Genomic DNA, 115343 nt, shown 5'->3' on the forward strand with positions numbered 1-115343 from the left:
TGACGGTATACCAGGCATCTTCGAGCCCTTTCAACATATAGGCATATTCAACCTGATTGACTAATGCGTAATTCCGTATATTGAAAGTGATATTGAAACTGTTCTGCATATAGCTCAGTTTCACCTTCGATTGCCCGTCGATAGGAACTTCCTGCTCGCTGCTGCCGGTGTTTCCCAGCGGACCGAATATTTTCATTTCCGTAATAACGGCTGCCGGAGCTTCCCGTTTCTCCAACACCAATGCCGGGTTGAAATGGCATAATCCGTTGATAGAACCGAAATAGATCTCCCCGTTCTGATCTTTCGCCACACTCCCGCTCATAAAGTTACCCATCGGCACGTCGTCCCAATGGTCGTAGTTATAGAAGACGGCCTGATCTTTCAGGAGGCAACTGATACCTTTGTTGGTACTCAACCAGATATTACCCATGTTATCTTCCGTTATGGCACGTATATGCGTATTCATCAACCCTTCTTCCCGGCGGTAAACCTTATAATCCCAACCGGATGACGGAGAGAAACAGACCAGGCCCTCCCCCGTTCCGACCCAGACGTTCTGCCGGCTATCTTCGTAAATGGCATTGATCGTATTGGAAGGAAAGAGATTTTCTATACTGAATGCTTTGAAGCTTTGCAAATCGCCATCGCTTACTCCCAGTCCACCGCCAAAGGAACCGACCCACAAACGTCCGCGGGAGTCTTTCAAGAGGCTTCTTATCAGATTGTTTTCAAAGGAATAGTGTCCCTCTATCTTTTTATCGGCAAGATCGACCTTATAAAAGCCGTTACTGGTACCGATCCATAACATGCGGCTGTCGTCCTCATAGAAAGCACGCACATCCTCTTTGGCTATTTCAGGAAGTATGTTGCGACGGAAAGCCTTTGCCTTCGTATCATAATAGTTTACTCCGCTATTAAACATTCCGAACCACAGATTACCTTCTGAATCACGCAGAGCTGCCAATACGGAATTACCGAACGTATCGTTGGTTTCTTCCTGGTAAAGGGCTACCCGCGTTCCTTTATCAAAGACATTGATTCCACCGCCATCGGTTCCGATCCACAACTTACCCTGACCGTCCACACAAACGCTGCTAGCCGTTTTATTATTCAGGCGACTCACAGAACTCTGGTCTGCCGAATAGTAATAGCCTCCGAACTGCGGCGATTCGTAACTCAGGAAATTGATACCGCCTCCCCATACACCTGTCCATACGTTTTTAAACGAATCCTGAAAGATACACCTCACACTCGAATTAGACAAACTATAACCGTCGTCCCCTTCGCGGATATAATGAAACCGGGATTGTTCGGGCAACTGGAACAGGCGTTGCGTCAAATCCATAACGGCAATTCCGCCAAACTCCATGGCAATCCATAACTTATTCCCGTCGAGTTGCCGGATATCATAGACATAATGCATAAGGTTCTTATCCGAATTAAAAGGGATAAAGTTCTCCGACTCCGGGTTATACAAGGCTATGCCTCTGTTGGTTCCGACCCAGATATTATTATTCGAATCCTTGTAGACACACCGCACTTCATTACCCGGCAAGCTGTTCGAGTCGGCTGGATCGTGCATAAAGTTCTTTACCCTCTTCTCCCTAACGGAAAAGATACTGAAGCCATGGTGCACATGCCCGATATATAATTTCCCGTTTCCTCCGTCGACTACCGACCAGATGTTATCACTGACCAGCTCCGGTACGGTTTCTTTATTATAATGGGTGAAATGACCGGTTGCCTTATCCAGGTAATCGATACCTTTCCAATAAGTCGCAATCCAGAGATTACCGTCGGATGCAGCGGCGATATGGGTTACGTCGTCCGTAATAAGACTTTCCGGGATCGTATCGCTATGCCGGTAGATGGTAAAAGTATCATTCGCATAATCGTAGGCATTCAACCCGGTTCGCTGCGTTCCTATCCACAGGACAGAATCTTCCGGGTCGTCGAGCAGGTGGTTCAGTTCATTCCCCGTAATGCCGTACCCGTCTTCCGTCTCGTTTTTATAATAAGTGATGAAGCGTGTCCCGTCGAACTTATTCAGGCCTTCTTCCGTGGCAAACCACAAAAAGCCTTCTTTGTCCTGGGCTATACTGACCACATAGTTGTTGGATAATCCTTTTCCGATACCTAGTTGTCTGACTGCATAAGGTTGTGCCGACAAAAGGACAGGAAATAGTAGAAGATAAAGTAAAAATCGGATTCTCATGGCATTCGTTTTCTATTCCAATTCAAACATACGAAGAAAATCCGTAATTAAGATACACAGATCGTTCATTGCAAGATTTGTGCCCTGTGATTGCACGATTTACCCATACTTATAGAAAATAAGATCACTTATCTTTGCATTAAGTTAAAAATGTAAACAATACATTTCTAAGAGTATAAAGTAATCAATTAGTTTAACTTTAAAAGCAATATTTATGAAGACACATCTATTTAATGCCCTGTTACTTTGGGCATTTACATCGTTGGCTTTATGGACAACAGGATGTAGCGACGACGACGGCTATCCTGACGTAGACGGACAGAGCCCCGCTCTGACCTTAACAAGTGACCATATTCAGACCGCAGCCGGACGAAGCTTCACAATCAAGGGAACAGTCAGCGATAAAGATGGTATCGCCGCCATCAAGCTCGAATGTTCCGATCTCAATCTCAACAAGACGATCGATCTGATCGAAATCTATGAGAAACCTCTCGAAACATACGACCTTAGTTATAGCTTTGCTATCCAGAAAGACGAGATCGGCGAACAGTTCACTGTCAAGGTTACTATTATAGATGTAGGCGGACGGTCCGTATCACAGGATGTGTTGGTAACGATGGACGGCGACTTCGAGAACCCGACATTTACGGTATCTCCGGACGCGAGCGTCACCGTACTTATCAAAGCAGAAACCAAATTCAACCTGCGTTTCTCCGTCAAGGACGACCGGGCGTTGGATTACGTAACGGTAGAAATCCCGGGTATCGACGGTTATTCTCCCCGCAAGTTGGAGGTTAATGGTGAAAAGACATTTGAATTCTCTGAGAAAATCGCATTACCAAGCATTATACAGGATTATAATGTAACGATCACAGCTGCCGACAACGTTGGAAATACCTCTGTTATAAAAAGCCTTATTTCCGTATCCGAATTACAGGACTTCGAAAAGATGTACCTGGCCGACGTAGCAACGGTTGAAGAACTGAACAGCGACGTATTCGGTGTACCTATGCGTATCGAACATACCGGCGCTTACGAATATAAAGCGAATTATTACAGCCAGAAGGCTAACACCGAGATCTTCTTCCTGCCGCAAAAGAGCGACTTCGCCCCGATCTGCTTCGGCCTGGACCCGGAAGACAATAATAAACTGACCGACGACCCGGAAACAGCCAAACCGATCGTTCTGGAACAGGCGAACGTTTATTACGAAATCACATTCAATACGATGGAAGGCACTTATGCCGTACGTAGTTATTCCATTCAGGAAGCTATCGACCCGCTACCTCATGCACAAGGTTCGATGCTTCTCGACCAGTGGGGCGACGGCAGCACGCTTACCGAATTCTATATCGGTTATACCACCACCGGCCCATCCGCCGTACAACGCTTTGCACAGGATGCTACCAACCCGCACCTCTTCTACCTGGAAGATAACCTGGAACTAACCGGAGGCGAATCGATGAACTTCATCATTCATAACTATCACTCCGACGGCTGGTGGAACTACTGCACATGGCGTACCGACAATTCGGCAGAACCCGAAACGTTCGATTACTATGGCAATGTAAAAAACCCGGCATGGACAATACCTAATACGACACAGGACAACTGGGCTAAACCGGCTGTAAATGTGACAGGTTCGTATAAGTTCTACTTCGATGCACATTTGGGAAGAGCTAAATTAGTCCGAGTAAATTAATCTATAATATTGAAACTGGTATGAGAAAGCAATTATTAATAACATGTCTGTTACTGTTGGCATTATGTGGTTATGCACAGCAGATAACAGTTAAAGGAATAGTAACTTCCGCTACCGACAGCGAGCCGCTGATCGGAGCTACGATACAGATCAAAGGTGCCGGCAGCGGGACTATAACGGGCATCGACGGTGATTATACATTGGCAAATGTCAACCCCAATGCGATACTTATATTCTCTTCCATAGGTTATGAGACCCAGGAGGTCCGTATCAATGGACAACCGACAGTCAATGTAGTCATGAAAGAAGCGAGCGAGTTGCTCGACGAAGTGGTAGTGATCGGTTATGGTGCCGTGAAAAGAAGTGACCTGACAAGTTCCATTTCTACCGTGAAAGGGGAACAGATCACGGAAATGACTACCGGTAATGCGATGGATGCCCTCCAGGGGAAAGTAAACGGCGTGCAGGTCACCAGTGGTGGTGGCCCGGGCACCCAGCCCAAGGTATTGATCCGCGGTGTGACGACAGTCAACGGTAGCGACCCGTTGTATGTAGTCGACGGTATGCCTGTCGGTACAAACATCAACTTCCTGAACAGCAACGACATCGAATCGATGGAGGTATTGAAGGACGCTTCTGCGGCTGCCATCTACGGTACCCGCGGTTCAAACGGTGTTATCCTGATCACGACCAAGAAAGGGTCTGCCGGAAAAACACGCTTCAACTTCAGCACTTCAGTAGGTTTCCAGACTATCGCTAATCCGAATATGGCTAAGGCTTCGGAATACGAACAGGTATTCAAAGCCCGTTATACCAACGACGGACGTACTCCGATATGGAACAGTAAAGACGGTATCACCGATGCCGAAGGTACCGATTGGTGGGATCAGGTCGTGAACAAGACTGCGCTCGTACAGAACTATTCATTCGGCCTTTCGGGAGGTAATGAAAAACTGGTCTATAACCTGAGTCTGGGATATTTCCGCAATAACTCCCAATATGATGTAGGTTACTGGGACAAGATCAATGCCCGCCTGAACACGGAATACACCTTCAACAAATACGTGAAAATGGGATTCGATATGGCCCCGCGCGTAGAATCGTGGGACGATACCCCCAACCAGTTCGGAGCAGCTATGTCGATGGACCCGACAACTGCTGTTTTCAAGCCGGAATCGGAATGGGTCGACAATATGTACAGTAACTACGCACGTTCCAACAACAACGAGACAGTAAACCCCGCCGGTGCAATCTCACGCCAGAATGCACATTCCCGCGAGTACGGATTCATCGTGAACCCTTACTTACAGATCACACCGATGAAAGGCCTGACTTTACGTACCCAGTTCGGTGCCAATGCACATATCCGCCGTTCGGACTCATTCACACCGAAGTACTATATCCATTCGCAGGAAAAATCTGATTTGAGCAATGTATCCCGCGAAATGCAGGAATGGCTCGACTGGAACTGGACAAACACGGCTAACTATATGACTACCATCGCTCAGAAGCATAACCTGAATGCGATGGTCGGATTCACAGCTGAACGTTTTGCCGCCTACCAGATGAAAGCGGGTCGCGACGAAGTGCCTAATAACTCGGACAACCTACAGGAAGTAAATGCCGGTACGATCGTAAAAACAGCCGATGGTAAAACTTCCTACAATACACTGATCTCCTATCTGGGACGTCTTATGTATAACTACGACAGCCGTTATTACCTGACAGCATCCGTACGTGCCGACGGTTCTTCCAAGTTCCCCACAGGAAACAAATATGCCGTATTCCCCTCCGTGTCAGCCGCCTGGCGTGTGATCGGCGAAGAGTTTATGGCCGACCAGAAGATATTCAACAACCTGAAACTCCGCGGAGGCTGGGGTCGCGTAGGTAACCAGAATATTGACAACTCCGCTTATCTGACCCTGCTCAATGCAGCCGACTATGTATTCGGTTCGAATGCTGACCGTGTGAGCGGTACTTCCGTTTCCTCCGTAGGTAACAACACACTGAAATGGGAAACAGTAGAAGACTGGAACGTAGGTGTCGATATGTCTTTCCTCGATTCACGCCTGGACGCTACATTCGATATCTATCAGAAGAAATCGACAGACATGCTTTATAAGAAACAAAACATTTACGCTGTGGGATATCCCGACTGGAACAGCCAGGTGTGGATGAATATCGGTAGCATGAAGGCTAACGGTTGGGAATTGAGCCTCAACTGGCGCGATAAAGTAGGAGAGTTCTCATACAACGCAGGTATCAACTTATCGTCTGTAAAAAATAAAGCAATCAAGTTCTCCGGTGACGGAGCCGTCCTTACCGGTGCTTTCAACCAGGATCAGATCATCCGCAATGAAGATGGCGGCGAAATCTCCCGCTTCTACGGTTATGTGGCAGACGGACTGTTCCAGAACTGGGATGAAGTATATGCCCACACCGACGAACACGGAACACTGATACAAGCAAATGCACAGCCCGGCGATATCCGCTTCAAGGATATGAACCATGACGGTATACTGGATGAAAACGATAAGACCTGGATCGGTAACCCTTATCCCGACCTGTTGCTCGGATTCAATATCGGATTCAACTACAAGAACTTCGACTTTGCCGCCAACTTCTACGGAACATTCGGCAACGATATCTATAATACGACTAAAGGGTTGTATGCCGGAACCAGCGGCTCGAACGTATACGCCGGAACATTAGGCAAGGTTTGGAGCGGCGAAGGAACCAGCAACGATATCCCACGCTTGTCGGTAAACGATACGAACCTGAACTACACACGTGTATCCAGTTTCTATGTGGAAGACGGTTCCTACATGCGTTGTAAACTGCTTCAATTAGGTTATACTATTCCGAAGCACTTGTTGAAAGGTATGGACCTGCGCGTTTCATTCTCTGCTCAGAATCCGTTCACGATCACCGGTTATTCGGGTATGGACCCGGAACGTCCGCAGATCGGTAAAGACGGTAGCGTGATCGAGACCGGTATCGACAACATCGCTTACCCGAACCCACGCACATTCTTATTCGGTATTGACTTTAAATTTTAATCCTTTTAGAACATGAAAAAGATAATATATATAATCGCATTGATCACCTCGGTGACATTTGCCGGATGCTCCGATTTCCTGCAAGAAGATGTAAGGGGACAAGAGAACCTCGATACCTATTTCCAAACGGAGGAAGAAGCCGAATCATTCCTTACCGGTTGTTACAGTGCCCTGACTTATGGCGGCTGGTGGCAAATCAACAAACTATGGCTATTATCGGAAATGTGCAGTGACGACTGTTGGATGGGAAACACGGCACAAGACCAGGGTGACTATATCTCCGTGGCACATTATCAGGGTAACGGACAATCGAACGAAGCGATCGCCAACTTCTGGCAATACCGCTACAAAGGTATTCTGCGTTGCAACATCGCCATCGAGAGAATCCCTGAAGCTTCTATCCTGGATAAAGAGAAACAAAGCAGACTAGTAGCTGAAGCCCGGTTCCTGCGTGCTTTCTATTACTTCGAACTGGTTAAGAACTTTGGAGACGTACCTCTGGTTACCGGTTTTGTCATGCCGGAAGAGGTAGAAGGTATTACCCGCAGCGAAGCAAGTACGATTTATAAGTTTATTGAAGACGACCTCGTGGCTGCTTCCGAAGTGTTGCCGCAACGTAGCGGATATGCCGATACCGAACTGGGACGTGCTACCCGTGGCGCTGCCCTGGGACTTTTGGGAAAGGTCTATTTGTATCAGGATAAGTGGCAGGAAGCCCGCGATGCTTTCAAAACGGTTATCGACGAAGGGGAATACGATCTGCTTGCCGACTTCGGCGATGTATGGTCGATAGATCACAACAACAGCAAAGAATCATTGTTTGAAGTACAGTTCATGTACAGTGAAACATACGCTTTGGGCGGCTCCCTGTCTGTTATTACCGGTATGCGTAACTCGAGTGACCCGGGTGACGGTTGGGCATGGTGTCAACCGACAAGCGACCTCGAAAACGCTTATATCAAAGCAGGTGACGACGAACGCCTGAAATGGACGATCATCAAGACTGGTTGTACCGAAATAGCCGGAGAAGACAACTTCGACGTTTTCGCTGAGAACTCCAAGAAGATGGGTAGCTACGATACGTATATCAAAAAATACGGCTGGGATGAGAATTGCTGCATCGTCGATCCGGAGAAACATAAATCTGCCCGTATCAACCGGAAATTCTTTGTTCCTTATGCCAAACGTCCGGCTAACTACAATACGGACAAGGTTCCTTTGAACCACCGTATCTTACGCTATGCCGATGTATTATTGATGTATGCCGAAGCCTGCAACGAGCTTGGCGATGACGTAACGGCAAGAACAAGTCTCAACAAGGTTCGCAGCCGTGTTCATCTGCCGAATGTAACGGTCAGCGGCAACGATCTGCGTAAGGCCATACGTACGGAACGACGCCTGGAACTGGCACTGGAAAACAACCGTTTATATGATATCCGCCGCTGGAACGACGACAACGGAAAGAAGGTGATCTGCAACCTGATGGGACAGAACGGTTCGTTCGTCCTGTATAATACAGGATCAAATGCCGACATCTACGAATCGGAAAATCAGGGTGAACCCAGCAACAAAGGTATCTCATTCAATGAAACCCGCGATCTGCTGTTCCCGATCCCATTATATGAGATCACCATGTCCGGCGGTTCCATCACACAGAACCCGGGCTGGAATTAAGTAACTCTTCCTCTCTCGAGAGGGGGCAAGGGGTGTGTTATTGCTTTGCCGTACGGCTTGCTTTAACACGCCCCTTATCCCCTAAAATATAGACCTGACTGTATCAGCAGTTCAGGACACTAATGTCAGACCCGACAGCACAGTAGTGCTACCAACACCAGCACAGTAGTGTCATTGACACTGACTTAGTAGTGCTGGAAGTACCGGATAATATCAAACTTACATTTATTCTATAAATATCAACCATGATGACATTTAAATATATCCTCTGTTTACCATTAATAGCTGCTCTCCTGGCTTGCAGCGACGACGGCCCGGACACTCCTGACCCTGGTACTGACGAACCGGGCACAAGCGTAGAGAAATTAGTATCCATCAATGCCGGACAGACTTTTCAAACCCTGGTGGGATTCGGTGCATCCGATTGCTGGATGCCTGCCTATGTGGGTAAATACTGGACTTCCGGCCGCGACAAAATCAGCGAATTGCTTTTCTCTTCTGAAATACAATCCGGCAATCCCAAAGGCATCGGACTCTCCATGTGGCGTGTGAACCTGGGAGGCGGAAGCGCGGGGCAAGGCGACGACAGCGGCATCGAAGACAAATCACGCCGTGCCGAATCGTACCTGACGGATGATCTTTCATTCGACTGGACACGCTGCGAGGGACAGCGTTATTTCATGAACCGTGCCAAAGAGTTCGGCTGCGAAAGTATGGTTCTTTTCAGTAATACACCTCCCGTACAGTACACCTACAACGGCAAAGGCTTCTCCAACCGTGGAGGAACTTCAAACCTGAAGAGCGAACACTATACCGATTTTGCAGCTTATATGGCCGATGTTGCCCGGCATTACCTGAACGAAGGATATCCCGTAACACATATCTCGCCGGTCAATGAACCTCAGTACAACTGGGAAAGCGGCCAGGAAGGAAGTGGCTGGACGAACGACGAAATCGCCCGGCTGGCATGTGAACTCGATAAGGAGCTGACGCAACGCAACCTCTCGACCGAAATACTGCTCGGCGAATCCGGCGACTGGGAATACCTGTATAAAATCAAGAACGACAATAACCGCAGCAACGTCCTCTCCGCCTTCTTCACCCCCGGCTCTTCTGCCTATGTGGGCGATCTGGAACATGTAAAGAAACGGATCTGCGGCCATAGCTACTGGACCGACGGCACCTGGGACGGCATGCGCAACGTTCGCGCACAAGTTGCACAGGCGGCACAGAAACAGGACATCGACGTATGGCAAAGCGAATGGAGCATGCTGGGCGACGGATACAGTTCATCCGAATTTGCCGGATATGACGCGGCGACTGAAATGGATATCGCCCTCTACATGTCCAAAGTGATACATAACGACCTTACCGTAGCAGGTGTATCTTCCTGGAGCTACTGGACTTCAATGGATATGCCCCGCTGGGGACACAAGAACCGCTTTCTACTGATTGCATTGACTCCCGCAGGAGGGATCGAAGGCGATGTGGAACAGGAAGGCTCCTACCAGGCCACCCCTACCCTTTGGGTACTCGGTAATTACAGCCGTTTCATTCGTCCGGGATACCGCAGGGTATCACTGGAACTGAATGAGTCACGCAGCTTCTTCGGTTCGGCCTGGATATCACCCGAAAATGACAAGATCGTTGCCGTCTACACCAACCTATCGGAAAAAGGTGTCCGCCTGAACGAGACCCATACAGGCTGGGACAATGAGATAAAGGAAGTTACGACCTATACCACCACCGCCAATAAAAACCTGAAGGAAAGTACCGTGACCAATAGTGAGCAGGTGGTTCTGGATGCAGAAAGTGTGACTACAGTTGTGTATAATCTTAAATAATTGTTTGATATGAAGAATGTTCTATTTGTAGCCATTATCTCCGTAATGGCCTTCTTTACAACCATTCCGGCAAGCGCACAGGTTTCATTTGGCGACCCTGTGAAATTCAACGACGGATGGTTATTCCGTCTGCAGGATGATTCTACTGCCGTCGGAACTGATTACAATGACAGTGAATGGCGAAAACTCTCTCTGCCGCACGATTGGTCTGTCGAAGGCCAGCTATCCCCGTCACTCGCCAGCTGCACCGGTTATCTGCCCGGCGGGATAGGGTGGTATCGCAAGCATTTCAATATTACGGACAAGGCAGCCCGTCATTATATCTATTTTGAAGGGGTGTATAACCGTAGCGAAGTCTATCTGAACGGTCACCTGCTCGGCAAACGCCCGAACGGCTACGTTTCGTTCCTTTACGACATGACCCCTTACCTGAAAGAGGGCGACAACGTATTGAGCGTACGGGTAGACCACAGCCGCTATGCCGATTCGCGCTGGTACACCGGCTCGGGCATATACCGCGATGTATGGCTGGTCTCCGCTCCTGAAATACATTTTGCCCAATGGGGCATCGGCTGGCATGCCACCTCCCTGACCGACCGACAGGCTACCATAGCCGTCGATATGGAAGTGGAAAAAAACAGAGCGACAAGTGATAAACTCGAAGTTTCAGCCACCTTATACGATGCTGACGGCAAACAAGTGGCACAACGCCGCACCCGCGTTTCCGACGGAAAAGAAGGCATCACCAAAGAAACACTCACGCTGAAAGTTGCAAAACCTACCCGCTGGGATCTCGACCATCCGTATCTCTATACACTGGAAACCGAATTGCTCTGCAACGGGAAACGTATAGACGGCAGCAAAACCAATGTCGGGCTTCGTACACTGGACTTCGACCCTAATAAAGGATTTGCCCTCAACGGCAACTGGATGAAGGTAAAAGGCGTCTGCCTGCACCATGATGCAGGCGTACTGGGTGCCGTTGTTCCTCCCGAAGTATGGCAACGTCGCCTGACCAATCTAAAGGAGATCGGTGTGAATGCCATCCGTATGAGCCATAACCCGCAGGCTCCCGTCGTTTATGAACTGTGCGACCGTTTGGGACTGCTCGTCATGGATGAAGTGTCCGATGAATGGGAATTCCCGAAACGTAAATGGATCAAAGGATGGAATGTAGGCGAACCGGGATATGACGGCACCTATGATTTCTTTGAGGAATGGATCGAACAGGATATAACCGATATGGTGCGCCGCGACCGCAATCATCCGTCCATCTTCCTGTGGAGTATCGGTAATGAAGTGGATTATCCGAACGACCCTTACTCGCATCCTATCCTCGACGGTTCGACAATCAACCAACCGATGTTCGGCGGTTACAAACCGGATGCTCCGGATGCCATGCGTATCGGCGTTATTGCCCAACGTCTGGCCGCCTGTGTCCGTGCCGTCGACACTTCTCGTCCCGTGACCGGAGCGCTGGCCGGTGTAATCATGTCCAACCAGACAGCTTATCCCGATGCCATCGATGTAGTAGGATACAACTATACGGAAGACCGCTACGACGAAGACCATGCCACCTATCCCGACCGTGTCATCTATGGCAGCGAAAACGGCTCCGGACTGGAAGCCTGGTATGCCGTCAAGAACAAAGAGTTTATTTTCGGACAATTCATCTGGACAGGAACGGATTACCTGGGAGAATCAGGTGCATGGCCTTCCCGAGGACTGAATACCGGACTGCTTAATTTCGGTAGTTTCGCTAAGCCCCGCGGACATTTCCGTGCTTCGCTATGGAGTGAAAAGCCGGTAACATATATCGGCACCTATCCCAAACGGGAATATCTGTCGGCAGATGCACCGGATATCTGGAATTACGATCCGGGACAGGAGATACGGGTAGTCTGTTATACGAACGCCCCGCAAGCACGTTTGTTACTCGATGGAAAAGTAGTAGGTGACATAAAACCTTACGACGAAAAGACAGGAATCATCCATTGGGATATTCCTTACCAGGCAGGCGAACTACGCGCGGAAGGTTGCGACAAAGAAGGAAATGTACTTTCGAGCTACGTGATCCGGTCATCCGGTCGCCCGTATGCACTTCGTGTCAGTGCAGACCGCACAACGCTCTCCCACGACCGGGCTACGGCACATCTCTTTATTGAAGTCGTTGACGAGAACGGAACAATCGTGAAACTGGGTGACAACGAGATCACCTGCGAGATCGAAGGGCCGGCACGTCTCCTGGGACTCGAAGGCTCCAGCAATACCGATATGACCGACTACACCGACAATCGCCATCGTGCTTACCAGGGCCGTCTATTGGCGTATGTACAGACCACAGGAGAGAAAGGACAGGCACGTGTGAAGTTTACTTCACCGCTGTTACAAGGGACTGAGATAGTACTGAGTGTAGAGTAGAGAACACTTTAAAGATATAAGGGAGGCAGAATCTAAGACCCAATGATAGGTCTTAGGATTCTGCCTCCCTTAATATATATTATCATTATTCAGCGACAAAAGTATACACATTGCCACCGAAGTCGACAGCAATCAGTGCATTCCCTGAAACAGCCACCGAACCGAATACCGGCGCACCTGTCGCATGTTTCCACACCAGTTTCCCGTCTTCTTTATTTACTCCGTAAATAGTTCCGTCGGAAGCACCTACATAGACTGTATTTCCTGCCAGTACCGGACTGGTTTCAATAGTGGCAGCCGGTTTACGGGAATAAGGAGAAGTGAAGACTAATGCGTCGCCGGTTGCAAACTTCCATTTCAGTTCCAGTGTCTCGTTATCCAAAGCGATCAAACCGTCTTTAGCAGAGCCGAAGATAATCTCTTTATCCGTCAGCAAAGGAGTAGAAGTCACATCCACACTGAAAGGTAACTCCTTACGTACAACCACACGGCCGGTATTAGCTTCCAGGATAAAGAAAGACTTATCTGAGATCAAATACAATAAGTTACCATGAACAGCAGCCGAGGCACCACGATTACGCAGACCGTTGGTGTTAGCAGTCCATTTTAATGCTCCGGTCTTCAAGTCGTTGCCATAAAGGGCATTCCATTGGGATGAGCCGATCAGTTTATCACCTGTAACAGAGAAAGTTGTAGTTGTTCCTTCTCCCTGTCCCCAATCCTTATTCTGCCAAAGCACTTTACCGTCTTTCGTTTCGATAGCACATAGACCTTTACCTGTGCCGGCATAAACAATACCATCGGAGGCAACCAAACCTTCGATCAGAGCGGGCAGACCGTTTACTGGCAACTGTTTTTCCCAGCTAAGTTTGCCGCTTTCGGCATTAATAGCATACAAATAACCTTGTGCATCCTGTGCCAAAACCTGTCCGTTATCTATAACGATCGTATTCTTAATGGAGTTGCGCACCGGATATTTCCAAACCAGTTCACCGGTCTTACCGTCGAGAGCATATATATGAGCCTCCACTTTCAGGTTCTCATCCACAGAGGCAATATAGATCTTTCCATTATAAACCAGAGGCGATGTCATATAAATATTTGCTCCTACATTCTTGATCCAGGCCATCTGTAAAGGCTGGTTCAGTGCAGACCCGGCAGATGCGGCATGTTGAGGATTCTCCAACAGGTTCAGCCAGTTACCACCCAGTTTCACCTCCGCAGGAGCAGCATGGTATGTAAAGGCACTTTCTGTTTCTGCCGTTTCTCCGTTATTGAAACGGGCTTTTATCTTTAAGGTAACAGCCTTTCCCTCCTGTTTGGCAGTCAAAGGGACTTCAGCATTCCAGCACCAGTCGGTAGCTTGTTGCAATTTCTTGTTATTGAACAGGGCTTTACCATCCACCAGACAGGTATAAGTTACCTCTTTTACCGGAGTTACCGATGAATAAGCATTCACAACCAAAGGCACGGCACCCGAAGCCAATACAGGGATCTGTCCCTCTACCGGGGAAGCGATCTGAATCTGTTTATCCAGATAAGTATAACGAAGTTCAGAAACGAAATCTCCTTTCTTATCGACATGAAGGACACGGAAAGCACTGGTCGAGTGGTCGATACCACCTTTATCTAACGTTGCCGTAGAAATAGAGTATACATCTCCCTGTTTCTTCATATAGTTGATATGCCAATGACCGTATACCCAGGCCTTCAGATTATGTTCGTTCAGGTTGATCTGCTCCTGGTCGTTGATACCGAAAATGAACTGGTCGCCATACGTCAACAGGTCATGATTGAAAACGACGATCGGCTTGCCTTGCGGAACCTGTGCCAGGTCATTTTTCAGCCAGCGGTAGACATCTTCCTTCGTATAACCGGGTTGATAGTCGCCACCGGCCATCGGAGTTACTATATAGTGTGTGCTACCTGCATCGAATGAATAATAGACAGGACCGTAGATACTTTCAAAAAGCTCTTCGCCATATTTTCCCTTCACCAGGTCGTGGTTACCGATAGCATAAAACATCGGGCAATCCATATTGGCGGTATTCATCATTTTGATATGTGCCTTCAAACCTTTTTCATAGCAGATATCGCCTGTGTGCATAATAAAAGCAACCTGTTCATTGGCTGCATAATCGCGCACATTATTTACCCAGTCGCCATGATTCTCCGTATTGAAAATCTCGGTATCAGCGATATGGACATATTTATGGCTACCGTCTTTCTTGATACCACCATTATAAGGTTGCAAACCGAACTCATACGCTTTCTGTTCGCCGTCGATACGGATATAATGTTTGTTATCCGTCTTATATCCCGAAGGCGTGGTGATAAAGATAAACCGTTCGCGGGGATGTCCCGGTAAAGAAAACGACCCGTCGGAAGCCGTTTTCACGACATTCAGTCCGTCGGAAACAGCAATGCCAGCCATCGGTTTCTCTCCTTTATCAAAAACTCCGTTATTGTTCTTATCTACAAAGACTCGTCCAGTATAGGCAGCGCTGGCAGAGAATGCCACACAGCTCAACAGGGCGATGTTCAGAAATGTTTTTTTCATGTGATTGATGTGTTTATATTTAGAATGTTAGTTGTAAATCTTCTATCCAGGGTACTAAAGGTTGCGAGCGGTCGGTAATACCCAGTTCTTCGGGACCCGGAGCAATGAACTCGCTCTTTACTCCCTTCAGCTCCATACCCTTATCTGTCAGTGTAACAATCCCGTAAAGGGCATCTTTATAAGGCAGCGTATATTTCAAAGCCGGTCTCTTCTGATTGATCTCGTCGCTGAAACGTTCCGGACAGGCATATTTCTCGCCTACCCACTGATTGGAAGCACTGTTGATCTGGATATAGGCAATGCCGTTGATCTCTTTCATATAATTCGTATGGTCGTGCCCACTGAAAGCGACTGCTACCTTTTTATATCCGGCGCGTTGGTTTTCCTCTTCAAAGATTTTCCGGATATCTTCACGATTCTCTGAAGAACATTCGAAGCTCTGATGAGAGAAGATGATACAACGTTTGTCGGTAGCCTGCAGGTCTTTCTTCAACCATTCCATTTGTTCGGGATCTACCAATGAGATCTTTTCCGCTTTATAATAGTTTCCTTTGTCATAAGGGAGATAATTCTCCCCGTCATGGATATTATTCGGATCGAGTACGATAAAATGGAAATCTCCCTTATCAAAGGAATAATAAGGACTCTGCATCCCCGTAAACTGGATAAATTCTTCTTTCGAACAATTATCCATATCATGATTTCCAAAGACCATATGTTTCTCACCGGGATAATCCTGCCAAAGTTTCAGGAAAGGTTTGTTTTCCTCCTTTGGCATACAGAAGTCGCCGAGTTCAATGATAAAGTCAACTTGGCTTTCCTCGGCAGCCCGTAAGAAGGTGCTTAAACGTTCTTCCGCATCATGCGCGATGTCCTGATGAATATCAGATATGATAGCAAATGTAACAGGCTTCGTTTCTTTCTGGCAGGAACTGAATCCCAGACAGAGAAGAAGAGATAAGAATAAATGTTTCATCATGATTATTTCTTGATTTTGAAGGTTGTCAATACGAATCCGTGATCGGAAGCATAAAAGAAATCATCTCCTTTGAAAGAGAATGTTTCGCCCAGGATATTATCATAACATTGGGACTCTACTGCCTGTATCGTCTTACCCTGATAATAGATAAAGTCGATACGGTCCTGACGGTTCACTGTTTCCAAAGAATCAGCATCTGTCAGCCAGGTTGTTCCGATGTTCTTCACCGGATCGGGATTGATCTCGCGGAAGCTGTCTTTAAAATTAGCGGCTTCCATCTCTTTAGATACCGTCCAGTTGACAACAGCGCCCCCATGATTGTACATATCCTTGGTCGCTTCGGTCCAATCCAGGTGAGAATGACTGTTGAAATCGCCACCCATAATGACCGGAATGCTATCAGCCTCGGCTATCACCGGTTTCAGGACACCCAATATTTTGCGTATCTCGTCATCCCGTGTACCGGCATCGTCCCAGGCTAGTATTTCTTCTTCCGACTTGTCGGTAGGTGTCAGACGCATATCAGGCAGATAATGTATCCAGGTGTCAAACAAGCGGACCGGTGTTCCATCCATATCTATCTCCACTCCTCCGAAATTGAATGTACCGATCACGTCTGGATAAGTATATTTCTTTACAATCGGATAACGGCTGTAGATACAAAGATTATCGGAAATCAGATAATGTTCATACCCAAGCGAATCGGCAACCATAGGTGCTGCCCCATATGTTTCAACCATCAGGACAACATCAGCCTGACTTTTCTTCAATACGCCAATAATGCCGTCACAGGCTTTTTGACCATAGGTTTTTGAATGGCCGCCATGCCAGATATTCCAGGCAAGGACAGTGAGTTCTTGTCCTTTTTCCTGTTCGGAGCAGGAAGTAAACAGATTGAGAAGCAATATTGCCGACACAATACAAGCGAGGATCTGTGTTTTCATGTGTATAACTTATCGATATTAATATAATTCTACCACAAAGATAAAAAGATAAAAGCGATTCAAAAATATATCTCAAAAGTCTGTATCCGTTACAATGTCAGATACAGCTTTTGAGATATAAGAATAATTTATTTTACCTATAAGTAAAAGCGTGATGAATTATTACTTCCAATATTGGTTCTGAACCAGATTCGGATTATAAGTCAAGTCCTCTGTTGCAATCGGAGTATAGTAATATTTAGGTTCTATAAAATTCCAACGACCAACCTGTGATATCATACGGACATATCCCTTATTCCCATTGGTCAGCGAATAAGTATTGCCTTCCAATATTTCAACTTGCAGATTGTATTTATCCTTATCTTCCTGCGGAATAGCATCTGCATCAGCCTTTGTAGCAACAATGGCATAATCCGGTTGTCCATCGCCGGTTACATCCAAATAACCAGGTTCCAAATAAACGCCTTCCGGCACGTTAGCCAGCAGTTTACCACAACCCCAACGTCTTAAATCACCATAGCGGAAACCTTCACATGCCAGCTCAATACGGCGTTCGCGACGTATTTCATAAACAGCACCCTTCTGTGAAGAAGCGACATTCGAATAACGGTTAGCCTGTACCGGATCGATGTTACTCAACCAGTCGGCTAACGAAGCACGCGGCATACCGACACGTTCACGCAACAGATTGATTGTCCGATCCACGTCGTCCTGTGTCAACTCGCCCAATTCTGCTTTCGCTTCAGCATACATCAACAAAACTTCGGCATAACGAATCAGAGGAAGGTCTGTATAAGAATTGCTCCAAGTGATTTGATCAGCCGTGCGAGGTGAGAACTTCACCTGCGGATAACCACCCATTGTCAGCTTCGGACGATAGGCATCTACTTTGTCTGCCCGAACAAAGCCCGGTGTCATAAAAGTCTGTCGCATACGCGGGTCACGATTTTCAAACACTTCTGTGAACTTCTTAGTCGCATAACCCGGCACATCCTGGAAACGTTTTGTCTTTCCATCTTCCACCACCAGATAATCCTCCATCAAATCACGTGACATACTGGAGTTGAAGTCAAACAATGATCCTCCGGCATTATGAGTACGGCCCAACGCCTTATCATAATCTTCGAAGATAATCATCTCTTTATTGCCACTCAAATCCTGGCTACAGAACATTGCTTCATAAGCATCTATATCGCCAGACTTGGCTGTCGACAATTCGTACATACCCGAATCCATAATCTTTTGGCAAGCATCTATCACCACCCGCAAGAAACGTTCGGAGTCATTCAGATTCAATTCCGGATGATATTTACGCCAGCAGCCTTCATCCAGGGCAATACGAGCCTGCATGGCCAAAGCGCCATTCTTAAACCAACGTGTCCGGCTGGTTCCGGCTGTCATATTATTAACGGCAAACTCCAGATCCGCCATGATAGAGTCTACAACCAAGGCGCGAGGATCTTGTGTCTTATAGAGCAAATCCTTGTCTGTTGTCTGCAAATCACGGCTATACCAAGGCACATCCGAGAAGGACAAAACCTTGTCATAATACAATTTCGCACGGAACATACGAGCTAATCCGATATAATGGTTGATTTCCGTAGGATCGCCCTGTGCCTTACCGGCTCTGGCCAACATAAAATTGACATCCCGAATATCTTCCCAATCCCAGGTGCTCCGGTTATCCGGATTCACCTCGCCACGCATCATGCTGTAAATATCCTTACTTTCCGTATAAATCATATTATCGGAAGGAGCATCCGAGTAGCCGGAAGTAATCTTTTCATACAAACCGTTTGTATAGGCTTCCAAGTCGCTTGTGTTGTTGAAAAATCCGTCTTCCGTGATTGAAGTTTCCGGATGTTTTTCCAAAAAAGAGTCGTTACATCCGCTTAAACCTAAAAGACCGATGCACCCGAACATCCATATTTTTATATTATTCTTGATCATAACTTATGTCTTGCTAAAATTAGAATGTAACATTTAAACCGAAAGAATAGGAGCGCTGCAACGGATAAATCTGTCCGCCCAAACATTCCGGATCCATCTTATAGTATTTGTAGAGACCAGTGATTTCACACAGGTTATCGCCGGAGAAGAAAACACGAAGGCGGCTGATATTAACCTTTTCCACCCATTTCTGAGGAAGCGTATAACCAAACGTCAAGTTCTTCAGACGGGCATAGGCCGCATTCTGCAAATAACGTGTCTGCGGAATAGCCAATCCTCTGTTAGCGACATAGGCCTGGTAAGACTTGACACGCGGGAAGAATCCATTCGGATTTTCTGTTGTCCAATGGTCGTTATAGTTACCATACGTAAGATTTGTCCACGGATCATAATACATACCCCAGAAATACGGGTCGCGGGTCGGATAGTAATCCTTTTTCATAATACCCTGTATAAATATGCTGAAGTCGAATCCGTTCCAATCACCATTGGCTGTGAAACCGAAAGCATAACGGGCCTGATCATTACCGATAACCTTATAGTCACCATGGTCGGCCAATGTGTTGGCACCTTTATTGATCTTGCCGTCGCCGTTCAAGTCCTTATATTTGACATCACCCGGAGCCATAGGCGGCGTACCGGGATACGGATCGACTTCTGTATGGTCGGCACTGTTGTCAATATCTTCCTGAGAAGTAAAGAAACCATCATTCACCAATCCCCAGATTTCACCCCATTCTTTACCTACATAATGATCGCCTAAACTACCTGTTTCATTGGCATATTTTGTGATCTTAGAACGACTGTCGCCGATATTAAAGCTCGCGCCATAGTTGAACGGCTTGCCTGCCAGTTTAAACTGGTCACGCCAGCTGATTGTCAAATCCCAACCGGTAGTCTTCAAGTCGGCCGCATTTTCCAACGGAACAGCCGTACCCAATACTGACGGCAGTTTCGCACCGCTTCTCAACATATCTTTCGTACGGCGGATATAACCATCGACAGTAGCTGTCAAGCGATTATTGAAGAAATTGGCATCCATACCCCAGTCGGAAGTCGTCACCGTTTCCCAAGTCAAGTCGCCGGCGACCAACCCCGGAGAAGAAACATAGACAGGCTGCTTGCCATCCAAAATGACTTTCGACTTATCGGAACCCATTGTTGCCAAATAGGGATAATAGTTGTCTTTCAGATATTGATTACCCAAACTACCGTAAGAAAAACGTAATTTCAGGAAGTTAACCACATCTCTAAGAGGCTCAAAGAAACCTTCCTGTGAAATGACCCATGCAGCAGATCCGGACGGGTTGAAAACAAAGCGGGAATCTGTCGGGAAACGTGAAGTGCCGTCATAACGGGCATTCACCGCCAGGATATAACGATTATCATACGTATAATTCAAACGGCCGAAAACACTTCGGAAAGACAATTCTCTGATACGTTGAGTAACAGTCATGTCGCCCGTAGCCAAATTAGGTGTAGGCAGTCCGTCTGTAATTAGCTCCTTTCGCTGGGCATACTCATAAGATTCACTCCAGCTTTCCTGGTTGTAACCCACCATAGCCGTGAAATCGTGCTTATCATTAAACAACTTATGGAAAGTTGCATACGCATCGAAAGTAACCGTTGACGCTTCCGTATTATCGAAAAAAGCGGAAGAAACCGAGTTCTGATACAGAATAGGAGTTTCCGGACCTTTCCGGTAAGGGACAGACAATTGCGCACCGTCCTTATTATTCCGGTTAGCGACATAGGCAAACGAACCGTTGACAAAAAGAACATCTTTAATAATGTCCAGCTTAGTCGTAAACTGCGTTGTCAAAGTAGTTTTGTTTTCTTTCTTACGTCCGCCTTCCGCAAAACGTCCCATGATAGCGGCGCCGTCTTCAGTATAAGAACCATCCGGATTCTTTATAGGCACCAGCGCATTACGACGGTTTACAGCCCAATAATAATCATCCCCCAAAAAGTAAGGAGCATCATAATCGGAAATTACCAAACTGGTATTATTACCCAACGTCCACCAATCAGTCAGTTTGAAATCCAGCTTGGAACGCAAATTGTATCGGTTAAACTTATCCGTCCCTTGCGAAACCATACCATCCTGGAAGTTATAACCAGCAGAGAAATAGTAATTCAGACGATCGGTCTTTCCGGAGACATCGACAGTGTGATTCGTTGAGAATGCCAGGTTCTTATAGGCTTCACCAAACCAATCGGTCTGACCGAAATAAGCATAAGTACCATCCGGCTTCAGGAAATAAGGGGATACGCTCGGATCAGACGAAACACGCTTCGCATATTCCAATTCTTCCTGATTGTGGTTCACACCCCACGGATAATAGAAATCATTACGTGCCGTTGCCACCGTATAAGGGTCTGTAATCACCTCTGCCATACTACTCAACTTACGCATGGCAAAATTGTTACTATAATTTACGGTCAGTTTTTCCTGTCCGGCCGTCTTCGTTGTCACCAAGATAACACCAAACGCAGCACGTGAACCATAGATAGCTGCCGAAGCTGCATCTTTCAAAACAGAAATACTTCCGATATCAGAGGGGTTCATACGGTTCAGCTCCTCTCCCGTAGAGACAACACCGTCAATAACAATCAGCGGATCCCCCCCATTGATAGAAGTCGTACCACGTATATTAAATGTAGGTGAATCCGTTGCCTGGCCACTACCGATAGAAACGGTCATATTAGCAACTGAACCCTGCAAGGCCTGTCCGACTGTCAAGACCGGACGGTTTTCCAACACCTTAGTTGAAACAGTTGCTACTGCTCCGGACAAATCCACTTTCTTCTGTGTACCGTAACCGATAACAACCACTTCTTCCAACGCCTCGCTGTCTTCACTCAAAGTAATATTCAATGCACTTTTCCCTTTTAACGCAATATCCTGTGTTCTATAACCAATATAAGAAATACTGATTGTCGCATTCGGATCCACATCCGACAAAGAGAAATTACCATCCATATCCGTAATCCCACCGATAGTTGTCCCCTTCACCAGCACGTTCACACCGATCAACGGCTCGCCAGTTGCATCTTTCACATTACCAGTAATAGTTATCTTCTTTTGCTGCTGAACTTCAGCAGCAAAACTAACAGATCTGTTAGTTTTTTCATTGCGGCGAATGATAATCTGACGATCGTTGATGATATACTCGATGTCTGTTCCTTCGAACATATTCTTGAGTATCATTTCAACCGTCTGGTTGTGAACGTCCACACTTACTTTCCTGTTCAAATTGATATTTGAACCGTGATACACAAAAATAAATTCACTGTTCTTTTCGATGTAATTAAATACATCTTTTACGGTCCGGTTGTTCATACGAACGGTCAATGTGGTTTGCTCCGCATAGGCCGATGCTGCGTAGATGGCAGATCCTCCATAACTAACCAGACATAAGGCTAAACATGCACTTTTAAGAAAATGAGCCGGTTTTCGGCTGAATTCTTCATTCTTTTTCATACATTTGTAATGTTTTTTCTTTGATACATAAATTAATAGATTAAACAAGAGACTTTAGAACCGAGTGATATGGCCGTATCGTTCGGTTCTTTTTTAATTAAATGTCTTCCCCATAGGCATTCTATTTTGATATTATTATATTATTATTCGCATCTGTTTTATACTGAAGGAATAGGGACTGGCAGAGGATACTGATCACATCCTCCATATTTTCTCGCAAGTCCAGCTTCCCGGAAATGGGGATATTCCCAATCTCTTCATTATACCAAATCTTACGTCCGTAATAACGAGACAACCGGTCCAGCGTCTCTCCTACTTTCCGGTCACTTAACATCATCATGTTATCCTTCCAACAGATATATTCAAAAACATCTACCTCCTTTACATCCGTCCCTTTATCATTTATTTCAATCATTTGATTAGGAGAGAGTATAGATTTAGTATTCTTACCGGAGCTGACTTCTACCCGTCCATCGACCAAGACTACGGAAGCCGACGCATCTTCCTTATAAGCACAAACATTAAACTGTGTACCAAGCACTTTGACATCGAAGCCGTTCGCTTTGACAATAAATGGCCGCGAAGGGTCTTTCGCCACATCCAGATAAACCTCGCCTTCGACGATAATCTCCCTTTTATCTTTTTTGAATACAGCAGGATAGAAAACACGTGTACCGGCATTTACATACATCCGCGTTCCATCCGAAAAAGTAATGTCCGCCCTTCTGCCTTTTGGTACAATAATCTGGTTTATTTCTTCTTTTTTCTCTTTCCTATCTTCCGCCGTTTCTTTCTTTACAACGTGTTCTTCCACGTTCGACTTTCCTTCTGCATCGTATGTAATAGACGATTCGTCTTTCAGCTGCAACTTCTCTTTACTTTCAATCAGAACAATTTCATTACCGGACAAGGAAGATGTGTTATTTTCAAGCAAAGCTAGCGACATGGAAGAATCTTTATTTCCGTCTGTCCAAAAATAAAGACCGACAGAAAGAAGTACGGCTATTGAGGCTGCAACAGACCATATAAAGCGGGAGCGCAACCGGAATGAAGTATGTGGCCGACTCAAGCCAGCCTCTATCTCCTGCCAAGACGCCAATGCTTCCTGCCGACGATCGGGCTCTGCTTCATGTACTTTCCGGAGCAAGTCCTTACCGGCCTGTTCGAACGATTTCTTATCTGATATTTTTTGTTTTCTATTCACGAGTAACCTCTTTTTACTCCTATTACGGGAAAGAGTTCATTTGGTACTCACTTTTTTTGAATAAAATCAATTATTTTTTTGATATAATTTCCGAAGACAAGATAATGACCTGAATAGCAGATTTTTACTAGACTGATAATTGATTCCCATAATCTCGGCTATTTCATCATGCTTTAACTCATTCACGTAATACAAGTAAATAATCTCTTGTTGATGGGAAGATAATTGTGAAAAGGCCTGCATCAGATGTTTAGCTTGATTATCAGTCTCCGATTCATCAAAAGAAAGTAATGGTATCAGTTCGTCGGTCACGAACACTTCTTCATACAGGGAGATATCGTCGGTGGCTTTCTCTTTTTCGAGTGTATCATACAATTTATTACGTAAGGCTTTGATCAAGTACCCTTTCACGTTCGGAGTGGTGGAAAGAGACTGGTAGTTCTGAATTAGCTTTATGAAAATATCCTGGATGCAATCCTTTACTAAATCCTTATCCGAGACCAATTTGGAGCCATAATTATACAATAAAGAATAGAAGCGACAATAGATTTCTCTAAAAGCCTCTCTATCCCCTGTCAAACATAATCCCCATAATTTTTCATCGGATATTTGCATATAAATATCTACTTATATAATTATTGTAACAGTCTTTCAACAACAATTAGGGTGCAAAAATAAAAATGCATTATTACACTCATATTACATCAAAATTAAGTAAATATTAGTATCCGGATCATATAATTTCATAAGCTCATAAATAGTATTACACTCTTAACGCATCTACCTCTTTAAAAATAAAAGGTCGGAAATAATCCTGCTAGAATTAACAACCTCACGGATGCAAATATAGCTCATTTTGTATTACAATAGGTTAAATCGGGAAGAAGAATGTACGTCTTAAATTATCATTAAAACTCCCCACTTATTTTCTTAAGTGGGGAATTTTACCCATACTAGTGGGGGTTTATCCCCATTATAGTGGGTTCTTTTCCCCATTGCAGTGGGGAGAACTAAGTAGAAAAGGCTCTTCTACAAACTATTCAGGCACGGAATATATGAATTCCGTGCCTGAAAGAAAATGATTATAAGTCTTATTTATTTTACTTTGATATGATCGAACCCTTCCCCATACACACCGATAACGGCACTCTGTGAAACAAAGGCTTCCGGATCTATATCTTTGATCAAACGGAAAATAGTAGTCGACTCCCGCTTTTTTGCCAATACGAACATCATCTTCACTCCGAGCCCTGTATACAAGCCGGTTCCGTCTATAACCGTTACACCCCGATGAAGATCTTTATTGATACGACGTCCTATCTCTTCATGTTTCTTGGAGATTATAAAAAATTGTACGGATTGACGGGCGCTATTCACAACCTGGTCGAGTACAAAGCTGGAAATATACAATGTAGCAAAACCATAAACCACCTTTTCCCAATCATGCAGGACAAAATAACTAGAAGAAATAATGATCATATCCGTCATCAGAATAACACGTCCCAGAGTAATATCCCTGTATTTGTTGATAATGGCAGCAATAATATCCGTACCACCGGAACTACCGTTAGCAGAAAATGCAATGCCGATACCGCTACCACAGAAGGAAGCACCGATAACACAGGCCATGAACGGTTGATTACCCAGTAAATGCAAACCTGCTGTTGCACTCTGGATGATCGGCAGAATAGTCGTCATGACCAATACGGCAAAAATGGTCTTTACACTGAATTTCCAACCCAAGACAATCAGGGAAGCGATCAATAACCCGCCATTAATTGCAAAATACGTGTACTGGACATTCAGTCCGGTAGCCCAATACACAATAGAAGCAATACCCGGCACCCCTCCGGTAGTAATGTCGTTGGGCAAAAGAAAAACTGTCCACCCAATAGCATAAAAAAGCATGCCCAGAGCGATCATCAGATAATCGTGCAGCTCTCTCAGCATTAACTGCCTTGAGGTAATCGATAAAGTTGATTTCATTTCAAATGTTTATTTTAATATCGTTATAATGATCACCATGCCTAAAAACAAATTTTGCAGCCTCACCAAAACGAAGCTGCAAAATTAATGAAGATTAAATCAATTTATCGGTATGATCCGATGAATTTATAAAAAAGGGATTGTTAAATTTCTATTACAATGGACCAGCCGGTCAGTAACTCCATTTATCATGCCATTCTATGATCGGTTGATCGCCCTCGAAACGGATAGGCAGCCAGATATAACGACCATCTATTGCATTGTCGGGAGTCCAGCGATCACCCATATAAATGAATTGTTCCGGTTTACCGGGAGTCGGTAAAACATAGGTACTTTGGGAATGGAAGGAGAGATCGGCATCAGCCCCTACAAACGGATTTTGCAGTTCTTCCCAGGGTCCCCAGATAGACGATGCCATAGCAGAGCGTCCGGCATTCGGAGCCCATCCTGTACAACCGGACATGATCAGATAGTATTTCCCGTCACGTTTGAACATAGCCGGTGCTTCCATAAAACGACCCGGAAAGAAACGGGCATAGGTTCCGGAATAATTCGTATAGTCATCTGTCAACTGAGAAATATGTAAAGTACTGTTCTCTTCAGAAGAATAGATATGGTACGCTTTACCATCGTCATCTACAAAAAGATTCATATCACGCGCCATCTGTCCGCCTTCCATATCACGTCCGAGCAGATTCAGACTGTCCGGATGAGCAGGTAAACTACCACCGGTGAACTGGCTTCTATCCGATTCAGGAACGCCCTGTTTATGAATCTCCTGTACATTGATCGGCCAATGACCCGCATTAGGACGTACGGCACGAAGAAATTGATAAGGACCTGTCACCTTATCACTTACAGCAATACCGCTAAGTGCACCGGAGTACCCCGCTCCTTTCGGTTCCAGGTGAAACCACATTACATAATTGTTATTCTTCTTGTTATAGATCACTTTCGGACGTTCCAGGATACACCCCTCTGCAATGCTATGCGAAGGATCGTCTTTCACAACAGATAAAGCAACACCTTCATCTTTCCAGTTATACAGGTCTTTGGAAGAATAACAATGAACACCGACCAGGGCATTATTACCGGCGGTTCCTTCCGTCTTATGTTCGCCAAACCAGTAATAAGTATCTCCGACATGAAGGATCCCTCCCCCATGGGCGTTAATATGCACACCTTGATTATCCGGCCATAGTTCTCCCGGAGTAAAAACTCCTCCTGACTGCTCCGTACCTGTTTTACTTTTACAACTCACAAAAGTAAAAGCAAACAACAACACACATATCTGTATAAACCGAACTTTCTTCATACGGCTATACATCACAGATACGAATACATTTTTCAAGAGAAGCAATCTTGTCCTCCTGGCGAGGTACAAATTCCTGACCGACAAATCCTTTATAGCCGGTTTCCACTATCGCCTTCATGATAGCCGGATAATAAAGTTCCTGTGTCTCATCGATCTCTGCACGTCCGGGGTTTCCTCCGGTATGGATATGGGAGAAATATTCGTGGTACTTCTGAATATTTTCAATGATATTGCCTTCCATAATCTGCATATGATAGATATCATACAGAAGCTTAAAGTTAGGAGAACCGATACGACGGCACAGTTCCACTCCCCAAATAGTATGATCGCACTGATAGTCCTTATGTCCTACGCTATTCAGCAGCTCCATTGTCAGGACGACATTATGTTTCTCTGCCAACGGCATCAAGCGTTTCAATCCTTTCTCACAGTTTTCCCATCCCTGAAGATCTGTCAGTCCGTTCCGTTTGCCGGAGAAACAGATCAGATTAGTCAATCCCGCCTCAGCGACCATAGGAATAACCTGCTCGTAGCTGGCTACCAGTTCATCATGCAACTTAGGATCATTGAACCCGCGGTCGATACCCAGTCCGGCCCCCTGGCACATAGCCACAGTCAACCCGTGTTTTTGTACGACCGGCCAGTCCTTCGGATCAAGTAGCTCGATCGATTCAATCCCTATATTCTTGCATATTCCGCAAAACTCATCCAACGGATAGCTGCCGAAGCACCATTTACTAACGGAATGGCGGATATTACCTTTCAAGGGTTCCTTTGTTTCTACTTTCTTCTTTTTCGCAGGATTGGCGGCATCCAGTCCGGATACGGCTAATGCAGCACCACCTACCAACGCGGTCTTAATGGCTGTTCTTCTTGAGATGTTTTCCATGTTATTCAGAATTGATAATTAATTTAGATGGTACAAATATAAGAAAAGAATCTATTTCAGCACCTTATCGATCCACGGTAACACCCATTCTTCTTTAAAATAATGATTCTTCGGATCGACATTGACCAGATCGAAATAGGTATCCCGATCGATACCCTCCGGAACTTCTTCTATTTGCTTCCGGTCTTTCGGATCGGCAAACTTCTTATAATGATAGAACGTGAAGTTATCCGGTTTACCTGCTATCCGATAGGCTTTACCGATCAGGTCGAAATCGCGGTCGAGGCCACCTTCCGTACAAATAACCGGACGGGGAGCCAAAGCCGCAACCAGATCGGGAAAGTCAAATTGCGTCAGAAAGCCAGGTATCAAATGCTCAATAGAATTCGGGAAAGGACGTGACCCTTTCGGATCCGGTTTCGTCATAACTAAAATCCTTTCGAGCGTACGACACAGGAAATCATTATAAACAAATGCATAGATGGACGGATCCAAAGCGCCCAATACCATTAACGGTTCGGTCCCCAAAGAGAAACCGCTGACGATGATCCGCTCTTTATTCACAAAATCCTGTTCTTTCATCCAGTTCAGGACATTCCAATCCTGATAAGCGGTAAGTCCCAGATAACTCCATCCCATTTCCAGTAAAATACGGGATGTATTCAAATAATCAAAATAGCCGTTGTCTGAAAGCTCGGCACAGGAGGTATTATCCACTGCAACAGCCACCAATCCTCTCCTCACATAATGTAAAGCCATTGCCCCCTTCTTTACGGGCTCGACAGGGAGTGAAGTCAACTCATAATCCCCTTCGGTTTCACCCGCCAGCCCTTCTTTGCTACCTCCAAATCCGGGTATGCAAAGCACAGCCGGAGCTTTATGACCGGCATCGACACCATCCGGAATCAAGACAAGATAAGGAACGACACTGCCCGGCAACGGATAGGACTCCCATTTCTCAACCCGATAGCCATCCCGCTGAACCGTTTTGATACAAACCGGAGCCGGTACATCCGACTGTTCCGGAAAATGCATCAACTCTTTCATTGCTGTACGCAGACCGGATTGCCATTCCTTAAACTCCGCAGGTGTAAAGGACGGATCAAAGGCATAAGCCGGTTTCATTTGCTTCAACATATATTGAACAGAACCTCTGGAACTCAGGAAACGTCCGTCCTTACGACCGGTAGTTATCTGAGCCTGCCCTATCACCGGCATCACAAACAAAAAAGCCAACAAGCTATTAATAAATTTATTCATGGTAAATCTTTTTATGAAAGTGCGTCAAAAACCATTAGCGACCGCAGATGACGCAGAATACGCAGAGGCTCGCAGATTTTTATATTAAAATAATATGATCTGCGAGATTCTGCGCCTGTCTGCGTAGTCTGCGTTCCTTAATATCGACTTCTGATACCTTCTATTGAAAACAGACGAACGATCAGACCAAAATTAGAATCACGGAAAGAGGCCTCCCAGGGCGTCGTATCCGTTTGGTCATTTCGTGACTGAAGCATTCCCGCAGCCTTTTCTTTTTCTCCCCGATAAATAGCCGTACACCATTGTGCTACACGATTTTCAGGGAAATCCATACTCCAGGCAGCTACCATACGATCTGCTTCCTGTACTTTCCCCGACTCGCGCAGAGCCAATGCACTTAACAGGTTACCGGAACCAAAATGAGAACGGGAGGTTTTATATCCGGCTACGGCAGATAATAAAGCGGATGCTTTCCGGCTATCTCCCTGCTCTGCCGCCGCTTTTGCTTCCAGATAATCCTCCAGACGGCTGTCGATCATATCGTCATAAGGTTTTCCGACACCCAGATTCTCCGGCCACTCTTTAGAGGCTTCCACGCTCTTCATCACCTGCTTATAATTCTTATGGCTCAATTGTTCCATCGCCCGGTACAAATTTGCCTCACGGTAAACAGCACGTCCGGCATACGAACCTTCATTCGGAAGAACCTGCATCCGGCTCAACAGAGAGATACAGGGTTGATACTGGCCTGTCTCACACAAAGCCTTCGCATATTTCAGACCGATATAGTAGTTTGACGGATATTTCTTCGTATACTTCTTTCCCGTCTCAACAGCTTTCTGCCACTGGTTATTCGCGACATAGTGGTTGATCAAAGCAAATCCGGTACGCCATGACATCTCTATCTGCTCTGCTTTCAACAGGTCAGCCAACCGGGATTCGCCCTCTTTTAAAGAGGCACGGCTTAAATAGAATGGTGCATAGTCGGCTTCACCACAATTCTCCAGCAGTTCCAACGCCTTTGCCTTATCCTGGTTAGCCCACCGGATCAAAGCTTCATAATAATCGATCTTCCAGTCCGGCTGTACCGTCTTCGCCCATTCCAACGCTTTCAAAGAAGAAGGACGGAAAGGAAATACCATTGCCGGAGAGAGAGCTCCGGCGCGTTGCAACATTCCGCGGCTTTCATCGTCGTTGCCAGCCTGATGTAATAAATACGCCTGTTTGTAAAGAGCAATCGGATAGTTACCTGCGCACGACAGGAGAGACAATGCTTCTTCTGTGCAACCGACCGATTCATACCATTCAGCCAGTTCCATATAGGTTTCAAAAGGCAGCTCGTTGCGAATCAACGACTGAAGATCATCGATAGGATGACCGGAGCCTTCACCCTGGTAGAGCTGTTCAAAACGTGCCGCATGATACAGCGGAAGGTCTTCCAGCAACGGGTCGATAAGCGCTTTGGCTTTCTCCGGCTGATTCGTCTTACGATAAACCACCATTAAAACATGGTCAGCACTCAGATTCATTTGATTGAACTCTTTACTTCTCAAGGCATAATGTTCAGCCTTTGCCCAGTTCTTATCGAGCAGGAACATTTCAGCTAATTTCTCATAGGCTGCACTACGGACTCCCGGAGAATAAGAAGCTACAGAAAAGCCGTCTTTAGCATCCGTATGATTTCCCAATGCCATGTTGCATAATCCATACAGATAGTTGACATCTCCATCGTACGTATTAATGCTTAACGCTGTTTTACAACGGGCAAGCGCTTCGTCATAACGTCCCTGACGATAATAGAGGGAAGCAAGATCAGTCAGTGCAGGCACGAAATAAGGATCTTTTTCGAGGGAAGCCAGTAAAAACTTTTCTGCCTTGTCGAGTACTTTCTGATTCATCCATTGCTCTCCCTGCGTATAAAGACCATATACCGAGTTCCAGTCAAAATCGGCAGGCAGTTGTTTCGGGCGACTGGTGATGTTATCCGAAGGTACCTCTGAATACACCAGCAAGTCCTCGCCTACCACGACTTTCAGCCGACCGGCGGCAACAGCCTTATTCAATGGGATAGAATCTTTCCAGGTTTCCAGTACACCGCAGTTCAACGGGATGGAGTTCATTTCCTTTTCTCCTTCATAGAGTTTTATGGTTGTAGATAATTTCTGCAAAGGAGAGAAATATAACTTCAGAAAGCCATCTTCCCTCAACACGTTAAGCGCTCCGATACGGCTCGCCTTTGAGACTCCTTTGATTCCTTTTACCGGGAACCAGTACTCAGTCCACCTGTCGGTCGCCTGCGGACCGAATGCCGTATGTTTATAAGGAGTTAAGCTACTATTGGAAGCCGGCTGGTTATACATGCGACCCGATTGCAGTTCGATATACTGGCCGTCCGTATCCGTCAGCAAATCTTCCCAGATACCTCCCTCCCGGGAAAGACCCCAAAGGAAAATCTTCATACCCAGTTTCTCGTCATAATCGGCATGATGGATGGAGCCAAAATCGTTGTCATGCCAGTAAGCACCGTAGAAATCGTTATACTTCCCTACGATATGATAAGATTTGGAATTACCGAAGTCGTTCTTTTCATAACAGGAGATGTCGCGGCCCTGTTCATCCAAAGGGAAAGAATGGAGTTCACCACCATGTCCGATATAATTGGTTCCGGGATAGCAGAACTCGGCATTCCCCGCTGCCGGATAGCCGGCATTCATCCACTGATAGTAAGGCTGGTCAATGGATGAACTGTTATGCCAGGTCGTTGTCGTCGTAAAGTAAGCCTTATCTTTCGGAAGATTCACCTCCACGGTCCACAGTGTCCGGGTAACCAGTTCATAGGAAGAGACATAACAACTCACGCTTCCGTCCGGTTTCTGCCGGGTCACATAGTCGACCGGCGTACTGGAAGTCGGTGCATGACCAATGATACCGAAGTTGAACTCGATACCGCCCGATGTCCAGGGACCACGCATCGCAATATCACGGAATTTCACGACATGGTTGTTGTAGATAAACTCCTTACCGGTCGTTTTATCTACGGCTCCCCATATCTTTCCACCTATCTCGGGGAAGAGGGTCAGTTTGATATAATCATTTTCAAGAGAGACTACTTTCCATTGCCGGTCGGTTCCTTTAGCAGAAAAACCATCAAAACGGAAATAAGGATAGAACAGATCGGAGGGATCCGCCACCGGATCAGGATCAGAGAAAGGATAGGTTTTAACTGTTTGTACCGTTTCTGTAACGGTAGCCTGCTGCGCACATAAAGGTCCCATCGTCGCAACAGTACAAAGAAGAAGGAGAATCTTTTTCATGGTAATTCAGTTTTTCATATGAATATCCGCAATATCGCTAAAAACAATCGATCCGATATACTATTGATTCGGATTTTCGACCAAAGTTAATAAAAGTTTTATCCCATAGAAACTTTTGTTCACCTAAGAGAAAGTTTTATTTCATCGGCATGAAACAAATAAAACTTTCTGGTCCGATATTCAAATAAACATGCGGATATTCATAATTTTTTAGACTCTCCCCCAACTACGGATGAAAGAAGATGTTCTCTTTACGGCCTCTTCTGTTCCAGATACATCCGATATAATTCAAAGAAAGTGGGAGCATCAAGCAATTCTATATCCGGATTTAGTCGATGGACTTCCTTCATTACCTCCACATACCAGGTTGGTGTCTTCAAAATATTTCTAAACCAATGAAAAGGCTTTTCAGATTTGGCAACACATTCCACTATCATAGCAGCAGCCTTACGTGGGTCAGTATCATTAACATCATAGCCGGCCTGCAATACAGGCATCCCTTTATGAAGTAATACCTGCGACGTTTTTTGCGGAACAATACCATTCGGACTAAAAGTAGCATAACAATCCAACCCATTTACATCCAGTCCGGGTGCCTCTCCATCAATAATAAACCCGGTGATACTTAAGCCCCATTGCCGATAATACTTCTGACAATGCTTTGCCCATGCATCCAAACCGGACGGTAATCCCGATAAAGGACGAGGCTCCTGAAGCATACCCGGCATCAGATATCCTGCTCCGTTATCGGCAGCAGCAAAATAATCATTCGGGCTGGCAGTCTCGCGAAAGTTATGCATAACCATTGGAACCCGCTCTGCCAGAACAGGGCTTATGCACCACATGAGCGGGAGCTTTCCCCGGTTCGAATCATCCCAAATCGAAGGTGTGCGTTGGGTGATCCACGAAGAAGCATCGTAATCACCTACATAGAAAATTATATATTTCCGTTTCTTCAAATCAGGCTTTCCCTCTTTATTCAAATATCCCCGTTCTTTTAACTCCTTCCGGGTTACCCAATCTTGCTTATATTCCTTTTTTAAAGGAAAATGCTGCCAAAAAGAAGCATTTGCCAATGCTCCATATCCGATAGCATCCGCATCTTTAAAAGCATTATAAGCACTGATAATCCGAGAAAATTCCCATTCTGTAGGAACATCATCATGACTACCATCTGCATGTTTGGTATATTTGAATGCCCAGGAAGGGAAACCACCAATATAACACATTTTCTCGCCTTTATTTTGATCATAGGCCAACCGCAACATTTGTTGCAATGTTTGCAAATCCGTACCTGGCTGCTGACTTATATCATCTGTTGCCGGTTCGTCACCCCACGGAGACAGGTCAAAGAAAAAAGCCTTTTTACTTATAAAAAAATCATGATTGGTCAGCGTATGATGATTGGGAACTGCCGCATTCGGCTTCTGTCTCCAATATTGGTCGATATAATATGCTGCATACTCCGTATTACATTTTCCGGTTTTCATATATTTCTCGATAAACCAACGATAAGGATCATTTTTGACAGAACCGGTCGATAAGATATTTGTTTCCGGAATGTTTCCTTTTCCGGTAAAGAGCGAAGTTCCGTCTTTATTTACCAACCAGATTTTCACCGGCAATTTCAAACCACCCGATACGACCCGGGCATACAGACTTTCCGAGTCAGTATCATAACGTATAGCTATCAGATTTTCAATACCTGCAACAGCAGAAGCCACATTACTTGTTGCAGGAACATTCGAATCATATACGACAACTCCATTGATTTTATCTCTATAATACCGAATAGCATCCGTCACACATGACAACTCCGTTGTATCACGTTCTGCCAGCCATTCCCCGGGTTGCCGGTATTTATTCCACCAATAATCGTCAATAGAATTTCCACCTTCCTGTATATATTTTATATATAAACAAGGAACATCCCTATTCACAATCCCCTGCAAAGTCGCCATTGTATGCAAATGATCCCATACAGTTTTAACCTGCTGCGGATCATTCAAATCCGCAGCAAGTAAATAACGCATATCGACAATAGTTAAAGGTTGCATATCCGACTGTTTCGAAAAACATAAATCAGACGATATTATAATAGAAATGATCAATAAACACAACTGTTTCATAACAATCTGATTATCATTTATTCAACCAATTAATCTTCAAACGAATATCTTCAGATGAAGCTCCGATCATAAAGGTATAATTACCTTTAGGTGTAACAAATTTATTTTGCTTTTCATCCCATATTCTCAGTTCATCTTTCTCAATATCTATGCCGATCTGCTGATCTTTCCCTTTACCGATAAATACTTTCTTAAACCCTTTCAGTTGTTTAAGCGGGGTTACAATATCCAATTCCGGAAATTTTACGTAAAGTTGGGCAACCTCATATCCATCTCTTTTCCCCGTATTCTTTACAGTAAAATTCAGGCTCAGTCTATCTCCGCTGTCTGCTATCCGGATATTTTTATAGGCAAAGGAAGTATAACTTAAGCCATAACCGAACGGGTATAATGGTTTACCGGTAAAATATTGATAGGTACGCCCTTTGGTTATATCATAATCATCGAAAGGAGGAAGTTCCTTTACACTGTTGTAATAAGTCAAAGGTAATCGGCCTGCCGGATTATAATTCCCGAATAATACTTCAGCAACAGCAGTTCCCCCTTGTTCTCCCGGATACCAGGCATTCACAATGGCTGGTATATTTTCATTAATCCAGTCGATAGCCAGTGAACTTCCTGCAACCAAAACAACTATGGTATTTGGATTTATCTTATAAATTTCACGTATAAACTCTTCCTGATCTTTAGGCAAAGTAATATCACTCCGGTCCTGTCCTTCACGTTCTATACTTTTATTAATCCCGAGTACGGCAATTGTCAACTCACAACTTTTTACAACACTTTCAGCCTCTCCATATAATGAAAGACGATCTTTCTGCCCAGCTTCCGGGACTTTCCAATATAACTTAGCAACCTTATCGCCTCCATTATCAAAATATTCCGCACAAATAGAATATTCACGCCCAGCTTCCAAAGAGACCTCAACAGAGGTTGTTTTAGCAGCATGAGTTTCCCAGGCATCGATAAGTTGCTTTCCATCAATGGATAAACGGCAACCATCATCCGACATAAATCCAAGCGTATAAATTCCACTGACAGCCGGTTTCAGTTTTCCCGTCCAACGTATAGACAAAGGGGAAGAGGGCAGGAATGGATCGGGAGCCTGATTAGCTGGTTCAAAATTGATCCATTCATCTGTTCTAATTTTAGCGGCACCCTCTAAATCCTTATCCGAGAAATATTCAGCTTTCAAACCATCCGGGAAGTATGACTTGGAAATCAACTCATAACCGTCGGCAGAAGAAATCCAGGGAGCATACATGATCTTGACTTTATCTCCCGCCATATTCTTTATTCCGTCCAGAACAGATACGGCATTTCCGACAGGGACTCCGCTATAATCTCCAAATTCGCATGTTCCGGCATTGATACCGACCACAGCGATCGATTTGATTTTATTCACATCAAGCGGCAACATGTTTTTTTCGTTCTTTAGCAAGACAATACTTTGACGTGCCGCTTCCAGAGCCAGTTCCTTATGTGCCGGAGACCCGACAACCGAAGGAGAAATCCGGTTATACGGATTATGTTCCGGATCATCAAACAATCCAAGTCGCATACGCGCCCTCAAAACATGATAGGCTGCTGAGTCGATATCGGCATCGGAGACCATTCCTAACCGGTAAGCATTCAATAAAGGTTCCATATAAACATCATCGCCACATTCCAAATCAAGTCCGGCTTTAATTGCCAACGTAGCTGCCGCTTCTTTGGTTTTGACATATTTATGCCCACTGACCAGTAGCCCAGGTCCTCCACAATCAGATACCACATATCCGTCGAAGTTCCAATCCTGCCGCAATACCTTTTGTATCAGCCAGGTATTCAACGTACAAGGGATGTCATTGACCGCATTATAGGCCGTCATAATAGATTCCGATTTACCGTCTTTTACACAAGCTTCAAATGCCGGCAGATAATATTCCCTTAATAACCTTTCCGAAATACGGGCATTACATTCAAAACGATTATGTTCTTCATTATTGGCTGCAAAATGTTTCGGTGTAGAAACAACCTTCAGGTAACGGGGATCATCTCCTTGTAGTCCCTTTACAAATTGGGTACCTAATATACCTGAAAGAAACGGATCCTCTCCATATGTTTCGGGAGTCCTTCCCCAGCGGGGATCACGAGCCATATTAACTGTCGGTGACCAGAAAGTCAACAAATCACTGAACTGCCCCAACTGTTTTTTCCCTAAGCACAATTCGTTCCAACGAGCGCGGGCTTCGTCTGAAATAGTCGTAGCTATCTGATAATGTAATTCCGGATTCCACATGGCAGCTAAAGCGATAGCCTGCGGAAATACGGTAAACGGCCCCGGTCGAACTACTCCATGAAGAGCCTCGTTTCCATGATAATATTTATCAATTTCCAAGCGTGGAATACCGGGAGAGGTAGCCCGTAATAAACTTATCTTTTCTTCGACAGTTAATATCGATAACAAATCGGTTACTCGCTCATGCAAAGAAGCATTTTCATCTTTATATACCTCTGGCTTCTGTGCATTTATTACTGGAACAGTAAGTAGTAAAACCAAACAAAAAAATAGACTTTTAATTCTCATATTCTTCTACTCTTAAAAAAGAGGTTGTTGCTAATGATTAAAAATTGAACAACAACCTCTATAATTACATTGATCTGCAAATTCGTTTTAATCGACTTTGATTATTTTCGTAAAATTATACCGTTTGTCGGCATTATCAGTTCGGGCTCCTACACGAAGGTAATAAGTTTCCCCTTTTACCAACCCTTTAATTGTTTCTTTGAAAGTCGTTTGTAAGATATCCTCATCCGGTATGTCCTTAAGATCTTTCAGCGGGCTCAAATCATTACTTAATATATTTGTTCCTACATTAGGATTTGTAGATATAAACACTCGGGAATCAAGAATTTTATCCCCAACCTGTTTTCTGGCAATTGTATAAGTAACCTCCATAGTCTCATCATTAATCCGCTTTGCATCTGTTATAGACACCGACAAATAAGGAATAACTTTAAATTCAACATTTACAGAACCTTTAATTTCATGTGTCTGAGATTCCACCGGAAAAAAAGCACCTTCTACCGGAGTTATCTCATAAGTTCCTGCAAATATCTTAGTATTATTGAAAGTTCCGTCAGCCTTCCCCCAAAAATATTCAGGTTCAGGATTATCACTCCAACTTATTTCAGACATTTTTATTCTGAAACCGTTAGGCTGCTCTGTAACCAAAGCCTCACCTGTTATCTGATCTATCAGAGACCCGGAAAGTCTTTCTCCCGGTTCATCATAATTATCCAGTTTCTCGCACGACATTGTCAATGTTGCTATTACAAGCAGCAACAAAATATTTATCTTTTTCATATCTGTATTTTTTATTAATATCCAGGATTCTGTTCTAACTTCGTATTTTTTGCAATTTCCCCAGTAGGTATCTTTGCATAGATACACTTCACATCATAAGTAAATTTAGAACCTGCATATCCCTTTTTAAAAATATATTTATCTTCATCATAGATATAGTAAGGATATAACGCCATAAACTGGCGGTTATTAATTTCAGAATCTATTACTCTCCAACGACGTAAATCCCAAAACGTATGATTCTCAAAAGCCAATTCCATTCTCCTTTCTTTTTGAATCAGTTCAGCAGACAATGCTCCTGGTGCATAAGCCTTAGCTCCGGCTCTTTCACGAATCTGGTTGATACATGCTAAGGCATCCTCAACATGACCTAATTGAAATCCTGCCTCAGCCCGATTGAGCAATATCTCTGCATACCGAATATCAATCCAGTCTTGTTCAGAGCGTCCATTTAAAACAGATGATTTGTCCATATCAGGATTTTCATATTTACGAATAAGGAAACCGGTAACTGTCGTTTCATTATGTCCCATACCACTTTTTCCAATAATACTTTTTCCATTATACAAAGCAGTAAAATCAGCGGAAGTCAACAATTCTCCATTAGGATAAGAAGTGTATATACCTCTTTGCACGTCGATCTCTTCATTCTTAAAAACGTCTCCAGGAAAGATTACAGTAGCCCGTAAACGAGGTTCTATATCTTTAAACAAATCAAAACGTTTTTCATATCTAACCGGATTCTCATCTGTACCAATATTCAAATCAAAAGGATTTCCATTCACATCATCAAATTGCATAACAAAATCCAAAGTCGGATTAAACCTACTTGAATAACCATCCGCACCACGCATCTGATAAGGAATAGTTGCACAATCAAAATTGTGTGTCTTTTCAGGATATTTGTAATATTTTACAAATATATTTTCAGGACTCTCCTCATCCAAAAATAACCTCCAGTAATTTTCGCACTTATCTGAGTATTTATTGTATAAAGAATATTTATTTTCCAATGCCTTCGAAGCCTCATAGCTTTTCTGATAATAAGACTCCGCATCAGCAGCAGGGATACCCAACAAGCCATCCAGTTGTATTTTACCATACTGAGCAATCGATCCAGCATACAGCATAGCTCTTGATTTTAAAGCATATGCGACATATTTATTCACTCTTCCTGCACTTTGGCTAGTTTCAGGAAGCAACTTTATCGCTTCATCCAAATCTTCTGCAATAAAATCATATACTTCCTTTTCAGAGTTTCGAGAAACTTTCAATTCTTCTATACTCTGTTCCGGATAATTCTGAACGGTTTTAATAATAGGAACTCCACCATATCTTTTTACCATTGAGAAATAGTAATATGCACGAATAAAATAGGCTTCTCCCAACCAACTATTACTCTGATCAGATGTAAAAGAGGCACTATACTCCGGGAAATGTTGCAGAAAATAATTTACATTCCTGACAGATCCATATCTCCAATCCTGAAATTTATCCCCATTTATATTATCCCGGACCGCATCTGCCTCACAGCTCAACATTTCCCCCGTATAATTCGCAGAATTCGGATAATTATAAGCCTGGTTAAAACCATCATGATTACAATTAAAATCTTCAATAGGTAAATCTTGATATAAACGTACCAAATATGCAGTTACGCCTGATTCAGATTCAAATGCTTCATTATCTTGTATGATGTTCATAGGAGGAACATCCAAGCTGTTACAGGAAGTAGTTATAGCCATCAAACAGCCTAAAAACAGATTTCTATAATTCATGATTCTTAGATTTTAAAAAGTAATATTTAAACCAATATTATACGATTTTGTTAATGGATACAAATACCCATATGTATCACTAGGATGTTCAGGATCAAGATATTTCATTCCGGTTATTGTAAAAATATTATATCCGCTAAAATAAATCCTGGCACGCTGGATTCCTGTATATTTAAGTACAGAAGATGGTAATGAGTAACCTAACTCCAAACTTTTCAATCTTAAATAATTTGCACTCTGAACAGAACGTTCCGAATCCTTATAATTCGTCGTTTCTCCACGATTAGTTGAAGGATAATAACCCGGAATCCATTCACTGTCAGGATCATTAGGATCTGCTAAATGCCATCTATCCATAAACATACTCAAACCATTCCTATCCCACATAAGAGGACCTTCCAATTGTTCCGGATACTTCACATTACTTTTTGCTGCTCCCTGAAACACCAGATTAAGATCAAAACCTTTCCACTCAGCTCCCAAAGTAAAACCAAAATTTATTTTTGGATAACCTGTAGTAGCAATAGGATGTATATCATTATCATCAATAACACCATCTCCATTCCAGTCTTCATAAGCATAATCACCCGGACGCAAAATAGAATTACCTTTTGAATCCTGAATAGGACTATTATGTGCCTGGTCATAAGAATTAAACTGACCTACATATCCTAAACCCCACCACAAATCATTATACCTGTCCGTATAGTTATCTCTCCAGTTTCTATAAGAGTTTCCTCTCTGAGAGATTTCTTTATATGTCCAGTGGGTACGAGTAAATGAAATATTTCCAGAAAAATAATAATTAAAATCTCTTATTTGGTTTCTATGCGTTAAAGCCAATTCAAAACCTTTAGTCAAATCACCTTCCAAATTCTCCTGTGGCAATCCTGCACCAACAGTTCCCGGTAAACTCAAATTTCTAGTTGCCAGCAAACCATCTCTGTCACGTGAAAAAATATCAAACTGAAATCCTAAAAGCCCTGACCATAAATCCGCATCTAAACCGACATTCAACATTTTAGAAGTATACCATGTAATATAAGGATTCGCCATACCACGCATCCCTAAACCATTCACATAACTATTCCCCATTACATAACCACCACTCGGATAATCGTATCCCGATAAAAACTGATAAGTAGAAGAATTATCATCTCCCATTTTACCATAAGAAGCTCTCAGTTTTAAGTTATTGATGAAAGAGAGAGCAGGAGAGTCCTTCATAAAAGATTCTTCCGAAACACGCCATCCTATAGAACCCGCAGGAAAGAATCCCCATTGATGACCTGATGCAAATTTAGATGAACCATCATATCTAAAACTAAACTCAGCAATATATTTAGAAGAATAATCATAATTGAATCTTCCCACAAATCCTTTATTAACAATTTTCCAAATACCATTCTGATCTGCCAATTTAGTATTCGGCCTATATCCACTACCATCCATTGAACCTTCCTGATTCAACGAATTACCAGCAAACAACTGATCCACAGCATCCATGCTAAGCTGACGTTTAGCATAAAAATTATCCATACGAGATGTACTTTCTTCATATAATGCCAAAACATTAATATTATGTTTCTCATTAAAAGTACGCACATAATTCAATTGAAGTTGTAACAAAGATGATTCATTTTCTCTGAATGAACGTCGTATATCAGATGGCGACTGTGCTTTACTTCCACTATAAACATTTGTCTCTGCGTCATAAGTATATAAAGTATATTCCTTGGCAAATTCTTTAGATTCCCACATCAAATAATCATAACTATATGATGCTTTTGCCTTTAATCCATCTATATAAGGAACATCATATTCAAGATTAAATGTACCTTGAAATGATTTACTATTGTTTTTCTTATAACCACTAATATCAGAATCTGTAATTGCTATCGGATGGTCTGCATCTGCCGCATTATATAAATAATTAGGATTATCATTAGCATATAAAGGCCAAGTCGGAACTTGAGTCCAAATAGATTTATAGACAATCCATGCATCATGATATGGTGAGTTTTTGGTATCTTTCATTGCACCAATAAGCATTTCTGCCTTCAATCTTTTAGAAATCTGCGCACTAATATTTGAACGTATATTAAAACGTTCATAATTCAAGTCTCCACTTTTCCAAAATCCTTCTTGATTAAGATAACCGAAATTCAAAAAGTAATTTACCTTTTCTGTACTTCCTGTGGCACTAAAACTATGTTGTGTCTGAGGAGCTGTTTCATTAATGGCGCTTGATGTCCAATCTGTACTTTGCTTTTTTCCTGTTCTATAAGCATCTATATCATCCTGAGAATACATTGGATCTCTACCATTATTTATAGCATTCTCATTCATCAAAGTCATATATTCTATCGCATTTCCGGTTTCCGGAAGCCCGGAAGCCCGTTGCCATCCGACAGAACCGTTATAATCAAGCTGTAATTTAGTTCCCGCACCTTTTTTTGTTGTGATCAGTACCACCCCATTAGCAGCACGTACACCATAAATAGCAGCTGAAGCATCTTTCAAGATCGATATATTTTCAATCTCATTTGGATCGAGCCGATTCATGTTTTCCCGTGGAACACCGTCTACAATGATTAAAGGATTTCCCATACCACGTATCTCAAAGCTGTTGTTATAAGAACCCGGTTCACCTGACTTCTGAACAACCCGTACTCCCGGAATTTTTCCTGACAACATATTTTCTACGTTCTCATTTTTTGTTGTCAAGATCTCATCCCCGGAAATAGCAGCAACAGCCCCTGTCAAGGTTACTTTCTTCTGAGTTCCATAACCTACAACAACAACTTCTTCCAACTTCTGCGTATCCTCACGCAAAGAAATCGTAACATTTGTACCTTTAACTGTTACTTCTTGTGCAAGAAAGCCAATAAAAGAAACTTGCAATACTGCATTCTCAGGAACCTCAAGAGCAAATTTGCCATCTATATCGGTAATTGTTCCGTTGTTTGTTCCTTTAACTACAATATTAGCACCGGCAATCGGTTCCCCTTCCGAATCCAATACCAAACCTGATACTTCTTTCTTTTGTTGAGCAATCTTACCTGCTGTTTTTCTATCAACTTCAATCAGTATTTGATTATTTATAATCCGGTAGCTATAGTTGTTCTTTTTCAGGATCAAGTCCAAAACATCCTCTAATGATGCGTTATTAACATTTATACTCGTCCTTTGGTTAACATCGACTTCTTTATCATTATAACAAAACAGAAAAGAACTGCTTTGCTCCAACTCTTTCAATATTTCTATAATGGTACAATTACTTTTTTTTATTGAAACCTTATTACTTTGAAGATCTATCGCTGCTAATAAATTGAAAGAAAATAGTAACGAAAATAGAAAACCCATTTCCGCTATGCGAATTATTTTTTTTAATGAAAAGGGTAATAACCTCCATTGCTTAATAATATTATTATGCATAACTTTGTTTTGTATTAGAATGAATACCAGACAGAAAGACCGGACACCACTCCTTTTCTGTCGAATTTAAAATCTCTGATACTGAAGTTGGGGAGTAATTGATACTTCCCAACTTTTTACGGTGATTTTTCTGCTTGCATATTTCAATAGATTTAAAAGGTTAATAACTAATAGAACTTATATATACCATCCGTATATACATATTTATATTTTGTAGTTAAACTAATAATATTCAAAGTTTCTTCCAATGTTTCCGTTTTAATTTTAACAGTAACTCTTAAGTTATCCGAACCTGTTTCAGGATAAACAATCTTACAACCGAACCATTGTTCAAGACGAGGAATAATCACAGCTAAAGATTCATTCTCAAAGCTTAATATACCTGATTTCTGCCATGATAAATATTTACCGGCATCTATTTCTTCAACATCGATACTACCGTCTTTTTTATTAAAGACCATTTTCTGATCAGGATGTAAAACAACGGTTTGCTTTTCTGCCAGCCAATCAGAAAAAGCGTTTATTTGAACTTTCCCACTCAAAAGAGTCACTTCTGTCTTCTCTTCCGAACCATAACTAAAAACTTCAAATTGAGTACCGAGAACGGTAACATCTATATTCTCCATACTTACGACAAAAGGTCTTTCGGTATCTTTTTTCACCTGGAAGAAACATTGTCCGTCCACTTCTACTCTACGTACATTCTTCTTAAATTCTTTCGGATAACTAAATTTACTGTTGGCACCCATCTTTACAATAGTCCCATCTGAAAGCTCTATTGTTCGGATACTCATAGAACCAGATTCGAGAACGATCAATTCTTCATGTGGAAAATCCTGTGAAAGAAAATAAAGTCCACTTATACCCAAAAGCAATAGCATAACAGCCGCTATTCTGTATATTAGAAAAACCTTCCTGCTTTTTGCCCGGGGAAGATCCGAAGATGTATTTTCTTGTATACGTGTCCACAATCTCCTGTAAACAGCTTCCGAATCTGTCTCCTCAGATTTGAACCGCATATACTTCAACCAAGCCATTTTATCTAGTTCGTTCTCCATATTATTTCAGAGTTTCTTTCTAATAGGATGATATTCGATTGCAAAATCCTTAAATGAATGATGCATTTTTTTTTATTTTTCTACGATAATAAATATTTCATACCTTTACTCCCCACATTTGATACCAAGCGGGATGCTTCATACAGAGGTCAAACAAACTGGATAGATTGAATAAATAATATTATAAGCTATGGAACGAAGCTATGAGATATTATTGGCGAAAATTGCAGAAGGGGATGAAAAAGCCTTCCATCAAATTTGGGATATTTATTATCTCAAACTATTTAGAGTTGCCTTATATTTCATCAGATCAAAAGAGTTATCCGAAGAAGTGGTATCAGATATATTCTTTATCCTTTGGCAAAAAAGAAATATGTTACCAAAGATTGATGACTTGGATAAATATCTCTATGTTGCTGTTAAAAACCAAGCTTTACAATATTTGAGAAAACAAGGATTACAAAACAAGGAACCGATCGATTTGTACACAGTCGAATTTTTCCATGACAACGATAATCCGGAACTCCAGTTTCTAAACAATGAGTTCCAGGCCCTTGTGCAAAAAGCCATCGATTCACTCCCGGATAAATGTAAAGAGGTATTTCGTCTTCATTTTTCTGAAAAACTAAAACAAAGAGAGATTGCAGTCCTTCTCGACATATCAGAAAAAACAGTAGGCATCCACATAATGAATGCCTACAAGCGTATCTCACAATACGTTAATCATGAATACAGCAAAGATGAGAAGATAAAACGAATGCTCTGTATTTTCTTCTAATACCTCATTTTACATCCTACTATTTTGCAATAATTAACAAGCCCTTCCCTTTCGGTACAACAATCTCATCACCCGGTTTCCAGGTTACTTCCTGTTGGAAATTCTCGATAGCCGGGGCATGCAATGTCACTTTCGAAGGATCAAGGCCTAGTTTAGCCCAGTCGATGGAAAGTTTCACTTTGGCATCCGCATCTTCCCAGGTAGCCAACGAGATCAGTGCTTTATCACCCATGTGACTGTAAACGGTCGCCAACGTCTTTTCGCTGCCCGTCTTCACCGGATTGTCTTTCACCCAGTAACCGATCATTTCACTATTCTGCATACCGAAAGAATCCCACAGTTTCCACAGCGGTCCGTTATCCACACGAGGACTACGTCCTGTCATGCCATACAGCATGCCGCGCCACGGATTACCGCCTCCTTCCAGCATCTCGCCCATCAAACCATAAGGAATACCGGAAACTTCAACCAGCCAAAACTCCGGCGGGAAATCATAATTGAAGTATTCACCGAACCACAGACGGTCGAGGTAGGGGAAATGTTCCAGATACAAATTGGCACTATTGGCAAAACCGTCTTTCGGATTATACTGATTGGCAGAATGCAGGTCAATCATAGCACCCGGATTCGTACGGTTCATCACTTTGCGGATACGCTTCATCGTCATCCGGTCGAAAGCCAGGTCATCGATATACAGCCCGTCGATACCGACGTTCTTCATCAGCCAGTCGAGACCCTCCAGATAATAATTATGCCAGCGGGAAACGCCACTGTTCACAATCGCCGCATCTTTCAGTCCGGGTACAAACCAGGCGCCGATATAATTCTGGTCCAAATGTTCCTGTAACCAGGAGAAGCCGCCGCCGGGACCTTCCGAAAATATCTCATTCCCCAGACTACGCAAAGCAAACATTTCCACACAGCTGTTGGACAACTCACGAACGGTATTGTAAATTTTCACCTTCATATCACGGGCGTGAGCACCGTCGATGTACGCTTTCATCTCTTTGGTACGCAGGAACGGATAGTTGATGAACGGATTGATAGCGTTCGCATGATGAATATTGATGACATTGGCACCTCGCTTTTGTATGCCATCCAGGAACTCATAGTTATGATGATAGCGTTCGCGCCATTGTTTATCCGTATCGATCGGACGGAACGGAGTCAACGCCAGGTTGAAATAATAATACAACCGATCTCCTTTTTTCACGCTGCGCTTACCGGAATAAGCATTAATACGTGTTCCATCGGCAGCATTATGAATATCGATACCTCCATTTCCGGCATTACACCAGGATACCGGCATGTGCAACGGTTTTTGATGATAGAAATTAGTATTCAGCGGACGTTCATATTTATTATCATACAGGCGGATCTGGATACCGGCATTGACATCACCTACCCAAACAGCATCCTGGTTTTTCTCTACATCCCATTTCCAGCGAAGATCATTCGGACAATAACCGCCTTTCTCTCCCAGACCCATCATATAACGTCCGACACCGGATGCTAAATGTGTCCGCAACACAACATCTTCCACAGAAGCATCTTCACGGGCGACCAACGTCACTTTATATGCTATGTTTCCATCCGATTCCATCTCTCCTTCCAGGTCCATCAGGAAACGGCTGTTCTGATTAAGGGCTTTCCAGGCGATTGCACCTTGTTTATGTTTGGTGATTTCGAAGTTCAGGTTTTCCCATGCACCGCCATCGGCAGCCAGTTCCATAGGAGCAGCCAATACACTACGGCCATTCGTACCGATGCCCGTCATAGTCTCTTTGAAATAACTGGTAATATGTTCCGGCAAACCTAAGTCAGAGAGTTTAACCTCGCGTCCCAGGCAGCTGATCGTTTTATCCTTCATCACCAACGCCGTATAAGGGGCAATCACCTCATCATCAAAACCGATCTGCGAGTTCAGCCAACGCAGACGGGAATGACGCCAAGGTTCATTATCTCCATGATTGGCAATTACATTTTCCGAAACATTCAGAGAGACTTGTACGGCTTTGCTTTCGGCATTGGCGGCAGAGACAGTCACTGTTCCCAGATAAGTGCCTGCAGAAAGATGCTCCGGCAACTGGGTTCCAACCCATAATGCCTGCACTTTACCCTTATCCACAGAGCAATTCTTTTCAAAAACGGTACCGGTCACATCTGTCCCTTCCGTATTGAAACAGGTAAATGAGGAGGCCGGTATTTGCTCGCCGGTCGCTTTATTCGTAAGGGCAGAGAAATCGACATGCAGATTCTCTACATTCGAACGTGCCGCCCAGACACCTAACTGAAAGACATAATACTCTCCCTTATCCGCCTGCCCGTTAAAGAAATCATGACGGTTGTCGGCAATCCATTTATAAGGAATATCCGTTGTCATACGGATGGGGAATTTGCGGTCTTCCGTAAAGAGAATATATTTCTCCCCGGGACGTTCTTTTAATAATCGGGCAGTCTCGTTCGATGTAGCGATCACTTCCATCGGATAGAAGCTGTTCAGCTCATTGATTGCCTGGAACTGTACGACTTTAGCCGCCGGAAGGGCAGGTGCTTTCTTCCCGGACAGTTTATTTTTCTTTACCCAGTCAGCCGAAGCCGTATTCTCGAAAGCCGGGTAATTGACGGTAGGATAATAAGGGCTGCCGCTCATTACATTCTTCAGATAATAAATATAATATTCTCCCGGAACAGTCTGCGGCTGGAAAGCCACCTCTCCTCGCTCCCGGTCAATAGTAAAGCGGCATACATTCGTAATACGTTCACCGGTTGCAGCATCCACAACGATCAGATTCTTTGCTTCCGGGTTCAGATCGCGGCGACGCCAGTCGATCGTTGCCAATACGGCATCGGCCGGTTTATCTACAGCGACAACTACCCGATGGTTTCCCAATGAATCGGCATTCCATGTACCCACCCCATAAAGTTCGTCTGTGGGTACAGCCTGTGCCTGCAAACTACTATAGGTAAACAGGCAAAAAAGTGTAAATAGCAATTGTTTCATGTGTACTAGTATTTATCTTTAATATTGCTTTATACGATTGATCAATTCATCCTGCGGACGTCTTTTCGCCAGGTCGGCGGGATCAGCCTGCTGGATAAAGACATTCTTCAAACGTATGTTTTCCTCATTAAAAAACACTATTTCCTCGTCAGAGAAACTGCCTTTTAACAGATCAAGGGGAGTACATAAGGAATACCCCAGTTGCTGCAATAGATCTCCGGCTACGGATTCAAAGATAGCAATATCTTCGGGAGATAATTCACGCAGAAACTTTTTTGTATTGTCTTTCAGGATCGGTTTGGTTACATTTGCCCACATTTTGCCTGCAACCGCTGTATTTTCAGACTCGCGGCTCTTATAATAATCCATCACCCTATCAGAATAAGGAAGATGCAGGAAATCGCAAAGCTGCCGCATCACTTTTTCCGGACTGGCAATAAGTGTTTCGTAATTCAGCATAAAGAAATGATCGGCCGCCGTCCTGTCTTTCAAACGGAGAGCTGCTTCCTGATCCTTTTTCCAATTTTCAGCCAGTGCATAAATATGTTTCTCTCCGACAATAGCCTTTTTAAACGAAAGGGCGACATCACGACCGTCCCGGTATAGATAGATATAATAAGGAGAAATCCCGGTAGATTCAATGCCTTCTGCATACAGCATATTTTTCATGCTTTTACATAGCCAGAAAGAAGCTCCGGTCTGACGGGCCGCCGATTCATAAATCACCCGGAACAACTCATACAACGTTTGTTGCCTGCAGGCTGCTACCACTTCATCTGCACGAATAGTAATACCTTCCCAGGGAACCGGATTCACTGTGACTAACTCGCACACATCCTGTACCAACCGATAAAAATTAGACTGATCCATCAAATCGCCATATTTGGGAAGCAACGGTAAGAAACGCTGAAGAATATGCGGAGGATGGGGAGCAGCGATCTCCCGGATTCCGTCCAGCATGACACGCAACAGATTGGATCCGGATCGCTGGGTTCCAATCATTTGTATACCTTGTATTGTATTCATAGAATTAGAATAAGATAAAGCCCGCCACGCCTGCTCCGATGATCAGGTAAACCGGACTGATTGTGTATTTTAGTGAAATAAAAAATGTAACCAGGAAGATAATAACCGAAACAACCGACAGCGTAATCGTCTGTCCGATCGTAACGGCTGAAGCAAAGATCATTCCGATAACAGCTGCCCGTATCCCTTTCATGGCTGCTTTTACAACGGATGACTGATTCAGAATCTTTACAAAACGGGATAATAAGACGGTTAATACAGCCGGCGGAGTGAACATCGCCAACGTTGCCAGCAACGCCCCCGTGATACCTGCCACTTTATACCCAATGAAGGTCGCTGTAATAAATATCGGTCCGGGAGTGATCTGCCCGATCGCTATCCCGTCGGCAAACTCAGCCGAGGTCAGCCAGTTCAAGTTCTCCACGAACAACTCATGCAAAGCAGGGATAACAACATATCCCCCTCCGAACAAAGTCAGGCTGATACCGGAGAAGGTCGATACAATCTGAATACCTTCCGGAGCACCCGGATATTGTCCTCCCCAAAGTAAGATACAGAGTAATAGCAAAAGAACAATCCCGGAAGTCATCAGCTGCCTGCTACCCGTCCGCTTCTCCCCATCTGATATCAACCCTTGTCCCACTGGCTGGCGAAACAGGAAACCGCCGGCTATCCCGCTACCGATAATCAACAGAAAAGTAACCGTAAAACCACCGATAAAAATCAGCAACAAAGCCGCCAGCAGGCAAAGAACCCATTGGGCAGGCAATTTGATCGTCTTACGCGCCATCCCGATAGCCACCGTAACGATCAAAGCGGTAATAGCCGGAGTGATTCCGCTGAACACATTCTTTACCGCAGGTATATTTCCATAGGAGAAATACAACCACGAAAGAAATGTAACCAGTAAGAACGAGGGAATAATGATCCCGGCAAAAGCTACAACCGCCCCCGGTATCCCCCTTAAATGGTACCCGACATAGGCAATCGTATTTACGGCTACAGGCCCCGGCAATACGGAGGTCAGCGAAATCCCATCCAGCAAATCTTCTTCTTTCAGTTTCTTGTCTACTTCTACTAACTGCTTCTGTACGATAGCCACTAGCGACATATAACCGCCAAATGCCGTAGCTCCCAATTTCAGGAATGTAAAGAAGATATAGGATAGCGATGCACGTTCCATATTACTTGATTTCTTTAAAATATTGATCCCAGGTTTCTACCGGTACGTACACCGCCCGATAAGGAGCATAATACATGATACTTTCCCAAAGAACCTTGCCGGATTGGTCGGTAACCATTATAGAACCGGTTTTCGAACTGGTCTGCAACAGATTTCCGTTAGGAAGGAGATAAGCATTCCCCATGCGGGAAGTATACTTTTCAGGAGGCAACATGGCATTAATAACTGTTTCTGCCGTAAAGTTCTTTTCATCCAGTTTAAAAGCTTTCGCTCCCGAACGTTTGTCATACAAGCCGTTATCAAACAGCATCAAATCACCCTGTTCCGTAATATAAGGAGCATGCTGAAAAGAGAAATAGGCAGTTGTATCCATTTTGAAGTCTCCATTTCTACCGAACTTCCAAAGTAATTTACCACTCTGACGATCAATCTTCCATATCTGGTCTTCAATCGGATTAGACACCAGGTAATTTCCATCGGTATCAAAACAAAGGCCGTTCATATGAAAACGGTCGTAACGGTATTCATCGATATAAGGATCGTTAGCGACATCCCATACATCCCATGCCGACCAGGTTTTCAAAACATTTCCCAGGGTGTCTATAACCATGATTCCGTCGCCACCCAACGTATCAGTCTCCATTTTTCCATTTACAGGTATTTCTGTTATTTTCTTAGGACGATATAAAGTATGAATATGGTTTTCCTCATCCATCCAGATATCATGATGAATAATCTGATAATCTTTTTCTTTTTCAATTTTATCCAAATCCAGGCGCCACATCTGTTCACCGGTCAGGGATACTTCTGTCAGCCCTGTTCCACCGGCAAACCCCATAGAACCACGACGCATCGGTTTTTTGTGTTCTTCATTGGCTATTTCTTCGGGAGTTTGAGGAGCATCGTCAATCTTATCCATTTCAAAAGGACGAAGCATAGCTAAAATAGTACCACGAGGAGTAAGTGAAGCGGCACGTACGCCAACATCATCTACCTGCCAGTACCAACGTATTTGTCCTTCATTATCAATCAATGCCATATATCCGGGTAAACGGCCAAAACAAACCAGGATCATACCATCACCTAAAGCAGAAGAGTCATGTGGACGCTTTTCATTAAACCAGTGATTAACGAGCCAGGAGGATTGTTCGCGGGTTTTAAACGTCAACGGTTTCGATCTCTGTTTAAACAAGTTATCTATCACTATTTCATAAGTATATTCAGTATTGGCTTTTAAGAGCAGGAGGTCAAGGTGGTGAAGCGTATCAGAAGGAGTTGTAACCGTTCTGAATCTCTTTCCTGTTAAGTTTTCTGTGTATTCTATATAAATCGGTGCAGGTTTTTGAAGAACTATCTCCGCTCTATTATACATCGCTGTATTTCCGGGAGAGGTTAACGTAACTTCCTTAATCGTATTCCGCTCGCTTATATAAACCCAGCCAATAACTGCTCCAACAACCAATATACTAACAAAAATAATCAGGCGCTTCATATCAATCTCTTTAAAATATTAAATAAAGGATGCCTGTATCCATCTTAGATACAGGCATCTGACAAACTCGAATTTATTTAGGTAGGCGTTTAGGATTTTCAGCCTCCATATAACTATTCAGCTTAGTTTCTGTCATAGGATACGGCAAATAACGCATATCCGGTGTCACAGTAGTTCCTGTTATATCCATTTCTTTCAAATGGGCATTTACAGTTTCTTCATATTTACCAAAACGAATCAGATCCGGACGACGTTTATACTCAAACACTAATTCAAAACCACGTTCATCAAGAATAGCCTGATTCATAGCCTCTTGGCTTGCAGGAACCGGAAAACGAGGATCTTTTCCATAAAGAGGAGCACCAGCACGTTCACGAATCTCATTCAAATAAGGCAATGCGGCTCCCGGTCCATTCAGATTGTTTTCTATTTCTGCCTTACAAAGAATGACATCTGCCAAACGGAAAATAGAAATTGTACTTCCATCATAATATAAATCAGAAACCATCTCATAAGTATATTTCTTCGTTGCAACATTAAGCAGCAATTTAGTCGTATCATTAGGTGGTGTGTTTTGTCCCTTTTCAGGCATCATATAATAGAAACCATAATCAGTTTTATCATCACGGGGACTTACTCCTGTATAATTAAAATAGAAGAACTGTTTACGTGGGTCTGCATCATCATATTTACGCCAGAAAGGTAAAGATATAGCATAAAACTGCCAACGTCCCTGAACTTCCGGGTGGTCCGAAGGACCAAAGTGATTAGCTATCTCTCCTCCGTTTGAAGTTACTTCGTGTAAAATACAGAAAATAGATCCCATATCGTACTTATTCGATTCAGCCCATACGTTTTTAAAGTCCGGATTCAATGAATAAATACCTTTATCACGCAAAGCCAATACCATGTCGATATAAGTTTTTGCATTCTGATAATCATGTGCACGCATATAAATTTGTCCGATCAAAGTTGCAGCTGCCCCTTTAGTTGCACGAGATAAATCCGTTCCAGTCCATTTCTCAGGTAATACTTCGAGTGCTTCTTTCAGATCTTTCAAAATAAAAGCATCTATATCAGCTACGGAAGTTAAAGGCATATCTCTCATTGCAAGCGGATTCTCGGCATATTCCGTTACCAGTGGAACCGGCCCGAAAGCATCTGTCAGATCACGATAAGCCAACGCCCGAAGAAATTTAAGCTGAGCAGCTATCAATTGCTTATTTTCTTCAGTCATATCAACCTCTGCATTGTTCAACTTTTGGAGAACTGTATTTGCATTCGATACGACTTGATAGATATATCTCCAGTTGTCACGAAGATATTGATTATTAGAATCATAAGACATCACACTCATTGCTAGCGGATCACTTGAAGTAGAATAACCTATATCAGTTGTGTAGTCTGTAATCATTACGAAATAACCTGCATAATATTGCCAGGCATCACCTGGAAACGGGTTTAAATCCGCATAAACTCCTACTAACGCTGCATTGAAATCTTTTTCTGTTATATAAGCGTTGGAAGTTGTCAAATTGCTATATAAAGTCGGCTCTAAATCTGTACATGCCGTAAATCCGGAAACTAATCCGGTGGCTAATAAGCCCATCAATATTTTTTTCATATATCTCATTATTTAGAAAGTAACAGACTATTAAAATGTAATATTTAAACCTATTGTGTATGTTCTCATACTCGGGTAGGCATTAAAGTCCAGACCGGCACCCACATTAGCCGTTTGATTGGAACCACTATTCTTTGCTGTATCATACGCTTTTGTATCCACTTCCGGATCCCAACCGCTATAACCGGTTATTGTAAACAGATTTTCCATAGATACATAAACACGACAAGAAGAGACTACTTTCTTAAATGGAACAGTATATCCCAATGTCAGATTCTTCAAACGCAAATAAGAAGCATCTTCAATAAAATGATCATTTACATAACCACCTTTATTTTTTGAGATATTAAAGAAACCATTACGAGGTATATCAGTATTTGTATTGGTAGGCGTCCAACGTTTCAAAGCATCAGTTGTACGATTCAGCTCCATATTCATGCGGGTCATATTCAGCAACTCGTTGCCTACAGAACCCTGAAAGAATATAGAAAGATCAAACCCTTTATAAGCAAAATTATTAGTCAAGCCAAAAATAAAATCAGGAGTAGCATGGCCTATAATTTCACGGTCTTTATCATTCAGTTCTCCGTCGCCATTTAAGTCTGCGAATTTAGGATCTCCAGGTTTAGCATCCGGTTGCAACGGATTATTTTCACCTTCCTGTATTACACCTAAGTATCTATAACCGTACAATGACCCTAACGGTTCGCCTTCACGAACGATAGCATATTCCTGTTCCGTAACTGTACCTGTCGGTTTAGATGTTTTAAGACGTATTTCACCATTCGTTCCCAAGTCAAGTACTTTGTTACGGTTTAGTGAAAAATTAAATTTAGTATCCCAAACAAAATCACCGGTTAAGTTATGTGAAGTTAAATCCAGTTCAAAACCTCTGTTTTGTATAGAGCCGACATTACTTTGTCCTGAAACGAAACCACTATAGAAAGGCATATCCATATTCAGCAACAAATCCTTCGTCTTTTTAAAATAACCGTCCACTGTCACTGATAAACGATTATTGAAAAAGCCCATATCCAAACCGATATTATATTGTTGAGTCGTTTCCCATTTCAAATCGGGATTAGAAGGGCTAGCCTGGTTCATGTGCATACCGGCAAGATTACTGGAACCATCCATCGTTAGATGTGTATTTGACATAAGTGCAAAAGATGCATAATCACCAATACGTTCGTTACCTGTAACACCAAATCCAGCTCTTAATTTCAAACTACTGAAAATATTCAGATTCTTAATGAAATCTTCTTCACTCATTCTCCATGCCAATGAACCAGAGGGGAAAGTACCCCAGCGATTGTTCGCTCCAAAACGGGAAGAACCGTCACGACGAACTGTTACTGTTGCCAAATACTTATCCATCAAAGTATAATTGACACGTCCGAAGAAGGAGATCAGGATATTTTCAGTTTTATTGGAAGCAATACTCGTTTTCTGTGCAGCAGCACCTAAGTTATTATAGCTGAATACATCTGTAGAGAAATCTTTCGCATTAATCTTTCGGTAATCACCAGAGAACTTTTCATAGGTATAACCAACCATTGCTCCAAAATCATGAATGCTATTGAATGTTTTCATATAATTAATGACACCTTCAAATAATTGGCGGGTACCGGTATAATCATACGTACTGGCTACACCATTATCGATACTTCCCTGATAAGTTGTAGAGGCCGGAAGATAGGTTCCCTGAAAATTATGTATGATTTCTACACCACCTGTAGCCTTTGCAACAAGTCCTTCGATCGGATGAACTTCTACATAAGCACTACCGTTGAATTTATCATTCTTAGCATCATTCTGACGTTCCATCAGGTTAGCTAACGGGTTATCGCCACGACCGCCCGGCACACGTCCGTAAGTACCATCTTCATTATAAGGTTTTACTGTCGGATCATACGACAAGACACTAAGTAATACGTTAGAATTAACTATATTACCACTATACTCTTGAAATTTAGAGGTTTCACGATGTGCATATATTGTAGCACCGGCTTTAATATAATCGTTAATAGTCTGGTCTACATTCACACGACCTGAAATACGTGAGAAGTCTGTATTCTTCAAAATACCATCTTGTTTATAATAACCTAAACTGGTAAGTACTTTTGTTTTCTCAGATCCTCCTTGAAACTGGATACTATGATCTTGTACCATTCCCAAGCGTGTACAAACATCAATCCAATCTGTATCTACATCCGATTGTAACTGTGAAGGAGTATAAACACCATTCTCTGTATTTTCACGTCCCGGTAATTCTTTAAACAAAGCATTCTGCAAATTCATATAATCCTTTGCACTAAGTAAGTCAAACGGATTAAGCCTCTTTTGTACTCCAAAATAGCCATTGTAAGAGATCTTATTCTCACCGCTCTTTCCGCGTTTCGTTGTAATCAATACGACTCCGTTTGCACCACGGGCACCATAAATAGCAGTAGCGGAAGCATCTTTTAGAATTTGCATGGATTCAATATCATTCGGATTGATATTCAATCCCTCAGAAGACGGAAAGCCATCGACAACATACAATGGTTCATTAGTAGAACTGATAGAATTACTACCACGTACGCGTACAGAAATACTACCACCAGGAGCTTTAGAGGTTTGGGAGACCTGCACACCTGCAGTTTTACCCTGCAATGCCAAAGCGGCATTACTTACCGTACCTCCCATCACCATATCATCTGCCGATACAGAAGAAACGGAACCCGTCAGGTCTTTCTTTTTCTGGTAACCATAACCAATCGCTACAACTTCATTCAATCCGATCGCATCTTCTGCCAAAACAACATTAATGGTCGGTTGACTACCTACTTTTACTTCTTTAGTTGTATAACCAATAAAAGATACTACTAAGGTTGCATTATTAGGGACATCCAATGTATACTTACCGTCCATATCGGTAACCGTTCCATTCGTAGTTCCTTTCACTACAACGTTTGCTCCGGCAATGGGTTCACCCGCATTGTCTTTTACTACACCCGACACCTTTTTGGCCTGTTGAGTGATCATAACACTTTCATTTTTTGCTTTCGCTACATCCATTCCGGTCGGAACAGCATACGAAGAAACGAGGGAAGAGATACATAATCCAGCTATAAGACCGGATCTTGATAACACCTTCCGCGTTTGAGAATCCGCTGCCCTTGCAGCAAGACTGTCTTTTAGTAAAGCGTTGTTCATAAATTAGAATTATTAGATTTATATCTGCATTACAATAGCATCACCCTTTACAGTAAACTTGTCAGAATACCAACAATTGACCAGAGTCCAATAAGAACTCTTTCAAAACAGACTAAACCAGAAATGAATAATATACAAAAATGACTTTAGAGAGGTTCTATTCATAAATATCTAAATAGTCAAAGTGTTAAATCCTTATTATTTTTAATAAAACGAACTGATATTAGCGTATTTTTTATATATTTGGCAAAAAATTGAAAGAGTTCTTATTGGACTAAATCAACTATTTAATAAAGACCACATCAAAAGAAATATTGATATTCATAGTAAATAGCTGATATAAAGTAAATTCTACACAAATAAGACATTCATGCATTTAACCAAACAGTGTTTTTATTGATCTATTTTATATAACGCAGGATACTTTCCTTTAAAATCCAAAGGACTACCATTATTCGTGCAAACAAGCCTATCAATTCATTATATCTATCAGAAAGGAAGGAAAATTAAAGTATTTTCGAAATTAACCATCATACTATCATTCCATTAACAAGAACTTTGAATATCAATCAGTACATAAATGATAGTTATTTATTTCAACCATCATTCAACTAACATAAACTATCATAAAACGACCTATTTAAGGCAAGCATCGTAAAAATAGACATAAAAAACTATCAGACACAGACCATTTTTTCCATAACACCCTATATTTTTTACTCAACTATACCTACTTTCTTCACGAAAACAACTAATTTTTCTCCTTCAGCCCCCCATTTTATATCCTTTTACACCCGGGTTTAAACGATGCTAAGACCCGGGTCCCAGCACCCTTTACACCCGGGTCTCAAAGAAGGAAATTAGTTACTTTGCTGAAAATAAGTCCTATAGACAGGAAGTTTTGTCAGGCTGTTTTATGATAGTATGATAGTAGAAAATGGAACTATCACACTAACTATCATAGCCTTTACATATTGATATTCAACATATATAAAGCCATAAATGATAGTATGATAGTTATATTAAACAATATTGATGTAAAGGAGCCTATTTATTTCTCTATCACCAGCCAGGTATTTCCACGAGCAGGAATAGTCACCGTAATATCTACCGTATAATCGCGATTCAGCTTATAAGTAACCGGAGCATTCTCTTTTTCCCTGATCTTCGCTACATCGGAAATACCGGTGTAATAAAGTGGAAGCCGGATCGTACGGGTGATAGCCTGATCGGTCGGGTTGAACAACAAGGCAAAGCCTTTTTCCTTGCCTTGTGGGTCCACATGCATGAAACCATCCCAGTCACGTCCGTCGGCACGGCGCAGGTGAATCAGTTCGCTGTTGAGGATAGTCCGGTATTTCTTGTACCAGTCGATCACCTCTACCACGGCTGCTTTCGTTTCGGGGGTATCGTATAAACGGGGACCACGATAACAAGCCTGTACACCGGCTCCATAGTTCTGGATCATGTGCGCCTTATAGTCGGGGATGTGATCTTTCAAAGGTTCGAGGGTAGCAGCGGCACCACCACCATGATATTGGGTGAGCGGAACGAATGTCCAGCACATACCCGGCAGACGTTCCCACAGGCCGTCGTACATTACCTGACGTCCCAACACAAGCTGGCGTTCACGGGGAAGCGACCAGTTCACTTCACGATAACCGATACCGACCTTCGTTCCACCATTCAGCATGTAACCGAAGTCGGGGATATTGGTATAAATGCCATTTTCACACATCCACTGATAAAGGTTTACAATCTGTTGGCGTTGTTTCCACTGGGAGTCTTTCAAACCTTTATGATGGGCATGGCTGGTCGAGGCACAAACGTTGCCCGGATAAGAGCCGTCGTTCTCAAAAACCGTCATTCCTGTCTTCTCATAGAAAGAACGTATCTTGCGGAAATAGTCAGACCCCCACTCACTGGAAAGGCAAGGAGAACTACCGAAGATCATGCCTCCGCGCTTCCCTGTTTCCGGATTAATAACATCTACTTCGTCGCTGATCCAGCGGCTCGACAACAGGGAATAACCTCCCAATTCGATACCTTTGGAGTTGGCATATTCGGTAAATTCCTTGAACTTGGCGATGTTCGCTTCACTCTCATCCTCCATATTCAGTCCCGAACCGAAGCTGAGGATAACCATCTCATAACCGGTCTCCGCACACTGGTCGATAGCCGTCTTCACCACCTTCGGGTCTGACGATACACAATGGAGGAAGATCGGGTTCTCGGTTGTCCACGGAGCGATCTTACGGTACATCCTTTTCAGGAAAAGACCTTTCCGGTCACGGTCATCGCTGTCGAAAGGCATCAGCCAGGTACGGAAGCTCCTGAACTTGCCACCGGCTGCAATATCTTCATCCGGTCCCATCGGGAGTTTTACCTCCAATAGGCAGGGGGTGAGCAAGGGATAGTTACACTGGGAAGTATAGCGCGGATCGGTATTCCAAAACTCAGTACGGTCGGCTTCCCGTTCAGTGAATCCCAGGAACGCCCAGTCGCTTTCAACATGAATATTGGGTTTCAGGAATTGTTCGGGGCGTTTGGCTTCCACCGGAGACTCAGGTTCCGCCATCGCTAGTTGTTCCAAAGTAAATTCGTCGAGTGTAATACGCATATCGGTTGTATTCTCGATCTCGAACCATTTGCTGATACAGGGAATGCCGTCATAGAGGGCATAATTCAGTTTCACCTTTACCCCTTTCAGGTAGTCCGGTCCTTCAAGATAGAAAGAAAGTACCTTCCCGGTCGTTTCACCCGGCTTCACCAGTGACCAGCGTTTGTTTGCCCAGTCGATGCGAGGTGTTAATTCGGTAATATCGAATCCCGTCACCCGAAACGAGTTCGGCAGGATATTCAGGCTATCAACCCATTTATATTGGGTATATCCGTATTCGAACTGTCCGTCGAGGCCGCCCAATGTATATACTTTATCATCTATTTTCAGAATACCTTCATTGCTGACGGCACGCAACATGCTTTCACCAGTCATCTGATTGATCAGATCGACAGTCGCCAGGTTTGGGTACACACGGAAAATACGGCTTACCAGACCGTTGGATAGCACAACGTCTTTTCCGTTATGCGTCTGATAAATACCAGCTTTCACTTCTTTGGCATCGAGCAACCAATCCTTCTCAGGACGTGTCACCGGCAGATCGATAGAAGGTAATGCTGCGATCTTATTACGCAACGCCTTTTCTATCTCTACCGGCATGGATTCGACCACACCTTTATAATCGGCATTAACCAACGAAGGTTTGATCTCGAAATAGGAGAAAACAGGATCGATCCAATCGGCATGGTCACCACTAACCCCATCGCCACCATCTTCCACAACCAATTCCAGAACATCTATTCCGGATACATCCAGAGATACTTCACGAGCTTTCTCGCCTCCACGAACGATTCCACTGTTGTAGAGATCTTTGCCGTCACCCACCAGACGGAACACAACGCTTCCTTTCCCCAGAGAACCGTCGCCGGAACCCACTCCGACAAATTGCTTCTTCCCTCCGGTACCGTCCGTACGGTAAAACAACATTGTCCCATCCGTCATCGGTATCTTACTGAAATCTTCTTTTTTATAATCAAATGAGCGGTCGTTCACCCCAACCTTACATGTAAACTGGCTGGTCTTTTTCCGCAGGCTCAGTTTGATCTTACTGTTTGACTGGACACCGACACCTTGTACGAATCCTTCACCGGCTATTGCCAGTTTCTCACCGGTAACAGCTGCATTTTTCATAGGTGAACCATACTGCTGATAGGCCAGCGATAGATCCATATCAGACAAGGATACGAAGCTCTGGGCTTTGGCTGCCCAACCGGAAAAGAAAAATCCTCCCATAAGGAGAAATAAAGAAATTGTCTTTTTCATGGTAAAATTAGAATATGTATAAGTCTCCAAAGATACTCAATATATCTTTAGAGACTCGTATTGGCAATAGATTGTTTATTAAGATAGATTATCCTCTGATTCGTCAATCACCTCTTACCGGAAGCCGTCACATACCGTAAAAGTTCGCAATGCCCGTCGATAATTATGAGCAAGCTTGCCGATAACTATCAACAAGCTTGCCAACAATTATCGACAGCAAAATAGTACAACAGAACAACAGCACATTGTTACCGTTCTAATCAGATACCGGTATAACAATATTCCTTGCTTCCTCCCATTATTATCTATCATTCTCCGGTAACAACCTTAAATGTTGCCAGATTACCTTTATGGTCTGTCGGCCAAATTCCTTTCGGAGTAAAGAACTTGTCCCGGGAATCACTTTCTTCTATCTTTCCACGGATGACAGTTTCAGACGGTCCGACCAGAATACTTTTTTCCAGTGAAACTGAAGCATTGGTCGGATAATAATAAATAAAATCGATCCTATCCCTTTCGTCCACATCCGGAGCCCATGCTAACTTTTCCAGCTTGGCTTCTTCCGCCAACTTATTTCCGGCCGGGAATGTAAACCCGGGGTACAAGACCGGATCCGGATATTTCTCACGGTAGGAATCTTTAAACCCGGCCTTTTGCAGCATCACAGAACAATCCCAATTGATAATAGCTCCATTATGATCCCACAGATCTTTTGTATTAGCCTGCCAGTCCAGATGGGAAGGTTCGTTGAAGTCACCTCCCATTATCACAGGAATCCCCTTGTCGATCTCAGCTTGTGCATCCCGGATAAAAGCTGAAATACTTTCATCTCGGTAAGCCAACCGGTTTGCCTCCAAAACAGTTTCCTCATCCGTTACCGGAGCGTCTATTTTATCCCAGCTCATACCACTGTATCCACGGGGCATATAACATTCATAATGCAGATAATCCAGATGGCAGGAATAGAAAGAAACAGGTTGCCCGGCTATCGTAACCGCAGCTTTCAGCATTGCTCTGCCTTCATCACCGGGGACAATACAACATTTCACGAAACTATCCGGTTTGTACTTTGTCAAAAGACCGACAACCATTCCCAAAGTCTCCCCATAATAATGCTTTCCCCGCTTTTCCAGATCCTTCAAAATCCTGGGCATAAACATCTTCCCGTCGAAATCTCTGATTTCACATAAAAAAACAACATCGGCATCGACCTCATCCAATACGTCAAGAATTCCCTGATAACCATTCGGTACTTTCGATCCTTCATGCCATAAATTCATCTGGTAAACGGTAAAAGTATCGTTTGCCTTTTCTGCTTTTGCCCATACCGGCATACTTAACAGGCAGAATAATAAGAATATTATCTTTTTCATATCATCATCTCTTTATTATAAAAACTATTTCAACAACCACATCACATTATTAACATTATCCGTACCACCCCATTGGCGATCCAATGCGGCAAGATACTGTTCCTTATTATACAATAGCTCATTCTCCGGATATTGCCAGCGCATGGGGATTTTTGTTTTATCATCGTTCAAATTCGTATTCGGATTTATAGGAAACTCCGGATAAGTATTCCGACGGTAATCATAATAATCATCATACTGCATATGATAATAACGGGCAATATAAACCTGGATCCAAATCTGTTTCAAACGTTCGGTCTGTGTTCCTTTCGTATTATAGGCAACATACGGACCTTTCAAATAATTCTCAATATATTCATCTGTAATCTCTCTTCCGTTTTGATATTCTGCAGGAACAGTAGATGCAACGAACCGGAAAGAAGCACGGATACCATCTTCATAGTATTTTTGGGCATCTCCTTTTAGCCAACCCCGTTCGATAGCCTCAGCAATCGTAAAATTCATATCCGCATATCCTAAACGAATATATGGAACTCCTGCATAACTCAGACGGTATACTCCATTCGGGCGCGAATGCATCTTGTTAGCAATCTTTTTGGACTCTTCCCCGAATACGGCAGCAACATCCAATCCCTGATAAGCATTCCAGTCACTCGGCTCCAACAGTTTTTGTCCCGGAGCCAGATACAACTCATCGGTCATGGCCTGGGCCGGAGAAAAATAATAGAATAAACGATAATCCTCAAACTTCTTCAACGGATCGATCAATAGGGCAGAACCGGCATATTCGTTAATACTCTTCACAAAACTATTATGGAACGGATTCTGCTGGCCTTGCTTATCTGAATAAACAACCTGCAAATTATCGTCATTGCTCCGGAACAGGTTACCCTCCGCTACTATCCTGGCAAATGTCTCCTTTATATTCAACTCGGGCGTATCATCCACACGCTTAGACAAAGAAATCAACACCTTCAACCGCAGAACATTCGTCGCTTTTCTCCATTTCACCGGATCACCTTTATAAAACGGATCACCTTCGAATGTATTAGCCGTAGCAAAGAATTCATCTGCTTTTTCCAGGTCGGACAAAACACCTATAAAAACATCTTTCTGACTGTCGTAAACCGGATAACGATACTCTTCTATATCCAGGGCCTGCGAATAAGGGATATCTCCCATACTCATCGTACAACGCCAGAAATTCCATCCTTTCATAAAGTAGAACAATCCGGAATAGGCATCTTTATCTTCCTCGGAAGCCAATTCCATCATTTGTTTCGCATTCGTCAGTATCCGGATATAAGAAAAACTATCTGTTCCGAAACGGTTGTATTGGGCATTATTAATCTGTTCCCCCCAAAACATCCTCCGGCTCAGAAACTCATTATACTCCCATATCTTCGTAACCATGTCCTTTATTACGGTGGTAGCCAACATGGACGATTTAACCTGGGTTGTTGCATCCGGGTTCGTATTCATTTCATCAAAAGTCGATGTACAAGCTGAAAACGAAAGAACATACGCCAGTAAACAGCTAACTATTTTTATATTTTTCATATTTCTCATTTGTATACTTTATTAGAAATCAACTTTAATATTAAAACCCATATAACGCTGAGACGGTGCATTCAACTCTTCTGTTTCACCACCTCTTTCCGGGTCTGCATATTTAAAATCTTTCGCCCACAGAAGCAGGTTCTGACCGGTAAAACTAACAGAAGCATTTTTCATCCCGACTTTCTTACAGGCCGACGACGGTATATCATAAGTCAGGGAGAGATTCCGAAGTTTAAAGAAAGTCTGGCTCAGCATATTCTGCCAGCTCGGGCTTGCATGAGAGTCATGATACTTAGTAATATAACTTTCATAAGAAACCACGACATCATTAGGCGCAAAAACTCGTGTATCTTCCAGGACATTGCCATCCGGATCTCTTTTTACCGCACCGGAAACAACCTTTACTCCTTCTCCGACATAAGAAATATTCCCATTTACAACTTCATCATAACGGAATTGGTTATCAGAGTCTACATGTGTCCCTGAATTCCACAGCATCTGGTGAGTTTTAGAATAAGAGATACCACCGACACGCCCGTCAAACGTAAAACTTAATGTCCAGTTCTTATATCGCAATGTATTGGTTATACCCCACACCAGATCGGGAACATATTTACCGACTTTCTTCTGGAACGTCTGTCGTACAGGAATACCTCCGTTGTGAACAATGTTTCCGTCAGGGTCACGTTCCCAGTCATTAATGGCAATCCAGTCCCAGTCGGCTCCTTCTTTGATCCAGGGACGTTTTGTGGAATAATCAGGATCCAATTTATGATAAGTATAATTATCGTGTGACCAGTTCGTCAGAATATGCCAATTGAAATCTTTCGTTTGGATGGGTGTTCCTCCTACTACCAGTTCTACACCGGTACGTAAACGTTGCTCTTTACTATTCGTCTGAATAGATTTATATCCGGTAGACTCACTTACGCCTCCATCAATAATAAAATCAGACTCCAACTTATGATAATAGGCAAAGTCGATATTTAACCGTTTCTGTAAAAAGGTTTGAGCCAGACCGGCCTCCCAGGTTTCGGATTTCTGAGGAAGAACAATTCCTCCGATCAGAGCTTCAGGATAGGAAGCGGTAGACAAACCATCCCAGACATTTGTTGTAACTTCGTATACATTATTATTAGCGTATATATCTGCATCTTGCTTTGTAGTAGTCCATGACCCTCTCACTTTCAAGAAATTCCACCAGGAAGGTAACGGTAATATTTCCGATAAGATTACACTGCCTGCCACCGAAGGATAAAAATAAGAGCGCTCGTCGGAGCGTAAAGTTGAAGACCAGTCATTACGTCCGGTAATATCCAAATAATAGGTACTGTTCCAGGAAACAGAAGCTTTTCCATAGATACTGTTTACCCGTTTTTGTTTCAAACTGCTTGTCGCGCTGACAGGGTCGGAGGATGACTTCAACGAATAATATCCGGGAATAGAAAGTCCTCCCTGTGTCTTACTCAGCATATCATCGTCATGGCGATAGAAGATATTACCTCCGAACATTCCATTTAGATTAAACTTGCCCCAAGTTTTATCGGCCATCAACATAGCGTCGGCATTGACACTGAATTTAGTATCTTTATTTATACTGTAATATCCTTTCTTATCCCATGCTCCGTTTGCACTGATCGCATTTCTGGATTCTTCCCGTTTGTTATAAATATCCGCACCGGCACGAGCCATTGCCTTCAACCAGGGAGTAATCTCATAACTGGTGTTGACAGAGGTATTGAACACATCAGTATCATACGAAGTGATCTGTTCATAAGCTTTAAACCAGGGGTTATCATACCAACTCTTATCATACCAGTTCTGCATTTCATTTTCTTTTCCTTTCACCCAGTAGTCTCTATAATCGCGAACATCATATTCGGTTCCGCCCCAGATCACCATATTATAGATATAACTGCTACTATATCCCGAACCTACCGTATTCGACGATACACGTTTATTGTAGGCCGCCGTTGCATCCATCGAAAATTTCTGCCATTTCATTTCACCGCCTACGGAGAAAGTCATTTTATTCAATTTCTGATTAGGATATTCCCCCTTATGGTAAACTTGTGTGGCGGAAGCTCTGAAAGAACCATATTTTCCTTTCTGGGTAACACTTACGTTGTTATTTGTTACCATACTAAACTGAAGGAAGTTATTGAAATTATCTTTTCCTTTGGAAGTAAGTTCCATTTCTCTGAATTCGTACGTTTTCGGATCCCATTGAACGGCAGTACGTCCAATATCCAACTTATCTCCCCACACCGAATTATTATTATATTTACCACCTGTACCGGCACTGTATGAATGTTGTGTTTCAGGAAAAGCCAGATAACCGGAGAAAAACATGGTATTACTATTAATGTTGATGTTCAATCCTTCCTTATCCGATCCTTTCTTTGTCGTAATCATGATTGCACCGCTGGAACCTCTTGCTCCATACAATGCTGAAGCGGTTGCCCCTTTCAGTACATCGACAGATTCAATATCATCGGCAGCAATTTCATTGATCGATAAATTGGCATAAGGAATACCATCTACAATCAATAGAGGAGTAGAGCCACGTAATGAGATCGTTGCATCCTGATCAAATTCAGTATTATTCTGAATATTCAACCCGGCAATTTTACCTGTCAATGAAGTAGTTATATCGACAGCTTTAGCCATCGGCATATCGTCACCACTCATCTTTTGGACTGAGTAACCCAATGCTTTCTCTTCTCTCTTAATACCCAAAGCAGTTACTACTACTTCCCCGAGCGCTTGTGAATCCTCTTTTAAATGGACAACCAATGTATCTTTATTCTTAACGGGTAAATCCTGAGTAATATAACCGACATACGAAACGACCAGAATCGCTCCTTCTTTCACTGTCAATGAAAAGTTACCATCCATATCGGTAATCGTTCCGTTGACCGTTCCTTTTTCCATAATATTCGCTCCGATAATGGGTTCTCCGTTCGCATCGGTTACCGTTCCTTTCACGGATTTAGTAAGGTTGGTATTCGAATTTTGAAGTTCGGGCTCAGTAAGTACCACCTGAGTTTCTCCTTTTATAGCATAAGAAACAGGTATCTGCTGAACGATCTGCCCCAACACAGATTCAATACTTTGATCATTTGCATCAACAGTAATGGGGGTATTCATACCGGGAAGGCCTTTCTTATAAAAAAAACGATATTTGCTTACTTTTTCAATTTGCTTCACCACCTCCGAAGCGGGTTTGTCTTTCATATTGATGGTTATCTGAGCGTGGATTTCCAATAGTGGAAGGGTTAACAATAGTGTCAGAATAACCATTTGTTTAAATAAATGCTTCATGTTACTCATTTTTCTTTTAATTAGAAATAAGATGTAGATAAAATAAATGTTTGTAACTTTGTAAGCAGAAGAGTCCCGTTAATAACAGCCGGTCTCCTACATCGGCTATATCAACTTTAGGGATATCTGCAAAAATTGTATTGACGAGGTAGCTCTGTAAAGGGTTACCTCTCTTCTTTTCTTTTATTCCTTCCTCATAGGCATTTTGTTAGATTAAACATTAGATTTATTTCTATATATGGTTAACAGACCCTGTTAAGGATCTCTTCTTTTCAGGAATACGGTATCACCTTTATTCTCATACACTACAGGAGTAGTGAGGTTGATGATGTCGATAAAGTTTTCAAGACTGTTATTCCGAACAGTTCCTATATAACATTCTTTCTTTAACGATTCGTCTTCTATATATATGGTCGTATTGTACAGACGGTTTATGATACCTGCAATCTCTTCCAAGGATTCACCGTCGAATGTAATTTCATTCTCCCGCCAAAGGGCTATATCCTTCATGTTATTATCTTCGTACTGCAGGAAATCGTGGGTCAACAGGTCGACTTTCACTGATTCATGCGGTTTGAGGATCGCTACATGGTCTTCATAACTCACTCGAACGGAACCGTCAAACAGCGATGCAATAATTTTATTGTCATTTTTATATGAATTTATATTGAATGCAGTTCCCAGAGCTTCTACCTGCATACCTTTGATTTCCACAACAAAACGTTTAGCCGGATTTTTAGCAACTTCAAAATAAGCTTCCCCCACCAATGCCACATTCCGTTCTTTCATACCATAGTCTGCCGGATAGCTGATCTTCGTATCAGAGTTCAACCATACTTTCGTACTATCAGGCAAAGTAACGAAAGCCCGTTGTCCCTTCTCTGCCGATACCATGAAATTCTGTGTCGATAATTGTTTCTGCTTTTGATACATATTATAATTGACCAGGCTTAAAACAATGATAATGCAAGCCACCGCAACCCGTTGCCAGATTTTCCAGGAAAAACGCGAACGCAACGGAATGACTTTAGCTTGTTTTTTCTCTTCATCCAAACCACGATTCAACCGACGATACATACGTTCCTGTACATCTCTGGGCATTTCATCCGAACTATCTTTCCATGCTCTCTCGAAAAGTTTGAAAAACTCTTCCCGGGATGCACACTGCCGGAACCATTCCATTAACTGCCGATTTTCTTCTTCAGTGGTGGAACCTGCTATCAGACGGTGAAGTAATTCTATTCTCATTATTGATTCGTTTATATATAATAGTCTTCCAAGTGTGTCTACTACTTAGTCGAAAGATAAAAAATGTTTGTGTTTAACTTTAATTTACATATTGGTCATAAATCTAAGGAAGCATTTAGAAAAGGAATATGTGCTTTTACAAGGAAAGATAAATAAGAAGGAAAGCCACAGCCTTATTGCCCAGCACTTTACGGAGTTCTTTCAAAGCCTGATAGATATGGGCTTCTACCGTACGTTCAGATAAGGCTAATTTTTCTGCTATTTCGGTATGCGACAGATTTTCAAAACGGCTCATGATAAATACTTTCCGGCGCATTTCCGGAAATGAAGAAATGACATTAAAAATATACTCCCGCAATGAATCGGCTTCAATGGCATCTTCCTCTGAACTGGATATCAGTTTTATATCATTGAGCTCTTCGAGCGGTTGATTTTTACGAAGAGCTTCTTCTATATATTTATATGCTAAATTACGGGCGATAGTTGAAATATAAGCTTCAAAATTAAGCTCAGGTTGAATGTTCTCGCGTTTTTCCCAAATAGTCAGGAAGAGTTCCTGCACAACATCCTCAGCAATATCAGAATCATTCAATAAATACAGAACGGTATTGTATACTTTTGGACTATACCGCCAATAGACGGAATTAAAAGCATCCCTGTCCCCTTCTTTAAGACGATATAAAAGTTCATTATCCATACTTATCACAATCTCCCTCCATTAAACATAAATTCTTATGTTTCTTCCTGAAATAAAGCACCAAAGATAACAATTTTATCCTCCAAAGAAAAATACAAAAGCTCAAGAAACATATTACAACCCGAAGCAACAATAAATGTGTCACTCCGGGTCGATATGCACTTACAGCCAATTCATACAAACAGGCAGTAATAATTTGTAAAAATCAAAACAAACGAACGATCAGCTCAAAATTAGAATCACGGAAAGAAGATTCCCATGGTGTCGTATCCGTCTGTTTCTTCCGTGACTTGAGCATTTCTGCAGCTTTCTCTTTTTCACCACGGTAAATAGCGGTACACCACTCTGCTATACGATTTCCCGGGAAGTCCGTACTCCAGGAAGTAACCATACGATTAGCCTCCGACTCTTTACCCAACTCACGTAAAGCCAAAGCACTTAACAGGTTTCCGGAATCGAAATAAGAATGGGATGTCTGATAACCGGCAACGGCAGATAACAGCACAGAAGCCTTCTGTCCATCTCCTTGTCCGGTAACAGCCTTTGCTTCCAGATAATCTTCCAGACGGCTGTCGATCATATTATCGTAAGGTTTACCTACACCTAAGTTCTCCGGCCATTCTTTCGACGCTTCTACACTTTTCATCACCTGTTTATAATTCTTGCTTCTCAGTTGTTCCATCGCCCGGTACAAATTGGCCTCACGATAAACTGCACGTCCTGCATACGAACCTTCATTCGGTAACACCTGTATTTTACTTAACAAAGAAATACATGGCTGATATTGGCCCGTTTCACATAATGCTTTTGCATACTTCAAGCCAATATAATAGTTCGAAGGATATTTTTTAATATATTTCTTTCCGATTTCAACAGCCTGTTGCCATTGATTATTGGAGATATAAAAGTTGATCAAAGCAAATCCGGTGCGCCACGATTCATCTACCTGCTCTGCCTTTAACAAATCCGTCAACCGGGATTCACCCTCTTTTAAAGAAGCACGACTCAGATAAAACGGTGCATAATTCGCTCCGCTACACCCCTCAAACAGTACCAATGCTTTCGCTTTATCCTGATTAGCCCAATAAATCAAACCTTCATAATAGCTGATTTTCCAGTCTGGCCGAACCGTCTTTGCCCACTCCAACGCTTTTAAAGAAGTGGGACGAAAAGGAAATACAGCTTCCGGAGACTGAGCGTTTGCCTTTTCTAACGCAATCATGCTTCCGGCCTCATCTCCACTCTTATGCAATAGCCAGGCTTTTTTATAACCTGCAATCGGATAATTTTCTGCAAAAGAGAATAAGCTCAGGGCCTCTTCATTACAACCTACTGTTTCATACCATTCTGCCAATTCCATATAAGTCTCGAAAGGAAGCTCGTTACGAATCAGAGATCCGAAGTCTTTTTCATCCATTCTGTTCAGCAGGTAATTCTCAAAACGTGCGGCATGATATAACGGAAGGTCTTCCAACAACGGATCGATAATAGCCTTCGCCTTATCCGGCTGACCGGTTTTACGATAAACCACCATTAGAACATGATCGGCACTCAGATTCATACGATTGAACTCTTTACTTCTCAAGGCATAATGTTCGGCTTTCGACCAGTCATTATCCATCAGGTACATTTCTGCCAACTTCTCATAAGCTGCACTACGGACATCCATCGAATAAGAGGCTACCGAAAAACCGTCTTTGGCATCCGTTTTATTTCCCAATGCCATGTTGCATAAACCATACAGATAGTTTGCTTTCCCTTCATACGCATTAATACTCAACGCGGTTTTACAACGGGAAAGAGCTTCCTCATAACGAGCCTGGCGATAATAAAGAGAAGACAAACCAGTCAAGGCGGGCAGGAAATAAGGATCTTTCTCCAGTGAGGACAATAAATATTTCTCCGCTTTATCAAGTACTTTCTGGTTCATCCATTGCTCTCCCTGGGTGTAAAGACCATACACGGAATTCCAATCGAAATCGGCAGGTGTTAGTTTAGGGCGGCTCGTTATATTATCTAAAGGAACCTCTGAATAGACCAACAGGTTCTCACCTACCACTACTTTCAGTTTACCGGAAGCAACACTCTCATTCAACGGAATAGAATCTTTCCATGTTTCAAGCACTCCGCAGTTAAGAGCGAAAGAACCCACTTCTTTTTCTCCTTCATAAAGCTTTACAGTCGTAGAGAGTTCTTGCAGAGGAGAAAAATACAATTTTAGGAAACCTTCTTCGCGCAATACATTCAGGGCACCGATACGACCAGCTTTCGAGACTCCTTTTATTCCTTTTACCGGGAACCAGTACTCAGTCCATTGATCCGTTGCCTGCGGACCGAACGCTGTATGTTTATACGGAGTAAAGCCACTGTTAGAAGCAGGTTGGTTATACATACGCCCAGATTGCAGTTCGATATACTGACCGTCGGTATCCGTCAACAAATCTTCCCAGATACCTCCCTCTCGGGAAAGACCCCAAAGAAAAATCTTCATTCCCAGTTTCTCGTCATAATCCGCATGATGGATGGAGCCGAAATCGTTATCATGCCAGTAAGCACCGTAGAAATCGTTATACTTCCCTACGATATGATACGATTTGGAATTACCGAAGTCGTTCTTTTCATACCAGGAGATGTCGCGGCCCTGTTCATCCAAAGGGAAAGAATGGAGTTCGCCGCCGTGTCCGATATAATTGGTTCCGGGATAGCAGAACTCTGCATTTCCCGCTGCCGGATAGCCTGCGTTCATCCACTGATAGTAAGGCTGGTCGATGGATGAACCGTTATGCCAGGTTGTTGTTGTCGTAAAGTAAGCCTTATCTTTCGGCAGATTCACCTCTACGGTCCACAGTGTCCGGGTAACCAGTTCATAAGAAGAGACATAACAACTCACGCTTCCGTCCGGTTTCTGTCGGGTCACATAGTCGACCGGCGTACTGGAAGTCGGTGCATGACCGATAATACCGAAGTTGAACTCGATACCGCCTGATGTCCACGGACCACGCATCGCAATATCACGGAACTTCACGACATGGTTGTTGTAGATAAACTCCTTTCCGGTCGTTTTATCTACGGCTCCCCATATTTTTCCACCTATCTCGGGGAAGAGAGTCAGTTTGATATAATCATTTTCAAGAGAGACTACTTTCCATTGCTTGTCGGTTCCTTTAGCAGAAAAACCATCGAAACGGAAATAAGGATAGAACAGATCGGAGGGATCCGCCACCGGATCAGGATCAGAGAACGGATAGGTTTTAACTGTTTGTACACTTTCGGTAACTGTCGCCTGTTGCTGTGCGGACAAAGGTTGCAATAGTGCGCTGGCACAAAGAAGGAGTATACTTTTTTTCATGGTAATCAATTTATATAAATCAAAACTTTTAAGAAGATCTATAAAGACAGAAAAGGAAGTTCTTCTCTAATATCCCACAAACAGGATCAGAATAAAGATCTTCCTTTTCCTTTCTTTTTCATAGTATTCTTGATAAAGATCCAAACAAGGTTATCATCACTCTACTACTGGATTGATTAGGCTGAAGTCTATTGTCTTTTTGATAAAACCAGCAACCAACCCTCTTTACTTTTTACAAGAATCCTGTCATTCAGTTTAAAAGTAGAAGCCTGCTGAAAATCTTTTACAAACGGAGCTTCTAACGAAACGGTTGCTTCATCTATACCTAAAGCCTTCCAATCAAAAGTCAGATAAATACTTTTCTCCTGATTTGAGAAGTTTCCAATCGATATCAGAACCTTATCAGACTTTACATAAGCCGTAGCTTTCACTTCCGGATCCGAAGTCCTGACAGGACAAGCTTCATCCCAGTAACCAAGCATCTTTGCATCTTCTATGCCAAACGATTTCCACAAATCCCAAACCGGAGTCGGTGAATATTTTCCGTAAGAATGACGTGCAGTTGTTCCGTACACCATACCCAGGAAACGGTTACCACCATCCTGTAACATCTCACTCATTACACCGAACGGAATACCGGAGAAAGTTACGAACCATTCATCCGGATGCATTTCGTTGTACTTGAAGCTCTCACCAAACCACAACCGGTCTACATATGGGAAAAAGCCTGTATACTGATTTGCGGGGCCAACGGAATACCATGTATTGGAATGTAAATCTATCAAAGCCCCCGGATGATATTGATTCATTATCTTCCGCATACGCTTCATCACCGGACGGTCGAATGAAACGTCATCCATATAAATTCCATCCAGATCATAGTTCTCAAACATCCAACGCAACCCCTCCAGATAATAGTTGATCCAACGGGAAAAACCATTCAATACCAAAGCTGCATCCGAAGTCTCATTAGGCATTTCCGAATACCAGGCTGCCCGATAATCATCAATCAAATGTTCACAGTGCCAAGGTAAACCATATCCCGGACCAGAAACAAATATCTCATGTTTCAAACTTTTCAGAGCATAGATCTCCTGTACATAATTCGTCAATTCACGAATGGTATAATATAACTTGACCTTTCGTCCGAACTCATGCTCGTGTTTGATAAATCCAATCAACGAATCCCGTACGATAAACGGATAATTAATAACCGGATTCAAAGGTTTTGCATGATGAATATTAATGATATTCGCACCCTCCTCGGCCGCTTTATCGAATCCGGTATGTTCCGCATGATAATAGCGTTCAGAAAAATGCTTCGCAGGCTCCAATGGTTTAAGCGGTGTAATCAATAAAGCAAATTCGTAACTCCGAGGTTGTACCGACAAAGTATCGACACCTGTACTTGCCACAACCTTAGCGCTTTGTCCTTTAGCTCCTGATATCTGAACAGTACCTTTTCCATGATTCGACCAGGCTCTGGGTGCTGCCGGTTTGTAGTCATTCAACAGAGGACCATGATAACTTCCCCCTCTATACTCTACGTGTAAACCTGCTTTCGCATTTCCCATCCAATAGCTATCCCATGGACCTTCCCAATTCCATTGATAGGATACTGGCCGGAAGCCTCCGCCAAAACCTGTACCCATAAAATACTCCGAAGCATAAGGTGTATAGTCGGTTTCCAAACGTATATCCTTCACGACCATATCTTGTTCTGCAGAAACTTGTAAATCATAATGGACATATCCGTCATACTCCATAGAAGCATGGTTCGTAAAATGGATACCATCTTTAGAATAAGAGGACATCCAGGAAACCAGGCCATTTGCATCTTTCTTCAAAACAGCGTCCGTCGCATCAAAAGAAACAGATCCTTTATTTGTAACGATAACGAAACGGAATGGCTTTGCCAAAACCTGTTCGCCATTGATTTGGATAGAAGCAGGCAAGCCGTTAGATGCTATCTGTAACGTTTTATCTGTGGCCTGAATTCTGTCGCCATCGACCTTCATTGCCTGATAAGGAGTAACCGGTTCGTTATCTTCACCGATCCTGGAATTCAGCCATCTCAACCTGGCATGTCTCCAAAGATCACCATCTCCTTTATCTGCCAGGATCTCTCCCGTAACAGTTATCTCAACCGGAATTACTTTTGAAGCAACCCCTTTAGCTGAAAAATCGACAGTTCCACGATAAACCCCGGCTTTTGCATCTTCAGGAATCTGAACTCCACACCAAAGAGCCTGAATATCTCCCTTTGGCACATGAATATTAAAAGTGATCGGTTTCCCATCCCAGTTAATGCCTTCCTGGTTAAAACAAGTAATCTCTTCTTTAGCAATCATGGCAGAACCATTTGTCAAATCGCTGAATGAAAGCCTGACGTCATTCAATTCTTCACGAGCTGCCCAAACTCCAATCTGCCAAACATAATATTCATTTCGTAAAGCAACACCAGCAAATGATCCGGCAGGTCCGTTTTTCACCCAACGAACAGGTAGCTGGTGAGGTAAACGAATCGGAAAAGCCCTATCTTCGGGGAACAGGATCGGAGTTTCCGGATGCTGTTTCAATAAACTATTCGTTTCAGCGACCGTTGCAATAATTCCCATTGGAGTAAATGCATCGAATTTAGAACGACTTTCAAAACGAAGTACCTCTGCTTCAGGCAGATCTCCCGATAATGCGGACTTCCATGCATTATCCGCTTCATAAACCGGAGGCAGATAGTCATTCCAAGGTTTACCATAACGGGCATCTCCCCATCCTTTTCTATATTTATAAGGCAAATAATAAATATAATAAAGTCCTTTTCCCGATACAGGCTCGAAAGTAACCGTACCAGACTCCGAAGAAAAGTCCGACACTTCTACATTCTTGATCTCCTGACCGGTCTGCGCATCAACAACTACAATCTTTTTGGTTTCAGGACGTAAATCCGGGCGACGCCATGGTAATACAGCCTTAACCGCTGTATTACCATTTATATCGGAAACCTGCACTACTGCTCTGTGATTACCTTGCATATCAGCTCTCCACATAGTATCCGCCACCGTGAAAGGTATTCCATCCGGGGCAAACGGAAGATACTGACTATCGCCATTCAGAGTTTCCGTTTTTGGGGAACAAGACAACAAACATAAGAACAGTCCTGCATATCCTATATATTTTTTCATCGATTCATCATTGATTACAAATTAATAACCTGGATTCTGATCATCCTTCAATAATGGATTCACATCTATAGCAGTAGTAGGTATCGGCATCAACATCAAACGATCATCCCATTTCTTGTTAATTACCACATAACCGTTCGGAGCAGTTGACGGACCATTCAGGTACTTATTGCAATATTCACTTCCATAGCGCCTTACATCATCATAACGATGACCTTCTACAGCCAACTCGACACGTCTTTCGTTACGTAAAAAATCGATTGCTTCCTGTGTACCCAGAGAAACCGGAACATCCGGCATACCGCAACGATCACGCAGCTGATTCAAAGCGGAACGAACCTGATCATCATAACCGGCTGTCATTAAATGAGCTTCGGCAAATGTCAGCAAAACTTCGGCATAACGGATAGTCGGATAATCTTCGGCTGCACCATAAGGACTGGCAACATAAGGATTCCAGGACACCATCTTACGATAGCTGAATCCGGTCCACGATTCATTACCATTCTTGTTGATCACATCCGGGTCCCATTTGTAATAAAATTCACCAACAGCTGTTTCATGCCATCCCTTAAACGGAAACATCAACGTCACATACAAACGACTGTCACGATTCTTGAACTCTTTCATATAATCATAGGTCATCAGATTGGAACTGGTAGCAAAAGCCTTATAATCGCCTGCACTTAAATTTTTCGCATAGTTCCATATCTTATCATAATTAGCCTTACGAGTATCTACCGAAATCTTCTCCGGAAGAGTCTTTCCATCTATATTCCAGTAAGCATCTACCAAATCCTGCATCGGTTCAAAAGATGAATAACCATTCTGAATAGACATCGACAATGGAATAAAATAAGTATAACGATATTGATCGTAAGCATACGGATCTTCCATATATTCATGAGTCAACACATATTCCGGATTAGCCGGTGTTGCATTCGCTCCTTGCCAAAGGGCCTCATAGCTAAACATACCTTTCACATATTTATCCTTATCAATGCCCAATCCGGCAAAATCTATATACAAATCCATTTCTTTAGCCTCCTGTTCCTGGGCAGCACTTAATGACGTCAGCTTAAATAATGAATATTTACCACTATCCATTACTGCTTTAGCCGATTTTTCTGCTTCTGCATAATTGCCAAAATATAAGGCGGCACGAGCACGTAGAGATAAAGCGGCATAGCGTGTCACACGGCCTGCTTCATTCATGAAACCACCACTATAACTCTCCGGCAATATTGCTGCAGCTTCAGCCAGTTCCGTCAGGATGAAATCACGAACTTCTTCCACAGAATTACGGGCAACAGTCGGTGCATCATAAGGAAGTTCGTCTGTAACAATAGCGACTTTACCAAAATACTGGGTCAGATTCAGATAAGCAAAAGCTCTGAAAAAACGAGCTTCAGCCTTTGTCCTTTCTTTAAGTTCTTCACTCATATCACAACCATCAACACGAGCTATATATGAGTTGGCTGTCCGGATTGCATTAAATTTATAATCCCCATAAGTGGCAGCAGTATTGATACCGTTTTGCTGAACCATCTCCATATTACCTTCCCAAGGCTTATGGCTGTGTGCATTATCCGTACACATTTCATCCCAGATATCCAGTCCCGGCATGGATTGATAACAGCCGTTCAAAGCATACCAGGCATCCTTTTCCGTCTGCCAGAAATTTTCAGCAGAAATCTCTGCCGGTGGAACCACCTCCATATCGCAAGAGATTAAAACACCTGTCAATGCGCAAAATAGAACTAAACTTTTTATATGTAATTTCATAAACAATTCTCCTTCAATTAAAATGATACATTCACACCAAACGCTAAAGATTTACTACCCAAAGCACGGACAGTACTGCTAGTTGCTTCCGGATCAAAATCCTTCATTTTCTTGTCTGCACGAATAGTGAATAAATTCTCACCGGTCAGATATACCTTCAATGAAGAGATTCCTAAACGGGACACTACATTCTTCGGAACATTATAACCCAAAGTCATTGTCTTGAAACGGAAATAGTCAGCATCAAACAAGTGATAATCATTAAATGCCCTGTTATAAGTAGTATGCGGGCTACTTGCCGTATAAATTCTCGGATAAATGGCATGAGGGTTGGGATTCGCTTCAGTCCATCTGCCCATATGATATCTTCTTGGATTATCCTGACCGTGGAAGAACGGATGTACCTGATAAACTTCAAAGGCCACATCTGCACCACTGATTCCTTGTCCGAAGATCGAGAATTCAAAGTTTTTATAATTTACCGAAAGGTTGATTCCATAAGTAAAATCAGGTACTTCGCAACCAATAATCGTACGGTCATTATCCGTAATTTCTTCACCCCAATCCAACTTACGTTGAGGAATAAACTTAGTATCACCGGCATTTGGAGTGACCCCGCCATAAGTATAATAATGTCCGGCATCGATCTCTTCCTGTGTATATAAACCATCGCTCTTAAAACCGTAGAAAGAACCGATAGATTCACCTTCACGCAAAATATATTTAGCCACGCCATGACCATTTTCCAGATTTTTGATAATATCGTTCGAAGAAGATAAATCAGTTATCTCATTATTGTTTGTTGCAATGTTTGCACTGATCATATAAGAGACATCTCCTATCGTATTACGGTGTGCCAATGCAAATTCAAACCCACGATTACGTACTTTCGCCACATTTTGTGAAGGAGCATTTGTGATGCCTGTCTCCAAAGGCACATTGTAGGCCAGCAGAATATTACTGGTATTTTTGATATAATAGTCAGCTGTACCACTCAATTTACCATTCCACAAATCAAAGTCCACGCCTATATCGGTCAAAGCCACCTTTTCCCAACTCAATGAAGGATTAGCCGGCTTCGTTTCCTCAATCACTTTGGCAGGTGAGTCGCCAAAAGAGTAATAAGCATCTACACCTGAAACTTTACGGCTTCCATAGTTCTGAAAATAATCGTAATTACCTACATTATTAATATTGCCCAACGTTCCATAAGATGCTCTGAGTTTCAAATTATCAATAATGTTACGTGTACTTTCCATAAAAGATTCTTCGCTGATTCTCCAGCCTGCTGAAAATGAAGGGAAATATCCCCAGCGATTATCTGCATGGAAACGGGAAGAAGCATCTGCTCTAAAATTTGCTTCAAGCATATACCGTTCCATTAAGGTATAATTAATACGACCGAAATAAGAAAACATCTTATACTCTTGCATACTGGAACCATTCTTATATAATGAACCGGATGTTGCTCCTGCCGACAGATCATCAAATGAATCAGCCGGGAAGTCCTGGCGGGAAGCCATCAGTGTTTCTTCCTGATAATGTTCATAAGATACACCGGCCAAAGCTGAAAGTGAGTGGATATCTTTCGTCCAATTATAACTGGCCGTTCCTGTATAAGTCAGAAAATTATGTTTTTTCCAGTTTACTTCCATCGAGTTAACCGTATTCCCCGTACCACCGATTACCGTACCTGGGTTCAAGAAACTGGGTACATCGTCTTTTAAGCTAGTGTATGCCTTGTTTTTGTATTCATACGATTTATAGGTACCCTGGCCTGTGATAACCAGACCTTTTATCGGCTTTAAATCGAATGCCAGTTCATACATTGAGTTTTCAATTGTATTTTTAGTCCAATCATTCGTACTATAAGCACGCAATGGGTTACCACCGGCAAACGTTCCACTGGCTTCATGACCCGACTCAACAGATCCCCATTCGCCATTGGACTGACGGGCAACGAAGGTACTCGGAACGATCAGCATATTATCAAACGAAGGTGTTCCTCCGTCAATATCTTTATTACGCTGGATATACTTCACACTTCCGCGAAATGTCAACCAATCAGTTACATCCGATGATACATTCAAATTCAGATTATACCGTCGGGTATCCCGATTCCGGATATTCTCCGTATCATAGACATAACCCAATCCTGCAAAATAACGTAACTTCTTAGTTCCTCCCGAAAAGTTCAAAGAATGTTTGGTAGTAACGGTCCAATCATCGAATACCAGGTCCACCCAATTCGTATTCGGATACAGATCAGGCTCGGTTCCTTTTCTGAACAACTCGATATCACTAGCCGAATACCCCTGATTTTTCCCTGCAGAAGGATTCGTATTATACAATGCCTCATTATATAATTCGGCATATTCCCATGAGTTGACAAGATCTTGTGTATAGCTCGGTGCTTTCATCCCTACCATACCACTGTAAGAAACTTCCATTCGCCCGTCCTTGCCTTGCTTTGTTGTAACTAAGACAACACCATAGGCGGCACGTGAACCATAGATCGCTGAAGATGCAGCATCCTTCAGGAAAGAAATATTTTCAATACTGTTCGGATCCAGATTAGAAAAGAATGTTGCATCGGCAATAGCTCCATCGATTACATAAAGAGGTTCGGAAGTACCCAAATTACCCCGACCACGAAAGTTGATAGAAACGTCTTTTCCCGGACGGGAAATAATAGTTACACCCGGAACCGTTCCTTGAATAGAACTTAATACATCTGTCTGTACGCGATCTTTGATATCTTCCGAACTGACAGAAGCAACAGAACCTGTCAGGTTTACTTTCTTTTGTGTACCATAACCAACTACGACAATTTCATCAAGTGCCTTAAAATCTTCAGTCAAAGTTACGTTTATGACTGTTCTTCCGGCGACATTAATCTCTTGGGTATTATAACCTATATAAGAAATAACTAATCTGGCATTTGTTGGAACAGTTAATGTGAACTGACCATCCATGTTAGTTACAGTCCCATTGGTTGCAGACTTCTCCAGGACATTTGCTCCAACGATCGGTTCCCCATTCGAATCTTTTACAACCCCCGAGATAGTAATACCCTTTTGCTGATTGATATTTTCCAAAGCAGGAACAGCTTCATCAGCTTTATATAAAACAATATGTTTATCGCTAATCTGATATTTTATACCTTCTTTTTCAAAAAGCTGGTTCAATACTTCTGTAACGGTTTTGTCTTCCACCGTTATAGATACTTTACGTTGTGTATTAATCTGATTAACATTATAAGTAAAATAGAATGCACTTTTCTGTTCAATAATTGAAAGGACATCCTGCACCGAAGAGTTCTCTACATTCAGAGAAAATTTTACCGACTGCGAATAAGTCACACTTGCAGTAATTTGCATTGTACCCAATAGTAAGAACAACAAGATACATCTCATAATAAACAAAGTTTTTCGGAGCCATGGCGACTTCTTATTATCGCATGACATGCTTTTCATAATAAATTTCATACATTTGTAAATGATTAGTTAGTAATAAATTTAGGTTGTCTCTAATGCGTTACTTGCTTAATCCGAACCGGGGATGTTTGCGGCATCTTCGGTTCTTCATTTCTTATAACATCTAAGTTTTCTTCATAAGCATCCTCATTTTAAAGGTTTATAAATTTGTATCTGATCCCCCTGAATTTTATAATCCAGTTTGCGGGTATCTTTCAATAATGTCAATACCTGATTTATTTTAGCCGTTTCTTTAAAACGGCAGGTAAACAATTCGGTATTGAGTTCCGGGTCTTTCACTGTGATATGAACATTGAAACGACGCTCCAAATCAGTCACAATATCAATTAACTGTTCATTCACATAAGCTGCTTCACCGACCGTCCACGACCTGACTAAAGACGTATTGACCGACTTATTAACAGCCAAGCCATTTTCTCTTGAATAAGTAACCTGCTCATTAGGTCTTAAAGTGACTTTATGTTCATTATCATTTGTAGCGACTTCTACTTTTCCCTCAGCCAACGTTATTGCAGAAGGCTCTTCATTGTATACTTTCACATTAAACTTAGTACCCAATACTTTTACCTGAAGTAAATCAGCATGTACAACAAATGGGACTTTTTCATTATGCGCAACCTCAAAAAAACCTTCACCTTCAAGTTCAACATCGCGGTTCTTAGAAGAAAATCGGGCAGGATAAGTAAATTTACTATGAGAATTCAGCCAGACTTTCGTACCGTCGGATAAAGTCAAAGAAACTCTTTGACCATTAGGTACTTCAACCATATTCATAGAAGATGGTTCTTCCTTCAATAAAAAATACAGATTAGTACTTAGTAATCCAATCAATAGAATTGCAGCAGCATATTTCATCCAAAATAGATAAGGACGTTTTCGGACTGTCTCCATTCTTATATCCTTTTCTTGTAATCCGGACATAAAACGAGCATAGGCCATTTCAATCTCTTGTTTGTCAGAAAAACGCAACTGGTCTTTCAGGCTCCAGATACGTTCCATCTCAAACAACCAATCGGCATTAGCCTGATTGGCAGCAATCCATCTATCGACTTCTTCTATTTCCTCCGGTGTGCAACGGTGGGTTAAAAATCGTATTAATATTTCCTCATTCATACATCTTCCTTATCGTTTATATAAAGAAGACAACTGAGGCATTCAAAACTACGTAGTCAAAAATGAAAAAAGTTCAACTTAATTTATAATCCGGAAAAAAACGAAATAAAGTATCAGCAAATCTTTTAGATCTTCCCGTAGAAAAAGCACTGCAGTCCGGATATGACTCGCAACTGTGCGTACTGATATTTTGAGTTTATCAGCAATTTCTTTGTGTGGCATATCCTCATAGTAACACAAACGGAATACTTCCGCTGCTTTTGGGGGTAATTTTTTTACAGAAGCCTCGATCTGTTCTCGGAGATCCCAATTAATTATTTGTTTCAAAACATCATTAGAATCAGTCCGGTCATTCAGGAAAGCAATACGGGCTTCCGCTATTCGTATTTTAGCAGTATATTCTTCTATAACCATTTGATGCTTCAGATAATTCAAGCACCGGTTTTGAAGGACTTTGAAAAGATAAGATTGCACATTGTCTACATCTATTTGTTGTTTTTGTTCCCAGTAGAATACAAAAATATCCTGTACCAAATCTCTAGCGGCCTGATCATCTACAAAACGACAAGCCAACGACATGAGCTTCGGATAAAAGTGAACAAAAAATCTTTTAAAAGCTTCCTGATCTCCTTCTTTTATTCTATGTACATCAATAGGCCCCAAGCTATGAATTTCTTAATTGCACAATAATCCTCATCAGTTATAATACGAAGTTCTTGAGGAACTAATGTCTTTCTTTAATGACAAATATAAACTATTTATATTATAAATGGTTAATTTGAGCGTTTGAATCCGATGATTTCATTATAAATAGAGAAAGAGTCTTTAAAAAAGAATATATATGAGGGAATAACACATTTTACACATACGATTGATTTCCAGATATTTATTATTCAATAACCACCATAGTTCCTCAAGAACTCGATTCTTTCATTTAAAACAAGGCTCAAAACGGAAAATATCAATTCTTTTGTTATAGCTAAAAATATGCAGTAAAAGAAGAATTGTTTATAAAAGAAAAGGTCTGAAATATACATTTCAGACCTTTTCTTTTTTCTGTTGTCTCACGAGGATTCGAACCTCGACAGACAGAACCAAAAACTGTAGTGCTACCATTACACCATGAGACAATCCGGCGCTTTATCTAAAGCGATGCAAAGGTAAGAATAAATTCTTACCCTGCAAGCGTTTTTTCTATTTTTTCTTCCTTATAGGAATATAGCTATCGCCATTCCAATCTCCAGCATCTTACATTAATTTGTATTCGAACACTTTTGCGTTTGATATATATCAAACGAATAAAACACATATATGCTTCTTTCATTTGATATTTGTGTTCCTTTCGTTTAATATTGCTGGAACGATTATTTGTTCAGTATTATTTTGCAATCAGCAAGTAATAATTCTTTTTACCTCTCTGAACCAACAGGTATTTTTCATCCAACAGAGATGAACAATCGATAACAGCTTCTGCATCTGCAAGTTTTTCCTTATTTAGGCTTATACCCCCACTCTGTACCAGTTTACGCATTTCCCCTTTTGAAGCGAAAACAGCAGCCTTTTCCGTTAATAGATCAATGGCTTTAACACCGGCACTCAATTCATCACGGTTGATCTCAAACTGGGGCACACCATCAAATACAGCTAATAAAGTATCTTCATCCAGCTTCTTCAATGCTTCAGAAGTAGAGTTACCAAACAAGATATTAGAAGCTTCCACTGCTGCTTCATAATCTTCCAAAGAGTGAACCATCACCGTGATCTCTTTCGCCAAACGTTTCTGTAAAGGACGAAGATGAGCAGCAGCAGCCTGTTCTTCTTCCAGTGCAGCGATCTCTTCTTTGCTCAGGTCTGTGAAGATCTTGATATATCTGGCAGCGTCAGCATCACTGACATTCAACCAGAATTGATAGAACTTATAAGGAGATGTATAACGTCGATCCAACCACACGTTACCGGATTCAGTCTTACCGAATTTACCACCGTCAGCTTTCGTGATCAATGGGCAAGTAAGAGCAAAAGCTTCACCACCTGTCTTACGACGGATTAATTCTGTACCGGTAGTAATGTTACCCCACTGATCGGAACCACCCATCTGCAAACGACAACCTTCGTTCTGATACAGGAACAAATAATCATATCCCTGTAACAATTGATAAGAGAATTCAGTGAAAGACATACCTACGCTTGATTCGGAGCTAAGACGTTTCTTTACAGAATCCTTAGCCATCATATAATTAACAGTCAGGTGTTTACCGATATCACGGATAAAGTTCAGGAATGAATAATCCTTCATCCAGTCATAGTTGTTTACCAACTTGGCTGCATTAGGAGCATCTGAATCGAAATCCAGGAATTTAGCTAACTGCTTTTTAATACTTTCCTGATTGTGACGAAGTGTTGCTTCATCCAACAGATTACGTTCTGCCGACTTCATTGAAGGGTCTCCGATCATACCGGTGGCACCACCAACCAGAGCAATAGGACGGTGTCCGGCACGTTGCAAATGCTTCAGCATCATTACACTAACAAGGTGTCCGATATGCAATGAATCGGCCGTCGGGTCAATGCCAACGTAAGCAGAAGTCATTTCTTTCTGTAACTGCTCTTCTGTTCCGGGCATCATATCATGAATCATGCCCCTCCATCTTAATTCTTCAACAAAATTCATCGTTTTAATTATAGTTTTAATTGAATGCGGGCAAAGGTACGACTTTATAATTGAAAATGGAGAATTGAAAATAGAGAATTATTTGATACTGCAATGGTTAGTCGCTTTCGTTGCAGGGATTAATAACCAATAGAAAAAATATTATGCACATTGTTTTCCAAACCGGAAGCAAGTTCTTCAAGGGATAGATGCAATGAAGAGGCGATTTGTTGATACACAGCTTGTATATCAATCTTTTTATCATCTGTTTCTGCAAATATACGCTCAGGCCATGCCGATTGGAGTGCTGAGGGATTGAAATATGCACCAAAAGAAAGATAGAACCCTTGTGAGATTAACTGTTGTGCCAGTTCACCGTTGCCACGAAAACCGTGAATAATCCAAGGTGTTTGAGGTTTTACCATTTTCCTGGCAGCAATCAGTTCCGCCCAGGCTTTTACACAATGGATAATAAGCGGTTTGCTCTTCTCGTTAGCTAATTCTGCTTGCTTCAGAAAGACTTCCTGCTGAATAGCCAAGGGAGTTTCCGCCAGCTTATCTAAACCCGCTTCACCAATAGCTACAACATTGGAAGCCGAGATTATCGATTCGAAACAAGATAACTGTTCACGTACATTATATATATACCACGGATGAATACCAACAGAACAGTATGCAGCTGGTAAAGACAATTCGTAATCCTCTTTTATAATCGTATTCACAATCGTAATATCCTCCGGATGAACCGATGGCTGGTGAGTATGTATATCGTAGTAAATCATATTTACGGTACCGGATCATATCCGCTTCCCCCCCACGGATGACAGCGGAGTATTCGTTTGACAGCTAGGTAAAGTCCCTTGATCGGACCATATTTCTTCAGGGCCTGCACAGCATATTCGGAACAGGTAGGTGTATACCTGCACGATGCCGGTGTCATAGGAGAAATACAATATTTATAGAAATAAACCGGCAACAGGAGAAGTGTAGTAAAGAATTTCTTCATTATTCTTTGTCACGCAATACCTTGATTGCTTTTGTCATTGCTTTTTCCATATCTGCAAAAGGATGTATCTCTTTATCCAGATAAAGGAAAGCAACAAGCATACGCTTATTTTTTTCTGTCAACGGATCGATCAGATCGTATTTACGTACCCGGTAGGCTTCACGGACCTGACGTTTGATCAGGTTTCGTTTTACGGCACGCTTAAATTTTTTCTTGGGAACGCTGATCAGGATAGAGACAGGAGCAGACATCTCCTCTTCCAGCGGTAAATAAACAACCCGCAGTGGAAACGCTACAAACGATTGCCCTTTTTCGAATAACAGGTCAATGTAACGTTTCCACGACAGGCGCTCTTCTTTAGAAAGGGTATACCTTTTATTTTCCATTCTTTTTATTTCCACCCAACTCTTTCTTCAGATATAGATCCAAAGCAGCCGTCATTGAAGGAGCTTCGGGAGTAGGCGCTTCCACATCCAGCCTGAGGCCGGCATCCTTTACAGCTTTCGCCGTTGTAGGACCAAAGCAACCGATCTTTATATCTTCCTGCTTGAAGTCGGGGAAGTTCTTCAATAATGAAGAAATACCTGAAGGACTGAAGAATACCAACATATCGTAATCAAATTTCTCATCTTTAGCAAATTCGTTACTTACTGTTCTATACATTACAGCCTTCGTATAGTTGATCTTTTTTGCATCCAGCATAGCAGTCAAATCTTCTTTATGCACGTCAGATACAGGCACAAGATATTTCTCCTTTGCATGCTTTGCAATAACGGTAACCAAATCTTCAGGTTTCCCGGTCTGGCCGAAAAATATTTTACGTTTTCTATACACGATATACTTCTGAAGATAAACTGCAATAGCTTCCGTCATACAGAAATATTTCATTGTTTCCGGAATGGTGACACGTAGTTCTTCACATAAATGAAAAAAGTGGTCAATAGCAGTACGAGCAGTAAAAATTACTGCCGAATAGTCCAGAATAGAAATTCTCTGCTGTCTGAACTCTTTAGATGAAAGAGCTTCTACTTTGATAAAAGGACGGAAGTCGATTTCAACCCCATATTTCTCTGCAATGTCGAAATACGGTGACTTCTCGGATGCAGGCTTCGGTTGCGATACCAACAACTTTTTGATGTTCAATGCCATAGAGTACTCGTCTCGATAAAGTTATACAAAAAAATCATACCTTCGTACAAAAATATAAGAGGTAAAATTTCTTGGGTGCAAAGGTACAAACTAATATATAATAATCCGACATTATTCTTGTGAAATATCCGTATTGTCTTATAAATTATTACAAAACGACACAAAAAATAGAAAATACAAAACAATATAACGGGAGCCAATGTTTTACTACCTACGAACAATAACCAAAGCACCGGAATGTATAATAAAATGCCCCAGCTACCCATTATCGCATTATAACTTTTTTTCCAGAATCTATACTTATCCGGAGAGGTAAAAACAAATCCCAAAAGAGAATTACAGAATTGCTTAAACTGGAAGAACAGGAGTAGTACACAAAAAATAAAAACAATTGTAAAAAGGACTTCTTTCTCTCCCAGGTGACTGACTATTCCCCTTACCCGGGCAATAGTAAACAATGCTATACTACACAGGAATAGGGCCTGAAAAATCATAAAATGGCGAAAGAAAGTCTCACTTTTCCCTACCGTTTCATCAAACAAATTCTGCCGTTCTTTCAAATACACGACATCTTTCAACATCTTTATAAAATGCTGATAATTAGCGCGGAATATAATCGCGAAGGCGACCAGCAAGGATAGTAGCAATGAAAAGATCACATCATCTACCAACTGTCCGTCCCACAAACGAATTCCCACATATCCTTCAAACATATTCATGCATTGCAATTTAGCTCTGCAAAGATAGGGAATTTTTCAGTTGACAGTTGACAAGTGACAGTTGACAGTTAGGAAAAAATCCGTCAACTATCATCTGTCAACTGTCATCTATCAACTGAAAAGAGCCTCTTTTATGATCTCACCAACAGTTGGATGCGGGAAAACAATTGAACGTAATTCATCAGCTTTCATTCCTTTTTCTATTGCAAGGCCTGCAATAACGATCAGTTCAGATGCAGGATTGCCCAACAGATGAGCACCGATCACCGTTTCATCTTCAGCCAGGAGCAATTTACAAACACCATTTCCCTGTTCGTTCTCAGCCACAAAACGACCGGAGAAAGCCATCGGCAATTTTTTTACAATATAAGGGATCCCTTCTGACTGTAATTCCTCCTCCGTCTTACCGACACCTGCTATTTCAGGATTGGTATAGACTACCCCCGGAATTGCTTTATAACTCATACCGGCTCCGGTTTTTCCCAAGATATGTTTTATCGCAACCTCGGCTTCGCTCACAGCCGTATGAGCCAACAAAGAGTTAGCCGTAATATCTCCACAAGCATACACATTCGACAGAGAGGTTTGCATATACTCATTCACCTTTATACCATTACGGAAAGGCTCCAATGATAAAGTTTCCAATCCAAACCCCTTCGTTACAGGACGGCGACCTACACTCAACAAGACCTTTTCACCCTGGATCACAAAGCTTTCTCCATCTTTCTCAACGGTCACTTCACCTCCATGAACGGCAGTTACTTTATGGCTCAGATAAAACTGAATACCTCTTTTGGCGTATTCAGCCTGGAGCATTTCAGAAAGTTCTTTATCCATCGGCCCCAGTATCTTATCCAGCATTTCCACCACATGAACTTCAGCCCCCATGCTGTTAAAGAAAGAAGCGAATTCCATACCGATCACTCCTCCACCGATAATGACAAGAGAAGCAGGAAGCTCTTTTGTTTGCAGGGCTTCACGACTGGTCCAGTAATCGGTTTCCGCCAGACCGGGGATAGGAGGAATAACTGTTTCCGATCCCGTACACAGTAATAGGTTAGTAGCCTCATACACTTCTTCTCCACAAGCAATAGAGATCGTGCCGTCGGCAGTACGTCCTTTTATCTCCGCTTCCCCAACAATAACAACGACACCATTCTCCGTCATCTTCATACGGATACCGGCAGTCAGTTTCTTTACGACCTTATTTTTACGGGCGATAATTTTAGGGAAGTCGAAAGCCGGATTTTCTGCTTTTACCGCATACTTAGACGCGTGTTTGATCGTATCATATACTTTAGCTGAATAGAGTAAAGTTTTCGTTGGAACACAGCCTTCGTTCAGACAAACACCTCCTAAAGCGTTTTTCTCGAAAAGTACGGTAGAAAGTCCACCGGCAGCCGCTCTTTCAGCAGCCGTATAACCGGCAGGTCCTCCACCGATTATAGCAACATCGTATTTCATGTTATCAGATTTAATTAAGTTTTATATTGTGATTCTATTTATCATTCTACAATAGTCCGGCATTACTTTTGATCTCGATATCCGGATTGAACTTCTTCAGTAACTTTACAAACTCTTTTTCGTTCTGTGGGGATATCAGCATCCACATTTTACCTTCTTTCCATATCACAATCCGATCCAGGGATAAAGAATAACTGAAAACAGGAAGAATGGACGGTTGCAGCGCCTCTATATCAGCAATAGCAATTTCCTTTTTAGGAAAGAAACCACAACGAAGCAACAACATACCGTCGGCCGTAACCACATAGTAAGTATTGAAAAACACATGCAAAGTCAATGCACTGGCAACCAAAGAAGTAACAATCGCCGCCACATTCTGATGCAGTACGGATACGACACACAGAACTGCCAACACAATGATCAACAGATGGTACCACCACCCGATCTTAGATTTAAAGACTCTATCCATTTTACGAATTTTCGCGCAAGATAGTCATTTCTTCATTTACTTGTTGTAAAGCATCCACAAATCCTTCCGTATCGACCGGATAGACAGTGTTTGTATATTCTTTATCCTTATAAGGTTTAGTGTAATATACGACTACACTACCCGATTCTTTTACAAACACTTTATCGATCGACTCAACAGGAATAGCCACAAAATTTCCCTGAGTCAAATACTTTCCGTCAATCTGATAAGGCCCGACCGCCCAAAGAGCCACAATCAAGATGATTATATAAGCATACCAAGGAACCTCATTCAAATACAACAATCCGAAAATAATAAGCAAACAAACAGCGATCGACACATGTTTCGGAGTGATTACTCGTTTTCTAAATGCTTTCTTTTCCATAACTTTATGTATTAAGTTGGTAATAAGCAATATTAAGCATTTTTGTCTACATAATCAAGCAGATTCCATTATTTTTATGGTGTAAATAAAAAGAAAATACGCCGTCACTTCCCAGTAACGACGTATCCACTTAAACCGGTCAAACAATTCCAAAAGGAATATATTTTTTACTTTACTTCTTCAAGTACAGAATATGACTGAAGTACGTTATTATTGTTGTATTGTTCTGTACGAACGACCCCGATATTAGGCGCATACCATTCATAGCCGTAACCTTCGATCGTTTCTTTCGGAGAACGTGATTTGATTTTAAATTTTACTTTCGTACAATCGAATGTACCTGCCGGGGTAGTGATCTCTTCTGTCTTCACATATTCACGATCGTAAATAGAAACGTTCTTTCTGTCTTTCCGATTCTTCTTTGAATAAATGTTGATCACTGCATCATCGAAATATACATCATCAGGAGAAGCACCTTTCGATACGCTCGGATAATTGATCACGGCGTCAGTAGCTGCCACTGCGGTATTCGTTGTAGAGACAAAAGACGGATTAGTAAGGACTTCTTTCATATCCATAAAAAATTCGCCATCCTGGCAAAAAGCCTCCAGTTCACCTTTGTCGACAACCGTACCGCTATTGCTTGTGAATACGTAGTCAGCTTCGACTTCCAGTCCGCCTTGTTTGTTTTCCACCTCATCCACAACATAAGTCATCACTCCTGACAGGTTGCCTTTGCCATCATAACTCTTTTTCACTAGTTTAGTACCTTTTGTCGTAGGAAAAAAGAATGTACAATCTTGTGCCATCGCCCCGCCTGCCAACATGGAGGCTAAAGCTAACAGTAAAACTTTAGATTTCATTTTTATAACGTTTAAGTATTAATAATAAGCCGGATATCCAATGCGTAGTTAAAACAGGGGAAGCCTGCGAATGTTTATGGCTTTTCTTTTAAAAATAGCAAAAGAATAAGTATTTCGGGAGTTTTTAACCGAAAGGGCGGCGGGAATGGTACAACCATAAAAGTTAATTCCTAACTTTGGCGCTCTAAATAGTAATGTCTTATGGTACAAAGATTCGATTTCTTAGTGATAGGTTCCGGTATTGCAGGAATGAGTTTCGCTCTTAAAGTAGCCAATAAAGGGAAAGTAGCCCTTGTATGCAAAACTAATCTGGAAGAAGCCAACACCTATTTCGCACAGGGCGGTATCGCCTCGGTAACCAACCTGATTGTTGACAATTTCGACAAGCATATTGAAGATACAATGATTGCCGGCGACTGGCTCAGCGACCGCGGCGCAGTTGAAAAGGTGGTGCGTAACGCGCCTCAGCAAATCAAAGAACTGATCAGCTGGGGAGTTGATTTCGATAAAGATGAAAAAGGAAACTTCGACCTGCATCGTGAAGGCGGCCACTCCGAGTTCCGTATCCTACACCATAAAGACAACACAGGTGCAGAAATACAGGACAGCTTGATTCAAGCTATCCAGAAACATCCCAATATCACTGTATTTGAAAATCATTTTGCCATCGAAATACTGACACAACACCACCTGGGTGTTACCGTCACCCGCCAGACACCGGATATAGAATGTTATGGTGCCTATATCATGGATCCGGACGGAAGGATCGATACTTTCCTGTCGAAAGTAACCCTTATCGCAACAGGGGGTGTCGGTGCCGTTTATCAGACAACTACCAACCCGTTGGTGGCTACCGGCGACGGTATTGCTATGGTTTACCGTGCCAAAGGGACTGTAAAAGATATGGAATTTGTGCAATTCCACCCGACCGCCCTGTTCCATCCGGGCGACCGTCCTTCTTTCCTGATCACAGAGGCCATGCGTGGTTATGGCGGTGTGCTCCGTACGAAAGACGGCAAAGAATTCATGCAGAAATATGACAAACGTCTCTCACTGGCTCCGCGTGATATCGTGGCACGTGCCATTAAGAACGAAATGGATACCCGGGGCGATGATCATGTTTATCTGGATGTCACTCACAAAGATCCGGAAGAAACAAAGAAACATTTCCCGAACATTTACGAGAAATGTCTGAGCCTGGGAATCGATATTACTAAAGATTATATCCCGGTAGCACCTGCCGCCCATTATCTTTGCGGAGGTATCCAGGTCGACCTGGATGCGCGTTCATCTATCGACCGCCTGTATGCCGTCGGCGAATGTTCCTGCACCGGCCTGCATGGTGGAAACCGCCTAGCATCCAACTCGCTGATCGAAGCGGTTGTTTATGCCGATGCTGCCGCCAAGCATAGTCTGAGCATTATCGACTCATTAAAATACCAGGAGAATATTCCGGAATGGAATGACGAAGGAACCACTTCCCTGGAAGAAATGGTATTGATTACCCAGAGTGTCAAAGAAGTAGGGCAGATTATGAGTACTTATGTCGGTATCGTCCGTTCCGACCTGCGCCTGAAACGTGCCTGGGATCGCCTGGATATCATCTACGAAGAAACAGAAAGCCTCTTCAAGCGGTCGGTTGCCTCCAAAGATATTTGTGAGTTGCGTAATATGATCAATGTGGGGTATCTGATCATGCGACAGGCTATCGAACGAAAGGAAAGCCGGGGATTGCATTATACGCTGGACTATCCCCCGGTAAAGAAATAGAACACGTATCCCCCAATCTTGTAAAATTGGGGGATATCTTTTTAATAATCGCAAGGAGGAAACTAATCTTAGCCTATATAATTAAAATAACCGGACTATTAAATCAAAATTAGGGTCTCGTGAAGAAGTCTCCCACGGAGTAGTATCAGCCTGATCGTTTCGTGATCCAAGTATTCCTGTAGCTTTCTCCTTTTCCCCACGATAAATAGCTGCACACCATTGAGCAATACGATTTTCAGAGAAATCAGTAGTCCAGGATACTACCATACGATCTGCTTCCGACTCTTTCCCCAATTCACGCAAAGCAAGTGCCGTTAACAGATTGCCAGAACCAAAATAAGAATGTTCGGGTTGGAAGTTGGCTACCAATGACAAAAGTTCTTCTGCTTTCGCATTATTCCCTTGCCCAACATACGCTTCAGCTTCCAAATAATTTTCCAAGCGGCTATCGATCATATTATCATAAGGCTTTCCAACTCCGAGATTTTCTGGCCATTCTTTAGAAGCTTCCACATCAATCAGAACCTGCTTATAGTTTTTATGGCTCAACTGCTCCATTGCCTGATACAGATTAGCAGCACGGTATACAGCACGACCTGCATAAGCCCCTTCATTAGGCAATACTAACATTTTGTTTAATATAGAAATACATGTCTGATATTTACCAGTTTCACATAATGCTTTCGCATATTTTAAACCAATATAATAGTTGGATGGATATTTCTTCATATACTTCTTCCCTACCTCTACAGCCTTTTGCCATTGATTTACAGATGTATAATAATTAATGAGAGCAAATCCAGTACGCCACAACATAGTTACTTCTTCAGCCTTCAGCAAATCGGACAATCGTGCTTCTCCTTCTTTCAGGGAAGCACGACTCAGATAGAAAGGAGCATAACCCGTTTCACCACAATCGTCGAATAGAGTAAGTGCTTTCTCTTTATTCTGGTTAGCCCACCAGATCAGACCTTCGTAATAACTGATCTTCCAGTTTCGACGAGTTATCTTAGCCCACTCTAAAGCCTTCAATGTAGAAGGACGAAAAGGGAATACTGACTCAGGAGATTGGTTATTTGCCTTTTCTAGAATTTCCAGACTACCTGTTTTATCTCCCTTTTTATGTAACAGATAGGCCATTTTATAATTGGCTATCGGATAATCAGAGGCAAAAGAAAGCAACGACAATGCATCCCCCTCACACCCTACCGACTCATACCATTCGGCCAATTCCATATAAGTCTCGAAAGGAAGTTCATTGCGAATCAATGACTCAAACTCTTTTTTATCCGTACTACCATCCAGCAGATACTTCTCGAACCTTGCCACATGAAACAAAGGAAACTCCTCCAGCAGAGAGGAAATAACAGCCTTTCCCTTTTCCGGTCGATTTGTCTTACGGTAAATGATCATCAACACATGCTGTGCTGTTAAATTTAGCTGATTAAATTCCAGGCTTTTCAATGCATAATGTTCTGCTTTGCTCCAATTATGATCAATCAGGTACATTTCAGCCAACTTCTCATAGGCAGTACTACGCACGGATGTAGAATAGGAAGCAACAGAGAAGCCATCCTTTGCATCTGTATTATTCCCCAATGCCATATTACACAGGCCATATAAATAGTTTGCTTCACCCTCATACGTATTTATACTTAAAGCTATACGACAATGTAACAATGCTTCCTCATAACGTCCCTGACGGTAATACAAGGAAGCAAGGCTTGTCAATGCCGGTAAGAAATAAGGATCTTTTTTCAAAGAAGCACACAGGAACTTCTCAGCTTTTTCATATACTTTTTGGTTCATCCATTGTTCGCCTTGTGTATAAAGTCCATAAACTGAGTTCCAGTTGAAATCAGCAGGTAACTGTTTTGGACGACTCACGATATTATCTGAAGGTCTCTCCGAATAGACCAGCAAATTATCACCGATAACAACTTTCAACTTTCCAACCGGTATAGTAATGTTATTCAGAGAGATAGAATCTTTCCAGGATTTAAGAACATCGCAGTTCAGAGGGATTGAGTGTATCTCCTTTTCATCTTCGAAAAGTTTTACTGTTGTTGAAAGTTTTTGCAAAGGAGAGAAATAGATTTTCAGAAAACCTTCCTCGCGCAGCACATTCAATGCTCCAATGCTACTGGCCTTCGATACGCCTTTAATATCTTTTACCGGGAACCAATATTCTGTCCACTGATCGGTTGCCTGCGGGCTAAATGCAGTGTGTTTATAAGGAGTAAAGCTACTGTTAGATGCTGCCTGACTATACATACGTCCGGATTGCAACTCAATATACTGTCCATCCGTATCAGTCAGCAGATCTTCCCAAATACCACCTTCGCGTGAAAGTCCCCAAAGAAAGATCTTCATACCCAACTTCTCGTCATAATCAGCATGATGAATCGATCCGAAATTATAATCATGCCAATAAGCGCCATAAAAATCGTTATACTGACCTATTATATGATACGATTTAGAATTGCCGAAGTCATTCTTTTCATACCAGGAGATATCACGCCCCTGTTCATCCAGCGGGAAAGAACGCAGTTCACCACCATGCCCGATATAATTCGTACCGGGATAACAAAACTCTGCATTCCCGGCTGCCGGATACCCGGCATTCATCCATTGATAATAAGGCTGATCGATAGAAGAAGCATTATGCCAGGTGGTTTTCGTTGTGAAGTAAGCCTTATCTTTCGGTAGATTAACTTCAACCGTCCAAAACGTACGGGTAACCAGGTCATAAGAAGAGACATAACAACTGACACTACCGTCGGCTTTCTTCTTTGTCAGATAATCGACCGGGGTACTGGAAGTCGGAGCATGCCCGATAATACCAAAATTAAATTCAATACCACCGGATGTCCAGGGACCGCGCATTGCTATATCCCGGAATTTGACAACATGGTTATTGTAGATAAACTCCTTCCCGGAAGTTTTATCCACCGCTCCCCATATTTTCCCTCCAATTTCAGGATAAAGCGTCAGTTTAATATAATCGTTCTCAAGCGATACAACTTTCCAATCTTTATCTATTCCTTTAGCTGCAAAGCCGTCAAAACGGAAATAAGGGTAAAAAAGATCGGAAGGATCGGCTACCGGATCAGGGTCGGAGAACGGATATGTTTTAATTGTCAGCATTGTCTCCATTACAATTGCCTGTTGTGCAAACAAGGGTTGTATCAAAAACAAACTCGCAAAAAAGGATATAATGTTTTTCTTCATAAGCTATTTATTTAAAGTATGAGTCCACTTCAAAAAGAGCTGTTTCAAGTGGACTCAACTATACATACTCCCAAACAAATTATTGTACACTAATAAAGTGTGACACTCATTTATTTGTGTTTTTTCAATAATTCTTCTATACGTTCAGCCATCGCTTTCCGAGTAGAATATAAATCTGCTACATTTCTTGAAAAAGCCTTTACATCAACAACCATATTTTTGACTTGCTCCGTTGCAAAATCTTTATCACCAAGTTCTCCAAGCATAGACAGATATACGTAATCTTCAATTCCTTCACGCAATAATTCAAACCGGATCGATGAAACCGGTCCATTCACATTGGGTTGCCCTGTGTATCTTTCTACATAATCTCCTGGATACCAAAGAGACCCTTCACCATTCAATACAGATCCATCACTACACAGAAAACCTGAATGAAATGTATTTGCATTTAACCATGGATTTGCAGTTTCGGACCACCAGTTAATAGCCCAATATAATATACCGTCCATCTTATATCGTGAGGTTATCCATGGAACCATAACTAAATCCATCGCCGGAGCATCTATGAAATAATTAGGTTGCGGAAAACATTGGTCGCAAGAGATATACCAGGTAATTTCCCCTCCTCTGCTCTTCTCATCCAATATCGCTTGTTTTACCAGCGGATCATTTAAATGATTTCCGTGTATGGAATAGTTAGTTACATACCCCTGCAAAGATCCCCATTCCGGATGGTCTTTCGGAAAAACAGGAGTCCTTGTTACTAAAAACGGAACATTTGTAGTAGACTCTTTTACTAATGAACCCCATTTCCGGGTATTTTCATAATCTTCTAATGAACGAGGTTCATCAATCGGACTATTAAAAACAAGACGATCATGCCATTTATTTTTATTGAAATACGCTTCGACTTGCGATAAATATGACTTTACGATTTTATTATATTCATCAGAAAATGGCTGAGCTGTCATCAATCGGTTCAAATTACCGGGAAAAGCATTTAAAAGGACACGTTTTGTTTTTAGCGTATTCATATAATAAAGGTACCTTTCATGGTCAAATGTTACTTTTACTTTATTATCTTTCAATTCTATATCCGGCCGCAACATATCATTAAACCAAGGTTCCATCCTATTAGTGAATAACTTATCATAATATACCTGAGTTATATCAGTCACTTCATCAGAGTTACTCGGCTTATGATAAAAATGTGCCAACTGATCTTTTGAAACGTTCATATAAGTGATTAAAGAAGTCTGATCCGGCAATGAAAAATCATAAACCTTGACAACCAACTGCAGTTTCTGAACCAGTTCCCCATGTTGAGTCACTTCTATATTACCTGAATATTCACCCCCTTTTGTTCCTGAAGGGATAAACATATCAACCCATATAGGCCTATTTTTGACAATATCATACTGAGCCGCCATACTAAAAGGTTTTTTAATGGGAACTATCGCATCAGGCCAATAACCGGTTGCTCCGACAGCACTTGATGTTGCGAAAAGCATTATATAGTGTTCCAGATAACAATTGATATTTTCTTTCCGGATCTTATTACCTTGCGCCGAAGTCAGATCTGAAGTTTCGATCATAAAACCATCTGGTACTTTTATCTCCCGTGGAGAGCCTTTTACCGATGTTGTTATTACAACCTGAAAAGGAACATGTTCATTTCCAGCTCCCGCTACAGCTATCTTTTTATCTTTTTCGGACCAAATAAGATTATCTTTTTCGATCCTATCGTCCGAACGAACTTTTTGTTCTGCAGGAGCTACCCATACAGTCAGTTTTTTCTCATTATTACTTTCAGAGTCATCCCCTATTGCACCTGTTTGTGCAATTACCTGAGAATTCAAATGAGTTACAGACAATAAAAAAGAACAGGAAAAAAGAAAGAGTCTAAGCGCTCTTCCTATTATATTTATAGTATTCATATTGTATCTATTTATGGGTTAATATTAATCCTGATAACCTGGATTTTGCTTCATATTAGGATTTAATCTTATCTCACTTTCCGGGATCGGAAACAGGTAATCATTTTCTGAATAATTCTGCTTATATTCTTCCCTGGTTACCTCATAAAGAATTCTTTTCCTTACAATATCATTCCACCGGTCGTATTCAAAACAAAGTTCCAAGCTACGTTCATGGATCACTGCCTTATCAAAGGCTTCTTTTGTCATGTTTGTACTTAAAAGCGGGTAATTGGGATTAGGCTGATAGTCATTCGCGCGATCAATTACGGAATTTATCGCATCAACAGCAGCCTGACTCGGAGCTCCTTTAGACATATTATCGGCTTCCGCAAATATCAATAAAACATCTGCATATCTGACAATCGGGATGTTTATCGTTGTAAATCCTCTGTCGAAATTCTCCCAGGTATCGTACAGATATTTCTGAATACCCACATTTCGACCTAACTCTGCAGCAGGTACACCATTTTTGTCATGGGTTTCCAAATAGATATGTTTTCTGGGTTGTTCGTTGTATACGGAGTCTACCCAAACCTGATCGGCAGCATAATCCGACCATCCATATATAGAACTCCAAACACGAGGATCTGTCGACGGGCACTCTTCATTGGCAACAAAACTCCACATCATCTCAGGTCCCTCTTCAGTCTTCATCGAAAATACATCTCTGATATCTTTAACAAGGCTATACCTATTAGAGTCTATTACCTCTTTAGCCAAGCCAGCAGCTTTTGCATAATAACTAACCTCATTAAGAGGAGCCGTTGCCATAGTCAAATAGGCTTTTGCTAAGAGAGCTTTAGCAACCAATTTATTCGGACGTCCGAATGATCCCCAGTCATCAGGAAGTTTATCAATAGCTTCTTCAAAATCACTCACTATTAAAGCATATGTGTCTTCCACAGAAGAACGTTCGGGTAGTATAGTAAAATAATCATCGACATCATCTTCGGTCAGAATTTGCATACCTCCCCACATCCGTACTAATTGGAAATAGTTCCAAGCCCTTAAAAACTTCAATTGTCCGACCAATTGATCTACCTCTTCCTGTGAAGTACCTTCCAGTCCTTTGTCTTTTATCGACCTCAAAGCAAAGTTGAGATCTTTTATATTTCCAAAATGAAGATTATAGATATCCGATCCATGGTTCAAGCCAATAACCAAATCTCCTCCATAATCTTGATCCGAGTGACGATGCAATGCAGGATTATATGCATATCCTCCCCAGGAATGAAACGCTCTGTACATAGAAGCAGTCAAAATAGTCTCGATCTGGGTAGGAGTACTAAAATAATTATCAGGAGTAGTAAATCCTTTAGGCTCTTCCGATAAATCAAATAAATCACAACTTGGAATTATCAATAGCAGAAAAAATCCCAACACTAATATATATCGTTTCATATCTTTAAAAGTTTACAAATTAATATTTACACCCAGGCTGATTACTCTTGAAGACGGATAACTATTAAAATCGGTACCCAATTGTGCATCACTTCCGGTAAATGAACTAACTTCAGGATCAAAACCTTTATATTTGGTTATGGTGAACAGGTTGGTCGCTGTCAGATAGACTCTAATATGTTCAAATACACTAATCTTATCAAAAGTATAGCCAAGTGTAAGATTTTTAAGTCTGATATAAGAACCGTTCTCTATCCATCTTTCATTAACATTTCCACCTGAAGTAGGGAATGTGATTGTACTAACAAAATGATTATCAGGGTGAGCTGCATCCCAGTTATTACGGTACGCCTCTCTGTAACTTGCTGCATATAATGCAGGGACATCGGTGTTTTGATGCTCGGGAGTCCATCGGTCAAATTTGGCAGTGCCGTACCCAACTCCTTCGTCCCTTTTTATTCTCGCAACATTAAATATATCATTACCACATGTACCCTGAAACAGGAAGGTCAAATCAAAATTTTTGTATTTAAACCGGTTTGTAATACCAAAGATCATCTTAGGCAAAGTGTTTCCTATGACTTTCCAATCATTATCATAATCAATTTTACCATCATTATTCACATCTGTATACTTTGGATCACCAGGCAATTGACCATATCTTGCAGCCTCGTTCACTTCGTCGGCTTTCCAGGTCCCTTCATAACCAAATCCCATGATTTGTCCGAACGGTTGTCCTTTTGTAAGAAACATGAATGGAATATTCGTACCATGTCCGCTACCTCCGGCAGAATAGGATATAAAGTCCTCACCTCCTAAGTCCAATACTTTTGTTTTTGAGAAGGTAGTATTTATTCCCGGACTCCATTCCAATTCTCCAAAATTGAAATTTCCATTCACTGAGAGTTCCCAGCCTTTATTTCCCATCTTTCCTACATTATCTATTATACTATTCAAACCGGTTGATCGGGGTATTTCTCTCATCATCAATAAATTCGAAGTGACCTTATCATAATACTCGCCGGTAAACTGAAGCATACCGTTCCATAATGATAGATTTAATCCAAGATTATACTGGCGAGTACTTTCCCACTTTAAGTTCGGATTTGACGCAGAAATTACGGCGTATCCTAAATTAGAAGCATCCCCTCCGTACCAAGGGTATTTTCCACTACTTCCTATCTGGGAAATTGTTTGGAAATTGCTAATTGCCTGGTTTCCGGTATTTCCCCAGCTCGCCCGGATCATTAAATCATCAATCCAAGTAAAATCTTTCATAAAGTGTTCCCGGGAAAGTCTCCATCCGATAGAAGCCGCAGGAAAATATCCCCATTTATTATTCTCTCCAAAAACAGAAGAACCGTCTGCACGAATACTCATGGAAAGCAAATACTTATTATCGTATCCATAATTGATTCTTCCAACTCCGGATAAGATTTTCCGATGCCCCTGTCCTGAACTCGTCTTCTGTATTTTGGCTGCATTCAGATCATAGATACCGGTTTCCTGCATAGCAAAATTGCTGTTATTAATATAACTCCAGGTTTCATCATTCACCTTTATTTCACCTACCGCAGTAAAATTAAGATTATGCAAACCGATATCTCTCGTATAATTCAATACATTGGAGTTCTGCAAATCCTTAGAATATGTATTTCTAACCCGACCTATACCATTCGACTGGTTCCCCATAAATGTTTTCATATTATAAAACTGGTCGGTTTCACTTTGTGTGATCCTTGCTCCCCCATTAACTTGAAAAGAGAAATATTTGAGGAATTTAAAATCCAACACTACATTAATGTTGTTGTGAACTATTCTCCTGTCGTTTTGGGTCTCTTTCGCACTAGCGACAGGATTCCAAACAGCTGGGTCCCCAATCCGATTGTTAGCCTTCGAATAATTCCCATTTGCATCATAAACGGGGATTGTAGGAGAAAAGACCACAGCACCAAGTACAGGATTACCCGGCCAGTCTATTCCTCCTCCAAAATCAGCACCCGATCTATTTTGTATCGCCCCATCCCAGTTAAGAGAAACGTTCAACCAATCGGTTATAGTTGCACCAATATTTGACCGCAGGGAATAGCGTTCGTAGCCAGAATTGATCATAATACCGTCCTGATTGAGGAATGAACCTGAAACAAAATAGTTGACTTTTTTGGTTTTTCCACTAACAGAAAGTTGATGGCTTTGTATAAGTGCCGGCCGATAGACTTCATCCATCCAGTTTGTACCTCCACTTTCTTCAAGATCTTTAATTTGTGCGTCTGTGAAAAGAGGCTCGGGAACTCTGTCCAGATCATTGGCGATCTCTATCGCATTTAGTTCTCTCGCATAGTCTGCCGCATTCATTAATTCTACACCGCCCATAAGGATTTTCGAAAATCCGACTTCCGATGAGTAATTTATAGAAGGTTTTTCTGAAGTACCCTTTTTAGTCGTTATAAGAATGACTCCATTTGCTCCCTGCGCACCATAAATGGCAGTTGCAGCCGCATCCTTTAACACTTCTATCGATGCAATATCATTAGGGTTTATCGACCTTAATTCGCCACCTTGAAATCCATCAATGACTATCAGGGCATTGTTTCCACCTTGAATTGAATTCATACCTCTGATTCGTATAGTTGTCTCTGCTCCTGGTGAACCGTCTGTATTTAAGACCATAACACCCGCTGCCTGTCCCTGCAACATCTGGTCAACCCGCTGAGTAGCCACGGGTTTAACAGCAGTCAAAGGAATACTACTGATAGCACCTGTTATTACACTCTTTTTCATGGCACCATAACCCACTACCACTACTTCATCCAATGCCTGGAGGTCTTCCTGAAACAAAATGGTAAAAAAGCTTTTGCCGTCTACTGCTATTTCTTGTGGGATATAGCCAAGATAAGAAACCTGTAACATCGCATTTTCCGAAACAGTAAGAGAAAAGTTACCGTCTATGTCCGTTATGATGCCATTAGTAGTTCCTTTTTCCACTACATTCGCTCCGATAACAGGATCACCTTTACTATCTTTTACAATTCCTTTTATTTGTTTCCCCTTTTGCTGGGCAAGCAAACTTTTCTTCATTAAGAGAATATTCTTCCCTTCCATCGCATAAACAATTTCCGAGTTTTCGAATAATCTGTTTAAAACTTCCGCTACAGATACATCAGTTGCTGTAAAAGAGATCCGATGACTCAGATCCACTTTGCTATTATTATATACAAACAGATAATCAGTCTGTTCTTCTATTTGTTTAATTATATCTTTTGTTTGCAACTGATTCGCATCGATACTGACACGCGCGGTCTGGGAGTTCACATTAACAGAAAAAACCATCGAAACACATAATACTAAAAAGATTAAGATTAACTTCATAACTCGATAGATGTGTTTAAATTCACTTAATAACAGGGCATAGTTTTCTCCTGTACATTTTTTTTTCATAACTTTGTATTATCTAAAATGTTAGTACTTGATTATAAAGCTTACGTCATTTTGCTGACATTTTTTCCACCGGATTATGTTACAGCATAATCCGGTTTCTTTCGTTCACCATCCTTATTTCTCCATAGGCAATCTATTTTATAGTTATTTGATTCAATTCATTGTCCTTCGTATAAGTGAACTTATGCTCCAGTTGTAATACTTTTAGCACTTGCTCAACTCCATCTTTTACACGAAATTTTCCGGAATAACGTTCATGTAGAAAAGGTCGGTTACCCACTTCTATTCGAATATCGTAATATAACTGCAGTTTTTCCATTATTTCTTTTATAGGCTGATTATTAAAACATAAAAGACCTTCCTTCCATCTGAAATAATCCATATCCTTTATCCGGGAAGCAACATACCGACCCTCCTTATACCAAATTTGTTCTCCAGGCTGCATCAGATAGGTACGGGAAAAGTCGGTAGGCTGTAATTCTACATGTCCTTTTAACAGAGCTATTTTAAGCTCCGGAGTTTCTGAATAAGCCGAGACATTAAACTCAGTACCTAATACTTTTATATCCATCTCTTTTGTTTTTACGACAAAAGGAGATGATTCATTATGTTTGACATCAAAATAGGCTTCTCCATCAAGCCTGACTTCACGTTTATCTTTTTGAAAGCTAACAGGGTAAATTAATTTGGAATGAGCATTCAGCCAAACTCTTGAACTATCAGGGAGAATCAGTTCAGCCCGCTGACCTGCGGGAATATATAATGTCTGATACTGAAGAGATTCTTCTGTCTGCATAATAGTATCAAATAAAAACTTACCTCCAATTAGCATTAATGCTACAGCCGCCACTTTTACTAATTCGATAGTAATCCGGGAAAAAGCCATTCCTTTTTTCTTAACCTGGTTTTGTCCAAATTTAGGTTGGTTTAATACTGAGATATCATGTAGTTTATGTAAAGCCATAAACTCCTTTACATGCCTTTCATCGCTATCCAGCCAATCTACAACAGCCTCTACCTCTTCTATTGTAACATTACCTTCGACATATTTTTGTAATAGTTTTTTATCCATTCGTCTCTTTTTCCGTTTCTTGTATATAGAGACAACACACAGATAAAAATCCCTAAGACGAATTCTATTTTTCTTTAATTTTTTATGAAGACGAACAGGAAATAAAATACTGGGAGATATTCTTTCAAAGCTATGCGCAGTACTTTTAGAGATTTAGTTATATGGTACTCAACACTCTTAGAACTTATAGATAATTCTTTAGCAATCTCTTTCACCGAGCGATATTCATAACGGCTCATTTCAAAAACCCGACGAGTTTGTTCCGGAAGTGCCTCCAGCGTATCTTGTATAATCCGGGTTATTTCAGAAGAAAAAATTTCTTCTGGGTCACAGGCCTGTAAAGTGGTTATACGATAATTCAGGTCACGTACCATTTTAGAAGAAATAGATTCCATAGCTGATTGCCGGACATCCTGATGTTTCAAATAATTCAAAGCACCATTCTTCAAAATAATCAATAATAAGGATAAAGGATGTTCTATCGTTTCTTTTTTGGCAGTTTCCCATAGGCTAATTAATGCTTCAGACACGATATCTTCAGCCACCATATCATCCCTGACATAGGACTTTACAAACAAAAAAGACCGTTTGTAATAGCTGGTATATATTTCGCTGAAACTAATACTACTCATCTTAATCTCCTAAGGGGGGCTTCTTCCATATCTGTACCTGATGCAAAAGTAATCTTTATTCCATAACCTGCAATTTTTACCGGAAATTATTGCATATGTTCTTTCTTATTGCATATCACAACTGTGTTCCTTGCATATCACAGTTGGATTCCGTTTGTTTCACAGATGAGTTTCTTTTGTTTCACAGTTGTGATATGAAAAGAAGATCGGTTGTTACTAACAGAGCATTTCGGGTAAACAGCAACATCTGCCGGGTAATCCGCTATATCCCAAAGGTAATGGAGGCTATAAAGCATTATACCGTGACGGCGACACGCCGAACTGCTTCGTGAAGTGTTTACGGAAAGTCGTTATATCATTATAGCCCACCATTTCGGCAACCTCCTGGACAGAGTATTTCTTCTGCATAATCAGTGAAGCAGCTTTACTGATACGTATGCTGCGGATCACTTCGATGATAGACAAGTTACTTTGTTGCTTCATCTTCCGGTATAAAGTCGGTTGGCTAAGGTTCAACAGGCTAGCCAGACTCTTCGCACTAAAATCCGGATTAGTCAGGTTGGCTTCGACAATACCGATCACCTGTTGCATGAAAGGATCGGCAGCCTCTTCATCGTCCGGCCTCTCTTCCGTATGTTTCAACATCAATGTCTTTGTATAAATACGCTTCAGTTGTTCACGCAGATGGATCAGGTTCTCCACCTTCGCTTTGAGGATTTCGGGGTTGAAAGGTTTCATGATATAATCGTCCACACCAATCCGGGTACTCTTCAATAAATCTTCTTCTTCCGCCTTTGCCGTAAGCATGATGACCGGGATATGGGCTGTCACCAACTGCTGCCTGATCTCCTGTATGCAAGCAAAGCCGTCTTTTACAGGCATCATAATATCTGAAATGATCAGGTCTGGGATCTCTTCGGTGGCAATTTTTACTCCTTCTTCTCCATCATGGGCTTCCAATACCTGGTAATCTTTACAGAACAAAGAATAAATATAACTTCTGATCTCATCGTTATCTTCTATGATCAACAACTTCTTTCCTGAAGTAACCTTCGTATCTTCTTCTTCTTTCTGCGTTCTATAGAAAGTCTCTTCTTCCTTTGTTTCCCGGACATCTTCAATCCACTCATATTCATCCTCTCTGAAATGTTCCTTACCCAGTGGCAGGTAAAGCGTAAATCTCGAACCTTTCCCCGGAGAGCTATCTAACAATACCTGCCCATGATGAAGATCCATCGTATTTTTTACAATACGTAAACCGATACCCATCCGGGTAGAAAATGAGGGATCATTTTTACCCGTAATAAACGAATCGAAGATACGTTCCTGCAAATCTTCCGCTATACCGGGACCATTATCCGAGACGGAAAGCAAGCAGAACATTTTCCCGTCGACCTCTTTCTCTTCGAGCGAAACCCTTATTATTCCGTTGTTTGGAGTATATTTAAATGCATTCGACAGTAAATTTTTTAATGCCGACTCTATCTTCCCGGCATCTATCCAAAGCTCTAAAGAAGAGATACCAGAGTCCAGGACATACTTAGTACTTTTTATCTCCGCCATCTGCTGGAAAGAGGCCATCACCTTCCTCACAAGCGCTACAATCTCTACTTTCGACAAATGAAGCTGAACCATGCCGGCCTCTATCTTTTGGACATACAACAATTGGTTCACCAGGGTAGATAATGAAGTGGCATTATTATACACCAGAGAGAGCTTATTCTGTAAAGCCTGAGACAAACGTTCAGTCTGCAACAACTCCTGCAAAGGAGAAAGAATCAACGTTAACGGTGTACGTAATTCGTGCGATACGTTCGTAAAGAAATTTTCCCGCTCACGGCTGATTTGTTTCTCTTTCTCACGTTCCAGATTGGAAACAAAGAGCTCATGTTTCAGGCGCTCTTCCTGGGTGAGCCGGACCTGCTCCTTCTTGATACGACGCATCAGATAATATACAATACATACTGCAAAAGCCAATACAAGTAAACGAAACCAGACTGTTTCATACCAATAAGGCAGAATAGTTATTGCTAACGAAGTAGTATCACCATTCGAACCATCAGGGAAAATGCTTCTTACTTCGAAAAGATATTCTCCTGCGGGTAGGTTGGCATACGAAATTCGTTCGCCATCACCGGCTATCAGCCATTCAGACTGCCCGGGAGTAAGTCGGTAACTGTATTTCTGAAGTTCTTCCGAATAGGTCAGGTTGCTAAACATCAGGGAGAAATTATTATTGGAAGCATTCAGTGTCAATTCGTTCGTATAAGGGATCCCTTCTTGCAAGATAACCTGATCATTGATTTTCTGACCGATCAAAACAGTTTTATTATCGACATCCAACTGGGTGATAACAACTTTATTCTGTTCAGGTTGATCGTTCATAACCTCTTCCGGCAGGAAATAGGTTATATTCTTGTTATTTCCCCAAAACAGGAAATCCTTATAATGTAATACAGAACGGTTATTTCCTGAGATATAATAATTATAAAACAATTTCTGATGTTTACTGTACCGACAGATACTTGAATTGGAACCAATCCATAAATGACCTTGTGAATCTTCACTGATACAACCGATAAAATTATTGCTTAATCCGTTATGTGTCGTATAAAAACTCCCTATCGAGTCAGTTCCGATCTCCATGACACCGAAGCCATCCGCATAACCTATATACAAATTTCCATCCGCTGAGGCAAAAAGAGAACGGGCATCTTTCGCCGGAATATTAGCCTCTTGTTCAAAACCGGAACGTAGCATTTCATTTTGAAAAATAAACTTTTTCAAACCATCAGTCGTACCTAACCATAAACATTCACCGGGAACTTCAGCAATAACCCGGATTGTACCCGGAGATACAGGATAATGGAAAAAATGTTTGGTCACAGGATTAAAAAGAAGCAAACCATTTGTTGTTCCCAACCATAACCGATCCTGCCCATCACATAAGATATACCAGACACTGCCTATCCAGTCCGGTTTTCCGGGAATACGGATAGGATAAACCGTAAAGGAGTCATTATCCGAATTATACCAGATCAGTTCGGAGTGATTATTTCCAAACCACAGATCACCGTTCCGATCGGTTGCTACACACAACACGGTATTTCCTGTTCCGACAGAGACAGATTCAAAAGAAAGTCTGCCCTGGGGATCGAATGCTTCCGTGCTTTTCAATATTCCTTTATGGAAAGAAGCCAGCCAGATATGATCTTTTTTATCTGTTGCCATCCCGCATATTTCGTTGTGTGTTTCCTGATGGAAACGTTGATAGAACTGTTTTCGCAGGTCGGAAGCATACACGCCTCCTCCTTGTGTCCCGATCCACATGATCCCTTCCGGATCATAATACGCAGAGATCATACGGGTTTCCAGATTGCGATGTAATTGTGAAGCCGTATTGTTATATATTTCGGTTGTATACTTTGTAGAGTCTTCTTTTTCAGGTATAAAGATGGTATATCCGTTCCAGGTGGCAGCCAGTAAACGACCGTTTCCCATAGGAACCATTTGATAGACATCCCAATGAGACAATATCTTATCTTTATCTTCAGGTTTATACGTATATTGATCGTAAGCCCCCGACTCCGGATTATAACGGATCGCCCCATTGGCCCAGGTTGAAAGCCAGACATATCCGTCTGCATATAAGAGCCTGTGGACATGTACTTTATTAACCTTCGGCAAATCCCCTTTGTCTATAACCTGGTAAGAGACCGGATCGAACGTTACTATATTCCCCCAATCTGTTGCGATATAAATCATACCTTCCGGTGACTGACATATAGCTGTATAATTGATATTACCTCCGGCCAGATTGGCAAACTCCTTTTCTACCCGGAGATTAACCCCGGTCATATTCTCATCCGGATTCTTCCTGTAATCAATGGAAATAAGATAAAGAGTTTCATTCGATATAGCCCATAAAGAGTTGTCTTTTTGCAATAGTATGTCCTGAACTCCGGTACATTTTTCGGTCAGGTTGACAGGGATATATCGTTCCATCCGCCGGTCAAAACAATATATCTGTCCGTTAGCGATCAGCCAAAGCAGGTTATCTGCTGATTCACGAATATGATTCACTTTCATATACCGTTCATCCAAACCGAAATTCCTGATATTTTTCCCATCATAGCGGCTTAATCCATTATCTGTTCCGAACCACATAAACCCGTCTCTATCTTTATGGATACAGGAAACGGTATTATCGGCCAACCCATTCTGCATAGTAAGTACCCGGATGTCTTTTTCAAAAAAACTATATCCGGACAGGTAGCAAAGAATAAATAATATTATAAATAAAGATCTCCTCATATTCCTCCTTAACAAAGTCCAGTATGTAAACACAAAGAACATTATTACAAAGAAACAAAAAAAGAGGAAGAATACACCAACGCTAACAAAATAAAAAGTCTGCAAAAATAAAGTATGAATAAAACACCCACTATTTTTGAATAAAACACCCGCTACGCTGATACACAGGTTACAAAATAAAGAAAACACCCGTTGTTAATGAAGAAAACGCCTGTTATCCTTTCCAGGTATACCACATACTTTTGCTTACAAACATTTAAAAATTTTAGTATTTACACCTTAAACTAAAAGAGAATGAAGAAGAGAGTCACGTTATTAATCGCGCTGCTGCTTACCAGTATATCTTATATATACGCGCAGCAGCTTACCATTACTGGTACTGTTATCGACAAAAGCCTCGGTGACCCCGTTATCGGAGCTTCCGTATTGGTAGAAGGAACCACAAACGGAACCGTCACAGACATCGACGGTAAGTTTTCAATCAACGCCTCCAAAGGCAATGTATTAAACATTTCTTACATCGGTTACCAGACACAAACGATCAAGTTGGACGGAAATCAAACCGTCCTGACCATCCAACTGGGAGAAGATACTCAAGCGCTGGATGAAGTCGTTGTCGTAGGTTTCGGTTCACAAAAGAAAGTAAACCTGACAGGTGCCGTTTCCACTGTCGACAACAAAGCGTTGTTATCCCGCCCTGTTGCTCAGGTAGGACAGGCTTTGCAGGGTGTCGTTCCCGGGTTGAACATGTCACTCAACAATCAGGGAGGTGCACTGGGTAACGCTTTAAAAGTAAACATTCGTGGTACAGGAACCATCGGCGAAGGCTCGACGGACTCTCCGCTGATCCTGATAGACGGTATCGAAGGAGATATGAATGCTTTGAATCCGGACGATATCGAAAGCATCTCTGTATTGAAAGATGCTGCTGCGTCCAGTATTTATGGTTCACGTGCACCGTTCGGCGTTATTTTGATTACCACTAAAAGTGGCAAAAGCGGTAAAGCTCAAGTAAATTATAGCAACAGTTTCCGTTGGTCAACGGCTACAAACCTGCCGGATATGATGGATTCTTACACGTTTGCCATGTTTTTTAATACTGCTGCATTAAACAGTGGTCAGAATGTACCTTTCAATGATGAAACCATTGGAAGAATCCTGGCGTACCAGCGAGGAGAAATCACGACAACGACCGTACCCAATCCGGGAAACGGAATGTATGAATTCCACCAAAAAGCAAACGATAACCAGAATTGGGCACGTAACCATTTTAAAACAGGTTTTACACAAGAACACAATGTAAATGTGAGCGGAGGTACGGAAAAGCTTACCTATTTCATGTCCGGTGCTTTCATGGACCAAGGCGGTAACATGCGTTATGGAGATGATGATTTCAAACGTATGAATGCCTCTGCTAAAATCAATTCACAGGTAAACGACTGGCTGCAAATAGGAATCAACACTCGTTTCATCCGTGAAGAACTCGATCGTCCGACATATGCAAATGACGATCCGGATAACACAGCCAACGGGGTTAGTGTCGGCTTGTATTATCATGATATTTCAAGAACATGGCCTACTATGCCTTTCAAAGATCCGAACGGTCATTATATGCGTAATTCCAAAATCATCCAGATAGAGGATGGCGGACGCTACAAACGCAGAAAAGACATTATCTATACACAGGCTAATTTTACGATCACTCCTGTCAAAGACTGGAACATCCGCGGAGATGTAAGCCTGAAAGCAGAACATATAAACAAAGACGAAAACCTGGCTAAAATTTATGAATACAACTCAGACAACGAGCCTGTTGCCCTGGCATTTGCCGGTTCATACGGACCAGGCGCTACCTATGCCTGGTCCTCGGCACAGGACAATAATCTACTGACCACCAGTTTATACACCGATTACTACAAGTCTGTCCAAAAAAACAACTTCAAGGTAATGGTCGGATTCAACTCCGAGTTGTATAAACAAAATTACGTCTATGCCAGACGCGACGATGTCATCAGCGATGAAGTACCCAGTATCGATGCCAGTATGGGTAAAGACTATACAGCAGCCAACAAAAAAGAATGGGCAACCGCCGGTTTCTTCGGACGTCTGAACTATGACTATGACGGACGCTACCTGGCTGAAATCAATGTTCGTTACGACGGTTCATCCCGCTTCCTGAAAGATAAACGCTGGAATGTATTCCCTTCTTTCTCTTTAGGATACAACATTGCACGTGAAGCCTTCTGGGAATCGATTTCCGATTATGTAGGCACACTGAAACCTCGTTTCTCATGGGGTAAATTAGGCAACCAGAATACAAAAGATTTTTACCCCTTCTACCCGGCTCAGCCACTAGGAATGAAGAATGGTAAATGGTTGATCGCCGGACAAATGCCGACCACGGCAACAGCCCCCCTGATGGTCAGCGACCTGATGACCTGGGAAAAGATCACGACGACCAACGTAGGTGTCGACTTCGGTGCCTTCAGCAACCGTCTGTCAGGTTCTATCGAATGGTTTAAACGTAACACGGATGACATGGTTGGTCCTCCGGAAGAAAAATCATCCATCATCGGTATAGACAATGACAAACTACCGCGTATCAACAATGCAGCCATGACGACCAACGGATGGGAGTTAGCCCTGAACTGGAACGACCGTATCGGCAAAGTTGGATATACAATCGGATTTACCTTGGCGGATGCAAGAAGCAAAATCACTAAATATCCAAACGAGGCACAGATCATCGACCGGAAAAATTCAGACGGTAACATAGAATATGTACCTTATAACGGAAGGTATATGGGTGATATCTGGGGATTCGAAACCATCGGAATTGCTAAGACTGACGAAGAAATGCAGGCTCATCTGGCTACAACAGACCAGTCTGAGATCGGTAGCAAATGGGGAGCAGGCGACATCATGTATAAAGACCTGAACAATGACGGTAAAATCTCGACCGGTTCAAATACAGTAGGCGATCCGGGCGACCGCAAGATTATCGGAAATGAAACACCACGTTACCAGGTGGGTATCACATTAGGTGCCGATTGGAACGGATTTGACTTCCGCGCATTCTTCCAGGGTGTTTGCAAACGTGATATCTGGCTGAATGGAAACTTCTTCTGGGGTGCAACCGGTGGATTATGGCAATCTATCGGCTATAAAGAGCATTTTGACTACTTCCGTCCGGAAGGCGATGCAATGGGAGCAAATCTGAATTCTTATTTCCCGAAGCCTTATTTCGACAGCAACGCGGATAAGAACCAGAAGACGCAAACAGGCTATTTACAAAGTGCAGCCTATCTGCGCCTGAAGAACCTGCAGGTCGGTTACACCGTACCGACTTATTTAGTCAATAAGATTGGCCTTAGCAAAGTACGTGTATATTTCTCCGGTGACAATTTGTTTACCATCTCTTCTATCTTCGGAGTATTCGATCCTGAAGCTGTTGGCGGTTCCTGGGGTAACGGTAAGATTTATCCCCTTTCCAGAACGCTTTCATGCGGAGTAAATGTTTCATTCTAAAATTAAAGACATCATGAAAAGACAATCAATCATTATATTATCTCTTGCTGCAGGAGCTTTCTGTTTTACTGCATGTAACGATTTCCTGGACAGAGAACCGCTATCCTCCGTCACATCGGAACACTATCTGAACACGGAAGCCGAGTTGGCCAGCTTCGGTGCCGCTCAATATGACGCCCTTCCCGCCCATAAGCCGGGAGAATACAACATCGGTGTTTTCAAAACAGACAACAACAGCGACAATCAATGTGCGGCTAAAGAAGAAGATAACTTCGTCCCCGGTGAACGTCGTGTACCGACCAGTGGCGAATGGGATTTCAAAAAGATCCGTGACTGTAATTATTTCCTTGAAACCGTGTTACCTAAATACGAAGAAGGTAAGATCAGCGGTACGGATGCCAATATCCGCCATTACATCGGTGAAATGTATTTTTTCCGTGCTTTCCAATATTTCACTTTCATGAAGAAATACGGCGATTTTCCAATAGTAGACAAAGTACTTTCGGATGATTATACAGAACTGGCCGAAGCTAACCAGCGCCGTCCGCAAAATGAGGTTGCCCGTTTCATTCTGAAAGATCTGGACACAGCCGCCGAAATGATGAAAGCAACAGCCCCCGAATCAAACCGTCTGACAAAATACGTAGCGCTACTGCTTAAATCGAGAGTAGCTCTCTACGAAGGAACCTGGTTAAAATATCATGCAGGAACCGACCGTGTCCCCGGCGGACCAGGGTGGCCGGGAGCGAATGCCAGCTACCTGAAAGACTTCAACATCGACCTGAATTCAGAAATAAACTTCTTCCTCTCGGAAGCAAAAAGCTCCGCACAAATCGTAGCCGATGCATTCCCTCTGGAAGACTATTCAAGTATGTTTAATAGTGTCGACCTGTCAGACAAGAAAGAAGTATTACTTTGGAGACGCTATGACATCGACCTGAAAGTATTCCATTATGTAGTATCCTACCTGCAGACAGTAGACGTAGGCGGTAATGGCAGCGGCAATAGCGGATACACCCGTTCACTGGTTGAAAGTGTATTAATGAAAAACGGTTTACCTATTTATGCCTCCGGATCCGGCTACAAAGGCGATAAAACGCTGGAAGATGTTACAGCAAATCGTGACAACCGTTTCCGCGAATCCATCAGTATCCCGGGTGACCCGATCAATAATCGTAACAACTTTATCCGTCCGGGGCTCACGATCAATACAGAAACTAAAAATACAACCGGCTATTGCATCCGTAAAGGATTGAATCAGGATGCCAGCATGGGGCCGACGTTACCGGGTAACACAGGATGCGTAATCTTCCGTGCTGCAGAAGCTTACCTGAATTATATCGAAGCCAATTATGTACTCGATCATAACCTGGATGCTAAAAGTACTGCTTACTGGAAAGCTCTGCGCGACCGCGCCCAGGTAGATAACGATTTCCAGAAAACGATCTCGGCAACCGACCTGTCAAAAGAGAATGACCTTGCTGTTTATTCCGGTGATAATACGGTAGACGCTACTTTATATAATATCCGCCGTGAAAGACGCATCGAATTCATTGCAGAAGGTCTGCGCCTGGACGATTTATACCGCTGGAGGTCACTCGATAAGATGAAAAATTACCAGGTAGAAGGCTTCAATCTTTGGGATGAAAACTACAAACTGTACGATGCAGGAGAGCTGAAACCCGAAGGCGAAGCCGACGAACCGAACGTATCCAGCCGGGCAAATAAATATATCCGCCCGTACCAGATACACAAGAACAACAAGGCATTCAACGGATATACTTTCATGCAGGCTCATTACCTGGCCCCTATTGCTTACGACGTGATCCGTCTGAGTACGCCGGATAAGGGTGGCGATATCGGTACTGCGTACATTTATCAGAACCCGGGTTGGGATGTACAAGCAGGATCAAGCGCGTTGAAGTAAGCAGAAGCTGAGAAGCATTTGCCGAACGATTAATTTTGAGAGGGTGTGTCAAATCAAACGAACAACCAGCCGGCACACCCTCCAAAATACCATATATTTGTTACGATCATCGTAACACTACTGTTATGCTCACCGTAACACCGTTGTGACGACCATCGTAATAACACTGTTACGGTTATCGTATCTAATATATTCAAGATTGAAAAATATGAAACATCTCCCTGAACAGATATTATTAATTACTTCCTGCCTGTTTTGCAACCAGTTGCAGGCAAAGGAAAAGGCTGATACACCCAATCTCGTCTTCATCATGGCCGACCAATGGCGCGGCCAGGCAATCGGTTATCTGGGTGTAGAACCCGTACAGACTCCCAATCTGGATAAGTTAGCTGCCGAAGGCGTACATTTTACGGATGCGATCAGCAGCTATCCTGTATCTTCGCCCGCCCGTGGAATGCTGATGACAGGCAGGTATCCGATCGGCAGCAAGGTTACGGGTAACTGTAATTCGGATAATACACCTTATCATGTCGAACTGCCCACCTCGGCTCGTTGCTGGTCGGACGTCCTGAAAGATCAGGGATATGAATTGGGATACATCGGCAAATGGCATCTGGATGCCCCTTACCAACCTTACATCGAAACAAATAACAACAAAGGAAAAATAGCCTGGAACGAATGGTGTCCCAAGGACCGTCGTCACGGCTTCAGTCACTGGATCGCCTACGGCACCTACGATTATCACCTGAAGCCTATGTACTGGAATACGGATGCCAGCCGCGAGGAATTCTATTTCGTAGACCAATGGGGACCGGAATACGAAACCGACCGGGCCATCGACTATATCGCCAATCAAGATAATAAACTCCGCGACGGGGATAAACCCTTCGCCCTGGTCGTATCCATGAACCCGCCTCACACCGGTTACGACCTGGTTCCCGACAAATACAAAGAAGTATATCGGAATGTAGATGTCGAATCACTATGCAACTCTCCCATCATCGCACCGAAAGGAACGGAATACGGTGATTTCTACCGGCAAAGCGTATTGGATTATTATGCCTGCATGACCGGCGTCGACGACCAGATCGGCCGCATTATCCGTGCACTGAAAGAGCGGGATCTCTTCGACAATACTATCGTGGTATTCACCTCCGATCATGGCGACAGCATGGGGATGCACGATCATATCGGAAAGAATATTTACTACGAGGAAGCCATGCGTGTCCCGATGATACTTACCTGGCCGGAGAAGATCGCACCGCGCCGGGACTCGACACTGATGATCGGTTTTGCCGATCTCTATCCTTCACTATTGTCGTTAATGGGCTTCAGGGAAGAGATACCTGCCGAAGTGGAAACATTCGACCTGTCTGCTTCCATCCTTTCTCCCGACAACGTCCAGGAGGTAATACAGCCTTATTATCAAGTCTCCTCTGAAAATTTAACGACTGGCTACAGAGGTTTCCGGACAA

At 42.2% G+C, this 115343-nt stretch carries 64 protein-coding genes (2 of these 64 running past the window's edge); 10 read left to right on the top strand and 54 right to left on the bottom strand.

Translation table 11 applies throughout. The annotated features are described in order from the left end of the window. Nucleotides 1–2215 carry the 5' portion of a hybrid sensor histidine kinase/response regulator transcription factor gene (locus BQ7394_RS23200; RefSeq protein ID WP_075559560.1) on the bottom strand. It extends 1829 nt beyond the left edge of the window, so only the first 2215 of its 4044 coding nucleotides appear in the window; the start codon lies at nucleotides 2213–2215; the stop codon falls past the left edge of the window. A gap of 214 nt (nucleotides 2216–2429) precedes the next feature. Between BQ7394_RS23200 and BQ7394_RS23205 the strand changes: the two genes are divergently transcribed. From BQ7394_RS23205 to BQ7394_RS23225, 5 genes are all read left to right on the top strand, one after another. Then, nucleotides 2430–3917 carry a hypothetical protein gene (locus tag BQ7394_RS23205; RefSeq protein ID WP_075559561.1) on the top strand — a complete coding sequence of 496 codons (1488 nt, stop codon included), beginning with the start codon at nucleotides 2430–2432 and terminating at the stop codon, nucleotides 3915–3917. Nucleotides 3918–3937: 20 nt separating this feature from the next. Then, nucleotides 3938–6976, top strand: coding sequence for a SusC/RagA family TonB-linked outer membrane protein (locus tag BQ7394_RS23210; protein ID WP_075559562.1), 3039 nt, complete (start codon nucleotides 3938–3940; stop codon nucleotides 6974–6976). Nucleotides 6977–6988: 12 nt separating this feature from the next. Beyond that, nucleotides 6989–8650, top strand: a complete 1662-nt coding sequence (locus BQ7394_RS23215) for a RagB/SusD family nutrient uptake outer membrane protein (RefSeq protein WP_075559563.1) — start codon at nucleotides 6989–6991, stop codon at nucleotides 8648–8650. Nucleotides 8651–8898: 248 nt separating this feature from the next. Next, nucleotides 8899–10494 carry a glycoside hydrolase gene (locus BQ7394_RS23220; protein ID WP_075560204.1) on the top strand — a complete coding sequence of 532 codons (1596 nt, stop codon included), beginning with the start codon at nucleotides 8899–8901 and terminating at the stop codon, nucleotides 10492–10494. Nucleotides 10495–10503: 9 nt separating this feature from the next. Beyond that, a complete protein-coding gene (locus BQ7394_RS23225) occupies nucleotides 10504–12915 on the top strand; it encodes a glycoside hydrolase family 2 (protein WP_075559564.1) in 2412 nt (803 codons plus the stop codon). 85 nt (nucleotides 12916–13000) lie between these two features. On the opposite strand, the gene BQ7394_RS23230 is transcribed toward BQ7394_RS23225, so the two are convergent. The 18 genes from BQ7394_RS23230 to BQ7394_RS23315 form a co-directional block, all read right to left on the bottom strand. After that, entirely contained in the window at nucleotides 13001–15475 is a 2475-nt protein-coding gene (locus BQ7394_RS23230) for an outer membrane protein assembly factor BamB family protein (protein ID WP_075559565.1), read from the bottom strand. A 19-nt stretch (nucleotides 15476–15494) separates the two neighbouring features. Next, entirely contained in the window at nucleotides 15495–16454 is a 960-nt protein-coding gene (locus BQ7394_RS23235; protein ID WP_075559566.1) for a metallophosphoesterase family protein, read from the bottom strand. A gap of 2 nt (nucleotides 16455–16456) precedes the next feature. Next, entirely contained in the window at nucleotides 16457–17398 is a 942-nt protein-coding gene (locus tag BQ7394_RS23240; RefSeq protein WP_075559567.1) for an endonuclease/exonuclease/phosphatase family protein, read from the bottom strand. Between the two features lie 162 nt (nucleotides 17399–17560). After that, nucleotides 17561–19348, bottom strand: a complete 1788-nt coding sequence (locus BQ7394_RS23245) for a RagB/SusD family nutrient uptake outer membrane protein (protein ID WP_075559568.1) — start codon at nucleotides 19346–19348, stop codon at nucleotides 17561–17563. Between the two features lie 19 nt (nucleotides 19349–19367). Next, on the bottom strand, nucleotides 19368–22832 hold the full coding sequence (locus tag BQ7394_RS23250; protein ID WP_075559569.1) for a TonB-dependent receptor: 3465 nt from the start codon (nucleotides 22830–22832) through the stop codon (nucleotides 19368–19370). A 121-nt stretch (nucleotides 22833–22953) separates the two neighbouring features. Then, the gene (locus tag BQ7394_RS23255; RefSeq protein WP_075559570.1) at nucleotides 22954–24036 is read right to left on the bottom strand and encodes a FecR family protein; all 1083 of its coding nucleotides are present in this window, start codon (nucleotides 24034–24036) and stop codon (nucleotides 22954–22956) included. A gap of 66 nt (nucleotides 24037–24102) precedes the next feature. Then, on the bottom strand, nucleotides 24103–24651 hold the full coding sequence (locus BQ7394_RS23260; RefSeq protein WP_075559571.1) for an RNA polymerase sigma factor: 549 nt from the start codon (nucleotides 24649–24651) through the stop codon (nucleotides 24103–24105). 480 nt (nucleotides 24652–25131) lie between these two features. Then, the gene (locus BQ7394_RS23265; protein WP_075559572.1) at nucleotides 25132–26022 is read right to left on the bottom strand and encodes a YitT family protein; all 891 of its coding nucleotides are present in this window, start codon (nucleotides 26020–26022) and stop codon (nucleotides 25132–25134) included. A gap of 172 nt (nucleotides 26023–26194) precedes the next feature. Further along, a complete protein-coding gene (locus BQ7394_RS23270; RefSeq protein ID WP_075560205.1) occupies nucleotides 26195–27337 on the bottom strand; it encodes a glycoside hydrolase family 43 protein in 1143 nt (380 codons plus the stop codon). A gap of 4 nt (nucleotides 27338–27341) precedes the next feature. Continuing rightward, a complete protein-coding gene (locus BQ7394_RS23275; RefSeq protein ID WP_075559573.1) occupies nucleotides 27342–28226 on the bottom strand; it encodes a TIM barrel protein in 885 nt (294 codons plus the stop codon). A gap of 51 nt (nucleotides 28227–28277) precedes the next feature. Beyond that, the gene (locus BQ7394_RS23280) at nucleotides 28278–29486 is read right to left on the bottom strand and encodes an alpha/beta hydrolase family protein (RefSeq protein ID WP_075559574.1); all 1209 of its coding nucleotides are present in this window, start codon (nucleotides 29484–29486) and stop codon (nucleotides 28278–28280) included. A gap of 137 nt (nucleotides 29487–29623) precedes the next feature. Continuing rightward, complete coding sequence (locus BQ7394_RS23285; protein ID WP_075559575.1) at nucleotides 29624–32800, bottom strand: DUF5107 domain-containing protein; 3177 nt, start codon at nucleotides 32798–32800, stop codon at nucleotides 29624–29626. Between the two features lie 251 nt (nucleotides 32801–33051). Continuing rightward, on the bottom strand, nucleotides 33052–34929 hold the full coding sequence (locus tag BQ7394_RS23290; protein ID WP_087880619.1) for a GxGYxYP domain-containing protein: 1878 nt from the start codon (nucleotides 34927–34929) through the stop codon (nucleotides 33052–33054). 13 nt (nucleotides 34930–34942) lie between these two features. After that, on the bottom strand, nucleotides 34943–37498 hold the full coding sequence (locus tag BQ7394_RS23295; RefSeq protein ID WP_075559577.1) for a beta-glucosidase: 2556 nt from the start codon (nucleotides 37496–37498) through the stop codon (nucleotides 34943–34945). A gap of 87 nt (nucleotides 37499–37585) precedes the next feature. After that, on the bottom strand, nucleotides 37586–38278 hold the full coding sequence (locus tag BQ7394_RS23300; RefSeq protein ID WP_075559578.1) for a DUF3823 domain-containing protein: 693 nt from the start codon (nucleotides 38276–38278) through the stop codon (nucleotides 37586–37588). A gap of 14 nt (nucleotides 38279–38292) precedes the next feature. Further along, nucleotides 38293–40056 (bottom strand): RagB/SusD family nutrient uptake outer membrane protein, encoded by a 1764-nt coding sequence (locus tag BQ7394_RS23305; RefSeq protein ID WP_075559579.1) that lies wholly within the window; start codon nucleotides 40054–40056, stop codon nucleotides 38293–38295. 12 nt (nucleotides 40057–40068) lie between these two features. Further along, a complete protein-coding gene (locus BQ7394_RS23310; RefSeq protein ID WP_235848808.1) occupies nucleotides 40069–43494 on the bottom strand; it encodes a TonB-dependent receptor in 3426 nt (1141 codons plus the stop codon). A 167-nt stretch (nucleotides 43495–43661) separates the two neighbouring features. After that, the gene (locus tag BQ7394_RS23315; protein ID WP_161951809.1) at nucleotides 43662–44375 is read right to left on the bottom strand and encodes a FecR family protein; all 714 of its coding nucleotides are present in this window, start codon (nucleotides 44373–44375) and stop codon (nucleotides 43662–43664) included. A 367-nt stretch (nucleotides 44376–44742) separates the two neighbouring features. Between BQ7394_RS23315 and BQ7394_RS23320 the strand changes: the two genes are divergently transcribed. After that, entirely contained in the window at nucleotides 44743–45330 is a 588-nt protein-coding gene (locus tag BQ7394_RS23320; protein ID WP_075559581.1) for an RNA polymerase sigma factor, read from the top strand. A 19-nt stretch (nucleotides 45331–45349) separates the two neighbouring features. Here BQ7394_RS23320 and BQ7394_RS23325 read toward each other — a convergent pair whose 3' ends face one another. The 28 genes from BQ7394_RS23325 to BQ7394_RS23465 all read right to left on the bottom strand — a co-directional run bounded on the left by BQ7394_RS23325 (nucleotide 45350) and on the right by BQ7394_RS23465 (nucleotide 90573). Beyond that, nucleotides 45350–48334: a glycoside hydrolase domain-containing protein gene (locus tag BQ7394_RS23325; RefSeq protein WP_075559582.1), complete on the bottom strand. Its 2985-nt coding sequence runs from the start codon at nucleotides 48332–48334 to the stop codon at nucleotides 45350–45352. 18 nt (nucleotides 48335–48352) lie between these two features. Further along, a complete protein-coding gene (locus BQ7394_RS23330) occupies nucleotides 48353–49360 on the bottom strand; it encodes a sulfotransferase family protein (protein WP_075559583.1) in 1008 nt (335 codons plus the stop codon). A gap of 4 nt (nucleotides 49361–49364) precedes the next feature. After that, the gene (gene chrA / locus BQ7394_RS23335) at nucleotides 49365–50543 is read right to left on the bottom strand and encodes a chromate efflux transporter (protein WP_075559584.1); all 1179 of its coding nucleotides are present in this window, start codon (nucleotides 50541–50543) and stop codon (nucleotides 49365–49367) included. Nucleotide 50544: 1 nt separating this feature from the next. After that, nucleotides 50545–52035 carry an aryl-sulfate sulfotransferase gene (locus tag BQ7394_RS23340; RefSeq protein WP_075559585.1) on the bottom strand — a complete coding sequence of 497 codons (1491 nt, stop codon included), beginning with the start codon at nucleotides 52033–52035 and terminating at the stop codon, nucleotides 50545–50547. A gap of 73 nt (nucleotides 52036–52108) precedes the next feature. Continuing rightward, entirely contained in the window at nucleotides 52109–53659 is a 1551-nt protein-coding gene (locus tag BQ7394_RS23345; RefSeq protein ID WP_235848809.1) for a RagB/SusD family nutrient uptake outer membrane protein, read from the bottom strand. Nucleotides 53660–53689: 30 nt separating this feature from the next. After that, nucleotides 53690–56857 (bottom strand): SusC/RagA family TonB-linked outer membrane protein, encoded by a 3168-nt coding sequence (locus tag BQ7394_RS23350; RefSeq protein WP_075559587.1) that lies wholly within the window; start codon nucleotides 56855–56857, stop codon nucleotides 53690–53692. Between the two features lie 1051 nt (nucleotides 56858–57908). Continuing rightward, nucleotides 57909–60740 (bottom strand): NPCBM/NEW2 domain-containing protein, encoded by a 2832-nt coding sequence (locus BQ7394_RS23355; RefSeq protein ID WP_075560207.1) that lies wholly within the window; start codon nucleotides 60738–60740, stop codon nucleotides 57909–57911. 308 nt (nucleotides 60741–61048) lie between these two features. After that, a complete protein-coding gene (locus BQ7394_RS23360) occupies nucleotides 61049–62113 on the bottom strand; it encodes an endonuclease/exonuclease/phosphatase family protein (RefSeq protein WP_075559588.1) in 1065 nt (354 codons plus the stop codon). 24 nt (nucleotides 62114–62137) lie between these two features. Continuing rightward, nucleotides 62138–63673, bottom strand: coding sequence for a SusD/RagB family nutrient-binding outer membrane lipoprotein (locus tag BQ7394_RS23365; protein ID WP_075560208.1), 1536 nt, complete (start codon nucleotides 63671–63673; stop codon nucleotides 62138–62140). A 21-nt stretch (nucleotides 63674–63694) separates the two neighbouring features. Next, nucleotides 63695–67006 carry a SusC/RagA family TonB-linked outer membrane protein gene (locus tag BQ7394_RS23370; protein WP_394333709.1) on the bottom strand — a complete coding sequence of 1104 codons (3312 nt, stop codon included), beginning with the start codon at nucleotides 67004–67006 and terminating at the stop codon, nucleotides 63695–63697. Nucleotides 67007–67252: 246 nt separating this feature from the next. Beyond that, a complete protein-coding gene (locus tag BQ7394_RS23375; RefSeq protein ID WP_075559590.1) occupies nucleotides 67253–68245 on the bottom strand; it encodes a FecR family protein in 993 nt (330 codons plus the stop codon). A gap of 136 nt (nucleotides 68246–68381) precedes the next feature. Further along, nucleotides 68382–68942: an RNA polymerase sigma factor gene (locus BQ7394_RS23380; RefSeq protein WP_075559591.1), complete on the bottom strand. Its 561-nt coding sequence runs from the start codon at nucleotides 68940–68942 to the stop codon at nucleotides 68382–68384. Nucleotides 68943–69147: 205 nt separating this feature from the next. Beyond that, nucleotides 69148–72291: a DUF5107 domain-containing protein gene (locus tag BQ7394_RS23385; RefSeq protein WP_075559592.1), complete on the bottom strand. Its 3144-nt coding sequence runs from the start codon at nucleotides 72289–72291 to the stop codon at nucleotides 69148–69150. Nucleotides 72292–72479: 188 nt separating this feature from the next. Beyond that, nucleotides 72480–75473: a glycoside hydrolase domain-containing protein gene (locus BQ7394_RS23390; protein WP_075559593.1), complete on the bottom strand. Its 2994-nt coding sequence runs from the start codon at nucleotides 75471–75473 to the stop codon at nucleotides 72480–72482. A gap of 21 nt (nucleotides 75474–75494) precedes the next feature. Next, a complete protein-coding gene (locus BQ7394_RS23395) occupies nucleotides 75495–77258 on the bottom strand; it encodes a RagB/SusD family nutrient uptake outer membrane protein (RefSeq protein WP_075559594.1) in 1764 nt (587 codons plus the stop codon). A 17-nt stretch (nucleotides 77259–77275) separates the two neighbouring features. Further along, the gene (locus tag BQ7394_RS23400; RefSeq protein WP_207213350.1) at nucleotides 77276–80674 is read right to left on the bottom strand and encodes a TonB-dependent receptor; all 3399 of its coding nucleotides are present in this window, start codon (nucleotides 80672–80674) and stop codon (nucleotides 77276–77278) included. A 207-nt stretch (nucleotides 80675–80881) separates the two neighbouring features. Further along, nucleotides 80882–81868 (bottom strand): FecR family protein, encoded by a 987-nt coding sequence (locus tag BQ7394_RS23405; protein ID WP_075559595.1) that lies wholly within the window; start codon nucleotides 81866–81868, stop codon nucleotides 80882–80884. Between the two features lie 78 nt (nucleotides 81869–81946). After that, entirely contained in the window at nucleotides 81947–82531 is a 585-nt protein-coding gene (locus BQ7394_RS23410; protein WP_082212141.1) for an RNA polymerase sigma-70 factor, read from the bottom strand. Nucleotides 82532–83246: 715 nt separating this feature from the next. After that, entirely contained in the window at nucleotides 83247–84539 is a 1293-nt protein-coding gene (tyrS, locus tag BQ7394_RS23420) for a tyrosine--tRNA ligase (RefSeq protein WP_075559597.1), read from the bottom strand. Between the two features lie 119 nt (nucleotides 84540–84658). Then, nucleotides 84659–85300: a TatD family hydrolase gene (locus BQ7394_RS23425; protein WP_075559598.1), complete on the bottom strand. Its 642-nt coding sequence runs from the start codon at nucleotides 85298–85300 to the stop codon at nucleotides 84659–84661. A 2-nt stretch (nucleotides 85301–85302) separates the two neighbouring features. Then, nucleotides 85303–85524 (bottom strand): membrane protein insertion efficiency factor YidD, encoded by a 222-nt coding sequence (yidD, locus tag BQ7394_RS23430; protein ID WP_075559599.1) that lies wholly within the window; start codon nucleotides 85522–85524, stop codon nucleotides 85303–85305. Then, nucleotides 85524–85910 (bottom strand): ribonuclease P protein component, encoded by a 387-nt coding sequence (rnpA, locus tag BQ7394_RS23435; RefSeq protein ID WP_075559600.1) that lies wholly within the window; start codon nucleotides 85908–85910, stop codon nucleotides 85524–85526. The genes yidD and rnpA overlap by 1 nt, the downstream gene beginning before the upstream one ends. After that, nucleotides 85900–86667: a uroporphyrinogen-III synthase gene (locus BQ7394_RS23440; protein WP_075560210.1), complete on the bottom strand. Its 768-nt coding sequence runs from the start codon at nucleotides 86665–86667 to the stop codon at nucleotides 85900–85902. Before BQ7394_RS23440 ends, rnpA begins: the two co-directional genes overlap by 11 nt. Further along, entirely contained in the window at nucleotides 86664–87392 is a 729-nt protein-coding gene (locus BQ7394_RS23445; RefSeq protein WP_075559601.1) for a DUF4271 domain-containing protein, read from the bottom strand. Before BQ7394_RS23445 ends, BQ7394_RS23440 begins: the two co-directional genes overlap by 4 nt. Before the next feature lie 111 nt (nucleotides 87393–87503). Then, complete coding sequence (lpdA, locus tag BQ7394_RS23450; protein WP_075559602.1) at nucleotides 87504–88856, bottom strand: dihydrolipoyl dehydrogenase; 1353 nt, start codon at nucleotides 88854–88856, stop codon at nucleotides 87504–87506. Nucleotides 88857–88902: 46 nt separating this feature from the next. Further along, the gene (locus BQ7394_RS23455; RefSeq protein ID WP_075559603.1) at nucleotides 88903–89325 is read right to left on the bottom strand and encodes a PH domain-containing protein; all 423 of its coding nucleotides are present in this window, start codon (nucleotides 89323–89325) and stop codon (nucleotides 88903–88905) included. A gap of 1 nt (nucleotide 89326) precedes the next feature. Then, nucleotides 89327–89710: a hypothetical protein gene (locus BQ7394_RS23460; RefSeq protein ID WP_075559604.1), complete on the bottom strand. Its 384-nt coding sequence runs from the start codon at nucleotides 89708–89710 to the stop codon at nucleotides 89327–89329. A 167-nt stretch (nucleotides 89711–89877) separates the two neighbouring features. Then, nucleotides 89878–90573 (bottom strand): TapB family protein, encoded by a 696-nt coding sequence (locus tag BQ7394_RS23465; protein ID WP_075559605.1) that lies wholly within the window; start codon nucleotides 90571–90573, stop codon nucleotides 89878–89880. Between the two features lie 201 nt (nucleotides 90574–90774). Between BQ7394_RS23465 and nadB the strand changes: the two genes are divergently transcribed. Continuing rightward, nucleotides 90775–92343: an L-aspartate oxidase gene (gene nadB, locus BQ7394_RS23470; protein WP_075559606.1), complete on the top strand. Its 1569-nt coding sequence runs from the start codon at nucleotides 90775–90777 to the stop codon at nucleotides 92341–92343. Nucleotides 92344–92424: 81 nt separating this feature from the next. Here the strand turns inward: nadB and BQ7394_RS23475 are convergent, their stop codons facing one another. The 7 genes from BQ7394_RS23475 to BQ7394_RS23505 all read right to left on the bottom strand — a co-directional run bounded on the left by BQ7394_RS23475 (nucleotide 92425) and on the right by BQ7394_RS23505 (nucleotide 108413). Further along, the gene (locus BQ7394_RS23475) at nucleotides 92425–95574 is read right to left on the bottom strand and encodes a DUF5107 domain-containing protein (RefSeq protein ID WP_075559607.1); all 3150 of its coding nucleotides are present in this window, start codon (nucleotides 95572–95574) and stop codon (nucleotides 92425–92427) included. A gap of 110 nt (nucleotides 95575–95684) precedes the next feature. Then, nucleotides 95685–97514, bottom strand: coding sequence for a DUF4091 domain-containing protein (locus tag BQ7394_RS23480; RefSeq protein ID WP_075559608.1), 1830 nt, complete (start codon nucleotides 97512–97514; stop codon nucleotides 95685–95687). Nucleotides 97515–97538: 24 nt separating this feature from the next. Further along, nucleotides 97539–98957 carry a RagB/SusD family nutrient uptake outer membrane protein gene (locus BQ7394_RS23485; protein ID WP_082212147.1) on the bottom strand — a complete coding sequence of 473 codons (1419 nt, stop codon included), beginning with the start codon at nucleotides 98955–98957 and terminating at the stop codon, nucleotides 97539–97541. A 12-nt stretch (nucleotides 98958–98969) separates the two neighbouring features. Further along, a complete protein-coding gene (locus BQ7394_RS23490) occupies nucleotides 98970–102326 on the bottom strand; it encodes a TonB-dependent receptor (protein WP_161951810.1) in 3357 nt (1118 codons plus the stop codon). Between the two features lie 202 nt (nucleotides 102327–102528). After that, complete coding sequence (locus BQ7394_RS23495) at nucleotides 102529–103467, bottom strand: FecR family protein (protein ID WP_075559611.1); 939 nt, start codon at nucleotides 103465–103467, stop codon at nucleotides 102529–102531. A 74-nt stretch (nucleotides 103468–103541) separates the two neighbouring features. Beyond that, nucleotides 103542–104099 (bottom strand): RNA polymerase sigma-70 factor, encoded by a 558-nt coding sequence (locus BQ7394_RS23500; RefSeq protein WP_075559612.1) that lies wholly within the window; start codon nucleotides 104097–104099, stop codon nucleotides 103542–103544. 285 nt (nucleotides 104100–104384) lie between these two features. Continuing rightward, on the bottom strand, nucleotides 104385–108413 hold the full coding sequence (locus BQ7394_RS23505; RefSeq protein ID WP_075559613.1) for a two-component regulator propeller domain-containing protein: 4029 nt from the start codon (nucleotides 108411–108413) through the stop codon (nucleotides 104385–104387). Nucleotides 108414–108707: 294 nt separating this feature from the next. Here BQ7394_RS23505 and BQ7394_RS23510 point away from each other — a divergent pair, with 294 nt between their 5' ends. The 3 genes from BQ7394_RS23510 to BQ7394_RS23520 all read left to right on the top strand — a co-directional run. Continuing rightward, nucleotides 108708–111941 carry a SusC/RagA family TonB-linked outer membrane protein gene (locus BQ7394_RS23510; protein ID WP_075559614.1) on the top strand — a complete coding sequence of 1078 codons (3234 nt, stop codon included), beginning with the start codon at nucleotides 108708–108710 and terminating at the stop codon, nucleotides 111939–111941. 13 nt (nucleotides 111942–111954) lie between these two features. Then, nucleotides 111955–113868 (top strand): RagB/SusD family nutrient uptake outer membrane protein, encoded by a 1914-nt coding sequence (locus BQ7394_RS23515; RefSeq protein ID WP_075559615.1) that lies wholly within the window; start codon nucleotides 111955–111957, stop codon nucleotides 113866–113868. 208 nt (nucleotides 113869–114076) lie between these two features. Continuing rightward, on the top strand, nucleotides 114077–115343 hold the 5' portion of the coding sequence (locus BQ7394_RS23520; RefSeq protein WP_075559616.1) for a sulfatase family protein. The gene runs 188 nt beyond the window's last position; only the first 1267 of its 1455 coding nucleotides appear in the window; its start codon is at nucleotides 114077–114079; its stop codon lies off the right edge, out of view.

Source organism: Parabacteroides timonensis, from assembly GCF_900128505.1.
In the GTDB taxonomy this organism is placed as follows: Bacteria; Bacteroidota; Bacteroidia; order Bacteroidales; family Tannerellaceae; genus Parabacteroides; species Parabacteroides timonensis.

Excerpts from the sequence above, each read along its gene's own strand:
- lpdA (WP_075559602.1), bottom strand. The coding sequence starts at position 88,856 with ATGAAATACGATGTTGCTATAATCGGTGGAGGACCTGCCGGTTATACG.
- tyrS (WP_075559597.1), bottom strand. The coding sequence starts at position 84,539 with ATGAATTTTGTTGAAGAATTAAGATGGAGGGGCATGATTCATGATATG.
- BQ7394_RS23500 (WP_075559612.1), bottom strand. The coding sequence starts at position 104,099 with ATGAGTAGTATTAGTTTCAGCGAAATATATACCAGCTATTACAAACGG.
- BQ7394_RS23240 (WP_075559567.1), bottom strand. The coding sequence starts at position 17,398 with ATGAAAACACAGATCCTCGCTTGTATTGTGTCGGCAATATTGCTTCTC.
- BQ7394_RS23320 (WP_075559581.1), top strand. The coding sequence starts at position 44,743 with ATGGAACGAAGCTATGAGATATTATTGGCGAAAATTGCAGAAGGGGAT.
- BQ7394_RS23460 (WP_075559604.1), bottom strand. The coding sequence starts at position 89,710 with ATGGAAAAGAAAGCATTTAGAAAACGAGTAATCACTCCGAAACATGTG.
- BQ7394_RS23485 (WP_082212147.1), bottom strand. The coding sequence starts at position 98,957 with ATGAAACGATATATATTAGTGTTGGGATTTTTTCTGCTATTGATAATT.
- BQ7394_RS23290 (WP_087880619.1), bottom strand. The coding sequence starts at position 34,929 with ATGAAACAGTTGTGTTTATTGATCATTTCTATTATAATATCGTCTGAT.
- BQ7394_RS23230 (WP_075559565.1), bottom strand. The coding sequence starts at position 15,475 with ATGAAAAAAACATTTCTGAACATCGCCCTGTTGAGCTGTGTGGCATTC.
- BQ7394_RS23310 (WP_235848808.1), bottom strand. The coding sequence starts at position 43,494 with ATGCATAATAATATTATTAAGCAATGGAGGTTATTACCCTTTTCATTA.
- BQ7394_RS23220 (WP_075560204.1), top strand. The coding sequence starts at position 8,899 with ATGACATTTAAATATATCCTCTGTTTACCATTAATAGCTGCTCTCCTG.
- BQ7394_RS23475 (WP_075559607.1), bottom strand. The coding sequence starts at position 95,574 with ATGAAGAAAAACATTATATCCTTTTTTGCGAGTTTGTTTTTGATACAA.
- BQ7394_RS23215 (WP_075559563.1), top strand. The coding sequence starts at position 6,989 with ATGAAAAAGATAATATATATAATCGCATTGATCACCTCGGTGACATTT.
- BQ7394_RS23515 (WP_075559615.1), top strand. The coding sequence starts at position 111,955 with ATGAAAAGACAATCAATCATTATATTATCTCTTGCTGCAGGAGCTTTC.
- BQ7394_RS23425 (WP_075559598.1), bottom strand. The coding sequence starts at position 85,300 with ATGATTTACTACGATATACATACTCACCAGCCATCGGTTCATCCGGAG.
- BQ7394_RS23250 (WP_075559569.1), bottom strand. The coding sequence starts at position 22,832 with ATGAAAAAGAATGAAGAATTCAGCCGAAAACCGGCTCATTTTCTTAAA.
- BQ7394_RS23235 (WP_075559566.1), bottom strand. The coding sequence starts at position 16,454 with ATGATGAAACATTTATTCTTATCTCTTCTTCTCTGTCTGGGATTCAGT.
- BQ7394_RS23390 (WP_075559593.1), bottom strand. The coding sequence starts at position 75,473 with ATGAAAAAATATATAGGATATGCAGGACTGTTCTTATGTTTGTTGTCT.
- BQ7394_RS23385 (WP_075559592.1), bottom strand. The coding sequence starts at position 72,291 with ATGAAAAAAAGTATACTCCTTCTTTGTGCCAGCGCACTATTGCAACCT.
- BQ7394_RS23505 (WP_075559613.1), bottom strand. The coding sequence starts at position 108,413 with ATGAGGAGATCTTTATTTATAATATTATTTATTCTTTGCTACCTGTCC.
- BQ7394_RS23285 (WP_075559575.1), bottom strand. The coding sequence starts at position 32,800 with ATGAAAAAGATTCTCCTTCTTCTTTGTACTGTTGCGACGATGGGACCT.
- BQ7394_RS23355 (WP_075560207.1), bottom strand. The coding sequence starts at position 60,740 with ATGAAAAAGACAATTTCTTTATTTCTCCTTATGGGAGGATTTTTCTTT.
- BQ7394_RS23205 (WP_075559561.1), top strand. The coding sequence starts at position 2,430 with ATGAAGACACATCTATTTAATGCCCTGTTACTTTGGGCATTTACATCG.
- BQ7394_RS23360 (WP_075559588.1), bottom strand. The coding sequence starts at position 62,113 with ATGAAAAAGATAATATTCTTATTATTCTGCCTGTTAAGTATGCCGGTA.
- BQ7394_RS23280 (WP_075559574.1), bottom strand. The coding sequence starts at position 29,486 with ATGAATAAATTTATTAATAGCTTGTTGGCTTTTTTGTTTGTGATGCCG.
- BQ7394_RS23330 (WP_075559583.1), bottom strand. The coding sequence starts at position 49,360 with ATGAATACAATACAAGGTATACAAATGATTGGAACCCAGCGATCCGGA.
- BQ7394_RS23325 (WP_075559582.1), bottom strand. The coding sequence starts at position 48,334 with ATGAAACAATTGCTATTTACACTTTTTTGCCTGTTTACCTATAGTAGT.
- BQ7394_RS23265 (WP_075559572.1), bottom strand. The coding sequence starts at position 26,022 with ATGAAATCAACTTTATCGATTACCTCAAGGCAGTTAATGCTGAGAGAG.
- BQ7394_RS23300 (WP_075559578.1), bottom strand. The coding sequence starts at position 38,278 with ATGAAAAAGATAAATATTTTGTTGCTGCTTGTAATAGCAACATTGACA.
- rnpA (WP_075559600.1), bottom strand. The coding sequence starts at position 85,910 with ATGGAAAATAAAAGGTATACCCTTTCTAAAGAAGAGCGCCTGTCGTGG.
- BQ7394_RS23260 (WP_075559571.1), bottom strand. The coding sequence starts at position 24,651 with ATGCAAATATCCGATGAAAAATTATGGGGATTATGTTTGACAGGGGAT.
- BQ7394_RS23510 (WP_075559614.1), top strand. The coding sequence starts at position 108,708 with ATGAAGAAGAGAGTCACGTTATTAATCGCGCTGCTGCTTACCAGTATA.
- BQ7394_RS23305 (WP_075559579.1), bottom strand. The coding sequence starts at position 40,056 with ATGAATTATAGAAATCTGTTTTTAGGCTGTTTGATGGCTATAACTACT.
- BQ7394_RS23395 (WP_075559594.1), bottom strand. The coding sequence starts at position 77,258 with ATGAAATTACATATAAAAAGTTTAGTTCTATTTTGCGCATTGACAGGT.
- BQ7394_RS23350 (WP_075559587.1), bottom strand. The coding sequence starts at position 56,857 with ATGAACAACGCTTTACTAAAAGACAGTCTTGCTGCAAGGGCAGCGGAT.
- BQ7394_RS23275 (WP_075559573.1), bottom strand. The coding sequence starts at position 28,226 with ATGGAAAACATCTCAAGAAGAACAGCCATTAAGACCGCGTTGGTAGGT.
- BQ7394_RS23315 (WP_161951809.1), bottom strand. The coding sequence starts at position 44,375 with ATGCTATTGCTTTTGGGTATAAGTGGACTTTATTTTCTTTCACAGGAT.
- BQ7394_RS23340 (WP_075559585.1), bottom strand. The coding sequence starts at position 52,035 with ATGAAGCGCCTGATTATTTTTGTTAGTATATTGGTTGTTGGAGCAGTT.
- BQ7394_RS23490 (WP_161951810.1), bottom strand. The coding sequence starts at position 102,326 with ATGAAGTTAATCTTAATCTTTTTAGTATTATGTGTTTCGATGGTTTTT.
- yidD (WP_075559599.1), bottom strand. The coding sequence starts at position 85,524 with ATGAAGAAATTCTTTACTACACTTCTCCTGTTGCCGGTTTATTTCTAT.
- BQ7394_RS23225 (WP_075559564.1), top strand. The coding sequence starts at position 10,504 with ATGAAGAATGTTCTATTTGTAGCCATTATCTCCGTAATGGCCTTCTTT.
- BQ7394_RS23270 (WP_075560205.1), bottom strand. The coding sequence starts at position 27,337 with ATGAAGAAAGTTCGGTTTATACAGATATGTGTGTTGTTGTTTGCTTTT.
- BQ7394_RS23365 (WP_075560208.1), bottom strand. The coding sequence starts at position 63,673 with ATGAAAAATATAAAAATAGTTAGCTGTTTACTGGCGTATGTTCTTTCG.
- BQ7394_RS23400 (WP_207213350.1), bottom strand. The coding sequence starts at position 80,674 with ATGAGATGTATCTTGTTGTTCTTACTATTGGGTACAATGCAAATTACT.
- BQ7394_RS23375 (WP_075559590.1), bottom strand. The coding sequence starts at position 68,245 with ATGAGAATAGAATTACTTCACCGTCTGATAGCAGGTTCCACCACTGAA.
- BQ7394_RS23380 (WP_075559591.1), bottom strand. The coding sequence starts at position 68,942 with ATGGATAATGAACTTTTATATCGTCTTAAAGAAGGGGACAGGGATGCT.
- BQ7394_RS23405 (WP_075559595.1), bottom strand. The coding sequence starts at position 81,868 with ATGAATGAGGAAATATTAATACGATTTTTAACCCACCGTTGCACACCG.
- BQ7394_RS23245 (WP_075559568.1), bottom strand. The coding sequence starts at position 19,348 with ATGATCAAGAATAATATAAAAATATGGATGTTCGGGTGCATCGGTCTT.
- BQ7394_RS23495 (WP_075559611.1), bottom strand. The coding sequence starts at position 103,467 with ATGGATAAAAAACTATTACAAAAATATGTCGAAGGTAATGTTACAATA.
- BQ7394_RS23210 (WP_075559562.1), top strand. The coding sequence starts at position 3,938 with ATGAGAAAGCAATTATTAATAACATGTCTGTTACTGTTGGCATTATGT.
- BQ7394_RS23480 (WP_075559608.1), bottom strand. The coding sequence starts at position 97,514 with ATGAATACTATAAATATAATAGGAAGAGCGCTTAGACTCTTTCTTTTT.
- BQ7394_RS23345 (WP_235848809.1), bottom strand. The coding sequence starts at position 53,659 with ATGAAAAAAATATTGATGGGCTTATTAGCCACCGGATTAGTTTCCGGA.
- BQ7394_RS23445 (WP_075559601.1), bottom strand. The coding sequence starts at position 87,392 with ATGAATATGTTTGAAGGATATGTGGGAATTCGTTTGTGGGACGGACAG.
- BQ7394_RS23295 (WP_075559577.1), bottom strand. The coding sequence starts at position 37,498 with ATGAGAATTAAAAGTCTATTTTTTTGTTTGGTTTTACTACTTACTGTT.
- BQ7394_RS23455 (WP_075559603.1), bottom strand. The coding sequence starts at position 89,325 with ATGGATAGAGTCTTTAAATCTAAGATCGGGTGGTGGTACCATCTGTTG.
- BQ7394_RS23370 (WP_394333709.1), bottom strand. The coding sequence starts at position 67,006 with ATGAGTAACATGAAGCATTTATTTAAACAAATGGTTATTCTGACACTA.
- chrA (WP_075559584.1), bottom strand. The coding sequence starts at position 50,543 with ATGGAACGTGCATCGCTATCCTATATCTTCTTTACATTCCTGAAATTG.
- BQ7394_RS23465 (WP_075559605.1), bottom strand. The coding sequence starts at position 90,573 with ATGAAATCTAAAGTTTTACTGTTAGCTTTAGCCTCCATGTTGGCAGGC.
- nadB (WP_075559606.1), top strand. The coding sequence starts at position 90,775 with ATGGTACAAAGATTCGATTTCTTAGTGATAGGTTCCGGTATTGCAGGA.